Source organism: Weissella muntiaci, from assembly GCF_008107635.1.
GTDB lineage: Bacteria > Bacillota > Bacilli > Lactobacillales > Lactobacillaceae > Weissella > Weissella muntiaci.
In genome coordinates, this window is the sequence record NZ_SDGZ01000004.1 from 1 (window position 1) to 115,343 (window position 115,343).

Consider the following 115,343-nt stretch of genomic DNA (forward strand, 5'->3'; position numbering starts at 1 on the left):
TAATGTAATTGTTTTTAACCAAGCCGACCGCCTTGAAGATGCAATTAATCAATTAAAATCATTACGTGACAAGACAACCTGGTTGAATAGTAATTCAAAACGTATTAGTACGATGAATAACCAAATTAGGTTCTTAAACATTAAGCGAAATAATATTCTAGATGAAGAATATAAACAACTTGCGCATCAACTTTTAGATAATAACAACGTAGTTGTGTTAGAAAATCTTGATTCTAAAGACATGCGGTCTGTCAAAAGAACTAACAAAGCTGCTAATCGTAAATTAGCTAAAGTAAAACCGTATGCATTGCAGTTTTTCATAACATCATTAGCAAATAAAACTGGTAAAACTCTAGTTAAAGTTGATGCGTACAAAACATCTCAAGTTGAATATGGTACTGAATTTGAACAAAAACACAAATTATATGAAAAAATTGAATTATCAAATGGTGAAATAGTTCGTGGTTGGAAATCACTTACTGGCGATAATTCAATTGTAATTCGTGATCTAAACGCCGCTAAAAACATCTTAGCTTGGGGTGTGAACCCTGAAAAACACATTAAATTAAAAGACTACCCAAACCTAAAGCCAAGTAGTCTAGTATCAGTAAATTAGTAATAATATGGGCGTGACAGAACCTTGTCGTCCTTAAAGACTATAAGAATTAACCATTTGCGTATCAGTCTGAGCATGCAAAATGACTGCGATTTGGTTAATTGAGTTCCGCTTTTGGAAACCACTACGTAAGTAGTGCATTGTCTAAACGTTTTGGTGAATTAGAATTACTGTTTAGTAATTAGAATCGCCGAATCCCGTGACTTTAGTCATGGGAGAGTTCAATGACGTAAGTGATGAACTTGGAAAATAAAGCTTGCATCACTTTGAGATCGGGTGTAAGATTATCTTCGTTGTTAAAAGCACGAAGATTTGCACCTATAGCGCAATTGGATAGAGTGTCTGACTACGAATCAGAAGGTTGCAGGTTCGAGTCCTGCTAGGTGCATAATTAAAAGAGCTGAGCGCTAAGGTGCTCAGCTCTTTTGTTTTATAGGGATTACTTGCATTTATGCCAGATGTAGCCTATACTTAACTATGTTATTAATAAGCTCATGAATGTGAGTGGCCGTCTTTTTAGATTGGCCGCTCCTTTTTTTGGAGTTTTACCTAGTTAGCAAAAGTGAAGGGAGGAAATATGGCAAATGTTGTAGAAACCGTTAAGGATATTCTAACCACTGACCTAGCAACGCGCGGGTTTGTGTTGTGGGATGTGCTTTACGAGAAGCAAGATACCGACATGGTATTGCGGGTACTTGTTGATCGTCAGACGGGAGCAATTACGATGGACGATCTAGTAATGTTGACTGAGTTGATCGGTGAACAATTAGACGCAATTCAACCCGATCCATTCCCAGAAGCATATCTGATGGACGTTTCATCACCGGGCGCAGAGCGTACCTTGAAGCGACCAGAAGATTTTGCTTGGGCCCTTGAAAAGACAATTCGATTAGAACTTACAGAAGCGCTAGACGGCGTGACATCTTTTGAAGGAGAGCTAGTTAAAAGTGATGAGCAAGGTTTGACATTGGCAGTGTCTGCTAAAGGCAAGCGTAAGCTGATCGAGGTATCGCTAGTTCAAGTTCAAACTGCCCAATTGGCGATTAGTCAAAGTCGAGTGTTAACAACTCCAGAAGATTTTGCTTGGGCAACCAACAAAATGATTCATGTTTCGACTTATCAAAAGATTGACGGCGTAAAAGATTTCACTGGTGAGTTAACTGATGTTGACGAGACAAGTTTAGAATTAACGACAGATGATGAACAAGTAATCAAAATTCCGCGAACTGTAATTGCACAGGCACGGCAGGCAAACGATTTCTAGTTTTTAATGGAGAACCCAAATGAGTAAGGATTTATTATTAGCTCTTGATGCACTTGAAGAAGAAAAAGGGATTAAGACTGAAGTTCTAGTTGACGCAATTGAAACAGCGCTAACTAAGGCTTATCAAAAGAACTACGATGAGGCTGAAAACGTTGAAGTTGAGTTTGATCGTAAAAAAGGTAATATCAAAGTCTATGCAGTTAAAAAGGTTGTCAGTGATGCTGATGACTTGGTTGACCCATATGATGAAGTATCACTTGAGGATGCACAAGAAATTAACCGCGCCTATGAAGTTGGCGATGAAATTCGCTTTGAAGTAACGCCTTCAGATTTCGGTCGGTTAGCTGCTCAAACAGCTAAGCAAATTATCATGCAAAAGGTTCGTGAAGCTGAGCGTGAGATCGTTTATACGAAATTTGCTGAATATGAAAATGAAGTTATTACTGGTGAAGTTGAGCGCCAAGATAACCGTTATCTTTACATGATCCTACCAGGCAATCAATTTGCAGCAATGAAGCCACAGGATCAAATGCCAAATGAGATGTACCGAATGGGCGATAAGATTAAGGTTTTGGTCTCAGCGGTTGAAAATAATGCAAAGGGACCACAAGTCTTCGTCTCACGGACTCATCCTGACTTGGTTAAGCGCCTCTTTGAAGCTGAAGTACCAGAAGTTTATGATGGTACTGTTGAGATCAAGTCAATTGCTCGCGAGGCCGGTGATCGGGCAAAGGTTGCGGTTTACTCAAATAACAGCAACCTTGATGCTGTTGGTACAATGGTTGGTCAACGTGGTGCACGTGTTCAGGCTGTTGTAAATGAGCTTTCTGGTGAAAACATGGATATCGTTGAATGGACGGAGGATCCAGCTCAGTTCATCATCAATGCTTTGTCACCAGCCGAGGTTGTTGATGTGATCTTTGATCCAACGAATGACAAGGTTGTTACAGTCTTAGTACCGGACTATCAATTATCACTTGCGATTGGTAAGAAGGGGCAAAACGCCCGTCTTGCGGCTCGCTTGACGAATTTCAAGATTGATATCAAGCCAGAATCAGAGCGTGAAAACGTTGAAGCCGGTATGCTACATAAGGAAACTCAACAAGCAACTGCTCCAACCGTTGATGCAAACACAGATGCTGAATTGCCAGATTTGGATGAAGTTGAGGCAGCGTTGGATAGTAAGTTTGACGAAGAATAAGAGGTAGGCTGATGGCAACACGTAAGATTCCTATGCGCAAAGACATTGTAACCGGTGAAATGGTTCCAAAGCAGGATTTAGTCCGAATTGTACGTACGCCTGAGGGTGAAGTACAACTTGATCCAACCAACCGGGCTAATGGACGTGGTGCCTATATCTCATTGGATGTTAAGGTCGCAAAATTAGCGAAAAAGAAGCGTACATTTGATCGGGCCTTCAGTGTGAAATTAACTGATGACTTTTACGATGAATTAATCGCTTATGTCGATCACCAGCAAGCCCGAAAGGAATTGTTTGGGGATGGAAAATAAACAAAAATTACTGAATTTATTAGGTTTAGCACGCCGAGCTGGTAAGTTAGTTACTGGTGAAGAGATGGTCCTAAGTGCGGTCCGTTCAAACAAAGCGAATCTCGTTTTCTTTGCTCAAGATGGTGGTGCTAGTAGTAAAAAGAAATTTACAGATAAAACCAACAGTTACGATGTAGCATTTATAACTGCTCTAACACGTCAAGAACTTGCTGATGCAACTGGTTTGGCAAGAACGGTAATTGCAGTTGCGGATCGTGGCTTCGCAAAGAAAATGCGAGAGTATCTGGAACTTTAAGGAGGATTCGCATGACAAAACGTATTTACGAATTAGCTAAAGAACTAAATGTTCCTTCAAAAAATTTGGTGGAGGCCGCAGAAAAGGCCGGCATTAACGTAAAGAATCATATGTCAACAATTGATGAAAAGGCGGAAAAGACTCTGACTGATAGTGTAAAAAAGCCAGCTGATAAGCCAGCTGCACCAAAAAAAGCTGAAACCAAGGCTGTGGAACCTAAGAAGGCCCCACAAAATAACCCTCAGCGAAATAATGAAACTGAAACCGAATATAAGCCTCGTGGAAACCGGAATACGCAAAGCAACACGAATAATAATGCGCGTGGTGGTCGTACCGGTAACCAACAAGGAAATAACAATGCCCGTGGTGGTCGTAACAACAACCAAGGTGGCAATAACAATTTCCGTGGTAAAAAAGGTAAGCGCAATAGCCGGAATAACAACCGGAATGAAAACCGTCCAGCACCAACAGTTCGTAAGGACCAACCATTGCCAGAAACTTTGGTTTACTCTACTGGAATGAACGTGCAGGATATTGCTAAGTTGATCCACCGTGATGCAACTGAAATCATTAAGAAGTTGTTCATGCTAGGTGTGATGGTTAACCAAAACCAGTCGCTTGATGATGACACAATTGAAGTATTGGCAGCCGATTATGGTATCAATGCTGAGAAGAAGGTCGAAGTCGATATTACTGATTTGGACAAGTTCTTTGAAGAGGAAGAAACTAACACCGATGGACTTGTTCAACGGGCACCAGTTGTTACTATCATGGGACACGTCGATCATGGTAAGACAACTTTGCTGGATTATCTACGAAACTCACACATTACGGATGGTGAAGCTGGTGGAATCACCCAACATATCGGTGCTTATCGGGTTAAGACCGAAGATGGTCGCTTGGTAACATTCTTGGATACACCTGGACACGCGGCCTTTACGGCAATGCGTGCACGTGGAGCTGATATTACTGATATCACTATTCTAGTTGTTGCAGCGGATGATGGTGTTATGCCACAGACAATCGAAGCAATTAACCACGCAAAGGCAGCTAAGACGCCAATTATCGTGGCAGTTAACAAGATTGATAAGCCAGGGGCAAATCCTGAAAGTGTTATCAACCAATTAATGCAGTTTGAATTGATTCCTGAAGAGTATGGTGGAGACACGATCTTCGTTAATATTTCAGCCAAGTTCGGTCAAAATATTGATGAATTACTTGATATGGTTCTTTTGCAAGCTGATGTTTTGGAATTGCAAGCAAACCCTGATCAACGAGCAGCCGGTTCAGTAATCGAAGCACGTTTGGACAAGGGTCGTGGAACTGTTGCAACGGTCTTGGTTCAACAAGGAACAATGCACATTGGTGATCCAATTGTTGTTGGAAACACCTTTGGTAAGGTTCGAACAATGACTAATGATCGTGGTCGTCGGATTAAGGAAGCTTTGCCATCAACACCAGTTGAGATTACTGGGTTGAATGATGTGCCTTCTGCAGGTGACCGTTTCGTGGTCTTTGAAGATGAGAAGACTGCACGTGCCGCTGGTGAAGAGCGTGCCAAGCGGGCGTTGTTGGCTGAGCGAAACCGGAATAATGTTGTTTCTGTTTCCGATTTGTTTAACAAGATGGCTGAGAAGCAAATGAAGTCTGTCCCAGTTATCATTAAGGCCGACGTACAAGGATCAGTGGAAGCATTGGCTGGTTCATTCCGTAAGATCGATGTTGAAGGTGTTAAGGTTGATATCTTGCACACTGCTGTTGGAGCAATCAATGAGTCAGATATTACTTTGGCTGAAGCTTCAGGGGCAATCATTATTGGATTCAACGTGCGTCCTACGCCACAAGCCAAGCAACAAGCTGATTCTGATAAGGTCGATATTCGTCTACACTCAGTTATCTATAATGCGATTGACGAAATTGAAGCTGCGATGAAGGGGCAACTTGATCCTGAATTTGAGGAGCGTGTTGTTGGTACTGCCGACATCCGTGAGTTGTTCAAGGTTTCAAAGGTTGGAACGATTGTTGGTGGAATGGTAACATCTGGAAAGATTACTCGTAATTCATCTGTTCGTTTGATCCGTGAGGGAATCGTTATCTATGATGGTAAGCTTGGCTCATTGCGTCGTTACAAGGATGACGTTAAGGAAGTTAAGAATGGTTACGACTTCGGTTTGACGATTGAGAATTATAACGATGAAAAGATTGGCGATACTTTGGAAGCCTACGAAATGGTTGAAATTCCACGTTAATCTTTGATTGAACAGCTTAAAAAAGGGGACAAGCAATGGCACAACAAAATTTTCGCGTTGGGCGCTTGGAACAAGAAATTCAACGTGAAGTAAATGATATTCTACTAAAGCGTGTTCGTGATCCACGGGTCGAGTCAGTTACTGTAACAGGTGTTGAAGTTACAGGTGACTTGCAACAAGCAAAAATATTTTATTCTGTAATGTCTGAACTAGCTTCGGTTAATCAAAAGGCAGCGGCTGGTTTAGAGGCCGCCACCGGCCTAATTCGCCGTGAACTTGGTAGCAGAATTCGGATTTATAAGACGCCTGAATTAACCTTTGTGAAGGATGAATCAGTGGCTTATGGAAATAAGATTGATGATTTAATTCGTAAGATGCACGAAGATAATTAAAATTAAGATTGAGGGCTAATTAAATGGTATTTGATACCGTTTAATTAGCCCTCATTTTTTTTGCCTAACATCGCGCTTGATGTGTTAAAATCGTTTTGGACAGATTATATCAATATGATTTAAATCAGTCTAACTTTATGAACGAGAGAGCAGAGGATAGTACAATGAAGCAATTTATGATTTTATACGTCGCAGATGGATCGGCAGAGCAGCATTTTGATGCGATGCAGCCCGAGGCAATTGAGGCGATGACCGCCGCCTGGAACGATTGGGCGCAAAAGGCTGGTGCGGCCTTAGTTGACTTTGGTAATCCAACAATGGCAGTCGGTAATACACAACCAGGAATTGGCGGCTATTCATTTTTACAGGCTGAGTCGCTTGAGGATTTAAATACGGTATTGGTTGACCATCCGCATACAGCAATGGGCGGCAAGATTGACATTTACGAAGTAATACCGGCTCCAGGGATGTAAGGTATTCGATTTAGAGTGAATTTGTGCTAAAATATTAGCCATGAATAAAACGATAGTTAAGTTGAGGGCGTAGTTAATATGGATGGAATTTTACCGGTATATAAACCAGTGGGCATGACTAGCCACGATGTAGTGTTCAAGCTACGCAAGATATTGCACATGAAGAAGATTGGACATGCTGGTACGCTTGATCCAAATGTTGATGGAGTCTTACCAATTGCATTAGGGAAGGCAACTAAGACGATTGAGTTTTTACAGGCCGCTGGGAAAACATATACCGGTGAGGTTACACTTGGTTTTGCAACTACAACTGAGGACTTAGATGGTGAAATCATCGAAAAAACGCCGTTAGTAAAGCCCTTTTCGGCTGAGCAAATCGCGACGGCAATGACTAAGTTAACTGGGCCAATTACTCAGATTCCACCAATGTACTCGGCGGTTAAAGTCAATGGGCGGCGGTTATACGATTATGCGCGGGCTGGCGAAACGGTTGAGCGACCAGTACGGCAAGCGGTAATTTATGAATTTGAGCGTATTTCGGATTTAGAGTTTAGCCCACAGGATGGCCTACAAAAGTTTAGGTTCAAAGCGGTTGTATCTAAAGGAACTTACATTCGGACATTGGCAGTTGATCTTGGCCGTGAACTCGGTGTGGCGGCTGTTATGAGTCAGTTAACGCGTCAAAGTGCTGGTGGTTATGATCTGAGTGCTACGCACACACTGGCAGAGTTGGCAGAACGAATGGAGCTTCAAGATACGCTCGGTGATTGGTTGCAACCACTAGGTACCGCATTGCAGGAGTTACCACATTATCAGTTAACGGAAGCGGAGTTTGAACGTGTTCAACATGGTATGGGACTACCAGCACAGATCAATCTTGATTTAGTGGATCAGTTGGTCTTAACCTATAATGCGGACACGAAGTCCGTTTATACTTGGCAGGAAGAAAAGCAACAATATCGGCCATATCGACAATTGAATCTAGATTAATTGGAAAGCCTCTAAATATTATTTAGAGGCTTTTTTTTATGAATGTGAGTAATTCTGAGTCGTTTAAATCCCCTATATAAAAAAAGTCATAAACTTATTTACAAATGGCTCGAATGGCAGTATTATAGTGATGAAATTAACAAGGAGAAACATTATGGATAAAGATGCGTTGTTTTTGAAGATGGTACAGGATTTTGCTGATCGGGAAGTTGCGCCATTCGATATGGATATTGATAAAAATCGTAAGGTCCCGGATGGACTATATGCAAAAATGTTAAGTAGCGAATTTCTTGGTATGAATTTGCCAGTTGAATATGGCGGAGCGGCCTTGTCACTTGCAACGATTGCCAAGGCGCTGGAGATTATTGCGACTGCAAATGCTTCTTTAGCAGTCATTTTAGAAGGCCATATGAAAACGATGTACCAGTTGATGCGTTATGGGGATGAGCGTTTGGCACAACGTTATTTCCCAACAGCACTAAATTCGATTTTTGCCTTTTCAATGACGGAGTCGACAGGTGGGACAAACCCAACCTACATCAATTCAACAGCGAAAAAGGTTGCCGGAGGCTATCGTATTAATGGATCAAAAATTATGATTACTAACGGTGGACTGGCTGATGTGTACGTCGTAATGGCTAAAGATGAGGATGAAACTTTATCATTTTATGTAATTGATGAAAAGATGGCCGGCTTTAGTTATACGGAAGCAGAGGAATTTATCGGCTTGACGGGTACTCCAGTTGGCGGAATTGCAATGGAAGACATTTTCGTACCAGATTATCATCGGCTGGATCCGAACAAATATGCTAGTCTCTCAATTGGTGACTCAGCACATGCGGATGCGCGCGTAATGATGGGTGCGGTGTTGGCAGGGATTCAACAGCATGCATTAAATGAAGTCTTGGATTATGCAAAGGAACGTAAGGCAGGTTCACAAAAGCTTTGGGAATTGCAGACGATCCAACGTAAGATTGCAGACATTTCGATTGGTTACGAGACAACGCGCTTGTTATACCAAGATGCGGCCGTAAAGCGTGATTTGGACGATCCAGAATATTTCTTGCTTTCAACAATGGCTAAGGCATATGGATCACGGACAGCCGTGGTTGTCGGTGACGATGCGATGCAGGCCATGGGCGCTTATGGTTTCTCGGCGGAGTTTCCAATTGCTCACTTGATTCGCGATGCGCGGGCACTTGAGTTTGCCGAAGGATCAGTTGAAAAGATGCGGACAGAAATTACGAAATTCGAGGTACACCGTTAATGAAAATTGTAGTAGCAGTAAAGCAAGTTCCAAATACTGATAATGTGGCGATTGATCCGATAACACATAATTTGGTTCGATCAAACGATAATAAGATGAATAAATATGACAAGCATGCATTAGAAACTGCTTTTGAGATTGCCGCTGATAACGGTGATGAGGTTATTGCAATTTCAATGGGACCAAATCAAGCCAAAGAAGTATTGATTGAAGCGGTCGCAATGGGTGCAACGAAGGGAATTTTACTGTCTGATCGAAAGTTTGCAGGTTCAGATACTTTGGCAACTGCCTATGTGCTAGCACAAGCGGTTGCTAAGTTGACGGACGTACGCTTGGTAATCTTTGGACAGCAGGCAATTGATGCGGATACCGGACAGGTTGGACCGCTTGTTGCTACCCAATTGGCTTGGTCACAGCTAACCTATCTATCTGAAATCATGACAGTTGGCTCAGAGACCCTTTCAGCAAAGCGAAATCTGGGGACTGTATCACAAGCCATTACAGTCAGTTATCCGGCTGTTTTGACAATTTCTGACCTTGCGAATGAGCCACGTTATTTGTCAGCACACCGATTAATGACAATGGACGACGATGCAATTATAACTTGGTCGGCCACTGATTTAGTTGCTGATGATGAACGGATTGGAATGGCTGGTTCACCATCTGCAGTTCGTGCGATTGTCGAGCCTGAACAGGCTGGACGTCAAGGAAATGTGATTGAAGGTTCAGCGGTGGAGCAAGTGTTGGCAATTCTGAAGAGTGAAGGGATGATCGGATAATGACAGAAAAGAAAATATGGGTTATCGGAGAAGTTCTGGCAGGAAGATTAGATAACGGTTTGGGACAATTAATTACTAAGGCTCGGCAAATCAAACATGCTGATCATAAGATTGTAGCAATCGTCCCACTTGGCGATAATTTGCGGATTGATGACTATGAATCAGCGCAACATTTTGGAGCGGATGAGGTAATATATCTAACAAGTCCTGCAAAAATTAATGCGGATGACTACCTTCTAAGTGAGAGTTTGACTGCCTTAGCTAAAAGTGAACAGCCAGATACGGTTCTCTTCTCGGCAACGCCTTTAGCACGATCTTGGGCACCTAAATTACAGTATAATTTACAGACTGCATTAACGGCGGATGTGTTAGATCTTTACTATGAGGGGGATCTTTTGGTGCAGGTGAAGCCATCTTATGGTGATTCAATTTTGGCCGAGATAGTGTCACCAAGCGCCCGTCCCCAAATGGCAACCGCGCGCCCAGATACGTTTGAGGCACTGTTGGTAGCTGATCGAACAGCCAATATTCGAACTATTGCAGTAGCAGACTTAGTTAATGTTGAGAGTCAATTTATTGATAGTACAGTAACCAAAAATACAGTTACCGGACAGTCAATTACAACCGCTGATTTGATTTTCGCGGTTGGCCGAGGCGTTAAGAAAGAGAGTAGTGTGGCAAAGCTCCGCGAGATTGCTCAACATTTGGGAGCGGCAGTTGGAGCAACCCGTCCAATGGCTGAGACAGTTGGGTTTAATCATGCTGATCAGATCGGTCAGTCAGGATCAATGGTTAGCCCCAAGTTACTGGTCAATTTAGGAATCTCTGGTTCTATGCAATATGTCGCAGGAATTAAAGGCGCCGAGCAGGTCGTATCAATCAATATTAGTGAAGATGCGCCGATTTTTGAACAATCTGATTTTGTTCAGATCAGCGATGCAATGAGTTTCATTGATGACCTGTATACTAAGTTGTTGGGTAAATAGTTAGTTATCAACTATTCTGCTGGTCGATTTGGTAAAATTAACTAGTTGAAAACAAATCAATAAAAGAGGGATTGGGTGGCACTTGATCGTTCTATTATGGATAGGAGAGGCTGAACGGATGAATATTCAACGGTTTATTGATGCTCGCTTAGCGGCCGGGTTAACGCAGGAAGAATTGGCACAAGGGATTGCAACGCAAGCAACCTTGAGTCGTTTTGAATCAGGCGGCAAGATTCCGAGTATTAAGATTCTGACGAAGTTGGTTAATCGCTTGGATATCAGCTTGGCCGATTTGTTTGCAGTTGAAGAAACCTCAGCAGAAAGAGTAATTCGAACTAAGTTGGCCGCTGCCGAATATAATTTAATTATTTCGGAGTATGTGGCTGCTGATGAAATTTTGCATGAACTTGATACGATGGCAATTGATCAAATTGATTTGCGCGACTGGTATGTCTTTGTACGATCGTATGTTGATATTCTCAGTGAACAAAATATTGAGCGTGCAATTCTACGGCTGAATGCAATTGTAATTGATGCAGCCGAACATGCAGAGATTTATTTGTACTTGGCCTATACTGGCCTTGGAATGGCCTATGCGCGTCAAAATAACGTGGCGCAAGCTGAACAATATTTTGAGCGAAGTTTTGAGAATGTGATGAGTCTGCAAAATGAACATGCACGAACGGTTTGGCGGAAATTGTCGATCTTGTTTTATACTGCCGAGTTTTTCTCAGCGCATGATATTGAGACAAGTGACCTCTTGCTAAAGGCTTTAGTGGATTTGGTCAGTGATCAGCATGTGACTTATTATCTCGCTCGAGCGGTTTACTTACAGGCGCAAAATGCAATCAAGCGGAATGCATCTGATGATTTAATTCATGAGTTGCTTAGAGATGCGTATGCTTTCTCAAAGATTAATCGAAATACAGTTGAGTTGGAAGCAATTGAAAAGTTGTTAGCTAGTAAGCAATTTAAAGCATAAAAAAGAAGGCTGAAACGGTTCTGTTTCAGCCTTCTTTTTAGATCTTAGGCAAATCACTTCGGTTGGTCCATAAGACGACAACCGCAAGAATCAATAGTCCTAGATTTGATGCAATAATTGCAAAGGTTTGTTGATTAATGATCCAACTGATTAATGAAACAAACATTAAAATAAGTGCTGTGATAACGGTGATGATAATCGAATTTTTCAAAATAATAACCCCTCTAAAAGTTGACGACTGACGGCTTCAAAATAACAGTAAGATCTAATAATCCGCAAATATTCATCTTTAGAATCGGATCCCTAAATAAATTATGATATGCCAATTATAGCAAATTATTGATGTTTCTAGCCAGACTACAATATATTGAATATAGTCTTCCAACAAGAGTTTATATAATTTTTCCAGAAAGCAGCCAGGTATTCGCCTGTAATATCTATAGCAACGATTTAATTCAGTTTGAGCTAACTTGAAAACCTGAATCATCGTTACGAATACCGTTGAAAGATTATCCATAAGTTGGACAAGGAAACTTGAACTGAAGTGGTATTCTAACGATGAAGAAAGGGAAAAGGTGGATATTGTGAATTTATCAGGAGCAACATCATCTAATTTAATTTTTTTGAATCAAAGTTTTACAACTAAGGCGGCGATTTTTGATTTCATTGCAAAGAAATTTGAAGCAGCAGAAGTTATCGAATCGGCAGAGGAATTTAAAAAGGCGCTCTTTTACCGAGAGGATATGGGGGTGACCGGCTTTGAGAACGGGCTTGCAATTCCCCATGGCAAGGCAAGTACGGTCAAGCAAGGCATGTTTGCGGTGGTTCGCTTGACCAAGCCACTGGCGAGCTCTGAATATATCTCGCTCAATCCAGAAAACCAAGCTGACACATTATTCGTACTTGCAATTCCGGAGGATCAGGCAGGTAGCCATCATTTGGATTTACTGGCGAAGCTGTCAACTAAACTAGCAGATTTGGGTTTCGTTGATCGGATCAAGGCGGCTACTACAGCCGATGAGGTTTTAGCATTACTGGTTGATCCAGAGCCGGATTCTGCAAATGAAATGGAAGCGGGCTTGGTAGATAATAAGGGCTTAATTCTTGGTGTAACGGCATGTGCGGCTGGAATCGCACATACTTACATGGCGGCGGAGGCAATCACAAAGAAGGCCACTGAGCTTGGATATGCAGTTAAGGTTGAAAAACAGGGTGCCAATGGGATCGAAGATCGGATCATGGCAGGCGATGTGAATCAGGCATTAGGAATTATCCTAGCACATGATGTAGCGTTACAGGACTTGGAGCGTTTCACAAAATTGCCAAAAGTTGATGTTCCAGTGGCCGAACCAATTAAGGATTCAGAAACAGTCGTCCAACATTTAATTGAGAATGCGCGGAATTATCAACCTGATCGGTCAACAATTGTAACGGCGGACGCTGAAGTTCAAAAGCCAAGTTTTCTTAAAACGTTATCAACATCCGTTATGACTGGAATCTCCTATATGATTCCATTGTTGGTTGCGGCCGGTTTGATGATGGGAATCGCAACGTTAATCTGGGCATATGTTTTGCATTTGCCAATGACCGCAGTTGGGTCGGCTGCTTACTTGACGGGTGGTTCAGCGAACGCAACTGGAATGACGCTGTATGTAAATTACTTATATGCATTTGGTAGTCTACTGTTAAAGTTTATTTATCCAATCTTTGGCATGTTTGTAGCATATGCGATTGCCGGACGGACGGGCTTGATTGCTGGTTTTGCAGGTGGTCTATTCTCAAGTGGTTTACAATTTACCATTTGGGGTGCTTCAATTGGAATTCCACCGACAACTGGACCCTTGGGTGTGACTGGTACAAACGCTGGGATTACCGCACTGGGTGCATTTCAAAAGGGTGCAATTCCATCAGGCTTTTTAGGTGCTCTGATCTTAGGCTTGGTTGCAGGATTTTCTGTTAAGTGGCTTAACGATCATATCAAGGTTTCAAAGAATTTGCAGGCGATTAAGCCAATGTTTTTGATTCCGGGACTTTCAGTATTATTGATTTTCATTTTGAATTTTGCACTTGTTCAACCAATCTTCGGTGGGTTGAACGCTGGGATTGCAAGTTGGATTACATCAATGAGTGGGTCTGGAAAGCTGGTGCTATCATCGATTATTGCTGCTTGTACTGCCTTTGATCTTGGTGGACCAATTAATAAAGCTGCTGGAGCAATTAACATTGCGCTGGCCGCAGATAAGACATTCCCACTGACAGCGCGCGTATTGGCAATTGTAATTCCGCCAATTGGTCTTGGGCTATCAACGATTATTGATCGGTTCGTTGTTCGGCGTCGGGTTTATCCTGAGGACCTACGTGTCGCTGGCGGAACATCATTCTTGTTAGGATTTATTGCAATCTCTGAGGGTGGTATTCCGTTTATGCTTCGAAATCCTTTAATTGTTATCCCAATTAATATTATTGGTGCTGTGACTGGATCATGTGTTGCGGTTGCAATGGGGGCAGTGCAATGGTTGCCATTACCAGCCGTATGGGGATGGCCTTTGGTCACTAATATTCCAGCATACCTAGTTGGCTTACTGATTGGTGTATCAGTTGTTGCATTCCTAAATATTTTTGTCCGGTTCGCTTTGATTAGATACCGTGAAGCGCATGGAATTGAACTTGATTTTTAGAAATTGGAATTAGAAAAGGGCGACTGTTCGCCCTTTTTGTTTAGAAAGGTGAACGGTCATGCCAAAACGTAAAGTATACGTTGTGCCACACAGCCATTGGGACCGTGAATGGTACTTTACTCAAGAGGACTCAAAGCTGGTTTTATCTGAAAACTTAAACTTTTTATTAGACTATTTGAAAGAACATCCGGAGTTTCCGACATATGTGTTTGACGGACAATATTCGGTTATGCACGATTTTCTAGCTAAATATCCAGAAAGAGCTGAACTAGTAAAGCGCCTGGTTGTTGATGGACGATTGAAAATTGGACCATGGTATACCCAATGCGATAGCTTGCTTAATCAAACGGAGTCAATTATTCGAAATCTGTTGCTGGGAAAGGCAGGTGCGGAGCAATTGGGCGCTTCGATGAATATCGGGTATCTACCCGATATCTTTGGGCAACATGCCTATTTGCCAAGTATCTTTAAACGATTTGGAATCAACGCGGCGATTTTACAACGCGGCCTATATACAGCACAGATTGAAGATGACTTGAACTTCGATTGGCAGTCCCCTAATGGTGATCAAATTCAAACCAATAACATTTATTTTGGTTATGGTCCTGGCAAATTTTTATCGAGTGATTCGGAATATTTAGCAAACTCATTATTACCGATGCTAGACAGATTGGCGCAGATGACACCAGAAACTAAACCCTTACTTTTACCGGCCGGCGGTGACCAGGTTTTGATCAGAACTCATTTTCCAAGGATTGTGGCAGAGTTAAACGAACTGGAGCTTGATTATCAATTTATTCTGTCAAACTATGAGGAGTTTATGGAGGCTAGTTCTTATGCTGGGAAGAAGATCATTGCTGGTGAATTAATTGCTGGTCAAAAATCGCGAATTCATAGCACAATTCGCTCCCAGCGGGTGGATATTAAGATGCTGAATGCACGTGTTGAGGAAAAGATTTATCAGCAATTGGAGCCCTTGGCTTTAATTATTCAAAACCGCGGTGGGAATTATCCGCAGGCCTGGATTAATGATTGTTTACGCAAGCTGTTTGATGTTCATGTCCATGATTCCCTTAGCGGTTGTAACTCAGATGAAACCAACTTTGACATTGAGCAACGCTTGCTGAAAATCGAGCGAGTTATTGACGGATATATTAATATTTTGAAGAAACAGCTTACGCGAGGAATCGCGACTGACGCAATCGTGGCAATTAATTTAATTCCTAAAGCAACTCAGGGGTTAAGTCGTTTTATTGTTTTCTCGCGAGCAAAGGAAGTGGCCTTAAAGGGAGTACAGCAGGTTTTGCTGAATTCAGAGTATATTTCTGGTGGTCAGAAGGTTCAGGTCACTGCTGGAGGCGAACAGACAGTTGAACTTCCAGGATATTATCGACACGAGATCATGGCAGAAGTAGCATTTGAGGGACTTGGTTACCGTACCTTTGAATTAACAGCGCAATCAATCCCCCAACTTGAGGATGGTCAGAATACAATTGAAAATGAATTTTATCGGATTGAAATTGACGCGGGTAACATGGTACTGACGAGAAAGTACGATCAACGCTCAAAGAAAAATTGGTTTGATTTTGAGAACATAACTGATGCCGGGGATTCTTATGATTTTTCGCCGCAAGGCTTGCCAGTTTTTTCAACGAATGTTCAGTTAGTTAATACCAGACAATCGAATATATTGAGTGAAATGACCATCCAAACAAGGTTAGGTGAACAGATAATCGAAACTAGGATCCGGCTCGAAAAAGGGTCCGATTTAATTAAACTAGAACATAAATTGAACAATCAAATTAAGGATCATCGGGTACGAGTAAGATTTCATGGCAAAAATGATACTGGATTGAGCTATGGCGATCAGGGTTACTCGCTTCAAAAGCGACTCAATGTTAATCCAAACTTGGTTGATTGGCGCGAAAAGGGCTTTGCGGAGCGTCCACAAGGTTATTATCCTTTGGAAAGGTTCGTAGTGGTACCTGAAACTGAAGGGAACGTAAGCCTCTACACAAAGGGGCTCAAAGAATATGAGGCCACGGATGATTACCTTGCATTGACGTTATTTCGATCAGTTGGTTTGCTAGGTCGTGATGACCTAGCATGGCGCCCAGGACGCGCATCGGGAATTAATAATAAAGTGGTTGAGACGCCCGATGCACAGTTGCAAAAGAAATTGGAGTTTGCCTATGCGTATCGATGGTCAGAAAGTGATGACATTGCAGAAGACTATCTAGCCGCCGAATATTTTGCCGATAATCAGCTTACTTATCAGCTTCAAAGTTTAAATTCATTTGAGGAGCGGATTGAGCGGTTTGAATTGCCACAGCCACAGGCGATGCATGACTTGCCGAAAACTTTGAATTTGTTGACGTTGCCGGCAAATATCTTTGTGAGCAGTTTGAAGAAAGCCGAAGAAAATGAACGGACGATTTTGCGAGTATTTAATCCGGCCGAACAATCAGTTTTGTTACCAGACTTAAGACAAGTTGATTTGGATGAGCACCAAGTGGAGCGAAAGGCTAGCTTGCAAGCGAAGGACTTTGCGAGTTTGGAGATTGAATTATGAATTTAAGAGAGCGGATTAATGAGCATTTAGGAAAGATATATCAAGGCGTGGATTTAATTGAAGCCAAAACTTTGTTTGCCAAGTTATTAATAGAAGACTGGCAGATCGTCAACCGTCAACGAGTAAATGAACAGAGCACATATTTAATCACTTATGGTGATAGCTTTTATGACGGTCAACGTGCTCCACTTGCAGTACTGGGTGAAGTGCTTGAGCAGAAATTACCAGACTTCACGGATATCCATCTGTTACCAATATTTCCTTACACAAGTGATGATGGGTTTTCAGTGCTGGATTATCAAAAGATTGATCCAGTTCTAGGAACCTGGGCGGATATTGAACAATTAGCGCAACGTAGACGCTTGATGTTTGATTTTGTGTGCAATCACATTTCAAAATCAAGTGACTGGTTTCAACGTTTTTTAAGAGCAGAACCTGATTTCAAAAATAGCTTCATTGAGTTTGACGCTAAGTTTGATACTAGTAATGTTACGCGGCCTAGAACTAGTGCGCTCTTCCATAAATACGGTACGAAGCAAGTTTGGACTACTTTTTCAGAGGATCAAGTAGATAATAATGTTCGTGATCCAAAAGTGCTTATACGATTAACGAGAATCCTAATGGGGTACATTCAACGTGGGGCAAGTTCAATCCGCTTGGATGCAATTGGGTTCCTTTGGAAGGCATCAGGGACTACGTCGATGCATTTGCCACAGACACATGAAGTGATTAAACTTTGGCGGACGATGATTAATAACTTAGCACCAAACGTGCAAATTATTACAGAAACTAATGTGCCACATGCTGAGAATCTCAGTTACTTTGGCGATGGAGAAGATGAGGCTAACATGGTCTATCAATTTCCATTGCCACCGTTGGTGCTACACACCTTTATCAGCGGGAACTCAGCTAAGTTAAGCCGATGGGCGGAAACAATTCACCCGATCTCAGAGAGTGCGACCTATTTTAATTTTCTTGCTAGTCATGATGGGATCGGCCTGCGACCAGTTGAGAATATTCTAACAAAGGCTGAGCGTGAGCAAATCGTTGCGCAAGTTCGGGCACATGCTGGGAAGGTTTCCTATAAAAGTGATCTTGATGGCAATGACTCCCCATATGAATTAAACATTAACTATTCAGAGGCGCTAGGTTCTACGGCAAAAATGATTGCGGCACATTTTATTTTGTTGAGTTTTATTGGCGTACCAGCAATTTATTATCACTCAATTTTCGGTTCGAAAAATGACGTTCAGGCGGTTGAAGAGACTGGTATTTCGCGACGCATTAATCGGGAAAGGCTTGATATGCACACATTATTTGCAGAGCTAGAACTTGATGGAACGAGAAAAATGATTTTTGAAGGTCTATCGAAATTGATCGCAATTAGAAAGCAAGAACCAGCATTTAATCCATATGGTGAACAAAAGATTCTGAAGCTTGGCGAAGCAGTTTTCGCACTCGAACGAAGTTATGCTGGCGAAAAGATTACTGCAATTGTTAATATCAGTGATAAAGTTGTAGAACTTGGAGTGACGGGATTTGATCTCATCAGTCAAAGTGAATTCTTTGGTAATTTACCGGCTTATCAATTTGTTTGGATTAAGAGCAAGGCAGAATAGAGTAAAAAGAGACCGCCATTGAGATATTGATCTCAATGGCGGTCTCTTTTTTAGAATATGAGCTTACCACAATAAAGGTTGCTGTTGGTCATAGAAAGTGTAAATCAAGGAACTCTGGTCAGGAATAACTTGATTACCCTTAACGCTGTGTGGCGCTAGTTTATATTGAACTAAACTAACTAACCAAATCGGCTGGTTTTGATTAGTATTGTTTGCCAAGGTAATTTGATAATCCCCAGCCGGAATTGCCTTCTTATTTGTTAGGAAAGTACCGTTACTGGTCTGGCGATACTCTAAGGCAAATTGCTTGTATGTGTGCAGATTTGTAATGGTCCCTGTTAACTTTGAGTCAGTTGGAATCTGAATTGTCGCTGCGGAGGTTTTAGTTCCTAAATTGACCTCTTGAGTGATAAAACGATGGGCTTCAACTTCAAAAGGAGCGGCACCGTACTGTTCAGACAGTTGACTACGTTGTGCGTTTACAACGACATCGATTGGGTGAGCTAGCATTGGTGCAAGTAGACAACTGGCAAGTGTGACAACGATCAGTATTCCCAGTAAGGGTTTAAAGCTAGTTGCCTTGAAATACTTATTTGCTAGATTGCTTTGCTTTGGTTGTACAAAATAAAGCAAGAAGATCAGCGGTAGTAGGATCAAACCATAGCGTGATTCAGTTTCCCAAACGAGCGCATGGAAGGCAGCATACCCTAGAATTGTTAGGGAGATTAGCATGGTTGTCTGATTAACTGACCGATCTTCGTATTTTTTATTAAGTAAATTACGCCCGAATGTTAAGGCAACGAAGAAATAGAAAACGCTCCATAGTACCTGCTGGGCAATGCGAGCAATGTCCTGTAAGAGAAGCTGATTACGCTGATACCAGACAGGCGAAGCTGTGTGCCCACCGGTATAGGCTTGTGGTAGTGTTTGGCTGCTAGTCAAAACGCCTAACTTGGCAATGAAATGAGCGAACAAAGTGAACGGATTGTAGTGACCAATTCTTTCCGGAATGGCTTTTGCTAAGAATTTAGAGCGAGCATTTTTATCCGGCAATGCCAGTACAGTTTGAACATCTGAGCTAACATAGATTCCTGCGTGTTTAGGATTTAAACTCATATAAATCCAAGACGTGGCAGGAAGTTCATACTTAGGATTACGGGTATAATCAGCCGATTGCAAGATGGCCGATTTTATGGGCATGGAGAGCGCAAAGCCTAGCAGAACTAAGGTAGCAGGAACCAAAGCCCGTTTTTTAAATGCTGCACGATTGTGGAGGAAAATATATCCGAGCCATAGAACAACGGCAATGGCCATTACAATTAGGTTTGGCTTCGTGAGTTGACCTAATAGTACAATCAGAACTAGGAGCGGACCAATAATCAGACGTTGCTTATTTTGATAATGTGGCCAGCGAATCAGAATATAGCCGATCCAGGCTAGGAACACTAATGAAGGGGTATCTGTATAGAAAACTTGAATTGCGTATGTATATGATAGTGGTGCAAGCGCAAAGAATGCCACTAGGCCCAAACGGCGGGCGGGCGATTGGCCTAGCTTTCGGGCCATATACAATAATGAAGCAATTAAGCCATCATAGAAGATTAATGCCATACCAGCTGTGGCTGCATTGGTTGAGATTCCTAAGAAATTTGTGAATTTAAAGGTCCAAGATAATAAAATGGCAAAGGAAGCGTTATTCGGATAACGCCAAAAATATGAAATATCGCCCCAATTATGCTGATGTAGGGCTAGCTGCTCGGCTTGGAAGTAAACGCGAAAAGGATCATGGTAAACAGTTGCCGGTGTGAATAGTAAGATCGCAATCTGAATAATGAGCATGATGCCAAAGATCAGCCAAATTAATTGTCTAATCTGAGTCTGATCAGATCTTTTGATAAGCGGTTTAAAATAATAAACGCCACTGACAATTACTGCAAAGGCAAGTAGAACAATTAATGAGAATGGGAAAAAGAGATTAGTAATTAGACCAATAATTAGTACAAATAAGGTTAAAAAACCAATCGTCTTTGAAATAATGCGCATAAGTCAACTCCAGAAAATAAGAATGGTTAAAAATTGGCGGAAGGTGATAAAGGTTCCGTTGAAAGACGACATGATAATTTGTCACGAATCAATTTTCGCAAGCGTGTGATCCGTTTGTTATAATTTATATTAGATATGCTAGGTAACCCGAATATCAGGTTGTGCTTTAACTATACATACCACCTAGAACAAAGCGTAGGACTTGTTTTAAGTTTAGCAAATTTTTAAAGAACACTCATTAAAATTACCCTGAATTTATCTGACAATTTATCAGATAATGTATGGGAAATCAATGGAAGATAAGAGATACCACTAATGGAAACTATTTTATTGGTTGAAGATGAAGAGTCTTTGCAATATTTTTTGCGCCAAGAATTAACTTTTGAGAATTACCATGTAATTTCTGCCTATGACGGTCAAACGGCACTGGACCTGTATGCAACTCATCGACAAGAAATCTCAGCGATTATTCTGGATTGGATGCTGCCACAAAAGGATGGAATTGAGGTCTTAAAAACCGTTCGGACGATTGATCCAGTGTTACCAATTTTATTAATGACTGCGCGAAATGATATCACAGATAAAGTGACCGGTTTAGACGATGGGGCTGATGATTATATTACAAAACCCTTTAAAATTGAAGAGCTCCTTGCGCGGTTGAGGACGGCTATTAGGCGTCTAGATAAGATGCAAGGGTCTCGGCCAGAACATTTAGAACTATCATTTGCGGATGTTACATTGAATGTTGAGACACGACGGGTTACCCGCGCGGGGATGCGAATTAACCTAACGCAGCGTGAATTCGATTTGTTGGCAACCTTCTTACAACATCCTGAACGGGTGCTTTCACGTGATGAATTATTTGATTTAGTATGGGGCGTTGATTTTGCTGGTCAATATAATACCGTTGATGTGTATATTCGGCATCTTCGACAGAAATTAGCGCTCGCGGATAAGCCTGAGCTAATTTGGACTGAGCGAGGGGTCGGTTATGTTCTTCGTCAAAACTGAGAATGTTCGAAGCAGTCGGAAAATAATTGTTAGGACCTTTGCTAAGCTGTTCGCAATGATCTTTCTAGTTTTGGTTGTTGTTACGACTAGTACGGTTGCATATCGGTTGATTCTAAATCGTCAGCATGACGTGGTTGGACTTGCACAGAAAATGGCGACCAGCGATATTGATTCAGCGATTGATTGGGACACTTGGCGGGAAAATAGCATCGTTGATTTACGAGACGTTTATATGACTGCTAAGTTGAATGCGAACAAACAAACGCTTTATTCGGATCGTACAGCTAAGACGGTTGCAACCAAGGATGTAAAAATCAAGTTATTAGATCAGTATTACTGGGTTCACGAACGTGGACTATACTATCGTTATACCGTTTCAGTTAAAAATGGGCGATTGATTGTTATGATTGGAATGAGTAGCGTTTTTAAGACATTGAAGACAATGTTATTGGTCATGTTACTAACGACTTTTGCCTTATACATGTTGGCAGTTTTCTTTATTCGACACTTGGCTGATAAGATTAGTGCACCTTTAGTGAATTTCACACAGGCAGTTGGACAAGTTACTTTGAACGAGTCAATTGAGACCCAGTTACCAGAAGTAAATGAGCCGGCTGAGGTAAATGCGCTACGTGAGACGTCGGTTCTTTGGTTAATGTCGCTACAAGATCAAGTTATCCGTGAGAAAGAGTTCATTGCCAATGCATCGCATGAATTAAAGACGCCGTTAACGGCATTTCGAGGTAATTTGGCATTGATTAAGCGCCGTGGTCAAGACCATCCGGAGGTTGTCCCACGGGCCTTAGAATTGCTGGATCAGGAAGCTGAGCGGATGCAGGGTCTGGTATCACAGCTATTATTGATATCGCAGGCGGAGCGTCAATCAATGAAGATCGGTTCGGCACAGCCATTAGTCGAAATATTTGATCAATTTTTGCAGGTTGCGAAAGCTGAGACTAATCGCCAGATTGAGATACAGCGAATGCCGGCAGGTAAGGTAATTACAGATAAAATCAATGCTGTGCACATTCTAAAGATAATCTTTGAAAATGCTTTGAAGTATTCAGAGGCGCAAGAGCGAGTAATTCTCCGACTTGGCTTCGATTATATTGAGATTGTTGACTTTGGCCTTGGAATCCCGCTTGAGGATCGTTCAAAGGTCTTTGAACGCTTCTTTCGAGGTGATCGGGCACATAGCTCTAAGATCAATGGAACAGGACTGGGGTTGGCATTGGCTGCTGAATTGGCGGCAAAAAGTCAGATGAAAATATCCTTCTCAGATAATCAGTCACGCGGAACAATTGCGAGAATTGATTTCTTGGATGAACAATGATTTTCGTTTACTGAAAGTAAGTTAATAAAAGGATCAAAGAGCAACTAATTATCTAAACGATAGTAATAATTTCACAATCTTGATGATGGTTGTAAAAATACGACAAAATATTCCGATATTCAGGAGTTGCTGTCCCATAAAGGTTTAAAAGGGTTTCTTCTAACGAAGAAACTCTTTTTTTATCCGAAATATTTTGCTGAAATAGTTTGAAATTGTGAAAAAAGAGAGTAATATTAATAAATGAAAACGGTTACATATTTATAGAGGTGAATTCAGATGCGATATATTAATTATCTCGGGACAGACCCGGCAACTAATATAGCAACTGACAGTTGGTTGTTATATAACCTAAAGCCTGATAAACCGATATTTTCGCTTTGGCGTGATGCGCCATCGGTAATTGTTGGACGGAATCAAAATACTTTTGCAGAGGTAAATCAAGCATTTATCGATGAAAAAGGAATTGATGTAGTGCGACGAATGTCTGGTGGCGGAGCAGTTTATCATGATTTAGGCAATATCTGCTTTACATTTTTTGTACCTTTACCTGATTCAGGTCAGGTGAATTTCAAACAGTTCGTGCAACCGATGTATGATGCTTTAAGATCGTTAGGTATCGAAGCCGAAATTTCAGGTCGCAACGACTTAATCGTTGAAGGCAAGAAGATTTCTGGTAATGCACAACGATACGCGAATGGTTATCTAATGCATCATGGAACTTTGTTGTGGGATGTTGATGTGGACACGATGGTGCGAGTTTTGAATGTAGCTGATGAAAAATTCATTTCAAAGGCTGCCAAGTCAGTTCGTGCGCGGGTGGGAAACATTAAAGATTATGCACCAGAGGATCTCACGATTGAGGCCTTCATTGATAAATTAACTTATTACTTATCGGATCAAGGTAAGGATTCCGAATTAATTTTGACGGATGAGCAAGTTGCAGGAATTAAAGATTGGCGAGCTGAAAAGTTTGCTAATTGGAATTGGAACTATGGTGAGAGTCCAACGTTTGCCTTTAATAACCATCAAAAGTTTGAAGCTGGTTCGATGGATGTTCAGGCAAACGTTGTGAATGGCTTGATTACCGACATTAACTTTGTTGGCGATTTCTTAGCTTTGGACGATTGGCGAGTTATCAAAGAGCAATTTATTGGACAACCATTTGAGGTTGATGCAATTTTGCAAGTTTTAAAGGCGAACCAAGCACCACGATACTTCGGTGATATTTCTAACGAAGAATTGGCTGCAATGTTTTCAGCAACCGATTCGGATAATTCTTAATTTTTAAGGAGAAAATCATGGCAATTACAAAGACTAATGCGCAAATCTTAGATTTTACAGCACAATTGGTTGCTCAAGATGAAGAGTTCCCAATGCTACAAGTCCTGAATAACGAAGGAAAGGTAGTTGATGAAGATGGACTGAAGCGTAGTGAATTAACTGATGACGATTTGGTTAAAATCATGAAGAACATGGTCCTAAGTCGACAACTTGATATTCGCTCAACTAAGTTGGCTAAGCAAGGACGTTTTGGTTTCTTCGCACCAACAGCTGGTCAAGAAGCCTCACAGATGGCGTCAGCATATGCCTTTAATGATGAAGACTGGATCTTCCCCGGATATCGTGATATCCCAGAAATTATTGCAAAGGGTTGGCCAATCTGGAAAGCCATTTTGTGGTCTCGTGGACACCAATTAGGTAATGAATATACGACTGAAGATGGTCGCGAAGTTAAATCTTGGTTCCCACAAATCATCATTGGCGCTCAATACGTTGAGGCGGCTGGTGTAGCCCTTGGATTAAAGAAACGCTCAAAGGATGCCGTTGTGTATGTCTATACCGGTGATGGTGGTTCTTCACAAGGTGATTTCTATGAAGGAATTAATTTTGCCTCGGCATACAAGGCAAATGCAGTCTTTTTCGTTCAAAATAATGGTTATGCCATCTCAACACCACGTAACTTGCAAACAGCTGCACAACATTTAGCTGCCAAGGGCTGGGCTTCTGGTATTCCAAGCATCGTTGTTGATGGAAATGATGCCGTGGCAATGTATTTGGCTGCTAAGGAAGCACGTGCATGGGCGACAGCCGGTAACGGTCCCGTATTGATTGAGACGATGACCAACCGTCTTGAGCCTCACTCAACCGCAGGTGATGATCCATTGCGTTACCGGACACAAGGTGACATTGACGAATGGTGGAAGAAAGAGCCATTGATTCGGATGCGGATCTTCCTTGAGGGTAAGAAGCTGTGGAGCGAAGAGATTGAAGCTGCATACATTGCTGAAGTTGATGCTGAGATTGATACGGCAATCACGACGGCGGACAATGTTGAGAAGCAGAAGATTTCAGATTACCTGAAGCACACACTTGAGGTACCAAGCCAAGTTATGCAAGAGCAAATTGCAAAGTTTGAAAGCGAGGGAAAGTAATCATGGCAGTTAAGACATATATTGCGGCGATCACAGAAGCTCTAGATTTAGCTTTAGCTAAGGATGAGAATACATTAATCTTCGGTGAAGATGTCGGTAAGAATGGTGGAGTTTTCCGTGCAACTGATGGCTTACAGGCTAAGTATGGGGAAGATCGTGTCTTCAATACACCCCTTGCTGAATCAGGAATCGGTGGATTGGCAATTGGTTTGACAACCCAACAATTCCGCCCAATTATGGAAATTCAATTCTTTGGTTTCATTTATGAGGTTATGGATTCAGTAGCTGGACAAATGTCACGTAATCGTTTCCGCTTTAACAACACGCGTAACATGCCAATTGTTTTGCGTTCGCCATACGGTGGTGGTACTAAGACGCCAGAAATGCACGCGGATAACTTAGAAGGAATGGTTGCTCAAATTCCAGGCTTGCGAGTTGTTATGCCTGCCAGTCCAGCTGATGCCAAAGGATTATTGCTGGCATCAATTGAATCAAATGATCCTGTTTTGTTCTTGGAGAACTTGCACTTGTATCGCTCATTGAAGGGCGAAGTGCCTGAGGGTTACTATACAACACCTTTGGACAAGGCTGCTGTTGTACGTGAGGGAACTGATGTGTCAATCATCACCTATGGTGGTGGTGTGCCAATGGCACTAAAGGCTGCCGATGAACTCACTAAACAAGGCGTAAATGCTGAGATTGTGGATCTACGGACAGTGTCTCCTTTGGACATTGAAACAATCGGTGCGACAGTTGAAAAGACCGGTCGTGTCGTGGTTGTACAAGAGGCTCAACGAATGGCCGGAATTGGTGCTAATGTGATGGCAGAGATTTCAGAGCGTTTTGTGCTTAGCTTACAGGCGCCAATTGGTCGAGTAGCAGCCCCAGATTCAATCTATCCATTTGCGCAGGCAGAGAATGATTGGATGATTAAGGCAGACGATATCGTAGCAAAGGCTTTGGAGGTCGTAAATTATGACTGAGATTTTTAAGATGCCAGATATTGGCGAAGGTATGGCAGAAGGCGAAATTACTAACTGGCTTGTTAAAGTTGGTGATCATGTTGACGCTGATCAGGAAGTTGCAGAAGTGCAAAATGATAAGTTGATGCAAGAAATTTTGTCGCCATATTCAGGAACAGTTACAAAATTATATGTTGATGCACCAACCGTAGTTGCTGTTGGCGATCCTTTGATTGAGTTTGATGGTGAGGGTGGAGCAGCCGCACCGGCACCAGTTGCACCAGCGACAGTGACGGCAACACCGGCTGAGCCAACACCAGCACCAGTTGCTGCCCCAGCTGCACCAGCGGCCGTAGTAGCAGCGCCAACGGTTACATCAAACGGTCAGATTTTGGCAATGCCATCTGTGCGACATTATGCACATGAGAATAATATTGATTTGGCAACCATTGCACCAACTGGTCGTCATGGACATATTACAATGGCTGATGTTCAAAACGGTCCAAGTGTACCTGCGAATACGCCGGCACCAGCTGTCAGCCCAGCACCAGTAGCTACGGAGGCTGAAACACCAGCACCAGCACCAACTAAGCCAGTTACCGCACCACATGTAACTGAAGGTCGTGTTGCGATGAGCGGAATCCGTAAAGCAATTGCACGGGCGATGGAGAATCAACATACAAATATTCCTTCAGTTACCAATTTTGATCAGGTTGAGGTTTCAAAACTGGTCGAGCATCGGAAGGGCTTCAAGACAATCGCAGCCGATCGGGGTATCAAGTTGACATATCTTGCCTATGTTGCGAAGGCTTTGGCGGCAACCGCGAAGGAATTCCCAGAGATTAACGCCAGCGTTGATATGAAGACGAATGAGATTGTCTACCATGATGAAGTTAATTTGGGAATTGCAGTTAACACCGATACAGGATTGTTCGTGCCAGTAATTGCACATGCAGAAAGTAAGTCAATTTTGGCAATTGCTAGAGAGATTGGCGATCTAGCTAAGGCGGCTCAAGATGGTACCTTGAAGCCAGCACAGATGCAAGGTGCAACGCTTACAATTTCAAATATTGGTTCAGCACGTGGTGGTTGGTTTACACCAATTATCAATGGTGCTGAGGTGATCATCCTCGGCCTTGGTTCAATTGTTAAGGAACCAGTTGTTGATGCAGAAGGTGAGTTGGCAGTTGGTCAAAATATGAAGTTATCTTTGACCTATGATCACCGATTAATTGATGGTATGTTGGCACAAACAGCAACTAATTATTTGAAGCAATTACTTGCTGATCCTGCTTACATGTTGATGGAGGTTTAGTTATGGTTGTTGGTGCACAAGCACGTGAGATTGATACTGTTGTGATTGGTTCAGGCCCTGGCGGTTATGTAGCCGCAATTCGGGCTGCTGAATTGGGACAGAAAGTAACGATTATCGAGAAGGATAATATTGGTGGGGTTTGTTTGAATATTGGATGTATTCCATCAAAGGCGTTAATTCATGTTGGTCATGAATATCACAGCACGCAGGCCACGAATCCTTATGGATTGGAAATTCCAACTGCAACGCTTGATTGGAACAAAACACAGGATTGGAAGCAAACCAAAGTTGTTAATCAATTAACGGGTGGTGTTGAGATGTTGTTGAAGAAGCACAAGGTGGAGATTATCCACGGAGAAGCTTCGTTTAATGATAATGAAACATTGAATGTTCTTGAGGGTGAAGGTCATGAGTTATTGCAGTTCAACAATGCAATTATTGCGACCGGATCTCGTCCAGTTGAAATTCCAGCTTTCAAGTTTGGCGGACGCATTGTTGATTCAACTGGGGCATTGAGCTTACCCGAAGTACCAAAGCACTTGATTGTAATTGGTGGTGGAGTGATTGGTTCTGAGCTTGGTGGAGCATACCAAAACCTTGGTGCCAAGGTTACAATCATTGAAGGCTTGCCTCAAACGCTGAATGGATTTGATAAAGAATTGATTCGTCCGATTATTACTGATTTTGAAAAGCGCGGTGGCGAGATCTTCACTGGCGCAATGGCAAAGTCGGCTACTCAAACGGATAAAGATGTTACTTTAACCTTTGATGTGAATGGCGAAGAAAAGACGGTGACAGGTGATTACTTGTTAGTATCAGTTGGACGTCGTCCGAATACAGATGCGTTAGGGTTGAATAACACGGACGTCAAGGTAACTGATCGTGGTTTGATCGAGGTTGATGAGGCAAAGCGGACGTCGGTTGCGCATATTTACGCAATTGGTGATATTGTTGCTGGACCAGCCTTGGCCCATAAGGCTAGCTTCGAAGGCAAGGTAGCGGCAGCCGCAATTTCTGGCTCAGATAATGCAATTGACTTGCATTACGCAATGCCAGCAGTTGCCTATACGAATATCGAAGTTGCAACAGTTGGTGAGACGCCAGCATCAGTCAAGGAAAATCAATTAGATGCAAGTATTGTCAAATTCCCATTTGCAGCCAATGGACGTGCTTTGTCGATGGACGAAGGTGTCGGATTTGTCAGAATGATTACTGACAAGACGACCAAAGCGGTTATTGGGAGTCAGATTGTTGGACCTGGTGCCTCAGATTTGATCTCCGAATTATCATTAGCGATTGAAAATGGTTTGACTTCAGAGGACATCTCTTTGACGATCCATCCACATCCATCATTGGGTGAGGCGATTATGGACACGGCAGAGTTAGCTGATGGCTTACCAATTCATGTTTAGTAATTAAGGCTATAAAAAAATAAAAGGCTAACAGTCGGGGAGACTGTTAGCCTTTTTTCTTTGGTGTAGTGGACCAAAGAACTTGTTGAACCTGGGGAAGTTTGTTCAACAAAATTGATAATATCATTGTTAATGGCGTTAACGGTAGTCATAGCATAAAGAAAGCACGAAAAAATTATGCGTGATTGGTCTTTGTGGGCTGTTTGGAGAATAGTAGGCGTGTTTTTCATGAATATTTGTGGCAAGGATTGCTTTTTTCACAAAACAAAATAGTCGTGTTGAAAATAGCTTGGATGGCATTAGATTAACCTCTGTTCACTAATAAATTGGAAGTTTTTAAAAGGAACTCACGTATTTTTCACAATTTGTTCAACGAAAATTGCTAACATTTTATTTGTAGAAGAATGATCAACTTGGGGAAAGCAGGTAAATAGTAAATGAAAGAATACTTAGAAAGTAAGGAAACAATTTTACAACAGAGTAATGTTGATCCAAAAAAGGGACTAGCATCAGCTGATAAAATTGCTAGTTTACGCGAACAATATGGAATTAATGAGCTCTCACCACCACAAAGAGAGAGTATTCTAACCAAAATAGGACATACGCTCAGAGACGTAGCGACGATCATCCTATTAATTGCGGCTTTGATATCGTTCACGACTGCCTATTTGGAAGGTAGTGGTGAAATTGTCGAAGGTATCTTAATCATTGTGATTGTGATCATAAATTCCGTTTTGTCGATTATGCAAGAAGGAAAGGCTGAAAAGGCACTGGCTGCACTGCAGGCCTTGAACCAATCTTCCACCAAAGTAATCCGGAACGGCGAAATTCAAAGCATCAGCGCTAAAGATGTCGTTGTTGGCGATATCTTGTACTTACAAAACGGTGCTAAGATCCCGGCAGACGCCCGCTTGTTAGTCACAACTGATTTACAAGTTGAGGAGGCGTCCTTAACCGGTGAAAGTCTGCCAATCGAAAAAGATGCAGATGCAATTTTTTATAACGAAGAAGAACTTGGCGATCGCTTGAACATGGTCTACAGTGGCACGACGATTGTTAATGGATCAGGTCAGGCGGTGGTGACCGCTGTTGGTGACGCGACTGAATTGGGACAGATTGCAGACTTCCTAAACAAGGAGAAAAAGCAATTGACGCCTTTGCAGGTAAAGTTAAAGCAGTTGGGACGCCAAATCTCGATTTTTGCATTAATTGCAGCAATCGGAGTAATGATTATTGGTCTTTTACAGGGCTTAGAATTAATGCATGTCTTCATGATTGCTGTTTCATTGGCCGTGGCCGTTGTGCCGGAAACATTGCCGGTAATTGTGACTATGACCTTGGCAGTGGGTGTTCGTAAGATGGCTGAACGCCATGCGATCATCCGACGTCTACCAGCGGTCGAAACATTAGGAACAACTTCAGTGATTGCTTCCGATAAAACCGGAACTTTGACGCAAAATAAGATGACTGTTCAAAAAATGTGGTCGGCTGAAAATGACCATATTGTGAATGTGGCCGCTGATGAACAAGTTGATCCAACCGCTGAAAATCTGCTCAAGTTGGCTGGATTGGCTAGTAATGTGCATTATGATACAGACAAAGGGAGGTTAGTTGGTCTACCAACTGAAGTTGCTCTGGTAGCGGCAATGGAGCAGGTTATACCACTAGATGAGGTTACGGAGACGTATCCGCGGATTTTTGAAATCCCATTTAATTCAACTCGAAAGCGAATGACAACTGTTCAACGTTCACCGGAGGGACACTACATTGCAATCACGAAGGGTGCGATTGACGTGCTAAAGCCCTTTATTGCGAATGGTGATATTGAACGGGCAGAGGCAATTACTCATGAGTTTGCTGGCGAAGCGTTACGTGTGCTAGCTGTTACAATGAAGGTCTTTGATGAGTTACCAGAAGAAGAGTTATCAGAAGCCTTCCTAGAAACTGATTTGACATTGGTTGGTTTGTTCGGAATGATTGATCCACCACGACCGGAATCAGCAAGTGCCGTGGCCGAGGCTAAGAAGGCGGGAATTAAAACAGTAATGATTACTGGTGATCACGTTGCAACCGCCGCAGCGATTGCCAAAGAAATCGGAATTCTCGAGGACGGTGATTGTGCCTTGAGTGGAACCGAATTGCGGGCCATGCCTGATGATCAATTGGAGGCAAATATTAGTCAGTATGCGGTCTTTGCACGAGTGACACCAGCTGACAAAATTAGGATTATTAAGGCTTGGCAAGCAAATGACGCCGTTGTAGCGATGACTGGTGATGGAGTTAATGATGCACCAGCTTTGAAGGCGGCCGATGTTGGGATTTCAATGGGAATCACAGGAACCGATGTTGCGCGTGAAGCGTCTGACATAATTTTGGCAGATGACAACTTTGCTTCAATTGTTTCTGCAATCGGACAAGGGCGAGGCTCATATGATCGTGTGCGCCGGACGATTAATTTCTTACTGTCAGCTAATATCTCGGAGGTTTTCTTAATTCTTGCGGCATTGGCTGTTGGTTGGGGAAGTCCATTGTTGCCAATTCATATCTTATTTATTAATCTGGTTGCGAACGGTCTACCTGGGTTTGCGTTAAGTTATGAAAATAATGACCCAGAGAATATGCAGAAAATGCCATTGTCAAAGCACGCAAAATTATTTGATAACGGCTTAGGGTGGCAAATATTCGGGAACGCAACAATTTTTACAATTGTATCGTTAATCGCATTCTATCTTGGAACGCACGTTAAGATTGGTAGTTTGGAACCATCGGAGATTGTTGGTCAGTCTCTGACATTTGTTGTCTTATCAATTATCTCGATTATTCATGTCTTTAATGTTCGGAGTAAGCGTTCAGCTTTGACTGATCGATATAAAGATAATCCGCTACTAGTACAAATGGCACTCCTTTCGATAGCGATCACTCTGGCGGTTGTAACGATTGCGCCGATTGCAAACGCCTTTCATTTGGTGGTGTTGCCAGCATCTTACTGGATGTATGCAATTAGCCTAATCGTAGTTCCGACGATTGTTGTTGAGCTGGGAAAGGCAATCTGGCGCGTAAAAGCAAAACAATAAGAATACAGGAAATTCATAATTTAACCAAGCAAAAGCCATAAGAAACGATTATACTTAACTTGTAAAGACATAGCAGGGAGGTAACCTTATGTATAAGCATATTTTAGTACCAGTTGATGGATCAGACATTTCGAAGCATATTTTTGATCAGGCCGTTGAGATCGGTCAATACCTAAATATTGACAAGATGACCTTACTATACGTATATGAAGAACATGTTATCAGTACCCCAGATCACGGTGTAATTTACGATGTTAATCGACGTGATCTATCCATGGAGTCAGCCAAAAAGAAGCTTGAAGAATTGAAAGCAACTACAAAGGCTGATTTTACAATTGAGACCGTTGTTGTTGAAGGTGATCCGCGCAGCTTGATTGGCGAGAAATATCCTGAGGACGAGGGTGTCGACTTAATCGTAATGGGAGCAACCGGTAAGGGTAACCTTGAGCGGCTCTTGCTTGGTTCAGTTGCTCAGCACGTTGCTAAGCATGCCGAGGTTGATACGTTCTTAGTACGCTAGGTTTAAAAATTAAGCATAATGAAAAAGTCACATGGGTGCTTATCCATGTGACTTTTTTTGTAGGCAGGGACTTGCTTGTAAGTCGAAACAGAATTCTGTACGATAGGGGCAGTTAGAATTTTGGAAATGAGTAATTTCTAAATGGAATGTACAAGGACGTGAATTTGGAGGCAGTAATGAAAAAATTATTGGTTTTAATTGACTTTCAAAATGATTTTATTGATGGAAGTTTGGGAAGTCATGAGGCGCAGGCAATCGTGCCACGGGTTCTTGAGAAATTAAAGGAGTATGCACCTGCAGAAAGAATTGCGACGATGGATACGCATTTTGCTGATTACTTAACGACCCAAGAGGGACAGAATTTACCAATTCTACATACGCAGAAAGATACATTTGGCTGGCAGTTGCCAGTCGAGGCACAGGTTGGTTTTAGTCGAATCATCGAGAAGAGTACATTCGGATCAATCGAATTAGCGGAGTATATCCGTGAAATACAACCAGATCAAGTTGAACTTATCGGACTTGATACGGATATTTGCGTGATTTCAAATGTAGTCTTAATTAAGAATTATGCACCTGAGGTAAAGGTAATTGTGGACGCAAGTGCGAGTGCCGGCGTTACGCCTGAAAAACATTTAGCGGCACTGGAAACGATGCGGTCATTACAGGTTGAGATTATTAATGCATAAGAAAAGCCGGATCTTCCTAAGTGGAATATCCGGCTTTTCTCAACTTGATGGGTAACTAAATTAGCGATCAACCTCTTTAAATTGTGCAATTTCGCTGTTGAGTTTGAAAATTTTAATCAAGAAGAAAAAGCAGCCAAGGAAGATGAAGAAAAACATCATCGACAACGTGCTCAAAGCATAGCTCAGGTCGGGATATTCAGCAGCAAAAATAATCGTGAAGATCCCAAATAAATTTCCAACGGTGACGCATGACCAACCATACTGTGCCCAAATACTCATAGTCACTCCTAATTTCAAATAGATGTTGTATGTGTGCGTTAATTGATAGCCGAAAATGGCAAATGATGTTCAAACTGGTGTGTCAAATTTTTCGGCACAGTGATTCGATAAGCTATTTGTAGTCTTTTAAGGGGGTGTACCAAGAAATTTCTGAAGCTTTTAACGTGGTTCATGGTTGCACGTACTTTAATGCCAACAATGAAAGAGATATCTGACACCTGACAGTGAGACTTGTTCAAAGTTTGTGAATAAGATAATATTTACGCACATTTTCCAAGTAGTTGTTTAATATGTTTATACCTTATACTTAGCATAAAAAATATGCAAGAAATTAAGACGGAATTGTCAAATTAATGAAGAAAGGGTTAAAGAACATCAGCCAGGGATTGTTATTTTTAGTTGGCTTAGAAGGGATCATGAAATTTATCTGAAGAATAGTTTAAATGAGCGGGCAGTGTGATAGACGTGATAATTTGTTATTATTAAAAATAAGAAAATGGGAATGGGGCGGTGTACTTATGGATGAACTTTTTGATTTAAAGACTGGTATCAATACCGCCCTATTAACCGGTGGCGAAGAAGTTTCGCTCTTGCAACCGAGATTAATCACAAATAATGCTGATGATACGGTGCTGAATCATATTCGGTCGGCCTTGGCTGGAGTAACAGATTTTACGTTTGTAGTAGCGTTTATAACTGAGAGCGGTCTGGTAACTTTAAAAAGTCAGCTAGCGGATTTGGCTACTCAGGGAGTCCGAGGACGTTTGATTACAGCGAGCTATTTGAATTTTAATCAGCCCAAGGTATTTCGTGAATTATTGAAAATTCCTAATTTGGATGTACGGATTAGTTCGCAAAGTGCGCTGCACAGTAAAGCGTATATCTTTAATTATAAGGAATATTATTCTGCGATCATTGGGTCGGCAAATCTGACCCAAAATGCTTTGCAACGAAATACGGAATGGAATTTGCAGATCTTTGCGACTAAGCAGGGCAACTTCACGGGGCAATTGCTGACAGAAACGGAGACGTTATGGCTAAACGCCCAACCCTTGACAACCGCTTGGATTGATCAGTACGAAAACTATCTTGCTCATCAAGTAGAGCAGGCGCAACAAGATCGGCAACCAGAATTTATTGCATCTGGCACGATCAAACCAAATAAAATGCAGGAACGGGCACTTGCTGCACTAGCGCATACACGTGCGTCAGGGGTAACGAGGGGGTTGATTGTTTCAGCAACTGGGACTGGTAAAACATATTTAGCGGCACTTGAATTGGCGCAAGTAAATCCCAAACGGGTATTATTTATTGTGCATCGTGAGCAAATCTTATTGAGTGCACGGGACAGTTTTAAGCGGGTTCTTGGCGGACCGGATAAGGATTATGGCGTGCTTTCAGGGAATTCACGTGATTTAACTGCGAAATATACCTTTGCAACGGTTAATACTTTGTCAAAAGCGGCTGTCCTTGAGCAATTTGACTCACAAGCATTCGACTATATCATCATTGATGAGGCTCATCGGATAAACCAAAGTGTGGTTGACGATCGAATGACCATGTATGAACGCATAATCAAACATTTTAAACCTAAATTTATGTTGGGAATGACGGCGACGCCCGATCGGACAGATGGAAATAATATCTATGAGTATTTTGATCATAATATTATCTATGAGATTTCTTTGTTGGATGCGCTGGAAGCTGATCTACTAACCCCCTTTCACTATATTGGAGTGACTGATTTTGAGTGGCAGGGTGAGCAAATCAATGATCGATCACAATTAAAGTATCTGATTGCTGATGAACGAGTTGATTATTTATTAGCGAAGACCGCTTACTATGGATATAGTGGTCAACAGTTATTTGGATTAATCTTCGTGAGCCGAATTGCGGAGGGCGAAGCCTTGGCGGCCGCTTTGAACAAGCGCCAAATAAGGGCTGAGTTTATTAGTGGTGCACAATCTATAGCACAGCGTGAAGCGGCAATCGAGCGCTTACGTTCAGGGCAACTTCAATATTTGATTACTGTGGATGTGTTTAATGAAGGGATTGATATCGTTGAAATTAATCAAGTTGTAATGATGCGACCAACGACATCAAGAATTGTCTTTCTACAACAGCTCGGACGGGGTTTAAGAAAGGCAGCAAATAAGGAATATGTGACCGTAATTGACTTTATTGGTAATTATGAAAATAATTATTTAATTCCGCTAGCCTTAGATCCAAAGCATAATGCAAACAAGGAACAGTTACTAAATACGGTCATGACACCCGAGATTGTGGGTGTATCGACGATTAACTTTGAAGAAATGGCCCAAAAACAATTACTTGATTCGATTCGGAAAGTTAATCTGAGTGCAAGTCAACGATTTAAGGTGATTTATCAAAATGTGGCAAATCGAACTGGACATGCTTTGCCAATGCTAACAGATTTCGTACACTTTAGTGATTTAACAATTGATGATATTGTCGAGAAATATACAACAGTTTTGCAAATGCAAGCTAAGTTTACTAACCATGAGATGATCCCGACGATTACCGCACTCGAAAATAATTGGTTGATTTTCTTTAATAAAGAGATTGCAAATTCTAAGCGAATCTTAGAGACTGCGACGATGCAGTTGTTACTGACACAGGGCCAAGTAACGGATCAAGAGCTGGAAACATTCTTTACAACGAATGGATTTTTCTTTGATGATGAGTCTCTGGACAGTGTAGCAAGTGTTTTGACTTATGAGTATTTTCTGACAACAACCGCCAGAAAGTTTGGTGAAACGGCGCCAGTTATTCGCCGAGGGACTCGATGGCGGCTAAGTCCAGCTTTTACTGAAGCACTACAGAATCTAGTGTTTAAGCAATATATTGATGATACAGTGATGGCAGGTTGGGATTACTTGACAGCGACTTTTGATAATCAAGTTCGTTTTGAACTTAATGCTAAGTATTATCGACGAGACATTATTAAAGGTTTAGGTTGGGCGAAAGAACAAACCGGGTTAGTTGTAGGTGGCTATGTTCGGCGGTCAGACAGTCGCTTTTTACCAGTTTTTATTACTATTGATAAAACGGAACAAGTCAATTCAGTTGACTATAAAAATGAGTTTGTCAGTGATCGTGTAGTTACTTTTTATTCTAAGACAAATCGAACATTGGCAAGTCCACTGGAGGCAACTTTGGCGGCTACGGATGAATTTGGTCGTATTCAGGTTTACATTCGACAGAACAACGAAGTTACACAAGACGGTAGATCTTTTTATTATTTAGGATCGGCTAAGGTAATTAAGACGGCTGAAATGACGATGTTAGATCAAGATGGACGGGATGTCCCAATGGTGCGATTTGACTTACAGTTAGAGCATCCGTTGACCTTTAGTATGGCCGGGATTTTGTTGAATTGATTTTGATAATTCACTTAGTTAATGTATACTAATTGTTAGTTAAAATAGATGTAATTGATGTTGAAGAGCTTGATTTGAAGTTAAAAAGAGAACTTTGGATGGGCTGGGGCAATTTCATTGTCCCAGCCTTTTTGATGGGATGACAAAAAAGCCAATCCGCCTACCTAAATGAAAGGAACGGACTGGCTTGTAGGGGCATTTTAAATATCGACACCAACAAAATGGGCCATTTGGGAAATATCATTGTATAACTTGACGCGATCCTCGTGTGTGTCAACGCTGAAATCAACTAACTTGATCTTAGGAGTTCGTTGATATTCGGCAAACCATTCTTGGTAGCGGTCATAGATATCACGGTAATATTGTTTTAGCTCGGGATTACCATCAAACTGCTCGAAATCACGACCGCGGGCTTTAATTTGTGCAAGTGTACGTTCGAATGGTGGATCCAAAAAGATTAATAGATCCTGCTTTGTTTGATCTTGGGAACTTAATAAATCAAGTAATTGAATATTCACATTTGCGTTTTCCAGATAGACATCGTATTCTTCTTTTTCAAGTAAATGATTATCAAAAAGTTGACGGGCAAAAATTGAAGCATCTTCATAGATGCTGCGATCTGAGATAACATGTTTCGCGGTATTTGACTCAATCGCATAGGCTGAGATCAGATCTTTGGTGCGTCGTTGTAGGAAATACATTTGCAGAAGTAAACCATATTTCTTTTGATCTTGATAATAGAGCGGCAGAATCGGGTTGTCGCCGACGGATTCGTGGACGACCGGTGAGCCCAGAATGCTGCCTAAATAATCGGAAACAGTTGTTTTACCAGCACCAATTGGTGCTGCTAGTAAGATAGCCATGAGATCCTCCAAAGATACGATGTTTAAAAATGCTGAACGATTACAAAAATAGTCTGTGAATCGTACGGAAAAACAGTGATAACTAAATAATTTTAACATATACGAAGTTGAAAAGACGAAAGAAAAAATGGGTTGATTGGGGAAGTACATTTATGGCATGGTTTATCACCATTTTAATTATTATTCTTGGCGTGATTACGTCTAATATTTTTGCAGCAAGGGTCCAAAAGATTCCAAAGGCATTTATCACAATTGGCGTTGGTTTCTTGTTGTCCTTGATTCCATTTGTTCGTGAGCATACGGAGTTGGAATCAGAATTTTTTATGATGTTTATTATTGCACCAATTCTATATTACGACGCACAGCGGATGAATCCGTTTCGGGTTGGTAAGAATCTGCGGTCAATCATTTATTTGGCTGGTTCATTGGTGATCTTAACGGCGTGCTTGACAACGGTGATTGGGATGCAAGTCTCAATTGAACACTCGGTTCCATTGGCCTTGTTAATTGCTTCAATAATTACACCAACGGACGCGGTTGCTGCAGCATCAATTACAGAGAACTTTGATGTTCCAACGGGGACACGAAACATTCTGGAATATGAGTCACTGTTTAATGATGCAACTGGTTTGGTTTTGATGAGTATTGCACTGACGGGTGTCCAAGCACATCATTTATCCGTTGTAACCGGAGTTATTGATTTACTTCGTGTAGCTGGTGGTGGAGTGATTGTTGGTGTTGTGGTAGGGTTCTTACTATATATATTAGTTGACTTTGTGACCGCCAAAACCAGCGATACGACTAGTTCGGCCATTCCAATCATGATTTTAACGCCATTTATTGCTTATGCAACAGCAGAGATGTTCGGCGTATCAGGAATTTTAGCGGTTGTTGTGGCGGCACTTTTCCAAGTTCGACGCTCAATGCGCTTACGGCTCTCACTCGTGCACGAAAGTTTGATTAGTCGAAGCTTGTGGGAAGTTATGTCGAGCATGTTAAATGATATTGTTTTCGTTTTGCTGGGCATGAATGTGTTATACGTAATTGAATTAATGGGTAATTTGTCGAATCGTTTGTTGACGTGGGCGGTTGCCTTTGCTGTGATTGCGTATCTTGCGATGCTACTAACTCGTGGGCTCTTTGCGTATCATCGACGGGAAGAAACCTGGGCTGAATTAATCGGCCCTAAGCGAAGCCGTGAGCGCCGCCAGAACGCAATTACATTCTCGTTGGCTGGAGTGCACGGTGCCGTAACTTTAGCGTTGGCATTCAGTATTCCCGCTACGGTTCCATACCGGGATGCAATGGTGGTTGCAGCGGCCTTAGTTATTCTACTGAGTTTGATCGTCCCCACATTAGTGCTACCTTTCCTCCTAAAGCAAAAGCAAGTTACCATGACTGAAAGTGACTTACAATTGGCGCGACAGGCAATGTTGTCGGTGATGAAGGAGCAGTTACAAGCAAAGGCATTACCTGAGGAAGTCTATTTGGGGATTGTGCAGTATCTTACTTCACAAGTTCGACCAAATCGTTTTTCATCTGACCAGGCAATTTTCAATCATTTGCTGCGGAAAACAGCACGAATTTCTAGAAAATATGTGCAGGGTTTGCCGGAAATTGATGATAATGTAAAGCACAACTATCACTTTTTAATTGAGCTCATGTTAGCGGAAGAATTATCCTTTGCGCCTTGGCGTTCGATGCGGGTAATGATCGAGCGGATGTTGTTAAACTACCGTTCAAAGCAAAGTCGTAATCAAGGTTTGACGTCCGATATGACAGTAGAACAACGAACCGAAAAACAAGCGGAGAATACGGCCCATTACCAAGAACAATGGCGGATGATTTCGAATAATAATTCAGAACATATGATTGCATGGCTTCGTGAGCAACAAACACAAGCAACTGATTTGCAAGTCCGTGAAGCGTGGCATCGAATCCTTAGCATTTACCTTTTCCGACATGCTTCAATGTTGCGAGCCTTAAATCATACTCATATCCAAAAAGCGGATGTGATGAAGGCCCTGAATATGGAAATGACCTACGTCCTTCGAAAGCTCTATAGTGGCGATATGGATGAGGCAATTGGTGATGAATTGATTCAAGAAATTGCAGAGGCGCAAGTTTGGCAGTCGCAGCAGAATGAATTAGATCCGAAACAGGCAAGTCGGAGAATTTTCTAGCTTGCATACTAAGAGATCGATTCAAGATATTTATGACGTGAATAACCTCATAAATATTTTGGCCGGTCTTTTTTTCTTGGGTATGGTAAAATCAGTCTGATAGACTTGATATATATTTCGTAGTGTAAAACACTGAAAGTGACCTGGGAATTGTTATGGGAGTTTTAATTGAAAATTTCGAGACTCATATTAAGAACTTAACAGATAGCGAACGAGCAGTCTTTTTTGCTTTGGACAATCAGCCAGAAGTGACGACAAACTTGAATTTAACTCAACTGGCAGAACAGTTGAATTCATCTAATTCGACATTAATTCGACTTGCTCAAAAGTTAGGATTTAGTGGTTTTAGTGAATTCAAAGGAGAGGTAAAACGCTTAATCAATTTGACGAGCTATGATAGTCAGACTGACCTATTAGGCCAATATCAATGTTTCTTTAATGATGTAATGCCAAACATCAAGTCAGATAAATTGGACTACTTTGTTAGTGAGATTCACCATGCTAAGAATATCTTCATCATTGGCGTTGGATTAACGAAGCCACTGGCGGAATATATGTCAAAACATTTGTATCAATTAGACCGGGCATCAATTTATGTGTATGAAAATCACATGTTGGACTTGTTGCCAAATCTGCTGTCCTCGAAAGATGTAGTTATATTTCTTTCTGAATCAGGGGAAACGGAAAGCATTATTAACGCTGCCAGAAAGTCATCTGAAACAGGCGCGACAATCTTATCGATCACCAACTCTCAACGAAACAGACTTAATCAGCTTGCCAAGGTCGGTATTACGGCAAAGATGACTGCAAATAGTTATCATAACTATGATATTACAAGTCGTGTTTTCTTAATGGCGATTTCGGATATGGTTCTTGAGTTGTATATGACCAAATACTTAAGACGTGTGGGAGCAAGTGTGCAATAAGTCCTTTGTCTAGGATTTTGGAATTTTTGAGTTGAAAGAGCAGAATAAGATATATACTAATCAGGTTTTTAGATTAAGATGATTAAGTTAGTGGGAATCGGACATGCTTGTTGAAAAGCTAAACTGATTGAAAGGTTTAAAATTATTAGGTGAGATGGTCATGAAATTTGTTGTAGCAATTGACTCATTCAAGGGTTCTGCAAGCTCGGCCGAGCTAAACCTTGCAGTGAAAAAAGGGATTCAAGAAGTGATGCCAGAAGCGAATGTAGACATGGTTGCGATTGCCGATGGCGGTGAGGGAACAATTTCGGCCTTACAAGCTAGCTTAGGTGGACAGTTGGTGTCAGTAACGACACTTGATCTACTTGGCCGAACTATCGAGGCAACGTATTTACTAGCTGGTGAGATAGCAATTATCGAGGTCGCTAATGTTGTGGGTATCGATAAGGTAGCGCCAAGTCCTTCGACAATCAGTACAGCATCGACGATTGGTTTAGCAAAATTGATGTTGGATGCAAAGACCCGCGGCGTCAGTGAGATCATCTTAAGCCTTGGGGGAAGTGGAACGAGCGATGGCGGGTTAGGTTTATTGGTCGGATTAGGGGCGGAAGTTACGAATGATCCGCAGGAGCTCAGCACGAATCGGTTGATGGGCTTTAAAAATATTGATTTGAGTAAGATGGCTAGTTTTTCAGGAATTAAAATCTCGGCCTTGGCAGATGTAACGAATGTTTATGCTGGCGCATCAGGTTTTGCAGAATTCTTTGGACGACAAAAGGGTGGCGATGATGCACTTTTAGCGAAGCAGAATCACCTTTCTCAAGAAGTAGTGCGTATTATTCGCGATAAATATAAAATTGATTTGCAGGCTATCGAGGGTACCGGAGCTGCTGGTGGAATAGGTGGAGCTGTTGCAATTTTAGGTGGTCAAATTGAGCCGGGATTCCAGAAAATTGCGCAATTGATTAAGCTCGATGAACGGCTTAATGGAAGTGAATTGATTATTACAGGCGAGGGACGGATGGATTTTCAAACGGCAAATGGTAAAGTCCCTTATGGAATGGCAAAACGTGCAGAGAGCAAGCGATTACCAATTATCGCATTTTGTGGTGCACTAGGTGACGATCTTGGTATGATGAATGAAGTTCTCTTGGCAATTTATTCCATCCAACGAGAAGTTGTGCCACTTGATCAGGCGATGGATAAGCAATATACATTGGCAAACATGCAGAGCCTGGCGGCCAATGTTTTCAAAACACGGTTTAAAAATTAAAGATTGGTTTGGATTGGTGTCGATGTTGGCAATTTATTTGCTAGTTAATTGGCATCAATTTTTAGATTACCCAACAAAAGGAACTGCTAAAAAGTAAGCGAAATATTGTAACATATGCTCAAATTGGTGGTATAGTAATTAACAGAGGAAGTCCGATTTCAGCATGGACGACCTTTAGAGGAGGCATCGATAGTCAAAATTAAGCGGATCGATTCAGTGACAATTAGTTATGGGGGTGCATAGAATGTACAAAAAGGAATCTGATGCAGAGTTACGTGAGAAATTGACACCTGAGCAATATGCTGTGACCCAGCATAATGCGACGGAGCCGGCATTTAATAATCAATATGACGATCTTTATGATCAAGGGATTTACGTGGATGTTGTCAGCGGACAGCCACTATTTAGTTCACAGGACAAATATGATGCAGGTTGTGGTTGGCCATCTTTCACTAAACCATTAGATGAAACTGATATTCAAAATAAGCAGGATCTTTCGGTTGGAATGGTGCGAACAGAGGTTCGATCGACAGATGCAGATTCGCATCTGGGACATGTATTTAATGATGGTCCACAAGTGACAGGTGGTTTACGATACTGCATTAACTCAGCGGCACTAAAGTTCGTTCCAAAAGACGAGCTTGAGAAAGCGGGATATGGAAAATATCGAGCACTGTTTGATTAACCAAGGCAGACCGCTTTAATAAACTAAGATAATAATATGCTCCTAATGTTAGGAATGGTTGATTACAGTTAGTAATTGATCGAATAACATTAGGAGCTTTTTTCTTATTTTTAGTTAATAAAAATATGCTGATCATGAATTTGAATAAACTATGAATATGGCCTGTATAATTCATAAACCATTAGAAAAAGGGTCATAGAATGGTTTTAAGCAAATGTAAGAATTAGATATAGCAAAAAGGAAGGGCAATTTTGGGGAGGGGTGATTGATGGAATATGTGCCAATTAAAAGTGGTGGTTGAAAATTGCGCGGTCTAACATGATTAAATTTTATCCCAAGTAAAGCTTAATCAGGTCGACACGTAGTTAGGAACTTAAATGATTGACGTTCAAAACGTTAACATGGGAAAGGAGTTAGTTTTGCCAAAGCGAATCTTAGCAGCAGGTTTCATGCTGATTTTAGGATTGTTCATGGCGGGACCACTTCATGCAGATAGTTTGGCTGATGTAAGTTATGAGAGTACGGGTAAGGTCAGTTTCATTAATGAATCAGCTGGCAATCAAGAAGAACCAAAAATGGATCCCGTTTATAATCCAAAGGATGAAAAAAATCCTTTTTATAACCACGCTAATGTTGAGAATTCGCAACCGCGTTTGCCAAGTACGGGGGCAAATTCATTACTAGCGGATCTCACCCTACCAATTACTTTGGCGGGGGTTAGCATTATCCTTTTAAAACTAAGAAAATATTAGCAGTTAGCACTTAACGACTAGGAAGATGGGGAGATACTAATGAAAAAGACAATTTTAATAAGTGGATTTGTTTTATCGACATTTTTGTTAGCACAGGGAGCTGCTGTTTCGGCAGCTGTCACACCAGTTGATTATTCGTCAAACGCTACAGTTACATTTACCGAAAATACGGATCCAACTGATCCAGTTGATCCGACGGATCCAGACAATCCATTTGAGCCGGAGAATCCAGCGCAACCTGGAACGGATGGACCACTGTCAATTGATTATGCGTCATCATTAGATTTTGGAACGCAAAAAATCACTTCAGTTGACAAGACATATTATGCAGCGCTAACCAAGGGTAAGGATAGCGAAGGAGCAGATAAGAGCGTGCCAAATTACGTTCAAGTGACTGATAATACTGGTTCCAATAAGGGATGGGAACTCAAGGTTACGCAGGTCGGCGACTTTATGAATGGGTCAGATGCCTTGGTTGGTGCTCAAATCTCATTTGGTAGTGGAAACGCTTTGACAGCGACAAACTCCAATGCGGGTACGCCAACTGCAACTGGATCGTTTGACTTAGTCAAGGATCAAGAACAAGTTGTGACAACTGCCGCTGCTGATCAGGGTCAAGGAACTTGGGTTACTCGTTATGGAAATAACGAAACTGATGGCGCAAGCGCAATTTCATTGTCAGTTCCAGGGGCCTCGACTAAGAACCTCGGAGCTTATACAACGACTTTGAAGTGGAACTTAGCACAGACACCGGAAATTCCTAATTAAACTATCACACACGGCAGACAGGAAGCGCTTATTGATTTGTCAGTAAGTATGGGCGAATTAAAAGGATGAGTCAGCAATGCTGTCTGATCCTTTTTTTATGTGATGTTATGGAAAGGGGCTATCAGGTGAGAAATAAACTAATATGGATATTGTCGGCGATGATTGCCGGAATTATGACAATACCGACGGTGGGTACGGCGGCGGAAACGTCGGGAATTGGAACCGCGACGATTAAGGTAAGCACAGCGGACGATGCGCTGACTTTAACTGAGATACCTAGTTTTAAATTTGGAACGGTTAAAAATAATGTTTATCAACTAAAGGCAGTTGCTGATCAGACGTATACAGTCGTCGATTTACGCGGGGATGATACTGGCTATGAGATTCAAACGATGGTCAGTGACTTTAAACAGTCCGGTAATGAAGGTAATGTTTTGCCAATAAATGATTTCCTAATCTCGGTTGAGGATTCAGCGAATGGCCAGCTGACAGGGAGTTTCGAGGTCAATGTTTTCAAGCAAGCTGCTAAAGTAGCAACCGGTAGTAAGGATGCAAACGGACAGATTCGAAGTGGCAAGATTGATGCGACCATGAATTTAGCAAGTCATAATAATATTACGACTGGTACTGAATACAAGGCGACTATTACGCATAGTTTGGTTGCTGGGATTGGAAATTAATTAGTGGGGGGCTGAGATGACATTGTATAAACAGATGATATTGGGATTATGCATAATGTTTTTGTCACTATGTGGTGCTAACTATGTTAGTGCGAATGACTTGTCTACCACACCTGGAGATGCTTCAACGCCGGGATATGTGGTCGACGAAGATGGAAAGATCACTGGCACAGTGGGTGCAAAATATTATAACGTTAATACATGGAAAGATATGTTTGATACTTACAAAGGAGTATCAAGCTCTGGGACGCAACAAGTCGTATTCAACCTGATCGGCGATGTTGCCGGTGAATCAAGTTTTGGTACAGGTGTGGCGGTTGTTGAAGGTGTTGGCGTAACAATTCGCGGAAATGATTACACCTTGTATGCTGGGAATAACGCGACTGCATCAAGTGGGATTGGACGAGACAATACGGCTGGATTTTATAGTTCTTCAGCGAGTACGACTAATCAAACGGTTTTAAAGCTTGAGAATGCAAAGGTTGTCAATGCGAATGCAAATGGAATCTTTCCGATTACGAGTACGGCAACCGTTCAAACAAATTATCACAACGTCGCATATCGGAATGGTCCTACCAATGCAGGGGCATCACCTTTGCGTAATGACCGTGGTACGATTCAATTGTCTGGAACGAATACGTTCTCGATTATCGAAGGATCAGATGACGCAGGAAGTGATAATCAGGGAGAGTGGATTCAGGGTGCCTATAACGTTGAGGTTGTTAGTGGGACAACAACCTTGACGCAGTCTTGGGGAAATGATCAACCGATTTACGCCTATGGTAATACTGGTAATACAATCAAGGTGCATGATAATGCAAAACTGGTTTGGAATTTGGACCGAACTTATACGATGTATTATGATGATGGGAATAGTGGACCCCTAGTTTGGGATATTGGAAACAACGCGGCATTTATTATTAATGGTACCGAGAAAACAGCATCCAGAAATTCGAATTGGTTTATGTCTACTGCATTTTCTGCCTGGACGCTGAACGTTGGTGATAATAGTGAATTCAAAGTCAAAACCGGTGGTGGAAGCATCAATACCGATACATTTGCTAATGGTGTAGTTTGGAATTTTGGGAAAGATTCTAAAATTGAATTCGATAATTTGAATACAAGTCGTGCACTAGTCTCTGGTGTACCAAGGACAGGTTCAGCTATGAACGTGAATGACGCGGAAAGTGTTACGTTAAAATCGGCTGGAAGCACAGTTTTTTCAAGTACAACTAATTTACCAATAAAGATTAACGGAGCTGGACTCCGACTACACGCCTCGACGGACTATAGCGGGTCAAATCAGACGAACGATCTTTGGAAACGGGTTACCACCGGGTCGACTGATGGAACTTTCAGTTCTGCAGCAATGACGCCCACTGAATATAATAGTAGTGACCTAAATTACCTAAAAACGGCTAAATTTATTCAATGGTTCAAGCCAACAGGGATGGGGATAAACGCTTCAGATATCAATCGAACATTTGATGTCAAATTGAATGAACTGCCGTTGAACGGTGATTGGAGTGATTTAATCAAGGGTAACGCTGAAATGAATTTGAACTTTGCAGATGATCGTGGTGTAAGCCCTAATTTTGAGATTCAAGTTAGCCAATTATCTAATGAGACAGTTGGAGCAACAGACTATTATTGGAAGAATAAAGGCGATGATCAGGAGGTATTGCTAACTGACAATCCCCTTAAAATTGCGACAATTAATGATGATAGTAACTTACCAAGCAATGTAACTATGACAATGGCAGGGGGAAACTATCAATTCAATTATCCGGAGAATGCTGGGCTGCTATTGAAGGCCAAAAACTCCCTGAAAGTTCAGGAAAGTGAGAATGCTAAGATTCAATATGCGATAGTAAATGGGCCAGGTAGTGACTAATCAAGGCTATTTTTTGGGGGAGGATATATGTTAAAGAAAATAGGAATTGGATTAGCGGTGATTTTAAGTGTTTTAACATTTTATTCGAGGACGCATGCGGCTGAAATTACCAGGCGGGACGCGACTAAGGCGGAACAAAAGAGCACTGAAAGTACAACCAAATTTAGCGTTGAGCCGGTTATGGATCAACAACAAATAAAATCGGATGTTACATATTGGTGGATGCGGGCAAATCCTGGCAAGCAGCAAACCATTCATGTAAAGATTGTTAATGGTGAGGAATCAGCTAAGTTTGATATGGCTGTAAATCAGGCTGTTACAAATGAGAATTTAACAGTTGACTATGGCAAGCGTGGGGAAGGCGCATATAAGTTGTTGACTAGTGCGACACCGATTAATTTTGAGAAGGTTACATCAATTGGCGATCATAAAGGTTCAAAGTATAAGATCACGTTGGCACCACACGAGGTCGCAATTGTGCCACTGACGATTAATGTCCCTAAGCAAGCGTTTACTGGTCTTGCAGTTGGCGGTTTAAGTGTTACGCGTGAAGCGGCTGAGTCAATCGACTCGGCTGTCACGAATGTCTTTAATTATACGTATGCCATTGTATTGCAGGGTTCAGATAAAGTAGGTCAAGCGAACTTGAATTTCACCAATTTAGAAGTAAAACGGCGTACGCACAATAATAAATTCATTATTAACCTAACTAATAGGACTAATGCAATCATTAAGGGCGTCAGTGCAATTGGAACGGTTAAGAATGAAGCAAATCAGACGGTTGCAAAAATTAATCTGAAGGATGGTACGATTGTTCCACAAGCAAAGTTCGCGCTACAACTTGTTGATCATGGCGAAAAATTGCCAGCGGGAAAGTATAGAATTGATCTATTAGTTAAAGATGATTCAAAGCAGATGTGGCAAGTTAAGGAAACGATTACCATTACCAATGACAAAGATGATTTCAGTCAAAAAATTCATTTAAAGAATACGCTGGTAGAGAATTATTGGCTGTGGGGTCTTGGCGGAATGAGTCTGTTAATCATTTTGGTAGGTATCTATTTATATCTGAGTAAGAAGCATGGGCATCATTAGTCGCTAATGCCAATTCTTATAATATATAGGTCTTTGCAAAGAATATTTACTAATTCATAGTTATATCTTCCTTAAAATCGTATAATAACTATTATCGAGGATTTGAATTTTGGGGTTAAATTAAGGGAAGTTATTAGGTTAGGGAAAGTATGAATAAGCAGCGATTGGCGGGCTCACGGTACATCACCGGATTTGATGGAATGCGAACCTTGGCCGTATTAGGAGTGATTATCTATCATCTATCACCAACCACATTGCCGGGTGGTTATTTAGGGGTAGTGATCTTCTTTGTTTTAACAGGATACTTAATTACAGATTTGTTAAAACAAGAGCAAGAGCAGTACACGAAAATCAATCTAAGGCAATTTTATCAACGACGAATTAGACGATTATTTCCGTTATTGATTTTTGTTTTAACGACAAGCACACTCTATATTGTAGCGTTCCAGCAAAATCTGTTGACGCATTTGCGAGGGGCAGTACTTTCAAGCGCCTTCTATGTGAATAATATCTGGCAGATTTTGCAAGGGAGCAGTTATTTTGATCGTTTTGGGAATGAGTCTCCATTCAAGCACATCTGGGCCTTATCAATTGAGGGGCAATTTTACTTATTGTGGCCATTGATTTTTGTCGGGTTAACATATTTGGTCAAAAAAGCGCGAATAGTTTTTAGAATCCTAATCGGACTGAGTATCATTAGTGCTTTAGCAATGGCAGTTCTTTATCATCCTGGTACAGATCCTAGTCGAGTATATTATGGAACAGATACAAGAGCCTTCAGTCTCCTTCTAGGAGCTGCCTTGGCATTTATATGGCCAAGTACCAAGTTGAAAGTGGGAATCCCAGCGGGAAATCGTAAAATGCTGGACCGAGTTGGGATGGTCAGCTTGGGATTGATTATATTAAGTTATTTGGTTGCAAATGATGCACAACCACTTGTATATCAAGGCGGGATGTATTTGTTTACTATTATCGTTACCAGTTTGACGATGTTAGTCGTGCATCCAGCAAGTAGAATGAATCGCCTTTTAACGGGCTCATTCTTCAAATATATTGGTAGTCGCAGTTACGGAATTTACTTATGGCAATTTCCGATTATGATTTTCTATGAAGCGAAGATTGATGTTGGAAATCATCCTTTTTTTCATGCTCTACTCGAACTAGCAATTATTCTACTTGCAAGTGAATTGTCATATCGGCTGATTGAGCGGCCAAGTGCGCGACTTTCATTAGGCGAATGGTGGCAGAATACGAGGTCGGCTTACCGGCATCCTGCGCGAACAGGTATCAATCTAAAGGTTTACGGTTGGTCAGGATTAATTGTCAGTATGCTGATAATAATTGCACTGCCAGCTACAGGAAATCAAAAACCAAGTGCTAGTAAATTGCAGTCAAAGATTAAAGCTAATAGTCAGTTAATTAAAAAGCATGCCGACGTGCAAAGTAGTACCTCTAGCCAAGATAGTGCGGCGATTCAGCAGACTGCTCAGAAGTTTGGTTTAACCACGCGACAGGTTTCCGCGGCACAAAATAAGGATGTGACAGCAATTGGCGATTCAGTTGTTCTGGCATCTGCTCAACAATTACAAACGGTTTTCCCGAAAATGAATATTAATGCTGAGGTTGGTCGGCAAATATATGGTTCGTATGATGTTTTGACCGATTTGGTGCAAACGAAAAAGCTCGATGATACGGTATTGGTTTCATTAGGTACTAACGGAGCGTGGACTAGTGAACAATTTGATCGATTTATGACATTGGTCGGTTCAAAGCGCCAGGTCTATTGGGTTAACGTCCATGCACCAGCCCAACGCTGGCAAAATCAAGTAAATCAAGCCTTGATAGATGCTAGCAAGCAATATAAGAATTTGCATGTGATTAATTGGAACCAGGCGAGCGTGCAACACGCAGAATGGTTTTATGCTGATCAAGTTCATCCAAATGGGGCCGGCGAGATTGTGTATACAAAAGTAGTTACTAATGCGATTGTCCCTAAATAAACGGACTATCTAAAATGATTTCCAAGTAACAATTGATTTATGAATTGTTACTTGGATTTTTTTGCGGAAAAAACATAGATCGGGCAGACATTTGTCATATAGATGATGATATAATGATAAGGAAATGCCGGGTAAATTAAGAGCTTCCTTGAGCTATTCTATGGAATAGTTGGGTGTATTTGTAAGCAAGTTAGGCGTTTTGGGGTTTGACTAACTGTTGTAGAGCTTATGGGGGTTACTTGCAAGCGACCGGAGAAGGTCAAATTAAATGTAAATAAAGGGGAGTATGGGATGTTGAAAAAATTATTGAAATTATTTATGGCTTTAGGAATGGTGTTAACTTTTGGGCTAACTGGTCTGCAGAGTGCATCGGCAAATCAATTGACATTTTCTGTTGAACCAACTTTGCCTGATAATCAAGTCAACGATAAGGATGGTTTCTTTAATCTCTTAATGCAGCCGGGGCAGGTACAGGATTTGCATCTAAAGTATTCCAACAATAGTGGTAAGACAATTACAATTACAACTAAGGTTGCAAGTGCTACAACGAACATTAACGGTGTTGTAGAATACGGTGCGAACAAAATTAAAGCAGATAAAACCTTGAAGTATAACATGGCGGATTTGGTTGAGTTTCCAAAGGAAGTCGAAGTGAAGTCGGGTGAAAGTAAAGATGTCGTCGTACGGGTTAAGATGCCAGATGCCGACTATCCTGGAATCATCGCTGGTGGTCTAACATTCTCTGATCAAGCTGCAGATGCTGCGAATCAGAAGAATACTTCAAAGTCGACCGCAGTCAAGAATATTTATGGATTTCAACTGGGCTTGTTGATGCGACAATCAAATGAATTAAATAATGTTTTCCCAACAAAGATGGTCGAAAGCGAGGGGCTGAAATTACATAAAGTTCAAGCCGCACAGGTTAATTATCGAAATGTAATTAATGCAAACTTGCAGAACCCACTCCCTGTTTACGTCAATCAGATGGCAATATCGGCTAAAGTTTACTCGGCATCGAATAACAAGTTACTGTATGAATCGAAAAACAATTCCATGCAAATGGCACCAAATAGTAACTTTGATTATCCAATTTCGTTAGGCGATGGGAAAAAATTAGCCGCTGGTAAATATCGTTTAAAGATGACGGTATATGCTTATAAGGATGGCGAGGCAAATTACAAGACAAAAGAATTTGATAAGAAAGAAACAACTTATCAATATCGTTGGAAGTTTGATAAACAGTTCACCGTGACTGATAAGACAGCTGGTGATTTGAACAAAAAGGATGTTACGATTCAACATATTGACTGGGTTGCGATTTTAGTTGGAATCGCCTTGCTACTATTGCTATTAGCTGGAGGGTTGTGGTTGGTACTTTGGAAGCGTCGCAAGAATAATGCTGAGGTCACAATTGAGGAAGCCGTGACTAATCAAGCTGGCGAGGATATTGTAATTCAACGGACGACAACAATGCGCGAATATAAGCAAATGTTGAAGCAACATAAGTCAGTACGTTTAATTGAAAAAGAGTAACTTATGAAAAAGAGAGATCGCTTATTAGCGGGATTAGTTTTGGTTTTAATCACGATCGCGGCAATTCTGTTTGCTTTGCCCTTTATAAGAAACTATGAAGCATTTCGGTTGAATCAAACTACAACGGTACAGTATACAAAGACCCTACCGAAAAAAATTGCTCCAGCAGAAACAATTGAGCCAGCTTCAATTTGGCAACTCCAAGCCCAGCAGAATCAAAATCAGGCAGCGTTAGGGCGAGTTGCAATTCCGGCATTGGGAATGGTTGATAATATCTATGTAGGTTTGACAACAAATAATTTGGCTTTGGGAGCAGTTACGCTCTTTCCAAGACGGGTTCCAGAGCAACATAATTTTGTTTTGTTAGGCCATAACATGGGATACCATGCTTTACATTTTGGAGCGCTGAAGAATGCGAAAGTTGGGCAATTGATATATTTGGATTATTTAGGCAAGCATTATCAGTACCGGATCAATAAAATTGAACAAATTAATGAGACTGAGATTGATAAGGTGCAAGATAGTTCAGAATCAAAATTATCTTTGGTAACTTGTTCGGCGGCAACTAGGACACCTAAGCGTATTTTAGTTGAAGCTAATTTGGAAAATTCTGGTCAGGCGTCAAAACAATTTGATGAGCAATTTAAGGTAACTAGCGCCAAAAATCAAGCAAATATCCGTAAAGAGCTTTGGCAACGGGCAACGTTACCATTGCTTGGTATCCTACTGGGATGGTTAATTTTGGTTGTTATTATCTGGCGATCATTAAAGCGTTAAAAAAAGGACAGCATTTGCTGTTCCTTTTTTTTAACAAAAATTACCGCCAGGTACCTATAGAACAAAATAGTCGGTACTGTGCAGGGGCGCTTATAAATTGTAAGATATTTTTTGTTGATTTCAAGTGAGGAAACGTACTTTAGGTAAGTGTTTTTTCATTGGAAATAATTAAAAGATGAGGCGGGAATTTATATGACTGATCGACAGATATCAGCGAAGTTTACTTTATTTGCATTAGCAATCAGCGCATTTGCAATTGGCTCAACAGAGTTTATCAGTGTAGGGCTAATGCCAATGCTAATTAAAAGTTTTGGGATTTCAACGGCACAGGCAGGCCTAACAGTAACCATTTATGCGGCGGGAATCATGATTGGGGCGCCTTTGCTGACGATCTTTACCGGTAAAATTAATCGGCATCGATTGATGCTAGTTATTATGATTATGTTTATTGTTGGGAACGTTATAACTGCGTTGGCACCAACATTCCTAATTCTTTTGCTTGGACGAGTATTAGCGGCCTTTGCCCATGGCATCTTTATGACGGTTGCTTCAGTGATTGCGGCTGCGGTTGTAACGCCTGAAAAAAGGGCGTCAGCGATCGCAGTTATGTTTACAGGACTAACTGTTGCAACGGTGACAGGAGTTCCGCTGGGTACCTTTATCGGGCAGATCGCTGGTTGGCAGTGGTCATTCTTTTTCATTAGTCTAATTGGTGTGATTGGATTGCTTGCAGATTATTACTTGATTCCACGGAAATTACCAACACCGGGAAAGACAAGTGCAAGGGGAATTGGTCGTGTATTAAGGAATCCGCAACTGTTATTAATTTTGCTAATTTCAGCGTTTGGTTATGGCGGAACTTTTGTGGTTTACACATACTTAGCGCCAATCTTGGAGCAAACGATGGGATGGTCTGCAGGGGCTGTTGTGATTATATTGATTGGTTATGGCCTAATGGTTGCAATCGGCAATACACTTGGGGGACGTTTTGCGGATGTCAAACCCTTACAAGCCCTCCTAAAGATGTTTATCATCTTAGCTTTCGTGGTTTTACTACTAATGTTCACGGCTACGCATCATTGGTTAGGTTTGATGAATGTGCTTTTGATGGGATTATTTGCTTTTATGAATGTTCCCGGCCTACAAACCTCATTGGTTCAATTAGCAAGTGAATTTACACCGCAGGATATTACAATGGCATCGGCTCTAAACATTGCCGCTTTCAATGTCGGTATTACGATGGGTTCGGGACTGGGTGGACAGGTTATTCAACATTGGTCGCTGACTATGACTCCGCTGTTTAGCGCCTTGATGATTGCGATTGGCGGAATTTTGACGATAGTTTTATTAAGGATTGAGAGAAGACGGCATCAGGGATAAAGCTTAATGGAATCCAGGCAACTGGATTTTTTTATTAGCACAGTCATTTCAAAAATTAAAGACTTATGTAAGTTAACAATTAGTGTTATGCTGGCGAATAAATAAGGTTTAGGGGGCCACCTAATGGTAATTACTGGTCAGAAACTAGCTTTTACAGCAATCGAAACTGGCAATTGTTATGTCGATTGTGATTTTGCTTACTCAAATGAACGGATCTATATTGCTGATGTTACGTTCGATCATTGTACCTTTGCACAGCAAAACTTTGCCGATAGTGAATGGTTAGACGTGACTTTTAAAAATATTGATTTTTCGAATGACACATTTGAGAGTAGTGTAATCTATCGAACGACTTTCGATAATTGCCGAATGATGGGAAGCGAGTTAATTGCTAGTAGGCTAAAAGCAGTTAAGTTTAGCAATTCGCAATTGATGTATAGTAACTTCAATAGCGCCAAGATTGAACATGGTGAATTCAAAGAGTGTAATTTGACTGAAAGTAGTTTTCAATCAGTTACGTTTAAAGATATTAATTGCTTCCAAAATAGTAACTTAAATGGGAGCGATTTTGTTGATAGTTATTTACGAGGAGTTGATCTTTCTACGAGTGATTTCGACGAATTATTGCTTGATCCAAACATGGTGCAAGGGCTGGTTTTAAATTCTTACCAAGTTCAGCAAATTGTCGGTTTGCTGGGGATTATTCTAAAATAGTAGCTAGCATCTGATGCTACCTTAAAAGCGAAAAAACGTGTATGATAAGCTATACAAAGGTAAGCGTATCTTAGACGAGTGGGGTTGAGCGAAATGGATCAAATAAAAAAAACATATTTAGGTGAACTGTATCCAGAAGTGGATGAGACGAAAATCGATGAAGTTGTAACTGGGATTGAAAGCTTATTTGAAATAATAGGTGAGGATCCTAATCGAGAGGGACTTCAAGATACGCCGTACCGTTTTGTAAAGGCTTTTGCTGAATATAGCCAAGGATATCGAGAAGACCCACGAAAGCATCTTGAAACGCAATTTGCGGCTGAGTCGCATGACATCGTTGTTGTTAAGGATATTCCTTTTGAGTCGCTGTGTGAGCATCATCTGGCACGGTTTCACGGAGTTGCTCATGTTGCGTACATTCCAAATGATAAAATAACGGGGTTGTCAAAATTCCCACGGATGATTAATGGGTACGCACGACGGTTGCAGGTTCAAGAAAGATTGACAGCCCAAGTAGCAGATGCCATTTTTGAAGTTCTTAATCCTGAAGCATGTGCGGTGGTGATTGAGGCAACTCATTCATGCATGACGGCTCGTGGGGCAATGGCCCACGGATCATCAACTAAGACTTTTGCGGTTCGTGGGGCCGATCGCAATTTACTGACCTACCTAAATTAAGTTGAGGACATCGCGATGAGAGTTGTAATGGTCATGGTGGCTAGTTTAGACGGGATTGTGGCACGTCGAGCTAACGAGAGTGTTGGTAGTTGGTCTTCAGCTGCAGATAAACTTCATTTACAACAGACACTTGCCAAATGTGATGGCATCATTGTCGGTCATGGTACCTTTGACGAGAAGTTTGTTGATGTGCCACATTATGTGTTATCGAGAAACAGGTCTTCAACGTCCCATGATGAGGCGGAGCAGGTGTTTTATACTGCAATGCCGGCGAATCAGCTTGTTACCGCCTTAGCAGAGCGAGGTCATCAACAGATTCTTTTGTTAGGCGGCCCCACGATTAATCAATTATTTCTAGAAGCTGGTGTCGTGGACGAACTTTGGCTGACGGTTGAACCAGTCATTTTTGGAGCAGGCAAACATTTGGTAACTGCGGAAATTGAACAGTCGTTAAGGTTGGTATCGTGTGAACAACTTAATGATCAGGGAACTTTATTATTGAAATATGACTTAATAAAATAGCTTCAAGTATAAAATTACTTATACTTGAAGCTATTTTTTATTAATTAACCAATTCGCGCTGGATGCGATAAACGAGTGTGTTACTGCAACCAAGTTCTTTAGTGATGGAGTAGATGGTTTGACCATCGTTTAGTTTATCGACAATGTCGTAATATAGTTTTTGGCGTTTTTTGTTGGTGACGTCTGGACCATATAGGATTTTGCGGCCAGTATAAAGTCCTTTTTGTTTTGCAATTTCAATGCCTTGTTTTTGACGCTCTAGAATTCGTTTGCGTTCCTCAGCTGCCAAATATTTTTTTAGCTCGATGATAATTGAATGCAAAAAACGCTGGGTATGTTGATTTTCAATCTCGTCAAATTCTGGCACATCCAATGCATGCCACTGAATTCCACGTGTGTCGAGAAGCACGATAATCTTTGTCAGGAATTCTGGATCACGCGAGAGGCGATCTAGGCTCATTACAATAAAAGTGTCTCCATGCTTTAATTTCTTTAATAATTTGTTGAGTTGCGGTCGATTATTTTCAGCCCCTGACTCGGCCTCCGAATAAATTTTGTCGACCCCATAATCATTGAGTGCTTTTAACTGTCGGTCTAAGTTTTGGTCTTTAGTACTGACCCGCGCATATCCATATATCATAATAACCCCCAAAAAATAAATTAATATTATCCATTATAAATTGAACATTTGGATGATGAACTACTTTTTATTTTCGAAAAAGGTCTTAATTTAAAGCATTTGCCTATTGCATGGGCAGGCATTAATAGGAAACAATCGTAAATCTTTTCTTAATTTGAATTTTAGCAGACATAATTGACCAGTCTGTTATATTTATGAGATTAAAGCTGAACTAGTTTGTTAAATTTAAAATAAAATCTGGCTGACGTGGGCAAATAATCAAATAAAGTTGAGATAATTGCCTAATTAATTACATTCGTTTTGCCCAAAATAATCATTAAAAATTCTTAGGGTCGTTGTATGCTGATTTTAAAGTAGCTGACTCGATGAGAAATGGAGGAAAGTATGTTGGGATGGATAATAATTGGGCTAGTGGTTTTGCTAGGGCTTACGTTAACTTTTTCGTTAACAAAGATTGCGGCACGGTCTGAAGTAATGTACCGACAGATCGAGGAACATCAGTTGAAAAATCAAGATATAAGAAATTAACGGTCATATATGGAATTAGGTATCCCGAGGTTGCAGTGCATCAGCATTTGTTAAGTTGCCAGGTTTTTTTGTCTTAATTAGCATATAATATGCAGAGATAATTTTTTCTGGGGGAATTTGGGGATGTCGGCAGTTTTTCTATTTATTTTACTGTATTTTATACAAAAGCAATTTAGCTATGAGCGACCAAAACGCTATCAATATGTGTTATTACCAATCTATACAGGGGTTTTGTTCATATTAAGCCTTGGTCATGGCAGGGTAGCCCCAGCGTGGGTGATTGGTATCATTGGGATTGGGATCGTAGTTGGTATGATTCAAGGGAATTTTGCAAAACTATCACCTTATATCGGTGAAGCTGGTGAGGCACGGGTCAAAATCAAAGGTGGCTGGCCATATTTGATCGGTTGGATCCTACTTTTATTGGGGCAACTAGCCATTAATCTTTATATAGCACATACGCAATTTGATTTGAATGAGTTGATTAATGAATCTAAGAGTTTAATGCTGGAAGAGTTGTTTCCATTTAGGAAAATTAATGGAATTAACTGGTGGCCTTTTTGGGCTCTATCGACCAGTGCTAGCGTAACTTATACGATGATTTTATATTTACGTTCACCAGAGTTTCGATTGACGATTCGTCGCGGGGCGCATCGAGCTGATCGAAACAGTCGACGGAAGTGATAATAAAAGGAGGGGTGCATACTGGTGCGCCCCTCCTTTTACTCTTTAATATGTTCAAGACCACAATTGAGGATCGTTAGGATGTGTCGATCCGTCAACGTATAGTGGATTTGTTGTCCAAATCGTTCGCTAAGAACAAAGTTATGATCTTTTAAAATTCTGAGCTGATGTGAGACGCTCGATTGGCTCATAGCGATGATTGTAGAAATCTCGTTGACACTAAGTGAAGTTGAACCAAGGGCAAGGATAATCTTCACGCGGGTTGGGTCGCTAAGAATTTTGAAAAAACTAGCCAACGGAATAGCTTCTGGGGCAACGATTGCTTCATTTTCTAGTTCAAATACTTTTTGTTCATGTTCTGTAATATCCACAAGCGTTTCTCCTTAGTTCAAGTGTTAACTTCTATCATACCGTAAATTGCCTTTCGATAAAAGAATCTTGAAAAACGCTTTAAAAGTGGTAATATAATAGATATATGAATGAGTGTTCATATAATCAAATGTATTTAAAAGTAGCTTTATGGAAAGGCAGGCAGGGTTATGCGAAGGACTGTTAAATTATACCTAGCGGGCTTAGGATTATTCTTAATCGGATTCAGTATCAGCTTAATAAAAGGCGACAGTCTGTATATCAACATGCTGTTCCTGTTGGCGACAATTTTGGCCGGCTACCATATCATTTTAGAGGGAATTGCTGACACTTATTTTGACACGAAAAAACGGCGAACTTTTACACCAAATATTCACCTGTTGATGTCATTAGGAGCAATTGGCGCAATCATAATTGGACGATTTGAAGAGGCGGCACTGCTCGTCTTAATCTTTGCTGGTGCTCACTTCTTAGAAGATTACACAGAGGGAAAAAGTAAGCGAGAAATTAAAGCGTTGCTGGCCTTAAATCCGGTTGAAGCACGTAAAGTTCTACCTGATGGTCGCATTCTAGAATTGCCAGTTGAAGATGTTGCCATTGGCGATCAGTTACAGGTGCAAAATGGCGCTCAAGTACCAATTGATGGGACTGTTGCGAGTGGTACGGCGATTATTGATGAGTCAGCGATTAGCGGTGAGAGCATTCCGCGGGAAAAGCAACCTGGTGATGAAGTTTTTGCGGGGACGATCAACGGAAATTCGACCTTTATAATGACCGCGACCCAGCTGAGTAAAGATACTGTCTTTTCAAAAATCTTACAGCTGGTTAACAGTTCACAAAACGATTTAACCAAAACAGCCTCAAAAATCAAACAATTAGAGCCTAAATATGTAACGTTGGTTCTAATCAGCTTTCCTTTGGTTGTTTTAGCAGGGCCGATGTTACTGGGGTGGTCATGGACGACAACCTTTTATCGAAGTATCATATTTCTGATCTCGGCTTCACCTTGTGCGTTGGCGGCAAGTGCAGTGCCAGCAACTTTGTCGGCATTATCGAACTTGGCAAAGCAAAATGTACTCTTTAAAGGGGGCAGTTTCCTTGCTAACCTGAGCGGTCTGAAGGCGATTGCTTTTGATAAAACAGGGACCCTTACAAAGGGGCAGCCAGAAGTGACAGATTTTTATATACAAGCGGACCTTGATAAGGACGAACTTGGTCAGATTATTTTAACAATGGAGAATCAAGCTAATCATCCTTTGGCGAGCGCGATTGTACGATATCTCGATGATCGTCAGTTAGTTGAATTAGAAATTAAAAGCGAGTTAGGCAAGGGGATTTCGAGTGACTTCCGGGGCCATCACTATCAAATTGGAAAACCAAGCCTGTTTGAGAATGTGGAACCTTCGATTATTGCGCAACGGACGAGTTTATCTGCTAGTGGCAAGATTGTAATTTATGTTGCACGTGATAAGCAGGTGATTGGCTATCTTGGTCTAATGGATGTTCCAAATCAAGCCGCTGTGGAGACCGTGTCCTATCTGGCTGAACAGAATATTCGGACAATCATGGTAACGGGAGACGCTAAATTAACAGGTGAGGCAGTTGCTAAGTTAGTTGGGGTAGAAGAGGTAATTGCGGATGTTCTACCTGAGGAAAAGCAAGCGATTGTGCAAAATCTTCAAGCAAAGTATGGCTTGGTTGGAATGGTTGGTGACGGAGTTAACGATGCTCCCGCTTTGGTTAAAGCAGATATTGGGATTGCGATGGGCGATGGAACCGACGTGGCAATTGATGTTGCTGATGTTGTACTAATGAAAAACGATTTGAAAAAACTGACTTACGCACATCGAGTTTCGAAGCGTTTGAACCGGATTGTGTGGCAGAATGTTATTTTTTCAATGCTAATCGTGTTGACGCTAGTTGTATTGAACTTTATGGGCATCAGCAGTATCACATTTGGAGTTTTTGCCCATGAGGGTAGTACGATTCTTGTAATCTTAAATGGTCTGCGGTTATTGAAGACTAGCTCAAATTAAGCTAAAACGGATTCAGCTCCTATGGGGCTGAATTTTTTTGATTTTAATGATTACGCATTGTTTTGTCTGGGAATGTTATAATATAAGTATATTCATAACTGGAGGGGATTATTATGTTATCAGATCGTTTTTTGCAAAAGATGCGGAATGGAATCGGGATTGATGGATTGCTATCGGTGGTCTTTGGAGCATTAATCTTGTTTTGGCCTGGTCGCACAGCCTCACTTGCAGCCATTTTTATCGGAATTGCGTTTATTTTGATTGGCTTGGGCTATTTGGGTTCAGTTTTCAGAGATGATGGCGAAAGTGGTTGGGCGCGGATTGGCCATTTATTATTGGGGGCATTGTACCTAATTGCTGGAATCTTTACTTTTATTGATTTGGCTGCCGCAACGACATATTTCTTCGCCTTAATTGGGATTTTTGTTGGAATGACGTGGGTTGTTGAAGGATTTGTTAGCTTCGGAATGTTACGTTTCACTCCATCGCGTGGCTGGACAATTTTTTCAGCAATTTTGAGTTTAGTGGCAGGTTTCATGTTACTATTGACGCCAATTTGGGGTGCAATGGTACTTTGGACGTTGCTGGGAAGCGTGTTACTTGTACTTGGAATCTTTAAACTAATTCGTTATTTTACTTGGCGTTAAAAATTAATATAAACGATCAGCCACTGCAGGTTTTATCTGAGGTGGCTTTTTTGTGCAGGATCACGTTTGACAGCATAAACAGGAGAGGACTATAATCTTTCAGTTAGTGAAAAAACAGTTGGGGGCTGAAACACATGGAGTTGACCGAAAATTTGCACGAAGATATGATGCAAAGTGATAAAAAAGAGCATACGGGACTCGTTTTAAGTATTTCAACCGTGATTTTGGGAGTAATCGTTGGATTTAGTTCATTATTGTTGAGTCTGTTCCTTGAAGGTGTTGAAAAGTTATTTCTGGGATTTGAAGAAACAACATTGGTTCCGGTAGCAACGGGAGTTTGGTCTGGCAGACGCCTAATCTCCTTAGTATTAGGAGGACTCATTGCTGCAGGAGCTTGGTATCTTTTGAAGAAATACTTTAAGCCAACCGTGGGCATTAATAAGGCGTTGAATGGAAATGAGATGCCCTTTTGGGCTACCGTAGTGCATGTGATGACGCAGATCTTTTTCGTTGGGACTGGTGGATCGATTGGGCGTGAATTGGCACCCCGAGAAGCAGGAGCGATGCTCGCACAAAAATGGTTGGACTTGCTAGCCTGGATGAAACTTGATCGATTAGATCAAACAGATCGGCGATTGTTGGTGGCAGCAGCAGCGGGGGCTGGATTTGCGGGAGTGTATATCGCCCCTATAACAGGGATGATGTTTAGCGTTGAGATTTTGATGAAAAAGGTCGATAAGCGAACAGTGGCGGTCAGCCTTGTAATGTCAGTAGTTGCAACGTTGGTTGGCTCGATTCTGAAGGGATTCCATCCCTATTATTTTGTCGCCGATACGAAGTTCACATTGATTTTGTTACCCTTTGTTTTGGTTGTTGGACCTTTGGGGGGATTATTGGGAGCTTATCTTCGACGTGCATTTCAGTGGGCGGAACAAAATAAGGCGCAAGGATCTCAGATTTTATGGCAATTACCATTAGTAGCAGGATTGACGGGACTTGTTGCGATGATCTATCCTCAAATTATGGGGAATGGTCGTGGAACGGCTCAGTTAGCCATCGGGACGCATAGTAGCAATTTAGTTTATCTATTGATTTTCGGAATGCTAGCGAAGGCCATCATAACAAGCTTGACGATTAAGGCCGGTGCTTGGGGTGGAACCTTGACACCATCAATTGCCGTAGGAGCCGCATTTGGAGCGATTGCAACCTTTGCTTATATCTTGCTGGTCCCAGGAGCTTCAGTTAGTCAGGGCGCTGTGATTGGTGCTTGTGCCGTGTTGGCGGCTTCGCAGCAGGCGCCCTTGATGGCATTGTTTATGATTTTTGAAGTGTGCCATTTGGATTACTCAGCGCTGTTGCCACTTAGTTTAAGTGTCGCGCTTTCGATTTCAACTGCAAAATTAGTTAAATAGTCTTATTGTCGAACGTCATTGGCGTTCGACTTTTTTGTTTGTTAGATGTAAGCGTTTAATTTCGTTTAACAAAGCGGTTATATTACAATCAAGGTGAATTCGCAGATATTGATTGGAGGGGGCAAATGAAAAAAGGAAAAATTATTTTAATAATTTTGGTTGTTGGATTATTAGTCTTGCTGACACTATTAGCATTCTTACGTCCAAACGGACCGTCACAGAATAAGAACGTTCCAAAATCATATTATCGGCAGAAAGGAACAAGCGAACAGATGAAAAAATATGTTGCAGGGACACTGCTTGAGGCGACCAAACAGGCTGATTTAAATAGAGTAAAAAAGTTGCTAACCAATTCAACAGTTCAGGTTGATGAAGTGGATCATGAAAGTAATACGGCGCTCGCAATTGCGGTTCAGAAAAATGATGTCCAAATTGCAAAGGTTTTGATTGATCATGGTGCGGATATTAACTATCAAAATAAAATTAGTGACAGTCCATATCTTTATGCAGGAGCCCAAGGAAGGACTGAAATCTTAGCTTACATGCTTGAACACAGTCAACCAGACGAGCAGATTCATAACCGGTTTGGCGGGAATGCACTGATACCGGCAGCTGAGAAGGGGCACATTGATAATGTACGCTTGTTGTTAGCAGATGGGCGTGAGAACATCAATCACCAAAATAATTTTGGCTACACGGCATTAATTGAGGCAGTCGCCTTACGAGACGGATCAGAAACTTACCAAGAAATTGTGCGGATTTTACTTGAGAACGGTGCAGATCAGTCAATCAGAGATAATGACGGAAAGACAGCTTTAGACTATGCTAATCAATATAATTATGTGGCGATCCGCGCCTTATTAATTGCATATCAATAGTTGAACGATCGGATGGCCGTGTGCTTTGCACAAGGCTTTTTTTGTTCAATTAAATGAGTTGAAATATTCAATCTTTTTGGCAAAGAACATATAAAATTAGGGCTTTTGAACTTAAAAATGCTTAATTCATTCATTGAAAGGTGAAATAATCTCGATAGGATAAAGGTAACATAGTGCACAGGATTGAGGGGGCGTTTAATCTTTTGATGAAGTGAGGTGCAAACATGAACTGGCATGAGCAAACAAAGGTATATGAAGCTGCGTTGATTAAGGATTTAGATAAAATTATTCGAATTCCATCTGTTTTAGAAGTGAAATCGAGCACACCACAAATGCCGTTTGGAGTTGATGTGGTACGAGCATTGACGGCGATGGAAGAGCTGGCAATGCGGGATGGTTTCAGGTTCGGGCGAGTTGATAATATGGTCACGTGGATTGAATATGGCCCGAAGGATGCTGCTGAAACGGTCGGAATCTTAACACACATTGATGTGGTCCCGGCCGGTGATGGTTGGGATAGCAATCCCTTTCAAGCTAACGTTCGGGCGGGTAAATTATATGGGCGTGGGGCGGCGGATATGAAGTCAGATGTGATGACATCATATTATGCAATTAAATATTTAAAGGATCATGCGATTGAATTAAAGCGCAAGGTTCGGTTGATAATTGGTACTGATGAAGAGAATCAGTGGCGTGATTTGCCAAAATATTTTGAAGTCGAGGGGAAACCAGTGATGGGCTTTTCGCCTGATGGAACATTTCCAGTCATTAATGGTGAAAAAGCTTTCCAAACGATTCAATTACGATTTCCTAGTCAATCTAGTGGGGCCTTTATCTTGATGCGGTTCATGGCAGGTGAGCGAAGTAATGTTGTTCCCGGTGAGGCACGGGCGCGTTTATTGGTTCCAGATGTTAAGCAACTTGAGTTGGATTTCAAGAATTATTTAGCACAATATCCATTTCTTTCTGGTGAGGTGAGTACTAATCGACAAGAAATCCGGTTAACTTTATATGGGCGGCAGGCGCATGGCGCATATCCGCAAGATGGCGAGAATGCTGGCACTTACTTAGCTAACTTTCTAAATCAATATACATTTGAAGATGATGCAGCTGCTTTCCTTGAACTATTAGACACCTTACACACAGACATTTTGGCAGAAACTTTAGGTTTGCAATACACTGACTCTGAAATGGGGGTGCTAACGCTGAATGTTGCAATTATGCGGTTTAATCATAATGGTCAAGGTCAAATTTCATTAGGTTTCCGTTATCCAAAAGGCATGAACTTGCAGACTGTTAAAGATCAGGTTGGCCAACATTTAGGCACGTTACATGCAAAATTGACGGTTCAGCCAGGTGGGATGGAACCCCATTTAGTTCCATTAACTGATCCGCTGGTCCATGTGCTATCTTTGGCCTATGCGAGTGAGGTTGGGATGTATGCCCCGCCTAGGACATCTAATGGTGGATCATATGCCCGTTTATTAGAGCGTGGTGTTGCCTTTGGGGGGCAGTTTCCGGATGTGCCAGTGACTAGTCATCAATCAAATGAGTATGTACCGGTTGAAAATCTGACACGCACAATGGCAGTCTTTGTTAACGCATTAATTAGTTTGGATAAAATCTAATCAACGAACTTAATCTACACGATGATTATCAAATATGCTTTGGGGGATTTCATTATGACAACGAATACAAAAATCATTAAGGCTTTCCGAGATAATGTTGAATGGCGTAATTTATTGTTGGCGGGGAATTTTGGCTTGGAAATGGAAGTAAATCGCATTCAACGTAATGGTGAATTAAGTGCGCAACCATATCCAAGGTTGTTTGGTGACCGGCGTAAGCATCCTTTTTTAAAAAGTGATTATTCTGAGGGGATGATTGAATTAGTGACACCAGTTGGTAAGTCGATCAAGGAAGCTTACGATGAGTTGCGATATTTGACGTATGTCTTGCGGCATGAGCTTTATGATAATGAGGGGCTCTGGCCACTGAGCTTGCCCCCAAGAGTCAAGGAAAACGATGTTGAATGGTTAGATACATTTTTTGAAAAAAATTGGGAACAAAGGTACCATAATTATTTGATTCAGCGTTATGGTTCAGTACATGGCATCATTAGTGGCCCCCATATTAATTTGGCCGTTAATCAACAGCTGATCGAGCGGTTATTTGAACTTTCTGGTGAGCAGGATCTAAAACAGTTTACAAATAATTTCTATTATCGAATTGGACAAGGGTTTGAAGCCAACCGTGGCTTACTGATTTATTTATTTGGTGCCAGCCCCATTAATTTCAATGACAGTGATCAAAATATTCCGAAAGACTTGAAGCTTGGGCGTTCAATTCGAAATAGCCAATATGGTTACGTTAATACAAATGAGGTTGCAATTGACTATGCGGGTGATTTTAATGAACATGTAGATAAGATTCGGACGGCCGTCACTCAGGGGAAAATCTTCGCACCAAGTGAATTCTATGGAACGGTTAGGTTTAAAGGGCATGGCAGTTATGAAGATCTTCGGGACAACGGAATTGAGTATCTGGAGTTAAGAATTATTGATACGAATCCCTTTGACGAAAATGGGATTGCTTTAGCCGACTTAAACATTATTCAATTTTTGGTGGCCTGGATGATTGTATTTAATAAGTCGTATACCGATAATGAGCTAGTTGAGCGCCGAAAGATAGCAAATCAAGTTGCATTAAGTGATCCCTTTGAGCTATTTGATTTCGAGGAACAATTTATTGATGAATTGAAACAGGTAAACCAAATATTTGGGGGTTATTTTACGAAACCAATGTTGCTTATCTTGGAACGACTAAAGGATGCGAAGAAGACGCCTGCGGGGCAGTTAATGCAGATTACTAAGACGAAGATTGGTTTACATGATTGGGCACGTCAGGTGGCACTAAATCGACAGCAAGCCTTTCGTAATCGTCGGCAGGATGCCTTGACTTACGAGAAGATGGCGCGTTTGCTTACAGGAGAATAACAATTTTGGCCGGTCAGTGATGGCGGGCCGTTTTCTGTCGTTTCAATTAAGTTTAACTTGATATTGCTTTTGAACAGTATATAATTAAACTTAACAAGAGACGAAAGAGAGTAGTTTAAAATGAATAAGTGGTATTCGGTTACATATTTTAATGGCCTCCTTGATCAAGAGTCGCAATGTGAATATCGAACAGAGAATTTTCCAGAGGCGATTCGATATGCTCAGAAAGTAACATCAAAAAATGTGATGTTGCAGATTGACCTAATTGATCATGATGCTGTACATAGTAGTAGTGTTTTAAAAGTTTGGCATGGTGGTGAAAATAAGAAAGCAACCGTGGAAAACACTCCAAACCTTGAAGAGAAAGGTTTCCGAAGTAGCTTGCGAAATTATCTGTTTAATTAAATGGATAGGGTTAAGCTTGATTCCTTAGGAAATTTGAATGAACTTAGTTCGATTGAAATTGACAATATATTTTTAATTGTGTATAATTTCACACTGGGGAATGGAGGAGTATTATGAAAAAGCATTTTGAGCGACCAATTAAGAATGCAGCGAATGAAGCTGTTCTAGTTGAATGGTACGAAAGAGCGGGGCATACGGTTCAGGTTAAAAGTCGGACAAATACCGCTAAAAATGGTGCAATTGCAACCGAATTATACTTGGAAGTACAAACGTTAGAAGCATAATTGAAGTTTTAACTAGAAAGGTGCTAATAAATTAGTGGCTTTTTTTATTATAAAGATTATGATTTATTAGGTGTAAGCATGGTTCTGCTTTAAATAAGTGAACGGATGATTTAGTACAATTAATTTAATAATCTTGAAGAGGAAGCAGGAAGTAAAATGAAAGCATTAATTACAGGAGCGAATAAGGGGATTGGCTTTGCAATTGCTACTGAGATGGCTAAGCAAGGGATTGAAGTCTTTGTGGGCGCACGCTCAAAAGACCGTGGATTGGCGGCTGTCAATGAACTAGTGAGCAAGGGATTAAAAGCACACTATGTTCAGATTGACTTACAGGATCAGGCGTCCATTGAGCTAGCAGCTTCGGAGATTGATGATCTAGATATTTTGGTCAATAATGCTGGAATTCCTGATAGTCCTAAAGCTGGTCAACCAGCATTGCAGATGGATAAGGCGGTTGAAGAATATTCCAATGATGATTTGCGTTTAACGATGGAAGTGAACTTCTTAGGTACGCACGCAGTTATCAATCAATTTTTGCCTAAGATGACCACAACTGGTAAGATTATCAATCTAACCGTTCCAATTCAACCAAATGAGTTTTGGCATCCCTTAGCATATATGACCTCGAAGGCGGCTTTAAACGCGATGATCATGGCTTATGCTTGGGAATTTGATGCTAAACATCAACAAAGGCAGATTTTCGGTGTCTTGCCTGGTGCAATTGCAACGGATCTAAACGGAACGACGGTTGGTGATCTAGGTGGCTTAGTTCGTTCAAGTGAAGATGCTGGAAAATTAATTACCAAACTGGCACTGGATTCAGTCAATCATAATGGTGAAATTGTCCAATATGATGGGAAGATTTTATCAGATTATGAAGCACAACTTCGTTAATTAAATATTGTTTGCTTAGGGAAAACAGCTTGAAATGATAATTTTCGAGCTGTTTTTTTATTTTTCATTATTGACGCAGGATAAGGTTGGAATATACTAAAGGTAATAAGAGATTATTCTTATTACCAGAAGTTTCATATATATGTAACAAGTCATTGGTATATGATAGTATATCAGCACGCAGACGAGAATGTTGTTTTATTTGTAACGAATGAGGGAAAGAAAATGGTTAAAACAAAGATTACGACAAAAGGTGGACAACCATTTGCTAATAATGAACATTCATTATCGGCAGGTGCGCGGGGTCCATTGTTGCTACAGGATTATCAATTAGTTGAGAAGTTGGCACACTTCAATCGTGAAAGAATTCCTGAACGTGTTGTGCATGCAAATGGTTCTGGTGCGAAAGGCTATTTTGAACTGACAAATGACATGTCTGCTTACACAAAGGCGGATTTGTTTCAAGGGGTTGGGAAAAAGACAGAAGTGTTTGCCCGCTTCTCACAAGTTGCCGGTGAGCAGGGGTATCCTGATACTATTCGAGATGTGCATGGTTTTGCGACACGCTTTTATACAAAAGATGGGTTATATGACATTGTCGGTAATAATACACCGGTTTTCTTTTTGAATGATCCATTGAAGTTTCCCGATTTTATTCATTCACAAAAACGGGAACCGCAGACTGGTTTACGTGATGCGAATATGCAGTGGGATTACTTCGCACATGCCCCTGAGAGTCTGCATCAAGTAACTATTCTATTTTCTGATCGTGGATTGCCCTATGGGTATGGTTACATGCACGGTTATGGATCGCATACTTTTAAGTGGGTGAATGCGAAAGGCGAGCAATTCTGGGTTAAGTATCATTTCCGGACAGATCACGGGGTGAAAAATCTCACGCCAACGGATGCTGAGACATTAGCAAGCGTGAACACGAATTGGTATCGTCAAGAGATGTTTGATGCGATTGAGGAAGGCGATTTCCCATCATGGACTTTGAAGGTCCAGATAATTCCTTATGAAGAGGGGCTCAATTACAAGTATGACATCTTTGATGTTACTAAGGTTGTGTCACAAAAGGATTATCCTTTGATTGAGGTGGGAAAATTTGTATTGGATCGTAATCCGGATAATTTCTTCAAGGACGTCGAAGAGGCGGCGTTAGCGCCATCTAATCTGGTACCAGGGATTGAGGCTTCAATGGATAAGGTTCTACAGGGACGGTTGTTTGCATATAGTGATGCACAGCGTTATCGTTTGGGGGCCAATTATCAAGATATTGATGTTAATCAACCGCATGGTGTGGAGATTCATTCCTATGAACGGGATGGTCATATGACTACCACCGAAAATGGCGGTGGTGATGTGAATTATGAACCGAACGGGCAAGGTGGGCCAGTATCAGATGAACGTGGTACTATTGCGGAATATCCTGTAACGGGGGAGGTTGCTAATCATTTAGCGTATGATCCAGATTACCATTCACAGCCGGGTGATCTTTATCGTTTGATGACAGAAGCGCAAAAAGAGATTTTGACTGATGAAATCGCGAAGTCGCTAGGTAGCATTGAATCAGAAGAGAATCAACGGCTAGAGATTGAGCAATTTACGAAGGCCGATCCGGACTATGGTCAGCGAGTACAGAAGAAGATTGCTGAAATTAAAGAGAGAAAGTGATTTTCACCAATGGTTGATTAACTTAACCGGAACCGTTCTTTAATAAAATGAGAACGGCTCTTTTGAAACAAGGGCGGTTAATGGAGCTATTGAATGAGCATAAATTGGTTGTCGAAAAATGCTTAGAGTTGTTTTTAATTAAAGTGGATCCCCAAAGCCACCGATTGTTTTAAGAAACTAGCCAATTATGAATGTCCAGCTGATATAATAATCTTACTAATAGTTTACTTGGGGTAGAATCGATGAATAGGAAAAAAGGATTACTTATAATAGCCGGGGTACTCACAATTAGCATTGTAGTGGGAATAGCTTATAGAGCGGTGCAGGTTAAGGACGCTAAGAATGCGGCAAGTTTGGCGATTAAACGAATTAATCGTCAAGAATATCGTGGGGAGCTGCAGGATTACCTAAAACCATTTAGTGAGACCAATACAAATATTGCTGTGTATAGTATTCCATTCGCTACAAAGGCATATAAGAGAGATCGCTTTGTAGTTGAGGTGAAGCGTGCCAATATTGATTGGGATGCTAGTACTGCAACATATAATCGGGAAGTAACATATGATCAGTATCAGGCGAGCGGGAAGAAACAAAGATTTGAAATTGTTTTCCCAGATGTTGAACATGAGTCCGCGCCAAAATATTTTGCATATACAGGCTTGTCTAAGGTAGTTTATACGACACATGTAGATTATCTTGTGGTTGATTTATCAAACAAGCATGTTTCATTGAAAAACGCGGACTTCAGTCAGTCGAAGGACACTTGGATTAACAGAAAGCTATATTCGGTAGATAATTATCGATTAGCCAAAAAATAAATTAATGAAAAACGGCCCTAGAGTTGCAGAATATCCTGCAACCCTAGGGCCGTTTATTAACGTTGCTGAGCAAAGTTTAACAATTCACTTGATAATACATATTCAACATTTGCAAGATCGGAATAATCTTCAGCACCAGTTAGTGCATATAATTTTGCAAGATGATATTGCCAACGTTCAATCTCTGAGATCAGACCAGCTGTGTCAGTTGTCAAAACGGTATGTAGGAAATGTCCGGCAACCCCAACCGCGCGAGCGCCGAGAATTTGCGCTTTTAACACATCGAGTGGACTTTGAATGCCGCCGGTTGCAAAGATGGTTGGTCGTTGGACAATTTTTTGAGCTTCAAGGAGTGATTCAGCGGTTGTAAGCCCCCAATCATAGAGATAAGCATGTTCCGCATCGAGCTCACGGTTGCGTCGATCTTCAATTCTGGCGAAATTAGTGCCAGACCGGCCACCAAGATTAATATACTGAGCGCCTAGATTGGCAAGCGTTTGAATTGTTTGCTGACTCATCCCGAAGCCAACTTCCTTAATAATTACAGGTACCGAAACTTTTTGAATGATTTCTGCTAATTCTGCTTGCCAGATGAAATCACGATCACCTTCGGGCATCACGATTTCTTGAGCAACATTGATATGAACTTCTAGGGCATTGGCATCAATCATATCAATTGCAGCTTGTGCATCTGCTAAATTATGACCGGCACCGATGTTTGCGATCAAAAAACCTGCGGGATTTGTTTTGCGGGCAATCGTGAATGTTTCAGCAACACTAGGGTCTTTTAAGGCAATACTTTGCGATCCGACGGCCATAGCAATGTTTGTCTCACGAGCTGCCATGGCTAATTTTTCATTGATCGAGCCGGTTTTCCGGCTACCACCAGTCATTGCTTCAATATAAAAAGGGGCTTCGAAGGGAAACTTGCTATCTGTGCTTGTAAGATTAACTTTAGCAACACTACTCTCTGGTAGACCGTTTGGAATGATTCGGACTTGGTCTAATGATGAAACAAGAGTTGCTTGACGCTGCTGTGCTTCGGCAAGGGCTAGATGCTCATCCTTGCGATGTGAATGCGCTGATTCCATATATGATGTCCTTTCAGAGATTGGCTCAATGTTGCCAAATTGTTACATCTAAAGGCAAGATTCCGGCATCTTGCCAAGATTGTAACAGTTGAGTTTGGTTAAGTTGATCATGAGTAATTGCGTAACCGTTGTCGCCACCACCGGCGCCAGATATTTTTGTGGGAAGCTGGTACTTATCGGCAATGGCAAGTAATCGCTTAAGCGCAGGTGTAAGATAGTTAATTCCATTTGCATCGGTATAGTTGAATAATATCTGCTGAGCTTTTTTAATGGTCGCAACCGCCTGATTAAAATCAGCTTGTTCAAGAGCTACCCGTAATATTTGGACTAGTTCAGTTGATTGTTCTAAAAAAGGGTTTAACGCTTTTTGGGAAGTGGAGTTTAGGCGACTCTGGGTTGACGCAGCTTTCTGCGTCCAGCCGACATTGAACTGCCAGTTGGCCGGCCAATTGACGGTTTGAATTGACAGCTTGGACCACGGTTGAGAAAGTTGGTCTAGAAGTGAATTGTGTTCTCTTAGTAGAGCTAGTTCAGAGCGATCAAAATTCTGATAGAAGATCACACCACCATAACTGGCGGTGGCAACATCACCCATCGAGCCCTTTGCAAAGTTAGGTAAATCCAACATGGTAAGAACTGCCAACTTAAAGAGTTCGAGTTGCGTAAGTTGCCAATTAAAATGTTGATTGGCAGCTTGCAACATTCCAACAACTAATGCCCCCGAAGAACCAAGACCTAGTTTAGTCCCGTTTTGGTCCAGTTGGCTTCGGGCTGAAATCTTAAAGGGAGGAGTGGACTTGTCAAATTTAGCTTGATTGAAATTAATAATCTGCTGTAAGGTGACATACATGAGACGCCAGCTCGGAGCAGTCGCTGAGATTTCTTTATGGAGGGGATTAATTATGGTTCCCAACTTGTCACTTTCAAGAATGAAATCAGCATTATCAGTTAAGGTAATTGTGATGAACCGATTCACAGCAGCAATTAGTGCACTTTGGCCAGGGTGGGTAACCGCGTATTCCCCAGCTAAATATAATTTGCCAGGGACTGAAATTTTAGTCATTAAATATGATGTCCTTTAATAATCTCAAGTCCAGGTCCAGGCGTCGCAACAGTAGTTTTGACGTTAGGTAGCTGCTCTTTCAGAGCCACAAGGATTTTAGCTGTATCAGCTGGCATTGAAATGATCTTGACATTCGGACCAGCATCCATGGTGGCATATACAGATAAACCTTGTTGACGGAGTCTTTGAACAAGCCGGATGATTATCCAGCTTGTATCTGTCAGATATGAAAAGGCTGGAGTTGCCATCAAATTTTGAGCGTGCATTTGCAATGCATTGGCTTCAGCCAACTGACCGATTTTTTGGAAATCATGGTTTTCAATAGCTGTAAGCATCGCCGGAACTTGTGCGTTTGCATGATCGACCCAAGCCTGATAAAAGGGATCGGTTGCGACAACGCTTTGCATACCGACCCGTGAATTAATCTCTTTAGGTTGATCGTTAACAATCACGGTAAGTAACTGAATGGGCCAATGCACGTCTTCATCAATCGGATGGGCAAATGAATCTCGATCATTTGTGCCACGATTCCAGATGGCAAAGCCACCAAAGATTGAGCGACTAGCCGAACCCGAACCACGACGAGCTAACATTGATAGTTCAGAACGCGTCAAGTTTAGCCCAGCAGCTTTACTTGCTGCGCCAGCCAAAGCAGCAAACGCCGAGGCTGACGATGCTAATCCGGCCGATGTTGGCACATGATTTGTTGAGATGACTTTGGCCTTAGTAGTGATGTTTGCCTTTGTTCGAACTAGATTTAGAACATGAATAACCTTTTGATTACTTGAGCCGGACAAGAGTTTACCATCCAAAACAATTTCATCATCTGGCAAATCAGGAATGAATTCTACGGTTGTATCTGTATAAAATTCGTTTAGCGTTAGCGAGACTGATGAGGTGGTTGGAATAATTAGTTCTTGATCAGCCTTACCCCAATACTTTAAAAGGGCAATATTAGTATGTGCTCTTGCAGTGTAGGCAGTCATAATCACTCCTTGTTCGCGTAATACTTTTGAACCCAGATTTCACGAGCTCCGGCCGCCTCAAGCGCTGAGACGATGGCGTCGATGTTGGCTTCATTTGATGCCAGTGCTAACATTGTTCCCCCAACACCACCACCGGTTAGCTTTGCACCAAGTGCACCGGCCTCAAGTGCGGCATCGATTAATGCATCCAAATAGGGATGAGAGACGCCTAATGCACTCAAATGTTGTTGAGCACTGTTCATAATGGGACCAAGTTTTTCAATTGAATTTGCGGCTAAGAATTCTTGTGCTTGGACTGAAAGCTTGCCTAGTTCACTAAGATGATTTTGAGTTTCGACAGGCTCGTTCAAGAGTTGCTCGCGAACAACGCTAACGGCTAGGCCAGTTTGACCATGGACACCGGTATCTGCAATGATCAGAGTTGCGTCCAAGCTCATCGAAATTGGCATTGGCTTCTGGCCTTTAACGAACCAGACGGGCACGTCATGAGCAGCTGTGGCAGCATCAATTCCGCTGGGTGAGCCATGCGTAATTGCTTCTTCAACGTTAGCCCAACGTTGCAAATCCCGATCAGAAAGTTCAGTTTCGAAAAGTGCAAAGAAGGCACGAATAATTGCAACGGCAGTGGCTGCAGATGATCCCATGCCACGTTCAAGTGGAATATTTGATTCTAATTTTAAAGTGAAGGCTAATTTAGGATTTGAAAAAAATCTTAATAAGCGGTTAATTAATTGTCGAATTCCCTCAAATGCTTCTGTCATTTCATTCAAGGAACCTTGATAGTTTCCTGCAAGAATGATCTGCCCGAAGTTGCGTGGTGTGATTGTGGCGACCATCTTTAAATCGGGTAAAGGCAGAGCAATCGCTGGTTCGTTGTAAACGACAGCATGTTCGCCAAGTAAAATAATTTTAGCGTGACTTTTACCAGTTGCAAGTTTAAGCACAGAATTCACCAATCTTCTTTCATAAAATACTGTATACATCATATCAAAAGACAGCCAACTAAGGAAAGCTCCATGTTATAATAAAAACTGATTATTAAGGAACACGTGGTACGAGAATGATGCAAAATAAAGACATCTATGCTGTGGTTGATTTAGAAACGACCCGCACGACCGCCGAAGAGGGCCGAATTATTCAAGTCGCCATCGCTTTCGTGCAGAATAAAAAAATCATTAATCAGTTTTCAACTTTGATTAACCCGCATAGCAATATTCCACGTAATATTACCAAGCTAACGGGAATCACTAATGAAATGGTGCATGGCGCACCAGCTTTTGAAGACGTCGCGATAACCTTGCACGCAATGCTTGCGGGCACTGTTTTTGTCGCTCATAACGTTAATTTTGACTTACCATTCTTAAATCTAGCTTTTGAACGAGCTGGTTTAACGGCGTTGAAAAATACGGCAATTGATACGGTGCAATTAAGTCAGATTCTATGGCCAACCGCGCCAGGGTATCGCCTGAGTGATTTAACGCAATATCTAGGGTTTGATCATGAACGGCCACATCAAGCCGACTCCGATGCACTTGCAACGGCTGAATTATTGATTGCAATTTTGCAAAGGGCAGCGACATTACCGATGGTAACTTTGCAGAGTTTAGTGGAACTGCCACTGGCATTAGCACGTGATACTAAGCGGATTTTTCAACTGGCCTTGGAAGAAAACCAGGCAGAACCACAGTTATTACCAAATCAACTCCAGGTGATTGCGGGATTGGCAATTAGGCGTTTTTCAAAACCAGCGCCATTAAGCAATAAAGATGAGTATGCTTATCCGACCAAAAAGGCGACCCTAGAAAAATTGTTGGCACCGAGCCTAGCTTATCGTCCACAGCAGGCAAAGCTAATGAATCTAATTTATAATCATTACCATGATTTGAACGATGTAACTACGCCAATGGTTTTAGAAGCGCCGACTGGAATGGGGAAGACGATCGGGTATTTGTTACCATATGCTTATTTGGCGAATGAGCAAAGTCGAGCTGTTGTAATTGCAACACCGACGATTAACTTGCAACAACAAATTATGCATACAATCAATAATGATTTAAATGAAGTGCTTCCTTTTGAAGTACGTGGAGTTAGTTTAAAAGGGCGCACACATTTTTTGAATTTACAAAGTTTCTCACGTTCACTACAAGTTGATGAAGGCTCTGCAAGTCTGCAATTTATTAAAGCACAGGTACTGGTCTGGCTTACGGAAACGTTGACGGGTGATTTGGATGATTTGAATCTCAATAATGCCTCTGAACGCTTTTTGAAGAAATTAACACAGTCAGCTAATAATCCAGCCGCTTCGAATTTTTACGGACATGAATTTTGGGAACGACAGGAAGTTTCCGCGGCTCAAGCGCAGTTCTTGGTTGTCAATCATGCATACCTTGCAACGTATGCGCGTGAGCTTACGGATGAAAAGAAACCTTTCCTAGTGATCGATGAGGCACAAAGGTTGCCAGATGCAGTAATTGATCAAAGCCGAAAAAAGCTTGATTTTGATCGTTGGCGGGCCAACATTCAATTTGCTCATAATACAGCCCTAGCTAATCATGATGATGGGCTTGGAAGCATTTTAGAACGTTTGAATGGTGGTAAGAATTTTCAAACCCAGTTGGAGCAGACACTGCAAGAATTGCAGAGTGATATTACAGAATTGAAAAGTACGATCTATCGACGCTTTTTGCTTTCAAATCAAACGCCACCTACAGATGGTAAACGCGAAAGCAGTGTTGCAGTCACTGATCTGGCACAGTACTGGTTTGATCACCGTGATACGGTGAAGAACATCCATATTCAGACGTTACGTTTGGATGATTTACTGGATAATATTATGGAGGCCTTCTCACAGTTGAAGGGCGCTTTTTCACTCGCAGAACGCCAATTATTGGCTGATTTTCGGCGCCTATTAAATGGAATCTCAAATGCTGAAAGCCAATTAACTGGTTTTCAGCAGGAATTAGTAGATTTTCCTGATGCGAGTGTATTCTGGTTAACAGAAATTACGCGGCAGGACGAGAATCATGTCATCTTGAGTGGCGGATTACTACATACCTTTGACTATTTCAAGTCACGAATTTATCCTTACTTCGAGCCGGTAACCTTAATTGGTGCAACTTTATTCACTTCAACAAAATCGAGTTATTTATACGATCGTCTTAACATTGAGCGTAAGGAAAGCGAAACTTTCCGGTTCGGTGAGGTCTTTGATTATGAGAATCAGGCCGAGTTGATTGTAGCGAATGATGCGCCGAGCGTTAATGACAGTAACTATTCGAGTTATTTGGCCAAAGAGATTGTTGAATTATCGACGACAGTTGGTGAAAATACATTAGTGTTGTTTACGTCGCATGAAATGTTGCAAGACGTGTTCAGTCGCGTGCAAAGCAATCCTAAATTTATGAAAAGCAATATGACGGTTTTGGCACAGGGAATTTCGGGTGGTCAACAAAAGTTACTAAAGCGAATGCAAAAAGAGCAACATCTAGTTGTACTTGGCGCGGCCAGTTTCTGGGAGGGCATTGACCTGCCAGATCAGCAGGTTCGCTTGGTATTGTTAGCGCGAATTCCGTTTGAACAACCGGATAATATTGTTCAAAAAGCTGAGGAAGCAGTATTATTAGCTGCAGGAAAGCAACCATTCTATCAGAATACATTGCCAAAGGCTGTGATTCGTTTACGTCAGGGTGTAGGTCGCTTGATTAGAACGGATCAAGATTATGGAGTGATTGTAATCTTTGATAGTCGGATTGTGAATAAACGTTATGGAAAGACTTTGCAAAAGATGTTGCCTAGAACCTTACCGCAGGTCGCAGTGAAATCTGAGCAAATTTTGCAAGAAGTCACAGAATTCTTTACAAAGCACCGTAAATAGCTTTTAAGTGACTGCAAAATTTGATATTCTAGGATAGTTACGAGTATTTGATGAAAGGGGTCATCGACCAATGGAGATGCGCTCACAGGTTCACAAACGGCGACGTAAGGGAGCAAAATGGCTATACATTTTGTTGGCAGTTCTGATAGTTTTGGGAATTGTATGGAGTTTTTTTGCACAAGCAATGAATCCAATAACAAAAGCTCAGACTAAATATGAAGCGTTGGTGCTTAGTGATAATAAATTAAAAAAAGTCGGCGATTTTTATCACATTGCTAAAGATGGTAAAACATACTATAGTGTCAGTGGTAAAAATTCTAAAGGTCAAGCGACGGCCGTGATTTACACAACGAGTAATGAAAAGTTAAACAAAAATGGCACTGTAGTAAATCTGGAAGGCAAATTGAATGCACAGTCGGTTAAGAAAGAAGTTGAGCGTTCATATCAACCAAAGCAGATTACTTCGCTAGGGATGGCTATTTATCAAGGCGTACCGGTTTGGGACGTCACCTTTATTGATAAATCCGGCAATATGACATTTGTAACTTATCAAATTTCGAATGGTCAATTAGTTCGTACAATTCAAAACTTATAAAGTATAGAGGAAAAGAGGCAGGTAGCATGGAGACAATCCGTATTGAGGATGCAAAGAACTTCGTTGATCAGGAAGTTCGTATTGGGGGTTGGCTACGTAACAAACGTGGTTCAGGTAAGATGCAATTTCTACAATTGCGTGACGGAACAGCCTTTTTCCAAGGAGTTGTGGTAAAGGAAAACGTTGGTGAAGAAATCTTTGCAAAAGCTAAGGAGCTAACGCAAGAGACGAGCATGTATTTGATTGGAACAATCAAAGAAGACGCACGTTCACCATTTGGTTATGAGTTGCAGGTGAAGGATTTAACGGTTGTTGGAGAATCAGAAGGTTACCCAATTACTCCTAAGGAGCACGGAACTGACTTCTTGATGGATCACCGGCACCTTTATTTACGTCACATTCAGCCATTTGCGGTATTGCGAATTCGGAATACAATTATTGCGGCAACTTATGAATTCTTCAATAAAGAAGGTTTTATCAAGATTGACTCTCCAATTCTAACTGGTTCGGCACCGGAAGGAACGACTGAATTATTCCATACAGAGTACTTTGACACAGATGCATATATGTCACAAACGGGGCAATTATATGCTGAAGCCGGTGCAATGGCGTTTGGTCGTGTATTTACCTTTGGGCCAACATTTAGAGCCGAGAAGTCTAAGACTCGACGTCATTTAACTGAGTTCTGGATGATTGAGCCAGAGATGGCTTGGATGACTCAAGACGAATCGCTAGAAGTGCAAGAAAAGTACATTGCATACCTAATTCAAGCAGTCTTAGATCGCAATCAATATGAGCTTGACCTTTTGGGTCGAGATAAGGAGTTGTTGGCATCATATACACAGCTACCTTACCCACGAGTATCTTATGATGATGCAGTGACTCTTTTGAAGGAAAATGACTTTGACGTTGAATGGGGTGTTGATTTTGGCTCACCAGAAGAGACCTTCTTGGCAAACCATTTCAATAAGCCAGTCTTTATCACTAACTTCCCGAAGGAAATTAAGGCCTTCTACATGAAGCGCCATCCTGATCGTGATGATGTTGTTATCTCAGCTGATCTATTGGCACCTGAAGGTTATGGTGAGATTATTGGTGGATCAGAACGTGATACGGATTATGATTATCTTGAGGCACAAATCAAGAAGCAAGGTTTGGATCTTGAAGAATACTCATGGTATCTTGACTTGCGTCGTTTCGGTTCTGTGCCACATTCTGGATTCGGACTTGGACTTGAACGGGCTGTGACTTGGATTACAGGTGAGGAACATATTCGTGAGGCAATTCCGTTCCCACGTACAATGAACCGCCTTTGGCCATAAACTTTAAATTAACATTGATAAACCAACTAAACGCTTATAGATAGCGGTTTGGTTGGTTTTTATTTTTGACCTGAAATCACCTAAATTAACTTAAACCCTTCTAATTTTGGGCACCGTTTTGGCACCGTGAAACTTTGGGCACCGTTTTGGCACCGTTTTTGTGCAAAAATTCGTGAAGAAATACCTATATATCTGATAAAATATTTTGCGTTTTTTCTTCTTCAATAATTTGTTTTTCAGAGAGGAGGTGAGCATACACTTCCATTGTTATGGTTATATCAGCGTGACCTAAACGTTTTGAAATATAACTAATATCTACACCCTTTGAAATTAAGTAACTGGCATGGCTATGTCTTAAACCGTGAATAGAAACATTATTATTAAATCCTAGTTCTTGTTCGATCCTATGAAGCCATGTATTTGCGATGGTTGCATATCTTCTTCCGTCAAATAGTTCATTATTACTATTGAATTCTTTATTCTCGATATACTGCGAATAAATCGAGAAAAATTCATTTGGCATTTTTATTGTTCGTACAGCATTCTTTGTTTTTGGCTCAGTTGATTCGCCTGAACGTTGCTTAGTTTTATTGACTGAGATTGTTTTATTCAGTGTATCTATATCATCTGTCGTCAATGCTAAGGCTTCACCGGCACGTATTCCTGACAAAGCAACTAAATAGACCATAAAAGATGTACGCCATCTAATTAACTTTGGACTATCAGTGATGTGGTTTAGTAGTGTCCTAAACTCATCAGCTTCAAGAAACTTTTCAGATGAATCTTTTGAGTCTGAACCAGAGATTCGAACATTGTACGTTGGATCTGTAGTAATAAGTCCATCATGAAAGGCTTGTTGAATAACCATTTTTACTATTTGATGACGTTTATTCACAGTGTTTCTTGTATGGCCTACTGCATATTTGTTCAGGAAATTCTGATATATATTTCTTGTTAAATCACTCATATATAGGTTGTTGAAATAGACATTAATAATATATTTTTCAACAGCTTCCCATGATGCAATGGTCGATTCTTTTAGACCTGATTCTAAGTGAACTCGTGCATAGTCTTTGAAGTAATTTTGAAATAGGATTTTTGAAGCGTCCAAATTTTGTGGTGTACTGTTCGCTTCTAATCCAGCTAACCAAATTTTCGCGTCTGATTTTGTTTTAAATGTTTGTACTTTACGCCGGCGTTCGCCTTGTTCTTTGTAATCAAAAACGGCGCGCCATTTACCATTAGGTTTTTTCGTGATCGCCATAGTTTAAACTTAACCTTTCTATTGTAAAATTGAGTAGTTTAAAGACGTACTCAGGTCTGATATACTAATAAACAGAAATGAGCAGTAATGTTCGTTTGTAGATTTCCACATCCTTATGCTGCCAGGCGAGGGGATGTGGATTTTTTAATTTTCTGTCCAAGTATTTGCCAAATCTTTGACTTTAAAAGGACGATAAACTTGTTGATTACTCATAATTGTAGAAATATTGTAATTAGACTTTAAAGCATAATTTCCGTTTTTATCTTTAACAGAAATATCAATGGAATCAAATTTATTCAATGTGTCGCCAGCTTTTTTCTGCAAAGCGCCAAGAACGCCTGCTACTACAGTGCGAACATCATCATTTGATGTAATAGTAATTACGCCAGTGTACGGTTCGGATTCATAGGAACCATTTACATTTACATCTGAATAATCGGTGTTATCGGTAATTAAGGACTTTATAGTTGAATCTAAATTCTCAAAGTTTGCTGAACTTGAAGTGTCGGAAGAATCTGTTTCAGTTGTAGACGATGAACTTGAGCTAGATGCCAAAAAATCGCGATATTTAGAATATTCATTAGTAATTTCGATGTTTTGTAAATTAGTCTTACGATTTTTCTTAGTAGCTTTGATGGCGAGGTTGAAACCCGCTACTTTATCAGCTTGACTATTTTTTGTTAAATCTAAATTGATAGTAGTCTTTTTTCCGTTGCTTATGAAAGATGCAAATTCATGTTCCTTATTATATTGAAATCCACCATTATACATGATAATTTTAGAACCCTTCTCAGCAGTCAATGATATTTGAAATTGACCATTGATGTCGGTTTTGTTATCGTAACCTTCGTATTGTTTTGGAATCTCTAAACTAACTTTTTTCTGAACGGACTTCTTATGTATTTTATTTTTATTATCATTGTTAATATTTGCGGATAGAACCAATCCAATAATTATTAGTAAAAATATGCTTATATAAAAAATCGGATTTTTTGATATTTTCTTGAATTTATCCAACATTAAACCCATACTCCTAAGCTTTTAACGTGGATCATTTTTGCACGTATATTTTAAACTGATTCTATTGCTTCATGAACTATATCTTCAAATGCTGAAGGTAACCCAAATTCACCCATGAAGTTTATATAATTACGGCTATACATTGGCACATCAAAATACATAATTGAAGCAATAATTTTAGAAGCACCATAGTGTGCTCTTCGTTCCTCATATTTCTCACTCAATGGGGAGAAAGCATAAGCTTTCTGATCTTCCAAATCACCATATAGTAGGTGAGCCAACTCATGAGCTAACCTAAATACAATTGAGAAACTTGTCACATAATTTTTATTCAAAAAAATAATATTATCCCCAGCGATTGCCAAATCGGGCTCATCATCTTTTCTATCTACTACAATAATTTCAATGCCATTTCTTGATGCAATCGTTGATAATTGAGAATACATTTCTTGCTGGAAGTAACTTAGGTTCATAATCAGTTGCCTCGCATCTTACGAATTTGACGTATCTGATCAATGATGAAATCGCGATACTCATCGCTGATCTCTTGACCATCAAACTTCAAAATTATACTATCGTCCTCCAAATCAACTTCTTTTTGCTCGTCCTTAGCAGGATGCGGATTTTTTTCGTCAGTGTTACCTAGTAGGTAATCAACAGACACGTTCAATTTTTCAGCGACCGCACTTAAAGCGGTTGCACTAGGCTGGTTTGATTTCCAGCCGTAAATTACATTTTGGGATAGTCCAGCAGCTTCGGCTAGTGTTTTCAAACTACTGTAACCTTGCTTTTTGGAAGTTTCTTTTACACGTTCAAAAATAGTCATATCAATACCTCTAAAGACACTGAATAAAAATCACACATTTATTTGATTAAAAAGGTTGCAATCACAAATATATGTGCTAATATTATTCATGTACCTAAGTTCTTTTAAAAAATGGTGCATAAAACAAAAGCAATAAAAACCAGTAGGACGGTGAAATTAGTTGCTTAATGTTTGTTTTATTGCGCTTATTTATGTGTATATCTTAGCACATATTTATGTGAAGGTAAACAAAATAAAAGAATAAAAGTACACCAAATAATAAAAGGAGGTTTATATATATGGTGGCAGTAACGATTGACCGAAGGTATTTATCGCGAGTTGGACGATTGATTGGCAAAATTTTTGAAGCAAAGAAAATTGCTGGGATTAATGAAACAAAGGTAGCAGACTACCTTGGAATTTCCATGACCACATGGAATAACGTAAAGAACGGAACAGCGGGTACAGATACTGCTGAACGAGTTCTTAACGGTGCTGAAAAATATGTAGATGGAATTTTGAATCAATAATGGGGTTGGATGATGTCTAAGAAAATGTCGGAAATACAAGATAGAGGATTGCCTGTCTTGAATATAGATGAAATTGCGAAATTTTATTTTGGGCATAACGCAACATGGTTTAACACAAATATGCGTAACAATCCTAAATTTACAAGGAATGTTCCAAATATAGGGTTGAAGCGTCCGGAGTGGAAACGATCGGATGTAGCAAGGTTCGTTAAGCAGTCTAGTTGGACACAATGAAGGGAGGTGAGTACATGTTATCTGGCACATTTGCAGCATTATTCGGAATAGTAGTAATCGCAATTTCAGGTTTGAAGTTTCTATATATAGAAAATCACAGACCTGTGTATTACGTAGAAGGCACAAAAAAGCACACAGCGGCCGGCAAGCATACTGTGTGCAAGTAAATTTATCACATAACTCAAATCTACTCTTTGAGTTTATCACTTAGGGTAGATTGTCGCAAAAGAAAGAGGACATCAATGAGTAATGAACTCGCAGAGATCTCCATCAATGCAACGCCAGCCAATGTGAACGTTGCGAACTTGGATCAGTTGAAGGCTGCAACGCTGGAGACTGTTAATAAGTACAAATCATTTCCGGTGGCTCAACAAACCGAAAAGGGTGCTAAAGACATTCGCAAAGAGTTGAATGCGATCTTACAAAGTATTAAGCGCCAACGTATCGACACTGAGAAGGCTTTGTTAGGCAACTGGCCAAGTACCAAAGAACAACTGGTTGAGTTGGAAAAGATCGTTAAAGAGGGTGCTGATTTAATTGGTGACCAGCTTAAAGAGTTGGATGAAACACGTAAGGAAAACAAGCGCCAAATGATCAACAAAGAGATTGCAAAAATCTCCGAAGCTTATCCGCTGGTGCATGAAGAAATCGTGTTCGATGAACGATGGCTGAATAAATCTTATTCATGGCCTCAAATGTTAGAGGACATTAACCATCAATTTGAAAACATCAGCGAGCGAATTTCACAGGCAATTGAGCTTGAAAAATTACGATCTAATGAAATCAAGAACTACGCCGAAAAGTTGAACGTTGAGGCTGACGGCTATATCCATTTGTTGGAAACAATGGACGTTGATGCAGTTAAACAAAAGATGGATTTTGACGCATCAGCGGCTAAAGCAGCGATCGAAGCTAAGCATGAAGAAGTTGAGCGAGAACGGCAACAGCAGCAAGAGAAGGTCGATCAGGCCACACAAGTTGGTGACAAACTGATTGATTCTGACACAGGCGAAGTTGTGGAACAAAAGGAAATCAAGCAGTTTGCTAACTTTAATTTCCGAGTAAGCCACATTACACCTGAACAATTTGACTTTATCAAGCGTGGCTTTGAACAAATGGAGATCGACTTTTCTTATAAGGAGGTCTAAATGCAACTTCTAAATTCTAGTCAAATAACCTCAAGTAACACACTTTGGATGATCTACGGTGATCCGGGAGTCGGAAAGACATCACTCGTGAAAAATCATCCAGCGACACACAAATTGGTAATAACCTTCGATCAATCCCATGAGGTACTTCGGGGAATTGAAGGAGTTGATGTCATGGTTCCAAGCATTGAAGAGCTAAAAGAAATGCACAATATTTTACCAAGTGTTATCGCAGAAGCAGCCGCTCGTGGCTACGGCTTAATTGTTCTTGATAATGTTTCAAATGTATCGGAAACAATCCTTGATACATTGAAATCACAGTATAAGGACAATAGATTGGCTTACGTTGATCTACAAAATTGGTTTAGGCAATTAGCGCAATATATGAAAACATTGCCTGTTGAATTTCTAGTCACAGCTTGGGAATCGGCTGAACAAGAAGTGATCGGAGTTAATACAATAACTCGGTATAAGCCAACAATGAATGCCAAAACACGTTCAATGTTTACAGGGCTTTTTGATTTTGTTGGACGATTGCACATTAATAGCGACAACGATCGAATAATCACAACAGCGCCAAACGAATATACATTTAGTAAAAATCGTTTATCAGATAAATCAGAATTTCTAGCAACAGAATTATGGAAACAAAAGGAGAATAACTAATGACATTTACAGCAGACTCAACAAAGAAGCAAGGTGGACAAATCATTTCTTACGCTGGTAAGTACAATGTAGAAATCACTGACGCAGTGTACAGCGTTTCTAAAAGTTCAGGTAACGAAATGGTTACTATAACTTATAAAGTTCTTGATGGAACTGAAGCAGAGAATATTATTCCTTATGATATGTTGATCGACGATAGAGCCGATGATGTACCCGGAGCGACAAAGACATTCTTTGCTTACAAGAAGATTAATTCATTCTTAGTTGATGGTTTGGGACTAGCAGATGGAACACCATTTGAATTGAAGGACGCGAAAACGTTGCTAGTTGGAAAGCGACTTTCAGTTAATACGACTTGGCGCGAAAATGAGTTCAACGGTAAGAAAAGCTGGCGAGCAAATGTATCTTCATATCACACAATGTTGCAAGGCGGATCAGAGCCAAATACTGACAAGCCACGCCCAGAAGCAACTGATTCAGGAACGTCAAATCAAGGTAACGCATTCGGATCACCACAAAATGGTAATGGAGCTTTTGGGGCACCTTCAAATAACAATAACGCTTTTGGTGGAAGTAATGCGTTTGGTTCTCCAGCATCAATGCCAACAGACAACGATCAACCACCCGCAAACTTTGGAGCACAGCAACCACAACAAGATCCATTCGGAAATCAAGGCGCAAACTTTGGCGGTGGATTCGGTCAACAATAATGATCTATGTACAGGCTGAGGTTGTGCTACCAATGACACATGCATCGGGAAATCAAATGGAGCACAACACGCACACTAACACTGTATTCAGAACCGCGGGATATCACAAGTATCAAAAATATATTGTTGATTCGCTGCAAGAATTGGGTGATGAGTTAGGATGGAAAGTTCCTAAAGGAACTGCACTCCAGCTTAAAATGTTATTCACATATCCTGTCCCAGAATCAAAAGTTAATACGAAAGCTAAGCGAGCAGCATTTGAAGCAGGAAAGATTTATCCCATAACGCGAGGCACGGTGGATTTGGATAATTCAACCAAAGCAGCAGCCGACGCATTACAGGAAGCTTTTGATTTTGATGATTCACAGTTTATTTTTGAAATGCTGGGTAAAAAATACGGATTAGATAACAGACTATATATTGAGATATCAGACGCCGAAGTAGATTGGTAGGCCGAAGGGGGAAGTGCCCATGATGGCATTTAAAATTGCGGGAAACCGTGGTGCTTATGATGTTGTGGATGATTTCGATATTAAGATATTCATTGAATCGTTGCCGCTTAAAATTCCACCAATTGTTGATGTTCAAACTTACAAAGACTTTGAAGCTACTTATTTCACGCCTAGCAATTTGATTGAAGGATTAACTAGGCGCCGTGAAAACATCAAGGATATTCAAGCGATCATCTTTGATTTAGATTTTGTTCCTGATTTGCATGAACTAGATCAAGACTTGATGAAGCTGGTTAATTTCGACATGGAGTTCCATGCTTGGCAAACACCATCATCGCTTGGTAGTTCAAAACATGAGGGCGGCATGAGATTGTATATTCCTTTGAGTGTGCCAATTGAACCGAAACTTTTGCCGCAAGCTGTGGATGAAATCGTTAAGACTTTCATCTTGGAAGTTGGTATCAACTTACTAAATTATGGAGCCGACATCAAAGCTAGTAAAACAGTAGGGCGATTGATGGGACTGCCCTTGCAGCAATACTTAACTTTTAGTTGGTATGGTTCATGGCGATATGCAGTTCAGAGTAAGTACAAAGCACCCAAGCATAAATCAAGAAAAGGTCGGCAGACTAATCGTGGAGTATCACCCGAAAAGTTTGTTAAGGACTACATGCGAAAGCACAATGTTCCTGAATTAGTTCTTGGTCACAATGTACACAACACATTGCAACAATTGATCGGGGCATTGTCTAAGGCGGGCTTTGAACAAGAGCAGGCAATTGAGGGATTGGAATTTCTTTCAGGCATTCCGACGCATGGGATGGGCGATATTGAAAAAGAAGTCATGACATCGAGCGCATACAAATAGGACGGTAACAAATGGAGTTTAAAGAATACAATCCACGAGCCGCCAAGAATTATCAATTTCATTTGGAAGTTGTGAATGGTATTTCGCAAAAGCGAGCGGAAGCAATTGCAGGAACTAGATCATTATTCTTGGCATTGGTTAATGGATATGACGGGAAGGATGATGATAAGCAAGTCATCTACAATGAAAAATCAATTGATTTGTTGACACAGGTTCCAAATATTACTGAGGAGACTGCTAAACGATACATTGAAGAATACAATAACAATCCGTTTCAAGATGTTAATTGGGAAGTAAAAAAGCAGCTAGATCGCTTGGCACTTGAAAATCCAGAATTTGGGCTAAACCAAAATAAGATTTATAAGATTGCCAAAGCAGTTGATGACTTAGAAAACCCATGGAGCGCATATAAAACGGGCGCATTAACTTTTGAGTTCACGGCAAATATTTACGGTATGTTTACCAAGGATAATTTTGAAAAGCGCAAGAAGGTTTTAGCAGTTTGGAATGCTGAAAATCAGTTGAGAGAAAAGGAATCTCAAAACCTAATTACAGTTAAGAAATCTGATTATATTTTGGATGATGATTCTCTAAAGGATTATGGAATTGTTACGCCGTTCATGGACGGTTGGGCGAGAACTGAAACGTTACGAGCTTACAAGATTGTTAATGATTTGCTAAAAAACAATGTAGGTGTATCGGTAGGACATGAAATTGAAGATGTTGATTTATCTGATTTGTTTGATGATCAGAAAGAGGCCGTCGAGAAAATCATGAAGCAACCAATTTCATTCTTAACTGGTTACGCCGGTACAGGTAAAACGTTCGTCATTAAGAAAGTTTTGGAAGCACTGGGTTATAAGGGCAAGAGCTTATCAAATTATGCAGTTGCAACCGCATTGGCTGGTAAAGCTGTTAAGAATTTCGTTGAAAGTGTTGATGGAATTAACATCCAGACAACAACAATCACGGGAGTTAGAAAGGTTGATAAGTATCGCAAGTTGTTTGCACACGCAACCACGATTGTTGTTGATGAATTTTCAATGATCAGCTTGCAAGACTTAGCCTATCTTTTCAAAATCAATCCAGAAGCACGATACATTTTTATCGGGGATAGTAATCAACTGCCGGCCATTGGCTTAGATGTATTGCAACGGTTGGAAGACGAGAACTTACTTGTACCAATTAAGCTAACGATCCCAAAACGGCAAGCAGCTGAATCAGGAATTTTCAAAGATTCAATGGATGTTATCAAGGGTGAGATGCCAAAATTTGAACATCCAGATAGTACGGCATATTTCAACACGCCGGGTCATGAATGGATGATAGAAGAAATTGTTTCAAGGCATCCGAATGCAGATGTATTTCTGACAACTGCAAACGGAGCAAAAGACTTGATCAATGGAATTAAACACCAAGAAATTATTCAACGAACTCCAGAAGAGGAATTGTTGAATTTCGATGGAAAACAATTCTTTGCACATGGTGACAAAATTATTGTTGGTAAAAATAATCCTGATACTGGATTTATGAATGGTGATATTTTCATAATCATTCGAGATGAAGACAATGGAAAGTTTTATCTAAACAACATGAAAGGTGAGCGAGCGTTACTTGATGATGCCGGTCAGCCGCTCGAATTTAACGACATTAATTTTGATTTTCAAAAGCATAAAGCAGAACTTGGATTCGCAATCACTGTTCATAAGTCACAAGGATCAACAATTAATAATGTAGTTTCGATTCTTGGTTACTCTCGATTGTCTAGCCGCAACATTTTATACACGGCATTAACTCGAGCAAAAGAATCACACGCATTGTATATGCCAAGTAAGAAAATTCTACAAGGCTATCTTGATACAAAGGTCAGTTACCAATCAATCGACATTGATCAATTAAACCTCGATCTGTTAGAAGAAAATGAGGCAATTGAGAGGATGAACGGTTACACCCGTTAAATGTTACAGAACGATTTCAAAACAGGGTTTATATATATATATTTATAAGAACCCTGTTTAGACACACGTTTGTAACATAAATAAGGGGGTGATTGGCGGTGAACTCACCATGACAAGATGGCGATATACGATGTACGAACAAACATTCAATTTTGAGGAAAATGTTATATTCAATAACCACGTTTCAGACTCACCAAAAGATTATGAGAAAGCTGTTGCAACTAAAGCGAAGCGGGAAATTGGTAGAGGTTCTAAGCATATTCAAACATACGAAAAAGCTTTGAAGAACCTTGAAGAGCATGATTTTGTGGCTAGGTGGACAACACCCAAGGACAACGTGCATTACTCTGTTATCACTGAAAAAGGATTGGGCTTTCGTGAAGATAATAAAGGCTTGGATATTTGGGCTTCCAATAAGTGGATAGGATTGCCGAAAGGATTTGGTGACTCTTTAACATTTATGCTGTTGAGTTCATGGCGCTATGACAGACACCTAAGGACGCAGCAACTAGAAGTACAACTAAATCTGGATCACTTAGTCCGGAGGTTTGGCAATGAGTGGAGCCCGACGGATATTGAAAAACGCATTAAATTCTTGAAAAAGAATGGCAACTTGAATGGGCAAATGCTAAGCGAATTAACATTCAGTCCAGAATTAGAAAACGGTTATGCCGTAAATGAAATGAAGTAAGCAACACTACTATAACAATACGTTAGGATAAAGGTAATTAATGATGGCTAATATTGATTTAAATTTGAATAAGTTGGCAAAAGGTGCGTTGGCAGAAGATGTGAACATCGAGCTTGAAAAGATCGCAAAGAACTTGCTTGATCCGAACGCAAAGGATAATACATTCCGTGAATTGAACATCAAGGTGAAATTCAAGCCAGACGAGGACGGAACAATCGCAACTGTTACAGCCGTTAGCTCAAAGCTAGCACCTCGTGAAAATAAGGCGACCCGTGTGTTGGTTGGTGAAAACGGTGCAGGCAACGTTGAGATGCGGGAAATGTTGAGCGAAGTACCGGGTCAAACGATCATCGACCCAGTATCAGGACAGCTACTAACTGATACGGGCGAACCGGTGGACGGAGAGCCATCAGTTGCACCAGTTAAGAGCTACATGTAGTAATCACTTTTTAATTAATCGGAGGATAAGGACTATGACTATGACTAAAGAAGCACTAGAATTTTTGAACAATCAATCAGTTACGGCAGCAGAGAAGGCAATCGTAAAAGTTGGTGAAGATACATTCGTGATTGAGGATGGACGAGTACGCCGCTTCGAGCCAAACGATGCACCACAAAAGATTTCCGCGCATACACTAAGCGGAGTTGTTACGGCGATCAAGGATGGACTTTTGGAAGCAGCTGTTAAGTCTATTCAAGTTGTGAGTCCAACAAAGGTGCTTGTATTTGGTGAAGTTGATAAGTTTGGAAATCGACCAGAATTAGCAAGTGTTGAGGCAATCACACCAGAATTTCCATTTGAGCGTTACTTGGATCAAGAGAATTTCCAAATTAAGATGCGGGCCAACTTTATCGCAAACGAACATCGGAACATCCTAATCAAGTTTGCTGGTGATGTGACTGATACTAACGAGCAATCGTACTCAGATGATGGCATCACACAACGTGCAACTGTTAAGGATGGTGTGGCAAGTAAAGCTACGGCAGAAGTGCCATCACCAGCAGTGTTGAAGCCATATCGCACATTTAACGAAGTAGAACAACCAGAAAGCGAATTTATCTATCGCATCAAGAAGAGCGGCGGTGACATTGTAATGGCATTGTTTGAAGCAGACGGCGGAGCTTGGGCTAATGAAGCAATGGCAAACGTTGCGGCATACCTTAAAGAAGCATTACCAGAAGTTCCAGTAATCGCTTAATTTATCAGCCAAGGGTGAAAAGACTGTGAGCCCGTTTTGAAATGGAATTAATGAGGATTAGAGAACTCAGACGTAAGCGCAACATGACGCTTCAAGACTTAGCATTTGAGGTTACTGATCGACTTAGTAAGGAAGTTTCATCAGTTTCCATGACATATTATGAAGCCGGTAAACGTGATCCTAAGTTGGAGACGTTGATGGCTATCGCTGATGTATTTGGAGTTACAACTGATTATTTATTAGGTAGGTCAAATATTGTGCACAGTAAGGATTTGAGTATGGAAATTAGAGTTGTACAACGTGGCAACGGCTATGTATTGATTAATGGCAAGAATGAGGTTTACACAGTTGTTGGTTCATGGCGTAAGACTAATCAAGATGGCGTGCTTACATTTTCAACACGCAAACAAGCTGACGGAACTAGAAAGCGATTGATGGCCAATGAGTGAACATGAATACATCAATCGCAAATCAGACGGTAAGTATTGGCGACAAGTATATGAGCCGAGCGGTAAACGAATAATGGCTTGGACGGATGAATTGAAGTTCGCATGGACTGGTACACCATCGGATAAACGAAGCTTTGTCAGAGAATTGTTTAAAGAAGAAGCATTGAGTATGGAAGATGCAAGGTACAACGGACTTGAAGAAGTTTACTTCGAGGATGTAGATCGGAAGGATTTTTAATGTGGATGATGATGTTACCGATGATTTGGCTGATTGAAATAGTTTGGGTGACAATCGGCTATTGGCAACACGTTAGGCAGTGGAATAAAGGGCGGAGAAATCATGAGTAAAAGTATTCGAGCAATTCAGTTTGCTGATAACTATGTGATTGTGAATAAGGCTGGAGAATTTTACATGTCAAACGGTAAATTTATGCCATTAGGTCGTGGATCAGCGCTTTCTTTTGGAAATGTGGCGGAAGCAAACTCGACTGCTAGAAAGCTGGAGAAACAACTAAAAAAGGACAGGATTAAGTCATGAAAGTTGTAAATAGCGAGACAGGCCAGGTATTTGAAGCCTGGAAGGTTGAAAAAATCGGCATTACGTTAGCTCCAGTATGGGTAAGAGAAGCAATTAGCCACGGAGCAATGAGTATTCCAGCCAACAGGGGTTATTCAGAATACTTCACGGTTAAAGATGGTAAAACGATCGGCATTAACCTTGGAGATTATATTCTCAAAGGACCAAGGTTCTCTGTAATTCCGGTAAACAGACAAGAATTTAAAAAGACTTATAAAAAGGAAGATTGATATGAACACACTAACTAAAATTGCAGTACTAACGCCACTAATGATTGGCGTAGCACATGTAGCGCCACACGTAACCCCTCATGTAACACCTCACGTAACGGTGGCACATACGACACCGCATGTTAATACGGTAAAAACAACACCGTCTAAGACGCCAACGCCTTCGCGTCCTAAGTCATCAAATACAACAAAACCCACTAATAGGAAAGTAAGCCGAGAAACGCATATCAGAAATTCAAATAACAATCTACTCAATTACATGATTTGGAATAGTTGGTTTAATACTGGATCCAAAGATAACGAATTGAGTATTAAAGATGCTAAAGGTAAAAAACATGTCGTGTCATTCAGTGATAAGCAATATAAAAAAATCAAGAGTAAGGATGATTTGATTTATAAGAATGGTCATGTTTACGAAGGACACAGTCGTATTAACTAAAAAAGAGGTTAAATCATGAAATTAGTAACTATGCGAGTTGATTTTAACATTGACGGATTGAAAAGTTATGTTGAATTTGAAATCAAGACAAACCTTAGCAATGGCGACTTGCTAACTGGAGAGTGGTGGGAAGATTGGGATGTGGATCAGAAGTTTACTAAGAACTCTCATGATTTACGGTATGACGAAGGGCAAGATGCATTCTTAATTACTTATGACGGAGACAATATTGAGATTGACCCTGATGAGTTTGGCGACGAAGTAGATGCAATTTCAATTGTAAAAGAGGAGATGGTCTAATGACATTTGACGAGTTTATAGCTGCGGTAGATACAGAGAACTTGGTAAAAAATGCTGCTGCTAAATCATATTTGGATGACTTAATAAAGCAATTGCGTGAGACTTATGCACCGATTGTTGAAATGGAAGCGCCGCTTGCGGAACATATTTTTCAGATGATTGATAATCCTGCTGTGTTTGTAGCCCTATCCACTAAAGAACGTCCGGTACTTAGTAACGAAACTGGCTTAGTATCTGCATATTTGCACCCAGAAACAATTAAGGTGGTTGAGTAATGGCAAAGTACAAAGTACAAATTAACGATCCTGAAAGAGGCTTGAGCTGGGTAACTGATGAATTTAAAGATGATGACGGCGCATTAGTCGACGTTGGTTCAGCTGAATTTGAAATCGCCGCTACACTCTACGACAAATCAGATGCGGAGTATGTAGCTGAATTTCTACGTGATTACTTTACTGATATGGGTATTGATAAGCGAGTAGAGGTGGTTGAGTAATGATGATAATTGGATTAATTGTTTCATGGACCGGGGCAATTCTAAGCGTGATTGCAGCATCAGTCTGAAGAACATGGGAAACAAAAAATATGATGACGGTATCTATAATCGGTTTAGTAATGGCTGTTGTAGGTTTTGGGATGACGCTTTTTCTCTAGGAGGTGGTAGAAGATGACCACGACTAAACAGAAGCGAGATATATCAGTTGATATGGTTATGTGTGAGATCAACAGGCAAAGTCAACAAGGCAAGAAAGTTAATGTCGGTGAATATATTTTTAGAGTTGCGAAGATGGAGGCGAAGTAATGGAGATGCAAAAAGATTTCAATTTGAAAGAGTTTATTTTAGGATTGTTAATTTTTTTCGGTGATCCACTGGTAATCATGCTTATGTGGAATTGGTTCATGACTAAGTTTGGATTGATTTCGGTTAGTTATTTCTTGGCGTTTGGATTTGCGATGTTTTTTAACTACATGATTATGAAACCAAGAGACGCTGATTATAAAGTCACGGACGTATATGAGCATCAAACGAAGGTATTAGCTTCAATGATTGTGACATTGGCACTTGCATTTGTTATCCACTTATTTGTGGGTTAGGAGTTAAGTAATGGCAAATATTTATGACACAAAAGAGAAGGTTCAAGAATATTTACGAAAAAATCCAATGGAGAGAGGCTTTTATTGTAACAATAAAAATACAGTGCGTTACTTGCATACTATTGGGCCAATGGGTAAAGAGTTGTTTGTTGGATATGTACCAAAGCAGGCAGCTATCAATAAGCTCATTAGTAAGTCTAAGAGTATGAGCGTAACTGCTGTAAATGTTAGAGATAGCGATATTTTCGATTGGTTTGTAAATGCTGAATTTTTAGGAGCCACTCCGGAAGAAGCGGGATTAGTTAGGGGTTAAGTAATGGCACAACGAGAGATTAAGTTCAGAGCGTGGCTTGAATATTATCAAGAAAAAGGATTCATAGATGAATTCGACATAAATCAGGATGGCGTTGTATTCATAAATGTTTTCGGCGAAGAAGAAATGTACCCTGTCGACTCTAAGCGTGTGACTTTAGAGCAATACGCTGAAATGTACGGCGAGGAAGACATCAGCATTTATGATGGCGACGTTATTAAAGTTTGGGATAACGGTATTGGACAAGTCGTTTTTGAAAATGGTGTGTTCAAGGTTGATTTCAAAGATGGAAGAAAGTATCCACTGGAACTTTGGTGGCAAGATTTCATAAGTGGAAAAGCACCAGATAATCCGTACAAGGTATTAGGAAATATCCACGAGAACCCAGAATTGTTGGAGGCGGAGTAATGCGTAGAGAAGAATTATTAACTAAGCAAAATGAGTACATGAAGAAAGCTATTAATGATTATGCCTTAACGTTTGGTGGTGATGATGCTGAAGAGTTTACTCAAATCATTCAAGCAGTTGAAAACATGGAGCAGATCTTTGAAGCTAAAAATTCAGTTGATCATCCGTCACACTATAAGAAATTCAAGTTTGAAGCTATTGAAGTGATTGATGAAGTAGCTCCAGCATTTGGAACTAAGTTATCGTTCAGTATTGGAAATGCTTTGAAGTATATCTTGCGAGCACCATTCAAAGGAACAACTAGGCAAGACCTCGAAAAGGCTGCATGGTATTTGGAACACGCTATTGAATTATTGGGTGTGGAGTAATGAAAATCAAACTAACACAGAAACAATTTGATGTTATCGAAGCTGCTAAGAAAACCAAAGTGCAAAAGACATTGAAGAATGGCAAGCATGAATACGTAGATGCTACTCAGTTAGAAGCACAGCGTGCATTAGCTAAGTTCTATATAAATAACCGGTTTGGTAGTGAAATTTTGCTGAGCGAGGTTATGGCGGTGTATGAAGGCAGAGCAGTAGCTGAGATTATGGAGGAAGGATAATGACTAAGAATAATTTTCTAACTCCAGAGAGTAGAATGGCAAGAGAAACACAACGATGGTTTGATAGAAAATTTAGAATTGCTTACAAACGACAGCAAATATTCAATGAAGAAGGCGCATCTAAAGAATTGGTTGATAAAGTTCAGAGCATTGTTAGTATGATGCCTGAAAAATTTCAAGAAGTGCTTGAATTAAGATTCTTTAGAGGTTTTACTAACGCGCAGACAATGGAACAGCTTGATTATCCTGAATCATCGTATTATCGCCTGAAAAATAATGCTTTGGTTGAGTTTGCAGAACTAACCAAGGGTACAGAGTTACTTAAAGTTGAAAGTGATGAAACTCTAACGATTAAAAGAGCTATCAAATTCTTCAATAATGACTTAGAACGTATTGAGAGTGTTGCAGGAACTAGGATGGGACGATCTACGGAATTCGATTCTGTGAAACATCATTCTAATGTAAACACTGCTGAAGAAATGGCAACTCAGAGGTTAGATGCAAATAACACGCTTGACTATGTTCAGAAAATGATCGGCAAACTAGCTGAACAAGAGCAAGGTATGATTAATATGCGCTTTATGGAAGGTGCAACCTCGAAAGAAATATCAACAAATTTGAATTGCACTGAGGACGAGGTGCATCAAATAATGGACAGAGCTCTTCTAACGTTTGCTGAGATAACAAATGAGAAATTGCGCCTTGTTGTTGAAAAATAAAAAAGCGCCAACCGAAGTCAGCGCCATGCGAATAAATAGGATAACTTTATTTTATCATGGAGGGCGTAGGTTGTGGCTGACAAAGTAGATAAACTATTGCGAGGATACTTTAGGGGTGATTTAGATAAGCAGATTGAATTGCGTAAGAAGATGTTAGCTGCTCGCCATGATATTGATGAGAATATTGGTGGAGGTCGAGCACAGAACAAACAATCGAATGCGGTTGAATCAATGATGATCACTCATGAACTCGACCCTGTAATAATTGCACTAGATCACAAGAAGTTTGTAATTAACACTTGGCTTGAAGGCTTAGATGAAGAACGAATTGATATGTTGCGATTGCATTATGGAGAACGTGAATCATGGACGTACATTGCTAATGAGCTACACGTTAGTGAGGTGACGCTCCATAAGTGGAAGAATGAGTTCAAAGATTCCGTGAATGCTTTTGCAGACTTGAAAAGGGTTAATTATTGATTAAGTTTATATTTAGTTTCAGGGCTAAAAAATGGGTTAAATTTGTAGTATCGAATAATTAAAAAAGGAGCTGATAGAAATATCGGCTCTTTTATTTTGCAATTATTTAGGGGGTGAGTTTTGAAACTGGTATTAGATGAAAAGAAAATCAGAAAGGGTAAGCCGATTGGTTTGCCTTATGTTGGATCAAAGAAAAAGATTAGTAAGAAGATAGTTGAAATTATTAAGCAGAATTTCGGCACTGACAAGCCTGTGTATGACATTTTCGGCGGTGGTGGAGCAATTACTGCGGAACTAATTTTAAACGGCTTAGACGTACATTATAACGATTTGGACAAGTCTATTACTGATATGTTCCACCGTGTGATTAATCAAGATAGAGAATGGATTAAGACGCTGATTATTAGCCGCGAAGAGTTCATGCAAATCAGAGACAAGCAAGATAAAACTGTCGATGACGAGTTGAAACTGCTTGTTAATTCATTTGGCAATGATCGTAAAAGTTATTTGTATTCCAAAGAGATGTCGAAAATAAAATTTGATTTGGCGATTGACATTATTAAGAATCACAATGTGTTCTCTGGTTACAAGCAAACATATACATATAAAAATGTCGTAGCAAATATAGAACGATTAGAGAAGTTACAGCAATTAGGGCAATTAAAGCAGCTAGAGCGATTGCAACAAGTAAATGATGTGATAGCTACTAACTTAGACTACAGAGATTTCTCGAATATTACAGATTCTATCTTGTATTTAGATCCGCCTTATGAAAACGCAGCAAATAAATATAAGAATACTTTTGATAGTCCAGCCTTTTATGACTGGGCTTTTTCTATGTCTAAAAATAACATTGTTCTGATTTCTAGCTATGAGATCAGTGATGATAGGTTCGAGCCTGTCTTTGAATTTAGAACAGCACGGTCTACTTTCCAAGGTGGAACCGGCAAACGTTACGAGAAGCTATTCATGGTAAAGCAATAGTCTATTTTGGAAAGAAAGGTGGTGGGAGATGTGTAGTTATGAAAAGAGATAAAGATTATGGCTTAGTATCTGGTAGCGATGAGTTGCAGATATTGAGACGGCTAGAAGATGAACTTAGTAATGATCAATGGAAGCCTAAAATGAATAATGCTTTTCATGTAGTTTAATCTAATATATAATTACTCACTAAGGTTAAATCTAATAAGGTGAGTATTATGGATGAAGATGACGCAGTATACAGAAGAGCAAAGGATTTCTTTGAGAATCACTACAAAGATAGAGGTATGGTAAAGTGGCAAGGATATTTCTTGTCTGATCATACCGAAGATGTGCGTAAGAATGACACAGCAAGAGCAGTCGCCAGAAATCAAAAGGCAATGCCTGAGATGGAACTGGACGAGATTACAGAGAAGTTGTTTAAGGCTTATGCTAACAACTTACATGTATCAGTACAGGAACGAAGTAAGCAAGGTGAGAACTTTCCGCCTATCATTCAAGGCAAGGTTCAAGGATTCGATGAACAGTATATCTTTATCGGCAATGATCGGATTGAATTAGACAATCTACTTTGGTGTTCAATTGAATAGTTACTAAGTCACTAGCATTTGTTAGTGGCTATTTTTGTATATGGAGAATTGTTATGGAAAAGAAGACATTAAAAGTTGACGTTGATACTGAGATGTTGGAGTTGGTAATGAATGCGTTTAGACTAGGGCTAGATGCAGGACGTGGCGATGAGAATTACCATCTTGGACTAAGTACTTCTATTGATGGATTCATCAAAGAGAATATTAAAACATTAGTGAAAGTTAAGGATTATCATCCTGTTGGACAGGCGGACTTACCAAAAGGTTTGCATGTTACATCGGGAGTGAATGGAGCTGATGGTTCTCGTGTTGATGGTTTGACAGATGGCGAGGGTAATCATTATTGGAGACAAGAAGGTTCTCATGAGATGACGGCGAGAGGACTAGGTGTAGATGACACAGACGTTCTACAAGAAGGTTGATAGAGTTAGGTTCTATCATTCGAGAAGGTGGAAGAAGTTACGTGATGAAGTAGTCGAGAAGTATCATCATGAATGTGTGATGTGTTTAGCTGAAGGTAGGATCACTACTGATAGGATGCCGGGTATAGTGATAGAGGTAGACCATATACAGTCCATTATTGATCGACCTGACCTAGTGCTTGATGCAAGCAACTTGCAACCATTGTGTCGTGAACATCACAATGCTAAACATAAAAAATATATGTCAATGTTGAAATCAAATAAAAAGAATTCTGACGAATGGTTTGGATAGAAAATGATACCCCCCACCTAAAAAAAATCGAGTTTCAAAGGCTTTGGGGTACCGGGGGTAGGGGACTAGACTGTCCAAAATATTCGAAATTTTGCCAGAGGGGGGGTGTAAGCTAAAATATGGGACGTTCAAAACTTGAAAAAAGCCTTATTGACGCGGTTTCGGCTAATCATGAGATAACTGAGTATGAACTCGAATTAGTGCAAAAATACGGCGATTTGGGGCGGATTTGGGACGATTTGAGCGCTGATATTAAGGCTACGGGCGTTATGATTGATGTTGCAAGTGGAAACAACGTTTATCATAAGGTCAATCCAGCCGTGACTGAAAAACAGAGAATTAGCTCAACTATGAATGGGATTTTAAGAACATTAGGTATTGATTCCAAAGGATTATCAGAAAACAGTAAAACAAATAAGATAGGTGGTGGTTTAAGTGATAGAAAACGCTCACGTAACTAACTACATTAACTTGTATAAGAGCGGGAAGATCAAATTAAACAAACGCCGTCAAAAATTAGTGTGGCTCTTGGAAAGTGATGTGTTGAAAAGAGATGATTTATATTTTGATGAAGATCGGATTGAGGAGTTAATAAACTTTTCATCCGATTTTTTCTTTGAACATACTGATTTCCAGAAGTTTACTGACGCTCTGTTGTTCTTGTATAAAAAGGAAGATGACGAACCATTTTTTGACCGTATTTTATTAGTGCTAGGACGTGGAGCAGGTAAGAACGGCTGGATAACGACGGTTGCCTTGTTTTTAATTTCTGAGCTTAACGGAGTACGAAATTATAATGTGGGAATTGTTGCTAACTCGTTAGATCAAGCAATGACATCAGTTGATGAAATTAACGCAGCCATTATTGAATATCCAGAGTTAAACGATTCTTTTTATAATTTGAAAAGAGCAATTTCATCAACGTTGATGGGTGGAAAAATAACCCCTCGGACAAGCAACGTCAAAACAAAGGACGGTGCCAGAGATAGTTTAGTTGTATTTGATGAAGTTCACGCTTATGAGAATGATGCAATTGTGAATGTCTTTGAATCTGGTCTTGGTAAGGTTCCTGAATCACGTTCTATTATGATTGGTTCTATGGGATTCGTTCGTGGCGCATTTATGGATCAAATGTTAGATACCGGCGATAAAGTTTTAAATGGTGATTTGCCTGCTAGTGATTTGTTACCGATAGTTGCGCAACTTGATACCCCTGAACAAGTGAATGATTTTGATAACTGGGAATTAGCAAATCCAATGCTAGTAAAACCACTATCAAAGTATGGACAAATGCTATTTGGAAAAATCAAGAAGCAATTTCGGACAATGTCAGAATCAGATAGTGCACGAGCTGAATTCATGACTAAACGAATGAACCTTCCAACTGTCGACGTTACTAAAAGTGTCGCTAGTAAAGAAGAGATTACTGCAACTAACCAAGAAATTGAAGTTCCAGTTGGAAGTATGGCAATAGGTGCAGTGGATTTCTCGTCTATCCGTGATTTCACAGCCGTAGGGCTTCTTTTCTTTGTAGATGGTAAATATGTATGGCAGACACATAGCTTCGCTACAAAGGCTTTTGTAAGCCAATACATGGGATATAACTTATCTCCAGAAGATGTTAAAGGCAGTAATGTTTTTGCACCCCTAAAAGAGTGGGAAGCAAAAGGCGATCTGACTATATTGGACGATCCAACAATTAGCCCAAGCGTTGTAACTGATTGGTTTGATGCCAGACGAGATATTTATCAAATAAACGAAATTGTTATGGATAATTTTCGAGCTGAATTGCTACGGCAGTCCTTTTTACAGTCAGGATTCAATAATTTGAACGTGATTAGGAATCCAAAAGCTATTTCAGGATTACTTGCCCCACGTATCGAAGAAGGATTTGCCAACGGAAGCTTTGCTTGGGGTGATGTTCCGATCATGCGCTGGTACACGTGGAATGTTTTAGTTAATGTGAAGGCTGATGGTAACCGAGAGTACCTAAAGAAGGAAGAACGTAAACGTAAAACCGATGGTTTTATGGCGTTCATATATGCCTTGTATCGCGCTGACGAATTAACGAATGGTGTTGATGTGGCGGCCAATCTTGAAGCGATGCTAAATATTGATTTTTAAGGAGGTGATTAGTTGGGATGGTTTGATTTTAGGCGCAAAGGTGTGGCTCGTGATCCGGTAAGTGATAAGTTATTTGAGGTAATCTTTAGTAATGAAAAGCGGAAGATGAGTGAATATGGCATGCAAGTAGTTGCTAACTTTATTGCTCGAACGTTTATGACTTTGAAGGTTGAATCTGATAAGAAGGTTAATCAAAAGGCACTTAGCATTTCGCCAAATCCTAATCAGAATGCAAGTGAGTTCTGGCGGGATATTGTGTATAAGTTGGTCATGGAAAATGAAGCTTTGGTTATCACAAATGATACTAAGAGCCTTTTAATAGCAAATGATTTCACAGTTGATGAATTTGCGAATGTAGAAAACGTATTTAGTTCAGTGAGCGTTGGAAATTTTACCTTCCAGCGTTCTTTTATTTCCTCAGATGTTTGGCACTTGAAACTGAATACAGATGATTGGCGTAAGTCTTTCATCAAGACAAATGAAGAACTAGATAACATTTATAACTACGTCATTAATAACGTAAAAATGCGTAACCAATTCAGAGCAACTGTTGGTATTGAATCTAATGCTGGTTTAAACAATCAGACAAACGTTGAGGGAAGTCTTAAAAAGGTACTCGACAAGGTAAAAAACTCAATTACCAGCGATTCAATTGCTATCATGCCTGAGCTAACTGGTATTAAGTATGACGAGAAAAGCCAATCTTATTCGGCTGGTGGTACGGGTGTTGATGAGATTAGCCGATTGAAAAAGTTGGTCATCGAAGACGTTGCCGCCATGCTTGGTGTACCGGTAGCTATGATTTCAGGGACACAAGCTGATACATCAGGCGTTGCTGATCAATACCGAGAAAATGTTGTAATGCCAATTTTGATCATGATTCAACGTGAATTGCAGATGAAATTTAATGATCCGTCAATTCTGTTGAGTTTTGAGCGTGATATGTCGATTGTTCGTAACTCTGAACAGATTGATAAGCTGATTAGTTCTGGTTACGCAACACGAAACATGATTGCAGATCTATTCGCAATGAAACCAACAGAAGGTGGCGATGAGTTTATCATGACCAAGAATTATGAACAAGCCAATAAAGGAGGTGATGTAGTTGATTAGTATTTTAGGGCAAATTGCATCAGATGAAGATGCACAAGCTCTTAGAGAACAAGGAATGAATGTTGCTTCACCCGGTGATGTTAGGGCGGCGTTAGCGGAGGAAACTGGAGATAATATTAACGTTGAAATCTCATCTCCCGGTGGCAATGTTGTTGCTGGTAGTGAGATATATTCAATGCTACGGGCGAGCGGAAAGCATATCACAGTTAATGTGACGGGAATTGCCGCTAGTGCAGCGAGCGTTATTGCAACAGCTGGAGACGAAGTGTTAATTTCGCCAACCGCGCAAATTATGATTCATAATGCACGCTTAGCTGATGGAACTCAAACGGATGACACTAGAGTTGTAAGTGAGAGTTTAGCTAATGCTTATGCGCTAAAAAGTAATTTATCGCGAGATGAAATTACTTATTTGATGGAGAACGAAACATATATCACGGCTGGCCAAGCTGTAAAATACGGTTTTGCTGACGGATTTATGTTTAATGATGATGACCCTGCAATTGTTGCAGAACTAAAAACGGAGGACAAAAAAATGGATCCAGAGAAGAAGACTAACCCAGAAGAGCAACCAAAGACTGGGAATGATGATTTAACTAAGGTGTTGCAAGATATTTTGGCTGAATTGAAAGGCATTCACGCCGATATGTCAGCCAAGAAGGATGAAGCTGACGATAAGGACAAGCAACCTGCTCCAAAGCAGGAAACAGCTCCTACGGCATTCAATCAAGAAACTATCTCAGCAATCGCCACTGCGGTTGCAAACGCACTTGTTTAATTTAGGAGGATTTTAGTATGAGTATGGATTTGGAACAAACACCAAAGCAAAAGATGGAAGCACACATGCGCGAAGTTATGCAGGGTGTACTCGCAGAGATGAATGCTGGTAAGTCATCAGGGATCACAATGACGGCCAAGGAAAAGAAGTTCTTTGCGGCTATTACTACTGATGTTGGTACGAAAGATGCAGAGCTTTTACCAGAAGAAACTATCAATGAAGTGTTTGATGCTTTGACTGAAGATCATCCATTCCTTGAAACGTTGAGTATGCAAAACACTGGTTTGCGTATGAAACTTATCAAAGCTAATACAGCTGGAACTGCCGTTTGGGGAGAAATCTTTGGCGACATTAAGGGACAACTTGATGCTGACTTCGTAACTGAGGACGATTTGCAAAATAAGCTTACTGCTTTTATTGCATTGCCTAAGGATATGTCAGACTTTGGCCCTGATTGGATTAAGAAGTTTGTTATTACTCAATTGACAGAAGCAATGTCAGTAGCACTTGAAGAAGGATTTATGTCTGGAGATGGGAAAGACACGCCTACTGGACTGATGATGGATATGACAACTGGAAAAGTTGTTGATAAGAATAAGGTTCAATATTCTAAGAAGGCCATTACAGGCGTAATTGATTTCTCAGATCATTCTAAGGTACAGAATGCAATCGCAGAAATCGCACAACGTCTATCAATGACAATCAACGGTAAAATGTTGAAGCCTGATAATTCATTGTCATTGGCTTTGAACCCTAGTCAATATGAAATTATCCGAGGCGCTTTCACAGTACAAAATGCAAGTGGTGTCTATGTTGAAGCCTATCCACTTGGAATTAAGGTTGTGCCAGCTATGGGAGTTCCATTTGGTGAAGCAGTTGCTTACCGTGCGTCTCGTTATGTTGCCGCAATCGGTGGTGGTTTGAATATTCAACAATACGACCAAACGTTGGCAATGGAAGATATGGATTTGTACATTGCTAAACAATTTGCTAATGGTGAAGCATTGGATAACAATGTCTCAGCGATCTATGAAATCATTTTGCCTGAGGTTATTACTCACAAGGATGGTAACGTACCAGTAGCTAGTGTTGATATGTCACAAAAGACTGCCGCAATGAAAGTTGGAGACACTAAACAAGTAACTGCGACTGTTTCACCAGCTGATGCAACAAATACTAAGGTTACTTATGAAACAAGTAATGACAAAGTAGCAGCAGTTGCGGCTGACGGAACAATTACAGCAGTTGCGGAAGGATCAGCAACCATTACTGCTACTACAGAAGATGGTGGATTTAAGGCAACAGTTGCGGTTACAGTAACGGCCGCCGCCTAATAAGGAGGTAAACAATGGACGAAGCTACATTGTTACCAAAGCTAAAAGAACGGTTAAAGATTTTTCATGATGAAGAAGATAAGGCGTTAATTGACATCATTAAATCAGCAAAAGCCACATTGAAAGATGCGATTGGGTTCGATTTGGATGCCGAAAATGACGCATATATCAATCTTGTAATCATTCGTGCCATGTATGTTTATAATGACGCTGCTGAGTATTTCTTTGAGAATTACCGTAGCGAAATTAATGATGTCATTCTGAACTTTGGGGGTGATGAAAATGTACAAGGGACAACGTAAGCAAGCCCAGAAGTATCATCAGGAAGAGTTTCGTATTCCTTTTGTTATCTATAAAAAAGGCGAGCGCATCTCACAGACTGGTTATGGTTACAAGCTGAATAAGATCGCTAAAGGTTTAGGATTGGTATATGCACCTTCTGCCAAAGACAGAGATATTTTAGGTGATAGACTAACCTCAACTAGCTTTACGCTCATCATGCCACAACAAAACGGACTTTTAATTAGTTCAGATACGCTAATAAAAATTGATGAGCCACGCTTAATTAGTGATGGCTTTTTTGATGTCATTGAAGTGTTGCCAGATATTCAAAACGGCAGATACATGAAGCTGTTAGTTAATCGGACTAAACAAGGAAATAAGTTTGAGGTGGTTGAAGATGAGTAGCGGTGTACAAGTTGAGGGAATGGATCAGATTAAAAAGAATTTGGAACGTAAGCTTGGCAGGTCAACCATGCTCGCAACCACAGAGCAATTCGCGAAGAAAGCAGGGGTGGCCGGACAACAAATTGTTCGTTCAGCTGAGCGGAGTTATCAAAATACTGGAAAATCTGTTCAACAAACAACTTATAAAGTACAACGTGGCATAGTTGGCGGACATTATGTTCGTATTGGTTGGAAAGGTAATCGTAAACCTTTGGTTCATTTGAATGAATTAGGTTATACGAAGAAAACTAAGGGCGGTCTAAGACGGATTCAACCTAGAGGAATGGGCAAGATTGAGGATACAAAGTTGTCTATTGGTAAAACATCACTAGAATTAGCTAAACGTTTAATGAAGGAGCAGATGGGTAAATGAAAATTGAGGCATTGTTGGATTTAATTAATTCAGATAACAATTTAATGGAACTAACTGGTCAGATTAAAGCGGAGCTATTTCGAGTTGAAGATGTGGAACCAATCGAAACTGGAGCACGAATTATCTTAGCTCCTACTGCTTGGGGTAATCCGGATAATTGGGGAAGTAATCGACCTCAACGGCGCACTTTTGATTTTCAGATCAATGTTGAAAGTTCAGACTTGGCATTGTCATTAGATGTGGCAGATGCTTTGGAAGAATTGTTTATGAAAAATAAGATTAATCGCATGGGATCAACGATCTCAGAAAACGTTGAATATTTAATGGTTATCGCTAGACGTTATCGTTTTAGCGATATTTTTAATTAGGAGGAATTTATGCCAAAAACATTAACGCTTGGATCAGGAATCATGGTTGGTTTCGAAAAAATTCATATTATTACCTATCTACCCACATGGGCGGTAAAAAATCATTACGTAATCGAAGGCCGTAAAGGAGAAGGTGCTTCTCAAAAACTAGAAATTGAGGGACTTGCCAAGGAGCCTACAACGGTTGCTGGAAGTAACGTAGGTTACTTCTTGTCACGTAAGGGTGTTGGTAAGACAACTGCAAATGTAACTTTGCTTGACTTACCATTCGAAATTGAGAATGAGGTTCTTGGGCGTAAGGTCACAGAAAGTGGTATTGCACTTGTAGGTAATGATACTGAAGCGCCTTATACGGCAATTGTTGGTGAATCAGAAACGGCGAATGGAGATAAGGTCTATGTGTCATTGCTTCGTGGCGTTTTCCGTCGTGAGAAGTTTGAACTTAATACTACCGATCCAAATGAAGATTTTAAGCCTGAAGGTGTCGAGTATGGTTTCAGTGCTGAGAACTTGAAGTCTGATAATTCTGATTTCGACGGTCAAGTGTTCGCTTATTACATTGGTAGCGAAGAAGGTGGAAAGAGTTTATTTGAGGTATTAGGAGTAACCGATGACACACCAACTACTCCAGTTAATCCAACCGTATCAGTAACAGGAGTAACTGGTTCACAAGCAACAGCTTCAATTAAAGTTGGAGCAACTAAGCAAGTGACGGGTACTGTAACTCCATCAGATGCTACAAACAAAGCAGTTACTTATGCTTCAGACGCTGAATCAATTGCGACTGTCGCTGCGGATGGAACGATCACAGGTGTTGCTGAAGGAACAGCGAATATTACTATCACGTCAGTTGATGGTGGGTTCACTGCTAAGGTTGTTGTGACGGTTTCAGCTGTTTAACAAACGCGGGTTCGCCCGCATACATATTATTAAATTTCTAGGAGGAAGATATGGTTAAAGAATTACGAATTACATTGCGGAGTTTAAATCCAAATGAAGATGGCGAGTATGATTTTAAAACTTATACTCAACAATTCATTCCATTAAAACATGTGTTAGCTTGGCTCAAATTGGAGCAACGAATTACACAGTCGATTATTGATCAAGTGAATGATGAAATTCTATCTGGCACGGATATTTTGAAGGAACGTATTAAATTAATTGCGGACATGTTTGATGATTCTGCTATCACAGAAGAATCAATTACTAATCAAGCTAATGCGTTAGATAAGATTGTTCTGCAAGTCGAAAAAGTAGTAATTAACCAATATTCTGACGGAACGGACGTTGATTCGGGAAAAGATTAAGCCCAAGTGAAGCGGTCAGGGAGTTATCAAAGGCTATTGCTGCATTGGAAGATTTAATCATGGCAGTTGTGCGTAACATGCCTAATTTCACGATTAATGACGTAGTTGAAACGGATGTCAGCTTATTAATGAAACTGCTTGATGATAAAAAAGAGCGGAGCGAGGGCACTAAGAAACAACAAACAGTCGACTTTACTAAGATGACGACTGAAGAAGCACGAGGACAACTAGAAAGGAGGTAACAATGGCGTTAGATGAAGAGCTAGGACGATTAAACATTAAGGTTTCGATGGATGATAGCGAGTTGGCCAAGTCGGTTGATAACGTTGATCGTTCAATTTCCAAGAATGCAAAATCGTTTTCAGCATTTAATCGCTCAATTAGAGGTGGCGACCAAGAGATTGCATCTCATGCAGCTAAACTGGGCATGTTGAAAGAATCAATCGTTGGTATGTCTGATAAAACTGAGAAGCTAAATGCAGTTATTAGTAACCAAGGTAAGATGAGCCAATACACGGCGGCGGAACAAGAAACTCTGCGTGGTAAGTATGCACAAAGCCAAGTTCAATTAGAGGCTTACAAAAATGAGTTCACTAACACTGCTAAAGAGATGGCTGACTTGCAAGTTAAGACCCAAGGTTTTACCGGAAAGCTAAATACATTTGGTTCAGCCGCCACTAATGTCGGCGATAAGATGACTCGCAATGTTACTGTCCCACTTGGGATAGTTGGTGGCTTGGCTTTAAAAACTGGTATGGATTTTGAAGCCGGAATGTCACGAGTTCAGGCGATTGCTGGAGCTTCAAAATCACAATTGAAGCAACTAACAGATCAGGCGATTGAACTTGGTCAGAAAACTCAATTCTCAGCTTCCGAAGTTTCTGGTGGTATGGAAAACCTTGCTTCGGCTGGATTTAGCGTTAATGAGATTATGCAAGCCATGCCGGGTATGCTTGATTTAGCTGCTGTATCAGGTGGAGACGTCGCACAAGCATCTGAGTATGCCGCGTCTGCTTTGCGTGCATTTAATTTGGATGCTTCTCAGAGTGGTCATGTTTCTGATGTCTTTGCGAAAGCTGCTGCAGATACGAATGCGGAAGTCGGAGACATGGGTGAAGCCATGAAGTATGCTGGCCCAGTTGCTAGTCAATTGGGTATGTCGATTGAAGAAACTGCTGCGGCAATTGGTGATATGTCTGATAAGGGTATCAAGGGTTCGCAAGCTGGTACTACACTGCGTGGCGCATTAACTCGATTGGCAAAGCCAACACAAGAAATGACATCAACAATGCAGCAATATGGACTTTCATTCTTTGATGCACAAGGGAAGATGTTACCATTCGGTCAGATCATTGGGCAGTTGCATGATAAGGTCGGAAATCTTGATGAGAAGAGCCGTGCAGCTGCATTGACTACCTTGTTTGGTAAAGAAGCTCTATCAGGAATGATGGCGTTAGTGTCATCTGGAGAAGGCAAATACGACAACTTAACTAAGTCACTTCAAAACTCAGATGGTGCTGCGGATAAAATGGCTAAGACCATGCAGGATAACGCAAAGAATGCCATTGAACAAATGATGGGATCGCTCGAAACGGCCGCAATTAAGATTGAACAAGCGGCGGCACCGTCAATCAAACAGTTGGCAGAATTTGTGGGTAAGCTTGCGGATGCTTTCAGTAATCTGTCTCCTGAAGCTCAGAACATGATTTTGAAGTTTGGACTATTAACTGCGGCAGCTGGGCCAGCTTTATCAATTATTGGTAGAGTTTCAACTGGAACAGTAGCTATGACAGCTGCATTCGCAAAAGTTAAGACAGGAATGGCAGTTACCAAGGAGTTAGGTGCATTGACAACCGGGGCGACCGGAGCAACTCGAGGTATGGAATTATTGGGTGGTGGTGCTGGAAAGGCTGCATTAGCTTTTGGTGCATTATCTCCTGTTATGCTTGGCGTGATTGGAACGGCAGCTTTGTTAGGTGGTGGACTAGTTCTACTTGGTAAAGCTTACGCTGATCATCAGTACGCTACTCGTTGGGGCGATGATGTTAGCGCGTCTGCCTCAACTGCATTAGACGGTATGCAAAAAGCTCAGCAAGGAATTTCGGATGCTTTGATTACCACAGGAAATGATGGCGAGAATGCGTCTAAAAAAGTAGGTGATGCTTTTGAAAATATGGCTGATCGAGTAAAAAAATCAGCTGATGATTCTAATGCAGCATTATCAAAGTCATACTCAAATCTGCCGCCAGAAGTTCAAGCGATGGTGGAGGCAAGTATAAAGCAACGCCAAAAGGAAAATAATGACCGTGTTCAAGAGGCTAAAACAACGGCTGATGCAGTTGCTAATATTGAGAAGCAGGGCGGAAAACTTAGCGTAGATCAACAAACATTCGTATCTAATTCAAGACAAAAACTAAATGAGTTGGGTATTCAAAACTTAGGACTTAGTGCAAAGGCAGAGAAACAAGCACTAGCAGCTTTGAATAACGATGTTGAGAACATGAATGCACAAGCACGGGATAAAGCCCAAACTAGTTTAACGTCAACTCTTGAAAAGGCTGATAAGTCCTATGAGAAATCTAAGGCCTCTATAAAATCTATGTATGATCAAGGTGTTATCGGCGCAGAAGATTTTTCAAAAGCTAATGCTGAACTCGATAAAACTCATTCAGCTCAGATAAACCCAATGCTTGCGCGTCTATATGAATTAATGAAGGCGTCTGGTACGAGTTCTGAAATGATGGAAACAGCATTTGAGACTATGGGTTATTCATTGGACGATGCCAAAAGTGCATTTGATAATATGGCTAAAGGTGCTGACAAAAGTACAGGTACAGTTATCAGTGCTACAGGCAAGATGAGTGATAAAACCAAGGAAGCTGTAAAACAGTGGAACGGCTTAGTCTTTGATGAGAAGACCGGACAAGTTAAGACCAATGCCAAAGATGAAGTAGCTGAGGCTATGAAATCAGGTGATAACTGGAATAGCTTGAAACTTGCTGCAAAGGAAGCACCGGTTCATTCAGACGCGCGAGCTGTGTTTGCTGAAGCAGCAATTCAAGCCGGCACTTGGGATAAATTATCTATCAAAGATAAAGAAGCGATGGTTAAAAGTAATGCCGCAGAAGAAGTTCTGAAAGGTAAGGCTTCATTATCTGACTTCAATAGTCTTGATGTTCCTACAAAGCAGTTAATTGTTTCATCTAATGCACCTCAACAGGTATTCGATAGCTTAACCCAAATGGGCACTTGGGATTCATTACCTGATTCAATCAAGAATATCTATTTGAATTCTAACGTTACCGGTATTGTAGATGGCTCAAAGATGAAATTGAGTGAATGGAACACTTTGACACCAGAACAAAAGCAACTGATTTCACAGGATTCAAGTTCTGCTGCGGTTAAAAGTGCGATCACTACTACCGATCAATGGAACGCATTACCAACGCCGGTAAAGGAAATTTTAGCCCATAATTCTGACGCACGAAAGGCATTTAGTGACGCCAAAATTGATTTGGGAGAATACGAGAAGGTTAAGCCAACCAAGAAAAAACTTGATGCCGATTCAAGTAAGGCAAAGAGTGAATCGGACAAAGCAAAGAATTCTGTAAATCAGTTCAGTGATATTAAGACTAAAACAAAGTCACTTGATGCTAAGTGGCAAGGTGGTCAGGCAGTTAGGAATGCAAAGAGTGACATTGATAGTATTCATGATAAGACAGTAACAATTACTACAAAAGAAGTTACAGAAAAGGCTCATAAAGCCACTGGTGATCCTAACTTTGCTGGTGGTGATGTTGTTGTTAATGACCAAAAGGGAAGCTTGTATAAAGAGTTAATTCAGCTTCCGAGTGGTCGAACATTTATGCCACAAGGTCGTAACCGAGAATATAACTTGCCACAAGGAACACGAATTTTCAATGCAACTGATACGGCTAGATTAATGACTGCAAAGCTGAATACCGACAGGCTGAAAACTTTGTCTCAGTTAGATATTCCAAGTCCAACCGCTGGCAATGTACCAGTTCCACAAACACAAGGTACAGATGATCGGGCAATTGCAATGATGGCAACTATGGTTGATTTTTTGAGTACAATCGCTGAAAAGGACTTTAAACCTTACATTGGTAAAGATGCAATTGTGGACGCTGCAAACTCAGGCTTGGGCGATATTGCAGCATGGAGAAGAAATGGAGTTTCAGTATGAAAATGCACGGTATAACAATTAATGGTAAGCATTCGTTTGATGATTTCAGATTGCTGTTAAATGATTTTACAATTGGAACGCCTAGCAAAACTAAAGTAACGGCCAAGATTCCATATAGTTCACAACAATTTGATTTCTCAACAATCATGGGTTTTCAACCATACGGAAGGCGGACACTAACATTTAACTTTAATTTCTATGATGAGTTTAGCCTCGAGCAATTGCAGTCACAACGAATTAAAGTTTTAAATTGGCTGATGTCGAGTAACAATGATGAACCTATCTTATTTGATTTAATCAAGGATTATTATTTCTTAGGTGAAGTCGTAACCGGCCCTGATGCACAAACTAATTGGGAACAAACCGGAACGCTTAAAGTTGTTATTGATGCACATCCATTTAAGGTTGCTAAGAAACTTGAAGGCGACGATGTTTGGGACACCTTTAATTTTGAAGAAGACATAGCCCAAAATGTTCAATTCGACATTATAAATAACGGCTTGGTTGCGCTATATAATGTTGGATTTAATCCGGTAGCTCCTGTAATTAATGTGAGCTCACCAATGAAGATAGTTCAGAACGGAGTTACCTATGACCTATCAACTGGCGATAATGAGCTAGATGGTTTCATGATTAATGTTGGTACGAATGAAATTCAAGTGAGCGGTACTGGACGAATTGAATTTAAGTTTAGGAGAGAGGTTATTTAGATATGTATAGGGTAGACATAATTAATAACGGTGTAAGAAGCCCAATCCATTTGCCTACTCCGACAGGAGTTAAATTATTCAGTGGAACTGTTAAAAGTGAATTGAATATGGCTCAGGGTTTTACTTTCTCCTTGTTACCAAATAACCCCGGCTGGAGTGAGATTGAACCGTATAAAACCAAAATTGAAGTTGTTGATCTACAAAAAAACAACATAATCTTTTATGGCAGAGCCTTGGATTCAACTAAAGAAATGACATCTGAGGGGCAGATGTCAAAGAAGTATGTTGCTGAGAGTGAACTGGGATATTTGAAAGACAGTTACCAGCCATTTGAAGAGATTCATAACATGTCGCCAGCTGATTTTTTTCGTAAGTTAATCTACACTCATAATTCACAGGTTGGAAGCGATCAACAATTTGTACCGGGAGTAATTAACGTATCTAATTCAACTGATAATGTATATCGGTTTTTGGATGATCAGACGACATGGCAGACGTTGAATGATAAACTGGTTACTCGATTAGGTGGCTATTTATTTGTTAGACACGAAAGCGGAACTCGTTTTATTGATTACTTGCAAGATAGTGGAGTGCAAGCCCCAATGTCTATTCAACTTGCTAAGAATATGATTTCAGTAAGCGAAACTATCAAGGCCACTGAAGTTGTTACTCGATTAGTTCCATTAGGCGCCACCCAAGTTCGGGAAGGTGCTGAAGCAACTACCGCACAACCTAAGTTAAAAATAGGTAGTGTAAATAATGGTATGGACTATATCACTGATAATCTATTGGAGCAGCAATTGAATGTGATTGTTTATGGAACTCAAACTTGGTCTGATGTTACTGATCCTAATAACTTATTAACTAAAGGAAGAGAGTGGTTGGCCGCCCAAAGAATGGCGGATAGCGTTACTGTTTCAGCGCTTGATTTAAGTAAAATCAATGATAAATTCGATCGTTATCAGCTGGGAAATACTTATACGATAAAACACGGAATTTTAGGTATTCAGAGTGGCCACCCACTGACAACGCAAACAATTAATGTTTTAGACCCAACGAAGAGCGAACTAACATTCGGTGATAAGAAACTGGACTTGGTTAGTTATCAGCAAGCCATGAACGATCAGAAGAATGCTGACGATTCAATACTTGCGGTTTTGGAAAATAACAAGACCAATACTCAGCAACAAATCGAAAAAATGCAAAGCGAGATAGATTATCTTAAATCATTAGTAGGCAATGGATATCTTGACGGAAAGATAATTGATGTTTCAGAACATCAGGGAGACATTGATTGGCAAGCTGTTAAAAATGATGGTGTGGTATTTGCGATTATCCGAGTTCAGTATGGCGGGAACTATGAAGATAAGAAGTATAAGCAAAACATTGCTGGAGCTCAAAGTGCTGGAATCCGTTATGCAGTCTATGGTTATGGACTTTATGCAAATGAAGCCGAAGCTAAAGAAGAAGCTAAATTACTATTTGATAGGGCTAATGCCGCAGCAGGAAGCGGTGTTGAGCCTATTTTTTATGCGATTGATTTAGAAGGCGATACTCCAGCTGACTCCATTCAAACTAATACACTTGCATGGAATCAAAGCATGTCGGAGATGGGTGTCGAAAGTAAGTATCAAGTCGCTTATATCGCAAACCACTTATATGATCAGTTCAATATTGATGTGTCTAAGTTTGGTTCCATCTGGATACCTGCGTATGGTAGTGGACCAGCGCACCCGTATGACTTGTGGCAATACACATCAAATGGTTTGGTTGCTGGAATAAGCGGAAATGTTGATATGAACCAATCACCATCAACAGCGTTTAAGAATAATTATTTAAGGAGGTAAAGCATGACAATAGATTATAGAGATGATACTCACATCGTAGATGGCGAAGTTCAAATTGATAAGGATAAGCGCTTACCAGAAGTTGAAAAATTGGCAAAATATGTGCGGACAAAAATGTACGGAGTGGACGTACGTGAGTCGTTGGCTTTAGCAGTTGAATTGATGTCAAATATTGTTGTAGATGATCAGAATGCTTATAAGCAATTAGAAGCTAAAGTAGATGATTTAGCTCAGAAATGGCAAGACGATACATCCAATTTCAAACGTTTGACTGAAGATGAGATTAATCGTTTGATTGCGGAATGGAACGCTACAGTTTCAGGCGTGACAAGTGATTCAGAGATAATCAATGCGCGAGTGTCACTAGATGGTACAACGCATTCAGTTATAAAAGAACGACTTGATCAGATGGAAATGAACACGGTTCAACATCGTGTTATGAATAAGACTTATCAACTGGATCATATTTTACAAGTTACTGATTTATCGACCACTAGTTCAGATATGAAGTATGAAGTGGTAGGTCAAATTGAAGATGTAGATGAAAGTCAATTTGCTTATCGAAGCTTGCGAAGTCGATTTATCGGAATTAATAGGGCGGTGATAGCATGACTGAAACAATTAAGGATGTTAGATTCGACGGTACTAGGTTCTTTGTCGAAGACGAGAATGGAAACCGTAAACAAGTATTTCCACAAACCATACTAGAGCAAATCATTGGATTAGATAGTTTGCGTTCTGTACGGGGATATCCGGGTCCACCGGGAAAAGTAGGCAAGAGTGCTTTTGAGACAGCTAAAGAAAGTGGTTTTCCGGGAACGGAAGATGAATTCGACCAACTATTAGCAAATATTCAAATTAACGAGTCGACCAAACGGAAAGCTCCCACAAGTTGGAGTTTAGATCGAACTACTACACCATGGACGATCAGATTGGACAATGGTAGTACGTTACAACTTAATGATTACGGACAAGTTGCGTCAGTTTTCGGGTTAGGTTCTTCTCCAAACTTAGAAAGCGCAACCGTGACACCAGTTCCGATTATTAGCAATATTATTAAGGCAGCAAGAGGAACTTTATCTATTGATTTATTCAAGAAAACATCAGGAAGTAATTTTAATTATTATTCACCAAATTACACAATTAATAACCCTGTACAAGACGTTAGTATATACGACTTTACTGTAGCCACGTTTGGAGTAACGGGAGACACTTACAATCGGCAATGGGTGTTAATTAAGATGTTGTACGAGTTGGGGATATTCTCGCCTGCTGATGTTGAATCATTAGGCGCAACGAAGAAATAAAAGGAGTAAATAAATGGCACAAAAAGTTATCTTACATGATGAAAATGACGTTCAAATTATGCCAGTAGCTTCTACGTTGTCTGTAGAAGAATTATCAGTAACTGATTTAGCTGATATTGCAAATGGTGGAATGATTAAATTGTCAGGTCGATATTTTATTAAGGATTCAAAGTTATCAAACGCTCCCTTTGACGGCTGGTATGCTCTCGAAGTAATTGAGGGTAGTTCGGAATATATGGGGCAAATGCGAGCAGTTTCCTTTTGGGACAACGTTGTAAAATATACGTCGGTAAATCAAGGTAAGATTGTAGGTTGGAAAAAAGTAATTACCGATGATGTAAATGGGGCATTGACTTGGCAACCAAATATGGACGTACTAAAAGGCCAAATGATTACATTCCCTTCATTGGGTACAGCAGAAACAGGATTACTTGTTAATCCAGTGTTCATGTCTCTAATTAATCAAAATACTGGGAGCTCATTCCCAGCCGCTGATTCAATTGAAGGCATAAGTGGCAAATGGAAGCTAATGAATCCGGATGCGTACTCAATTTCTTTCCTTTTAAAAACATATGCTGTGGACTTTAACTTCAAGAGACGTGGTAACAATGTGTCGTTGGTTACTAGTTTTTCTAATA

122 protein-coding genes and 1 tRNA gene (1 of these 123 running past the window's edge) are annotated in these 115,343 nt (G+C 40.6%); 109 read left to right on the forward strand and 14 right to left on the reverse strand.

Translation table 11 applies throughout. From position 1 onward, the window contains the following. From ESZ50_RS00815 to ESZ50_RS00880, 14 genes are all read left to right on the forward strand, one after another. On the forward strand, window positions 1-616 hold a 616-nt coding region (locus tag ESZ50_RS00815; RefSeq protein ID WP_484444110.1), incomplete at its 5' end, for a nuclease/transposase family protein. 314 nt (window positions 617-930) lie between these two features. Beyond that, window positions 931-1,004, forward strand: a tRNA-Arg gene (locus ESZ50_RS00820). 189 nt (window positions 1,005-1,193) lie between these two features. Next, on the forward strand, window positions 1,194-1,880 hold the full coding sequence (locus ESZ50_RS00825; protein ID WP_148621700.1) for a ribosome maturation factor RimP: 687 nt from the start codon (window positions 1,194-1,196) through the stop codon (window positions 1,878-1,880). 19 nt (window positions 1,881-1,899) lie between these two features. After that, window positions 1,900-3,081 carry a transcription termination factor NusA gene (gene nusA / locus ESZ50_RS00830; protein WP_148621701.1) on the forward strand — a complete coding sequence of 394 codons (1,182 nt, stop codon included), beginning with the start codon at window positions 1,900-1,902 and terminating at the stop codon, window positions 3,079-3,081. Window positions 3,082-3,092: 11 nt separating this feature from the next. After that, window positions 3,093-3,392: an RNase P modulator RnpM gene (gene rnpM, locus ESZ50_RS00835; RefSeq protein ID WP_148621702.1), complete on the forward strand. Its 300-nt coding sequence runs from the start codon at window positions 3,093-3,095 to the stop codon at window positions 3,390-3,392. Beyond that, the gene (locus ESZ50_RS00840) at window positions 3,382-3,687 is read left to right on the forward strand and encodes a YlxQ-related RNA-binding protein (RefSeq protein WP_148621703.1); all 306 of its coding nucleotides are present in this window, start codon (window positions 3,382-3,384) and stop codon (window positions 3,685-3,687) included. Before rnpM ends, ESZ50_RS00840 begins: the two co-directional genes overlap by 11 nt. Window positions 3,688-3,698: 11 nt before the next feature. Then, a complete protein-coding gene (gene infB, locus ESZ50_RS00845; RefSeq protein WP_148621704.1) occupies window positions 3,699-5,936 on the forward strand; it encodes a translation initiation factor IF-2 in 2,238 nt (745 codons plus the stop codon). Between the two features lie 35 nt (window positions 5,937-5,971). After that, window positions 5,972-6,328 carry a 30S ribosome-binding factor RbfA gene (gene rbfA, locus ESZ50_RS00850; RefSeq protein WP_148621705.1) on the forward strand — a complete coding sequence of 119 codons (357 nt, stop codon included), beginning with the start codon at window positions 5,972-5,974 and terminating at the stop codon, window positions 6,326-6,328. A gap of 164 nt (window positions 6,329-6,492) precedes the next feature. Further along, entirely contained in the window at window positions 6,493-6,801 is a 309-nt protein-coding gene (locus ESZ50_RS00855) for a YciI family protein (RefSeq protein WP_222860776.1), read from the forward strand. 78 nt (window positions 6,802-6,879) lie between these two features. Further along, window positions 6,880-7,791, forward strand: a complete 912-nt coding sequence (truB, locus tag ESZ50_RS00860) for a tRNA pseudouridine(55) synthase TruB (protein WP_148621707.1) — start codon at window positions 6,880-6,882, stop codon at window positions 7,789-7,791. 154 nt (window positions 7,792-7,945) lie between these two features. Next, window positions 7,946-9,058 carry an acyl-CoA dehydrogenase family protein gene (locus ESZ50_RS00865; protein ID WP_148621708.1) on the forward strand — a complete coding sequence of 371 codons (1,113 nt, stop codon included), beginning with the start codon at window positions 7,946-7,948 and terminating at the stop codon, window positions 9,056-9,058. Continuing rightward, a complete protein-coding gene (locus ESZ50_RS00870; protein ID WP_148621709.1) occupies window positions 9,058-9,837 on the forward strand; it encodes an electron transfer flavoprotein subunit beta/FixA family protein in 780 nt (259 codons plus the stop codon). Before ESZ50_RS00865 ends, ESZ50_RS00870 begins: the two co-directional genes overlap by 1 nt. After that, window positions 9,837-10,823, forward strand: a complete 987-nt coding sequence (locus ESZ50_RS00875; RefSeq protein WP_148621710.1) for an electron transfer flavoprotein subunit alpha/FixB family protein — start codon at window positions 9,837-9,839, stop codon at window positions 10,821-10,823. The genes ESZ50_RS00870 and ESZ50_RS00875 overlap by 1 nt, the downstream gene beginning before the upstream one ends. 118 nt (window positions 10,824-10,941) lie before the next feature. Then, window positions 10,942-11,805, forward strand: a complete 864-nt coding sequence (locus ESZ50_RS00880; protein ID WP_148621711.1) for a helix-turn-helix domain-containing protein — start codon at window positions 10,942-10,944, stop codon at window positions 11,803-11,805. A 37-nt stretch (window positions 11,806-11,842) separates the two neighbouring features. Here ESZ50_RS00880 and ESZ50_RS11545 read toward each other — a convergent pair whose 3' ends face one another. Further along, the gene (locus ESZ50_RS11545) at window positions 11,843-12,016 is read right to left on the reverse strand and encodes a hypothetical protein (protein WP_187387511.1); all 174 of its coding nucleotides are present in this window, start codon (window positions 12,014-12,016) and stop codon (window positions 11,843-11,845) included. 373 nt (window positions 12,017-12,389) lie between these two features. Here ESZ50_RS11545 and ESZ50_RS00885 point away from each other — a divergent pair, with 373 nt between their 5' ends. Genes ESZ50_RS00885 through ESZ50_RS00895 form a run of 3 tightly spaced genes read left to right on the forward strand, consistent with a single transcriptional unit; the run spans window position 12,390 to window position 18,674 of the window. Further along, window positions 12,390-14,483, forward strand: a complete 2,094-nt coding sequence (locus ESZ50_RS00885) for a fructose-specific PTS transporter subunit EIIC (protein WP_148621712.1) — start codon at window positions 12,390-12,392, stop codon at window positions 14,481-14,483. A gap of 58 nt (window positions 14,484-14,541) precedes the next feature. Beyond that, window positions 14,542-17,055: a glycoside hydrolase family 38 N-terminal domain-containing protein gene (locus ESZ50_RS00890; protein ID WP_148621713.1), complete on the forward strand. Its 2,514-nt coding sequence runs from the start codon at window positions 14,542-14,544 to the stop codon at window positions 17,053-17,055. Next, on the forward strand, window positions 17,052-18,674 hold the full coding sequence (locus tag ESZ50_RS00895; RefSeq protein ID WP_148621714.1) for an alpha-amylase family glycosyl hydrolase: 1,623 nt from the start codon (window positions 17,052-17,054) through the stop codon (window positions 18,672-18,674). The genes ESZ50_RS00890 and ESZ50_RS00895 overlap by 4 nt, the downstream gene beginning before the upstream one ends. Before the next feature lie 63 nt (window positions 18,675-18,737). Here ESZ50_RS00895 and ESZ50_RS00900 read toward each other — a convergent pair whose 3' ends face one another. Further along, window positions 18,738-20,717: a hypothetical protein gene (locus ESZ50_RS00900; RefSeq protein ID WP_148621715.1), complete on the reverse strand. Its 1,980-nt coding sequence runs from the start codon at window positions 20,715-20,717 to the stop codon at window positions 18,738-18,740. Between the two features lie 315 nt (window positions 20,718-21,032). Here ESZ50_RS00900 and ESZ50_RS00905 point away from each other — a divergent pair, with 315 nt between their 5' ends. The 10 genes from ESZ50_RS00905 (at window position 21,033) to ESZ50_RS00950 (ending at window position 33,465) form a co-directional block, all read left to right on the forward strand. Continuing rightward, entirely contained in the window at window positions 21,033-21,728 is a 696-nt protein-coding gene (locus tag ESZ50_RS00905) for a response regulator transcription factor (RefSeq protein WP_148621716.1), read from the forward strand. Beyond that, on the forward strand, window positions 21,709-23,061 hold the full coding sequence (locus tag ESZ50_RS00910; protein WP_148621717.1) for a sensor histidine kinase: 1,353 nt from the start codon (window positions 21,709-21,711) through the stop codon (window positions 23,059-23,061). The genes ESZ50_RS00905 and ESZ50_RS00910 overlap by 20 nt, the downstream gene beginning before the upstream one ends. A gap of 276 nt (window positions 23,062-23,337) precedes the next feature. Next, window positions 23,338-24,342 carry a lipoate--protein ligase gene (gene lplA, locus ESZ50_RS00915; protein ID WP_148621718.1) on the forward strand — a complete coding sequence of 335 codons (1,005 nt, stop codon included), beginning with the start codon at window positions 23,338-23,340 and terminating at the stop codon, window positions 24,340-24,342. Between the two features lie 17 nt (window positions 24,343-24,359). After that, window positions 24,360-25,493, forward strand: coding sequence for a thiamine pyrophosphate-dependent dehydrogenase E1 component subunit alpha (locus ESZ50_RS00920; RefSeq protein WP_187387495.1), 1,134 nt, complete (start codon window positions 24,360-24,362; stop codon window positions 25,491-25,493). Window positions 25,494-25,495: 2 nt separating this feature from the next. Then, window positions 25,496-26,476: an alpha-ketoacid dehydrogenase subunit beta gene (locus ESZ50_RS00925; protein ID WP_148621720.1), complete on the forward strand. Its 981-nt coding sequence runs from the start codon at window positions 25,496-25,498 to the stop codon at window positions 26,474-26,476. Beyond that, entirely contained in the window at window positions 26,469-27,770 is a 1,302-nt protein-coding gene (locus ESZ50_RS00930; protein WP_148621721.1) for a 2-oxo acid dehydrogenase subunit E2, read from the forward strand. Before ESZ50_RS00925 ends, ESZ50_RS00930 begins: the two co-directional genes overlap by 8 nt. A gap of 2 nt (window positions 27,771-27,772) precedes the next feature. Beyond that, window positions 27,773-29,182 carry a dihydrolipoyl dehydrogenase gene (lpdA, locus tag ESZ50_RS00935; protein ID WP_148621722.1) on the forward strand — a complete coding sequence of 470 codons (1,410 nt, stop codon included), beginning with the start codon at window positions 27,773-27,775 and terminating at the stop codon, window positions 29,180-29,182. Window positions 29,183-29,619: 437 nt separating this feature from the next. Beyond that, the gene (locus ESZ50_RS00940; protein WP_148621723.1) at window positions 29,620-32,256 is read left to right on the forward strand and encodes a cation-translocating P-type ATPase; all 2,637 of its coding nucleotides are present in this window, start codon (window positions 29,620-29,622) and stop codon (window positions 32,254-32,256) included. An 88-nt stretch (window positions 32,257-32,344) separates the two neighbouring features. Next, window positions 32,345-32,776, forward strand: a complete 432-nt coding sequence (locus tag ESZ50_RS00945; protein WP_148621724.1) for a universal stress protein — start codon at window positions 32,345-32,347, stop codon at window positions 32,774-32,776. Between the two features lie 176 nt (window positions 32,777-32,952). Then, entirely contained in the window at window positions 32,953-33,465 is a 513-nt protein-coding gene (locus ESZ50_RS00950) for a cysteine hydrolase family protein (protein ID WP_148621725.1), read from the forward strand. A gap of 60 nt (window positions 33,466-33,525) precedes the next feature. Here the strand turns inward: ESZ50_RS00950 and ESZ50_RS00955 are convergent, their stop codons facing one another. Next, window positions 33,526-33,744 (reverse strand): hypothetical protein, encoded by a 219-nt coding sequence (locus tag ESZ50_RS00955; RefSeq protein WP_148621726.1) that lies wholly within the window; start codon window positions 33,742-33,744, stop codon window positions 33,526-33,528. Between the two features lie 518 nt (window positions 33,745-34,262). Here ESZ50_RS00955 and ESZ50_RS00960 point away from each other — a divergent pair. Then, window positions 34,263-37,145 (forward strand): DEAD/DEAH box helicase, encoded by a 2,883-nt coding sequence (locus ESZ50_RS00960; protein ID WP_187387496.1) that lies wholly within the window; start codon window positions 34,263-34,265, stop codon window positions 37,143-37,145. A gap of 200 nt (window positions 37,146-37,345) precedes the next feature. Here the strand turns inward: ESZ50_RS00960 and ESZ50_RS00965 are convergent, their stop codons facing one another. Further along, window positions 37,346-38,008: a deoxynucleoside kinase gene (locus ESZ50_RS00965; protein WP_187387497.1), complete on the reverse strand. Its 663-nt coding sequence runs from the start codon at window positions 38,006-38,008 to the stop codon at window positions 37,346-37,348. A gap of 152 nt (window positions 38,009-38,160) precedes the next feature. Here ESZ50_RS00965 and ESZ50_RS00970 point away from each other — a divergent pair, with 152 nt between their 5' ends. From ESZ50_RS00970 to ESZ50_RS01045, 16 genes are all read left to right on the forward strand, one after another. Further along, entirely contained in the window at window positions 38,161-40,191 is a 2,031-nt protein-coding gene (locus tag ESZ50_RS00970) for a cation:proton antiporter (protein ID WP_148621729.1), read from the forward strand. A gap of 155 nt (window positions 40,192-40,346) precedes the next feature. Beyond that, window positions 40,347-41,117 (forward strand): MurR/RpiR family transcriptional regulator, encoded by a 771-nt coding sequence (locus ESZ50_RS00975; protein WP_148621730.1) that lies wholly within the window; start codon window positions 40,347-40,349, stop codon window positions 41,115-41,117. Window positions 41,118-41,277: 160 nt separating this feature from the next. Next, the gene (locus ESZ50_RS00980; RefSeq protein ID WP_148621731.1) at window positions 41,278-42,390 is read left to right on the forward strand and encodes a glycerate kinase family protein; all 1,113 of its coding nucleotides are present in this window, start codon (window positions 41,278-41,280) and stop codon (window positions 42,388-42,390) included. 244 nt (window positions 42,391-42,634) lie between these two features. Beyond that, the gene (gene msrB, locus ESZ50_RS00985; RefSeq protein WP_148621732.1) at window positions 42,635-43,075 is read left to right on the forward strand and encodes a peptide-methionine (R)-S-oxide reductase MsrB; all 441 of its coding nucleotides are present in this window, start codon (window positions 42,635-42,637) and stop codon (window positions 43,073-43,075) included. Window positions 43,076-43,452: 377 nt separating this feature from the next. Further along, complete coding sequence (locus ESZ50_RS00990) at window positions 43,453-43,827, forward strand: hypothetical protein (RefSeq protein WP_187387499.1); 375 nt, start codon at window positions 43,453-43,455, stop codon at window positions 43,825-43,827. A gap of 39 nt (window positions 43,828-43,866) precedes the next feature. Further along, window positions 43,867-44,595, forward strand: coding sequence for a WxL domain-containing protein (locus ESZ50_RS00995; RefSeq protein WP_148621734.1), 729 nt, complete (start codon window positions 43,867-43,869; stop codon window positions 44,593-44,595). A gap of 125 nt (window positions 44,596-44,720) precedes the next feature. Continuing rightward, complete coding sequence (locus ESZ50_RS01000) at window positions 44,721-45,275, forward strand: hypothetical protein (RefSeq protein ID WP_148621735.1); 555 nt, start codon at window positions 44,721-44,723, stop codon at window positions 45,273-45,275. Window positions 45,276-45,291: 16 nt separating this feature from the next. Next, window positions 45,292-47,169, forward strand: a complete 1,878-nt coding sequence (locus ESZ50_RS01005) for an autotransporter outer membrane beta-barrel domain-containing protein (RefSeq protein WP_148621736.1) — start codon at window positions 45,292-45,294, stop codon at window positions 47,167-47,169. A gap of 27 nt (window positions 47,170-47,196) precedes the next feature. Further along, the gene (locus ESZ50_RS01010) at window positions 47,197-48,264 is read left to right on the forward strand and encodes a DUF916 domain-containing protein (RefSeq protein ID WP_148621737.1); all 1,068 of its coding nucleotides are present in this window, start codon (window positions 47,197-47,199) and stop codon (window positions 48,262-48,264) included. 149 nt (window positions 48,265-48,413) lie between these two features. Then, window positions 48,414-50,264 carry an acyltransferase family protein gene (locus tag ESZ50_RS01015; protein ID WP_148621738.1) on the forward strand — a complete coding sequence of 617 codons (1,851 nt, stop codon included), beginning with the start codon at window positions 48,414-48,416 and terminating at the stop codon, window positions 50,262-50,264. A gap of 291 nt (window positions 50,265-50,555) precedes the next feature. Further along, window positions 50,556-51,797, forward strand: coding sequence for a WxLIP family cell surface protein (locus ESZ50_RS01020; protein WP_222860777.1), 1,242 nt, complete (start codon window positions 50,556-50,558; stop codon window positions 51,795-51,797). Window positions 51,798-51,800: 3 nt separating this feature from the next. Further along, window positions 51,801-52,574, forward strand: coding sequence for a class A sortase (locus tag ESZ50_RS01025; RefSeq protein WP_148621739.1), 774 nt, complete (start codon window positions 51,801-51,803; stop codon window positions 52,572-52,574). Window positions 52,575-52,766: 192 nt separating this feature from the next. Then, the gene (locus tag ESZ50_RS01030; RefSeq protein WP_148621740.1) at window positions 52,767-53,954 is read left to right on the forward strand and encodes an MFS transporter; all 1,188 of its coding nucleotides are present in this window, start codon (window positions 52,767-52,769) and stop codon (window positions 53,952-53,954) included. Window positions 53,955-54,077: 123 nt separating this feature from the next. Beyond that, window positions 54,078-54,668 carry a pentapeptide repeat-containing protein gene (locus ESZ50_RS01035; protein ID WP_148621741.1) on the forward strand — a complete coding sequence of 197 codons (591 nt, stop codon included), beginning with the start codon at window positions 54,078-54,080 and terminating at the stop codon, window positions 54,666-54,668. Window positions 54,669-54,761: 93 nt separating this feature from the next. Continuing rightward, entirely contained in the window at window positions 54,762-55,346 is a 585-nt protein-coding gene (folE, locus tag ESZ50_RS01040; protein WP_148621742.1) for a GTP cyclohydrolase I FolE, read from the forward strand. A 15-nt stretch (window positions 55,347-55,361) separates the two neighbouring features. Further along, window positions 55,362-55,868 (forward strand): dihydrofolate reductase family protein, encoded by a 507-nt coding sequence (locus ESZ50_RS01045; protein WP_148621744.1) that lies wholly within the window; start codon window positions 55,362-55,364, stop codon window positions 55,866-55,868. Between the two features lie 40 nt (window positions 55,869-55,908). On the opposite strand, the gene ESZ50_RS01050 is transcribed toward ESZ50_RS01045, so the two are convergent. Beyond that, the gene (locus ESZ50_RS01050) at window positions 55,909-56,508 is read right to left on the reverse strand and encodes a recombinase family protein (protein ID WP_148621745.1); all 600 of its coding nucleotides are present in this window, start codon (window positions 56,506-56,508) and stop codon (window positions 55,909-55,911) included. A gap of 384 nt (window positions 56,509-56,892) precedes the next feature. On the opposite strand from ESZ50_RS01050, the gene ESZ50_RS11550 reads away from it, so the two are divergent. Beyond that, on the forward strand, window positions 56,893-57,036 hold the full coding sequence (locus tag ESZ50_RS11550; RefSeq protein WP_187387500.1) for a hypothetical protein: 144 nt from the start codon (window positions 56,893-56,895) through the stop codon (window positions 57,034-57,036). 123 nt (window positions 57,037-57,159) lie between these two features. Continuing rightward, a complete protein-coding gene (locus tag ESZ50_RS01055; RefSeq protein ID WP_148621746.1) occupies window positions 57,160-57,720 on the forward strand; it encodes a hypothetical protein in 561 nt (186 codons plus the stop codon). 38 nt (window positions 57,721-57,758) lie between these two features. Here the strand turns inward: ESZ50_RS01055 and ESZ50_RS01060 are convergent, their stop codons facing one another. Then, the gene (locus ESZ50_RS01060; RefSeq protein ID WP_148621747.1) at window positions 57,759-58,091 is read right to left on the reverse strand and encodes an ArsR/SmtB family transcription factor; all 333 of its coding nucleotides are present in this window, start codon (window positions 58,089-58,091) and stop codon (window positions 57,759-57,761) included. Between the two features lie 168 nt (window positions 58,092-58,259). Here ESZ50_RS01060 and ESZ50_RS01065 point away from each other — a divergent pair, with 168 nt between their 5' ends. The 11 genes from ESZ50_RS01065 (at window position 58,260) to ESZ50_RS01110 (ending at window position 70,136) form a co-directional block, all read left to right on the forward strand. Continuing rightward, window positions 58,260-60,125 carry a heavy metal translocating P-type ATPase gene (locus ESZ50_RS01065; RefSeq protein ID WP_148621748.1) on the forward strand — a complete coding sequence of 622 codons (1,866 nt, stop codon included), beginning with the start codon at window positions 58,260-58,262 and terminating at the stop codon, window positions 60,123-60,125. Window positions 60,126-60,238: 113 nt separating this feature from the next. Further along, window positions 60,239-60,772: an HdeD family acid-resistance protein gene (locus tag ESZ50_RS01070; RefSeq protein ID WP_148621749.1), complete on the forward strand. Its 534-nt coding sequence runs from the start codon at window positions 60,239-60,241 to the stop codon at window positions 60,770-60,772. Between the two features lie 134 nt (window positions 60,773-60,906). After that, on the forward strand, window positions 60,907-62,184 hold the full coding sequence (locus ESZ50_RS01075; protein ID WP_425473107.1) for a chloride channel protein: 1,278 nt from the start codon (window positions 60,907-60,909) through the stop codon (window positions 62,182-62,184). Between the two features lie 125 nt (window positions 62,185-62,309). After that, window positions 62,310-63,062, forward strand: a complete 753-nt coding sequence (locus tag ESZ50_RS01080; RefSeq protein ID WP_187387501.1) for an ankyrin repeat domain-containing protein — start codon at window positions 62,310-62,312, stop codon at window positions 63,060-63,062. A gap of 224 nt (window positions 63,063-63,286) precedes the next feature. Continuing rightward, window positions 63,287-64,690 (forward strand): dipeptidase PepV, encoded by a 1,404-nt coding sequence (pepV, locus tag ESZ50_RS01085; RefSeq protein ID WP_148621750.1) that lies wholly within the window; start codon window positions 63,287-63,289, stop codon window positions 64,688-64,690. A gap of 54 nt (window positions 64,691-64,744) precedes the next feature. Then, the gene (locus tag ESZ50_RS01090) at window positions 64,745-66,058 is read left to right on the forward strand and encodes a hypothetical protein (RefSeq protein WP_187387502.1); all 1,314 of its coding nucleotides are present in this window, start codon (window positions 64,745-64,747) and stop codon (window positions 66,056-66,058) included. A 120-nt stretch (window positions 66,059-66,178) separates the two neighbouring features. Further along, the gene (locus ESZ50_RS01095) at window positions 66,179-66,463 is read left to right on the forward strand and encodes a hypothetical protein (protein ID WP_148621752.1); all 285 of its coding nucleotides are present in this window, start codon (window positions 66,179-66,181) and stop codon (window positions 66,461-66,463) included. A gap of 113 nt (window positions 66,464-66,576) precedes the next feature. Then, window positions 66,577-66,747 carry a hypothetical protein gene (locus ESZ50_RS11555; protein ID WP_187387503.1) on the forward strand — a complete coding sequence of 57 codons (171 nt, stop codon included), beginning with the start codon at window positions 66,577-66,579 and terminating at the stop codon, window positions 66,745-66,747. 156 nt (window positions 66,748-66,903) lie between these two features. Then, the gene (locus ESZ50_RS01100) at window positions 66,904-67,641 is read left to right on the forward strand and encodes an SDR family NAD(P)-dependent oxidoreductase (protein WP_148621753.1); all 738 of its coding nucleotides are present in this window, start codon (window positions 66,904-66,906) and stop codon (window positions 67,639-67,641) included. Between the two features lie 225 nt (window positions 67,642-67,866). Then, entirely contained in the window at window positions 67,867-69,318 is a 1,452-nt protein-coding gene (locus tag ESZ50_RS01105; RefSeq protein WP_222860778.1) for a catalase, read from the forward strand. A 242-nt stretch (window positions 69,319-69,560) separates the two neighbouring features. Beyond that, window positions 69,561-70,136, forward strand: a complete 576-nt coding sequence (locus ESZ50_RS01110) for a hypothetical protein (protein WP_148621755.1) — start codon at window positions 69,561-69,563, stop codon at window positions 70,134-70,136. 56 nt (window positions 70,137-70,192) lie between these two features. Here the strand turns inward: ESZ50_RS01110 and fni are convergent, their stop codons facing one another. The 4 genes from fni to mvk are packed head-to-tail and all read right to left on the reverse strand — an operon-like array spanning window position 70,193 to window position 74,262. Beyond that, window positions 70,193-71,227, reverse strand: a complete 1,035-nt coding sequence (gene fni / locus ESZ50_RS01115; RefSeq protein ID WP_148621756.1) for a type 2 isopentenyl-diphosphate Delta-isomerase — start codon at window positions 71,225-71,227, stop codon at window positions 70,193-70,195. Window positions 71,228-71,252: 25 nt separating this feature from the next. Further along, a complete protein-coding gene (locus ESZ50_RS01120) occupies window positions 71,253-72,290 on the reverse strand; it encodes a phosphomevalonate kinase (protein ID WP_148621757.1) in 1,038 nt (345 codons plus the stop codon). Beyond that, a complete protein-coding gene (mvaD, locus tag ESZ50_RS01125; RefSeq protein ID WP_148621758.1) occupies window positions 72,290-73,276 on the reverse strand; it encodes a diphosphomevalonate decarboxylase in 987 nt (328 codons plus the stop codon). The genes ESZ50_RS01120 and mvaD overlap by 1 nt, the downstream gene beginning before the upstream one ends. Window positions 73,277-73,278: 2 nt before the next feature. Next, complete coding sequence (mvk, locus tag ESZ50_RS01130; protein ID WP_246111486.1) at window positions 73,279-74,262, reverse strand: mevalonate kinase; 984 nt, start codon at window positions 74,260-74,262, stop codon at window positions 73,279-73,281. 74 nt (window positions 74,263-74,336) lie between these two features. On the opposite strand from mvk, the gene ESZ50_RS01135 reads away from it, so the two are divergent. The 3 genes from ESZ50_RS01135 (at window position 74,337) to asnS (ending at window position 79,067) form a co-directional block, all read left to right on the forward strand. After that, a complete protein-coding gene (locus ESZ50_RS01135; RefSeq protein ID WP_246111487.1) occupies window positions 74,337-77,150 on the forward strand; it encodes a helicase C-terminal domain-containing protein in 2,814 nt (937 codons plus the stop codon). A 70-nt stretch (window positions 77,151-77,220) separates the two neighbouring features. Beyond that, a complete protein-coding gene (locus tag ESZ50_RS01140; RefSeq protein ID WP_148621759.1) occupies window positions 77,221-77,745 on the forward strand; it encodes a cell wall elongation regulator TseB-like domain-containing protein in 525 nt (174 codons plus the stop codon). Between the two features lie 26 nt (window positions 77,746-77,771). Beyond that, the gene (gene asnS / locus ESZ50_RS01145) at window positions 77,772-79,067 is read left to right on the forward strand and encodes an asparagine--tRNA ligase (protein ID WP_148621760.1); all 1,296 of its coding nucleotides are present in this window, start codon (window positions 77,772-77,774) and stop codon (window positions 79,065-79,067) included. Between the two features lie 184 nt (window positions 79,068-79,251). Here asnS and ESZ50_RS01150 read toward each other — a convergent pair whose 3' ends face one another. The 4 genes from ESZ50_RS01150 to ESZ50_RS01165 all read right to left on the reverse strand — a co-directional run bounded on the left by ESZ50_RS01150 (window position 79,252) and on the right by ESZ50_RS01165 (window position 82,177). Then, window positions 79,252-80,331 carry a tyrosine-type recombinase/integrase gene (locus tag ESZ50_RS01150; protein WP_148621761.1) on the reverse strand — a complete coding sequence of 360 codons (1,080 nt, stop codon included), beginning with the start codon at window positions 80,329-80,331 and terminating at the stop codon, window positions 79,252-79,254. Between the two features lie 144 nt (window positions 80,332-80,475). Further along, complete coding sequence (locus ESZ50_RS01155; RefSeq protein WP_148621762.1) at window positions 80,476-81,351, reverse strand: hypothetical protein; 876 nt, start codon at window positions 81,349-81,351, stop codon at window positions 80,476-80,478. Between the two features lie 50 nt (window positions 81,352-81,401). Continuing rightward, window positions 81,402-81,824: an ImmA/IrrE family metallo-endopeptidase gene (locus ESZ50_RS01160; RefSeq protein WP_148621763.1), complete on the reverse strand. Its 423-nt coding sequence runs from the start codon at window positions 81,822-81,824 to the stop codon at window positions 81,402-81,404. A gap of 2 nt (window positions 81,825-81,826) precedes the next feature. After that, window positions 81,827-82,177, reverse strand: coding sequence for a helix-turn-helix domain-containing protein (locus ESZ50_RS01165; protein ID WP_148621764.1), 351 nt, complete (start codon window positions 82,175-82,177; stop codon window positions 81,827-81,829). Window positions 82,178-82,455: 278 nt separating this feature from the next. Between ESZ50_RS01165 and ESZ50_RS01170 the strand changes: the two genes are divergently transcribed. The 49 genes from ESZ50_RS01170 to ESZ50_RS01400 all read left to right on the forward strand — a co-directional run. Next, a complete protein-coding gene (locus tag ESZ50_RS01170) occupies window positions 82,456-82,686 on the forward strand; it encodes a hypothetical protein (RefSeq protein WP_148621765.1) in 231 nt (76 codons plus the stop codon). Window positions 82,687-83,162: 476 nt separating this feature from the next. After that, window positions 83,163-84,068: a DUF1351 domain-containing protein gene (locus tag ESZ50_RS01175; RefSeq protein ID WP_148621766.1), complete on the forward strand. Its 906-nt coding sequence runs from the start codon at window positions 83,163-83,165 to the stop codon at window positions 84,066-84,068. Continuing rightward, window positions 84,069-84,734, forward strand: a complete 666-nt coding sequence (locus tag ESZ50_RS01180; protein ID WP_148621767.1) for an AAA family ATPase — start codon at window positions 84,069-84,071, stop codon at window positions 84,732-84,734. Continuing rightward, a complete protein-coding gene (locus ESZ50_RS01185; protein ID WP_148621768.1) occupies window positions 84,734-85,444 on the forward strand; it encodes a DUF669 domain-containing protein in 711 nt (236 codons plus the stop codon). The genes ESZ50_RS01180 and ESZ50_RS01185 overlap by 1 nt, the downstream gene beginning before the upstream one ends. Continuing rightward, complete coding sequence (locus ESZ50_RS01190; protein WP_148621769.1) at window positions 85,444-85,896, forward strand: RusA family crossover junction endodeoxyribonuclease; 453 nt, start codon at window positions 85,444-85,446, stop codon at window positions 85,894-85,896. Before ESZ50_RS01185 ends, ESZ50_RS01190 begins: the two co-directional genes overlap by 1 nt. A gap of 19 nt (window positions 85,897-85,915) precedes the next feature. Beyond that, window positions 85,916-86,764, forward strand: a complete 849-nt coding sequence (locus ESZ50_RS01195) for a hypothetical protein (protein WP_148621770.1) — start codon at window positions 85,916-85,918, stop codon at window positions 86,762-86,764. A gap of 11 nt (window positions 86,765-86,775) precedes the next feature. Then, window positions 86,776-88,722, forward strand: coding sequence for an ATP-dependent DNA helicase (locus ESZ50_RS01200; RefSeq protein WP_148621771.1), 1,947 nt, complete (start codon window positions 86,776-86,778; stop codon window positions 88,720-88,722). 109 nt (window positions 88,723-88,831) lie between these two features. Further along, on the forward strand, window positions 88,832-89,413 hold the full coding sequence (locus tag ESZ50_RS01205) for a hypothetical protein (protein ID WP_148621772.1): 582 nt from the start codon (window positions 88,832-88,834) through the stop codon (window positions 89,411-89,413). A 40-nt stretch (window positions 89,414-89,453) separates the two neighbouring features. Further along, window positions 89,454-89,852, forward strand: coding sequence for a replication terminator protein (locus ESZ50_RS01210; protein ID WP_187387506.1), 399 nt, complete (start codon window positions 89,454-89,456; stop codon window positions 89,850-89,852). Window positions 89,853-89,886: 34 nt separating this feature from the next. Beyond that, window positions 89,887-90,612, forward strand: coding sequence for a hypothetical protein (locus ESZ50_RS01215; RefSeq protein ID WP_148621774.1), 726 nt, complete (start codon window positions 89,887-89,889; stop codon window positions 90,610-90,612). Window positions 90,613-90,653: 41 nt separating this feature from the next. Further along, window positions 90,654-91,061, forward strand: coding sequence for a helix-turn-helix domain-containing protein (locus ESZ50_RS01220; protein ID WP_148621775.1), 408 nt, complete (start codon window positions 90,654-90,656; stop codon window positions 91,059-91,061). Beyond that, the gene (locus ESZ50_RS01225; protein WP_148621776.1) at window positions 91,054-91,299 is read left to right on the forward strand and encodes a hypothetical protein; all 246 of its coding nucleotides are present in this window, start codon (window positions 91,054-91,056) and stop codon (window positions 91,297-91,299) included. Before ESZ50_RS01220 ends, ESZ50_RS01225 begins: the two co-directional genes overlap by 8 nt. Window positions 91,300-91,401: 102 nt before the next feature. Continuing rightward, window positions 91,402-91,599: a hypothetical protein gene (locus ESZ50_RS01230; protein WP_148621777.1), complete on the forward strand. Its 198-nt coding sequence runs from the start codon at window positions 91,402-91,404 to the stop codon at window positions 91,597-91,599. Beyond that, window positions 91,596-91,868: a hypothetical protein gene (locus tag ESZ50_RS01235; protein ID WP_148621778.1), complete on the forward strand. Its 273-nt coding sequence runs from the start codon at window positions 91,596-91,598 to the stop codon at window positions 91,866-91,868. The genes ESZ50_RS01230 and ESZ50_RS01235 overlap by 4 nt, the downstream gene beginning before the upstream one ends. A gap of 1 nt (window position 91,869) precedes the next feature. After that, window positions 91,870-92,307 (forward strand): hypothetical protein, encoded by a 438-nt coding sequence (locus tag ESZ50_RS01240; RefSeq protein ID WP_148621779.1) that lies wholly within the window; start codon window positions 91,870-91,872, stop codon window positions 92,305-92,307. A gap of 15 nt (window positions 92,308-92,322) precedes the next feature. Beyond that, the gene (locus ESZ50_RS01245) at window positions 92,323-92,607 is read left to right on the forward strand and encodes a hypothetical protein (RefSeq protein ID WP_148621780.1); all 285 of its coding nucleotides are present in this window, start codon (window positions 92,323-92,325) and stop codon (window positions 92,605-92,607) included. Beyond that, complete coding sequence (locus tag ESZ50_RS01250) at window positions 92,607-92,882, forward strand: hypothetical protein (RefSeq protein WP_148621781.1); 276 nt, start codon at window positions 92,607-92,609, stop codon at window positions 92,880-92,882. The genes ESZ50_RS01245 and ESZ50_RS01250 overlap by 1 nt, the downstream gene beginning before the upstream one ends. Beyond that, window positions 92,882-93,103 (forward strand): hypothetical protein, encoded by a 222-nt coding sequence (locus ESZ50_RS01255; protein ID WP_148621782.1) that lies wholly within the window; start codon window positions 92,882-92,884, stop codon window positions 93,101-93,103. The genes ESZ50_RS01250 and ESZ50_RS01255 overlap by 1 nt, the downstream gene beginning before the upstream one ends. A 171-nt stretch (window positions 93,104-93,274) precedes the next feature. Further along, window positions 93,275-93,409 (forward strand): hypothetical protein, encoded by a 135-nt coding sequence (locus ESZ50_RS11880; protein ID WP_281282872.1) that lies wholly within the window; start codon window positions 93,275-93,277, stop codon window positions 93,407-93,409. Beyond that, entirely contained in the window at window positions 93,409-93,702 is a 294-nt protein-coding gene (locus tag ESZ50_RS01260; RefSeq protein WP_148621783.1) for a hypothetical protein, read from the forward strand. Before ESZ50_RS11880 ends, ESZ50_RS01260 begins: the two co-directional genes overlap by 1 nt. Window positions 93,703-93,712: 10 nt before the next feature. After that, window positions 93,713-94,015 (forward strand): hypothetical protein, encoded by a 303-nt coding sequence (locus ESZ50_RS01265; protein WP_148621784.1) that lies wholly within the window; start codon window positions 93,713-93,715, stop codon window positions 94,013-94,015. 3 nt (window positions 94,016-94,018) lie between these two features. After that, window positions 94,019-94,423, forward strand: coding sequence for a YopX family protein (locus ESZ50_RS01270; protein WP_148621785.1), 405 nt, complete (start codon window positions 94,019-94,021; stop codon window positions 94,421-94,423). Continuing rightward, the gene (locus ESZ50_RS01275; RefSeq protein WP_222860779.1) at window positions 94,423-94,791 is read left to right on the forward strand and encodes a DUF3310 domain-containing protein; all 369 of its coding nucleotides are present in this window, start codon (window positions 94,423-94,425) and stop codon (window positions 94,789-94,791) included. Before ESZ50_RS01270 ends, ESZ50_RS01275 begins: the two co-directional genes overlap by 1 nt. Beyond that, window positions 94,791-95,027, forward strand: a complete 237-nt coding sequence (locus tag ESZ50_RS01280; RefSeq protein WP_148621786.1) for a hypothetical protein — start codon at window positions 94,791-94,793, stop codon at window positions 95,025-95,027. The genes ESZ50_RS01275 and ESZ50_RS01280 overlap by 1 nt, the downstream gene beginning before the upstream one ends. Beyond that, window positions 95,027-95,746 carry an ArpU family phage packaging/lysis transcriptional regulator gene (locus ESZ50_RS01285; protein ID WP_148621787.1) on the forward strand — a complete coding sequence of 240 codons (720 nt, stop codon included), beginning with the start codon at window positions 95,027-95,029 and terminating at the stop codon, window positions 95,744-95,746. Before ESZ50_RS01280 ends, ESZ50_RS01285 begins: the two co-directional genes overlap by 1 nt. A 72-nt stretch (window positions 95,747-95,818) precedes the next feature. Further along, complete coding sequence (locus tag ESZ50_RS01290) at window positions 95,819-96,226, forward strand: DUF722 domain-containing protein (protein ID WP_148621788.1); 408 nt, start codon at window positions 95,819-95,821, stop codon at window positions 96,224-96,226. Between the two features lie 120 nt (window positions 96,227-96,346). Continuing rightward, window positions 96,347-97,210 (forward strand): DNA adenine methylase, encoded by an 864-nt coding sequence (locus ESZ50_RS01295; protein WP_148621789.1) that lies wholly within the window; start codon window positions 96,347-96,349, stop codon window positions 97,208-97,210. 38 nt (window positions 97,211-97,248) lie between these two features. Next, window positions 97,249-97,377 carry a hypothetical protein gene (locus ESZ50_RS11885; RefSeq protein WP_281282873.1) on the forward strand — a complete coding sequence of 43 codons (129 nt, stop codon included), beginning with the start codon at window positions 97,249-97,251 and terminating at the stop codon, window positions 97,375-97,377. Between the two features lie 48 nt (window positions 97,378-97,425). Then, complete coding sequence (locus ESZ50_RS01300) at window positions 97,426-97,797, forward strand: hypothetical protein (RefSeq protein ID WP_148621790.1); 372 nt, start codon at window positions 97,426-97,428, stop codon at window positions 97,795-97,797. 53 nt (window positions 97,798-97,850) lie between these two features. Next, window positions 97,851-98,219 carry a hypothetical protein gene (locus ESZ50_RS01305; RefSeq protein WP_148621791.1) on the forward strand — a complete coding sequence of 123 codons (369 nt, stop codon included), beginning with the start codon at window positions 97,851-97,853 and terminating at the stop codon, window positions 98,217-98,219. A 79-nt stretch (window positions 98,220-98,298) separates the two neighbouring features. Beyond that, a complete protein-coding gene (locus ESZ50_RS11965; protein WP_425473108.1) occupies window positions 98,299-98,511 on the forward strand; it encodes an HNH endonuclease signature motif containing protein in 213 nt (70 codons plus the stop codon). 119 nt (window positions 98,512-98,630) lie between these two features. After that, window positions 98,631-98,972: a P27 family phage terminase small subunit gene (locus ESZ50_RS01315; RefSeq protein ID WP_148621793.1), complete on the forward strand. Its 342-nt coding sequence runs from the start codon at window positions 98,631-98,633 to the stop codon at window positions 98,970-98,972. After that, entirely contained in the window at window positions 98,947-100,635 is a 1,689-nt protein-coding gene (locus tag ESZ50_RS01320) for a terminase TerL endonuclease subunit (protein ID WP_148621794.1), read from the forward strand. Before ESZ50_RS01315 ends, ESZ50_RS01320 begins: the two co-directional genes overlap by 26 nt. 12 nt (window positions 100,636-100,647) lie before the next feature. Next, entirely contained in the window at window positions 100,648-101,748 is a 1,101-nt protein-coding gene (locus ESZ50_RS01325; protein ID WP_148621795.1) for a phage portal protein, read from the forward strand. Continuing rightward, entirely contained in the window at window positions 101,741-102,526 is a 786-nt protein-coding gene (locus ESZ50_RS01330; protein ID WP_148621796.1) for a head maturation protease, ClpP-related, read from the forward strand. Before ESZ50_RS01325 ends, ESZ50_RS01330 begins: the two co-directional genes overlap by 8 nt. A gap of 17 nt (window positions 102,527-102,543) precedes the next feature. Then, window positions 102,544-103,860 carry a phage major capsid protein gene (locus ESZ50_RS11820; RefSeq protein ID WP_148621797.1) on the forward strand — a complete coding sequence of 439 codons (1,317 nt, stop codon included), beginning with the start codon at window positions 102,544-102,546 and terminating at the stop codon, window positions 103,858-103,860. A 14-nt stretch (window positions 103,861-103,874) separates the two neighbouring features. Then, window positions 103,875-104,162 carry a head-tail connector protein gene (locus ESZ50_RS01340; RefSeq protein WP_148621798.1) on the forward strand — a complete coding sequence of 96 codons (288 nt, stop codon included), beginning with the start codon at window positions 103,875-103,877 and terminating at the stop codon, window positions 104,160-104,162. Continuing rightward, window positions 104,143-104,547 carry a hypothetical protein gene (locus tag ESZ50_RS01345; protein WP_148621799.1) on the forward strand — a complete coding sequence of 135 codons (405 nt, stop codon included), beginning with the start codon at window positions 104,143-104,145 and terminating at the stop codon, window positions 104,545-104,547. The genes ESZ50_RS01340 and ESZ50_RS01345 overlap by 20 nt, the downstream gene beginning before the upstream one ends. Further along, window positions 104,540-104,959 (forward strand): hypothetical protein, encoded by a 420-nt coding sequence (locus ESZ50_RS01350; RefSeq protein WP_148621800.1) that lies wholly within the window; start codon window positions 104,540-104,542, stop codon window positions 104,957-104,959. Before ESZ50_RS01345 ends, ESZ50_RS01350 begins: the two co-directional genes overlap by 8 nt. Next, entirely contained in the window at window positions 104,956-105,327 is a 372-nt protein-coding gene (locus tag ESZ50_RS01355) for a hypothetical protein (protein WP_148621801.1), read from the forward strand. The genes ESZ50_RS01350 and ESZ50_RS01355 overlap by 4 nt, the downstream gene beginning before the upstream one ends. 9 nt (window positions 105,328-105,336) lie before the next feature. After that, window positions 105,337-106,227, forward strand: a complete 891-nt coding sequence (locus tag ESZ50_RS01360) for a major tail protein (RefSeq protein WP_148621802.1) — start codon at window positions 105,337-105,339, stop codon at window positions 106,225-106,227. 50 nt (window positions 106,228-106,277) lie between these two features. Continuing rightward, the gene (gene gpG, locus ESZ50_RS01365) at window positions 106,278-106,634 is read left to right on the forward strand and encodes a phage tail assembly chaperone G (RefSeq protein WP_148621803.1); all 357 of its coding nucleotides are present in this window, start codon (window positions 106,278-106,280) and stop codon (window positions 106,632-106,634) included. A 59-nt stretch (window positions 106,635-106,693) separates the two neighbouring features. Then, window positions 106,694-106,876: a hypothetical protein gene (locus tag ESZ50_RS01370; RefSeq protein ID WP_148621804.1), complete on the forward strand. Its 183-nt coding sequence runs from the start codon at window positions 106,694-106,696 to the stop codon at window positions 106,874-106,876. Between the two features lie 2 nt (window positions 106,877-106,878). Further along, window positions 106,879-110,841: a phage tail tape measure protein gene (locus ESZ50_RS01375; protein WP_148621805.1), complete on the forward strand. Its 3,963-nt coding sequence runs from the start codon at window positions 106,879-106,881 to the stop codon at window positions 110,839-110,841. Continuing rightward, entirely contained in the window at window positions 110,838-111,551 is a 714-nt protein-coding gene (locus tag ESZ50_RS01380; protein ID WP_148621806.1) for a phage tail protein, read from the forward strand. The genes ESZ50_RS01375 and ESZ50_RS01380 overlap by 4 nt, the downstream gene beginning before the upstream one ends. Window positions 111,552-111,553: 2 nt before the next feature. Next, window positions 111,554-113,398 (forward strand): phage tail spike protein, encoded by a 1,845-nt coding sequence (locus ESZ50_RS01385; protein WP_148621807.1) that lies wholly within the window; start codon window positions 111,554-111,556, stop codon window positions 113,396-113,398. Window positions 113,399-113,401: 3 nt separating this feature from the next. Continuing rightward, entirely contained in the window at window positions 113,402-114,010 is a 609-nt protein-coding gene (locus ESZ50_RS01390) for a hypothetical protein (RefSeq protein WP_148621808.1), read from the forward strand. Then, window positions 114,007-114,705, forward strand: a complete 699-nt coding sequence (locus tag ESZ50_RS01395; RefSeq protein WP_148621809.1) for a hypothetical protein — start codon at window positions 114,007-114,009, stop codon at window positions 114,703-114,705. Before ESZ50_RS01390 ends, ESZ50_RS01395 begins: the two co-directional genes overlap by 4 nt. A 13-nt stretch (window positions 114,706-114,718) precedes the next feature. Then, window positions 114,719-115,343, forward strand: the 5' portion of a protein-coding gene (locus ESZ50_RS01400; RefSeq protein WP_148621810.1) for a hypothetical protein. It continues 239 nt past the right edge of the window; only the first 625 of its 864 coding nucleotides appear in the window; it begins with the start codon at window positions 114,719-114,721; the stop codon falls past the right edge of the window.

Bases quoted from the DNA above. Each gene is read 5' to 3' on its own strand.
- ESZ50_RS01195 (WP_148621770.1), top strand. From the start codon at position 85,916: ATGATGGCATTTAAAATTGCGGGAAACCGTGGTGCTTATGATGTTGTG.
- ESZ50_RS00975 (WP_148621730.1), top strand. From the start codon at position 40,347: ATGGGAGTTTTAATTGAAAATTTCGAGACTCATATTAAGAACTTAACA.
- ESZ50_RS01245 (WP_148621780.1), top strand. From the start codon at position 92,323: ATGAAATTAGTAACTATGCGAGTTGATTTTAACATTGACGGATTGAAA.
- ESZ50_RS01220 (WP_148621775.1), top strand. From the start codon at position 90,654: ATGGAATTAATGAGGATTAGAGAACTCAGACGTAAGCGCAACATGACG.
- fni (WP_148621756.1), bottom strand. From the start codon at position 71,227: ATGGAATCAGCGCATTCACATCGCAAGGATGAGCATCTAGCCCTTGCC.
- ESZ50_RS01275 (WP_222860779.1), top strand. From the start codon at position 94,423: ATGCGTAGAGAAGAATTATTAACTAAGCAAAATGAGTACATGAAGAAA.
- pepV (WP_148621750.1), top strand. From the start codon at position 63,287: ATGAACTGGCATGAGCAAACAAAGGTATATGAAGCTGCGTTGATTAAG.
- ESZ50_RS00895 (WP_148621714.1), top strand. From the start codon at position 17,052: ATGAATTTAAGAGAGCGGATTAATGAGCATTTAGGAAAGATATATCAA.
- ESZ50_RS00890 (WP_148621713.1), top strand. From the start codon at position 14,542: ATGCCAAAACGTAAAGTATACGTTGTGCCACACAGCCATTGGGACCGT.
- ESZ50_RS01285 (WP_148621787.1), top strand. From the start codon at position 95,027: ATGACTAAGAATAATTTTCTAACTCCAGAGAGTAGAATGGCAAGAGAA.
- ESZ50_RS01165 (WP_148621764.1), bottom strand. From the start codon at position 82,177: ATGACTATTTTTGAACGTGTAAAAGAAACTTCCAAAAAGCAAGGTTAC.
- ESZ50_RS01340 (WP_148621798.1), top strand. From the start codon at position 103,875: ATGGACGAAGCTACATTGTTACCAAAGCTAAAAGAACGGTTAAAGATT.
- ESZ50_RS00870 (WP_148621709.1), top strand. From the start codon at position 9,058: ATGAAAATTGTAGTAGCAGTAAAGCAAGTTCCAAATACTGATAATGTG.
- ESZ50_RS00940 (WP_148621723.1), top strand. From the start codon at position 29,620: ATGAAAGAATACTTAGAAAGTAAGGAAACAATTTTACAACAGAGTAAT.
- ESZ50_RS01050 (WP_148621745.1), bottom strand. From the start codon at position 56,508: ATGATATATGGATATGCGCGGGTCAGTACTAAAGACCAAAACTTAGAC.
- ESZ50_RS01140 (WP_148621759.1), top strand. From the start codon at position 77,221: ATGGAGATGCGCTCACAGGTTCACAAACGGCGACGTAAGGGAGCAAAA.
- ESZ50_RS01190 (WP_148621769.1), top strand. From the start codon at position 85,444: ATGATCTATGTACAGGCTGAGGTTGTGCTACCAATGACACATGCATCG.
- ESZ50_RS01070 (WP_148621749.1), top strand. From the start codon at position 60,239: ATGTTATCAGATCGTTTTTTGCAAAAGATGCGGAATGGAATCGGGATT.
- ESZ50_RS01035 (WP_148621741.1), top strand. From the start codon at position 54,078: ATGGTAATTACTGGTCAGAAACTAGCTTTTACAGCAATCGAAACTGGC.
- ESZ50_RS00875 (WP_148621710.1), top strand. From the start codon at position 9,837: ATGACAGAAAAGAAAATATGGGTTATCGGAGAAGTTCTGGCAGGAAGA.
- ESZ50_RS01150 (WP_148621761.1), bottom strand. From the start codon at position 80,331: ATGGCGATCACGAAAAAACCTAATGGTAAATGGCGCGCCGTTTTTGAT.
- ESZ50_RS01095 (WP_148621752.1), top strand. From the start codon at position 66,179: ATGAATAAGTGGTATTCGGTTACATATTTTAATGGCCTCCTTGATCAA.
- ESZ50_RS11555 (WP_187387503.1), top strand. From the start codon at position 66,577: ATGAAAAAGCATTTTGAGCGACCAATTAAGAATGCAGCGAATGAAGCT.
- lpdA (WP_148621722.1), top strand. From the start codon at position 27,773: ATGGTTGTTGGTGCACAAGCACGTGAGATTGATACTGTTGTGATTGGT.
- ESZ50_RS00990 (WP_187387499.1), top strand. From the start codon at position 43,453: ATGATTGACGTTCAAAACGTTAACATGGGAAAGGAGTTAGTTTTGCCA.
- ESZ50_RS00950 (WP_148621725.1), top strand. From the start codon at position 32,953: ATGAAAAAATTATTGGTTTTAATTGACTTTCAAAATGATTTTATTGAT.
- lplA (WP_148621718.1), top strand. From the start codon at position 23,338: ATGCGATATATTAATTATCTCGGGACAGACCCGGCAACTAATATAGCA.
- ESZ50_RS01215 (WP_148621774.1), top strand. From the start codon at position 89,887: ATGACTATGACTAAAGAAGCACTAGAATTTTTGAACAATCAATCAGTT.
- ESZ50_RS01305 (WP_148621791.1), top strand. From the start codon at position 97,851: ATGGAAAAGAAGACATTAAAAGTTGACGTTGATACTGAGATGTTGGAG.
- ESZ50_RS11880 (WP_281282872.1), top strand. From the start codon at position 93,275: ATGACCACGACTAAACAGAAGCGAGATATATCAGTTGATATGGTTATG.
- mvk (WP_246111486.1), bottom strand. From the start codon at position 74,262: ATGATGTATACAGTATTTTATGAAAGAAGATTGGTGAATTCTGTGCTT.
- ESZ50_RS00880 (WP_148621711.1), top strand. From the start codon at position 10,942: ATGAATATTCAACGGTTTATTGATGCTCGCTTAGCGGCCGGGTTAACG.
- folE (WP_148621742.1), top strand. From the start codon at position 54,762: ATGGATCAAATAAAAAAAACATATTTAGGTGAACTGTATCCAGAAGTG.
- ESZ50_RS00825 (WP_148621700.1), top strand. From the start codon at position 1,194: ATGGCAAATGTTGTAGAAACCGTTAAGGATATTCTAACCACTGACCTA.
- ESZ50_RS01265 (WP_148621784.1), top strand. From the start codon at position 93,713: ATGGCAAATATTTATGACACAAAAGAGAAGGTTCAAGAATATTTACGA.
- ESZ50_RS01235 (WP_148621778.1), top strand. From the start codon at position 91,596: ATGAAAGTTGTAAATAGCGAGACAGGCCAGGTATTTGAAGCCTGGAAG.
- ESZ50_RS01375 (WP_148621805.1), top strand. From the start codon at position 106,879: ATGGCGTTAGATGAAGAGCTAGGACGATTAAACATTAAGGTTTCGATG.
- ESZ50_RS01255 (WP_148621782.1), top strand. From the start codon at position 92,882: ATGGCAAAGTACAAAGTACAAATTAACGATCCTGAAAGAGGCTTGAGC.
- nusA (WP_148621701.1), top strand. From the start codon at position 1,900: ATGAGTAAGGATTTATTATTAGCTCTTGATGCACTTGAAGAAGAAAAA.
- ESZ50_RS00910 (WP_148621717.1), top strand. From the start codon at position 21,709: ATGTTCTTCGTCAAAACTGAGAATGTTCGAAGCAGTCGGAAAATAATT.
- ESZ50_RS01005 (WP_148621736.1), top strand. From the start codon at position 45,292: ATGACATTGTATAAACAGATGATATTGGGATTATGCATAATGTTTTTG.
- ESZ50_RS11820 (WP_148621797.1), top strand. From the start codon at position 102,544: ATGAGTATGGATTTGGAACAAACACCAAAGCAAAAGATGGAAGCACAC.
- ESZ50_RS00980 (WP_148621731.1), top strand. From the start codon at position 41,278: ATGAAATTTGTTGTAGCAATTGACTCATTCAAGGGTTCTGCAAGCTCG.
- ESZ50_RS11965 (WP_425473108.1), top strand. From the start codon at position 98,299: ATGTGTTTAGCTGAAGGTAGGATCACTACTGATAGGATGCCGGGTATA.
- ESZ50_RS01175 (WP_148621766.1), top strand. From the start codon at position 83,163: ATGAGTAATGAACTCGCAGAGATCTCCATCAATGCAACGCCAGCCAAT.
- ESZ50_RS01280 (WP_148621786.1), top strand. From the start codon at position 94,791: ATGAAAATCAAACTAACACAGAAACAATTTGATGTTATCGAAGCTGCT.
- ESZ50_RS01345 (WP_148621799.1), top strand. From the start codon at position 104,143: ATGTACAAGGGACAACGTAAGCAAGCCCAGAAGTATCATCAGGAAGAG.
- asnS (WP_148621760.1), top strand. From the start codon at position 77,772: ATGGAGACAATCCGTATTGAGGATGCAAAGAACTTCGTTGATCAGGAA.
- ESZ50_RS00840 (WP_148621703.1), top strand. From the start codon at position 3,382: ATGGAAAATAAACAAAAATTACTGAATTTATTAGGTTTAGCACGCCGA.
- ESZ50_RS00960 (WP_187387496.1), top strand. From the start codon at position 34,263: ATGGATGAACTTTTTGATTTAAAGACTGGTATCAATACCGCCCTATTA.
- ESZ50_RS01100 (WP_148621753.1), top strand. From the start codon at position 66,904: ATGAAAGCATTAATTACAGGAGCGAATAAGGGGATTGGCTTTGCAATT.
- ESZ50_RS00955 (WP_148621726.1), bottom strand. From the start codon at position 33,744: ATGAGTATTTGGGCACAGTATGGTTGGTCATGCGTCACCGTTGGAAAT.
- truB (WP_148621707.1), top strand. From the start codon at position 6,880: ATGGATGGAATTTTACCGGTATATAAACCAGTGGGCATGACTAGCCAC.
- ESZ50_RS01015 (WP_148621738.1), top strand. From the start codon at position 48,414: ATGAATAAGCAGCGATTGGCGGGCTCACGGTACATCACCGGATTTGAT.
- ESZ50_RS01180 (WP_148621767.1), top strand. From the start codon at position 84,069: ATGCAACTTCTAAATTCTAGTCAAATAACCTCAAGTAACACACTTTGG.
- ESZ50_RS01360 (WP_148621802.1), top strand. From the start codon at position 105,337: ATGCCAAAAACATTAACGCTTGGATCAGGAATCATGGTTGGTTTCGAA.
- ESZ50_RS01055 (WP_148621746.1), top strand. From the start codon at position 57,160: ATGTCGGCAGTTTTTCTATTTATTTTACTGTATTTTATACAAAAGCAA.
- ESZ50_RS01120 (WP_148621757.1), bottom strand. From the start codon at position 72,290: ATGACTAAAATTTCAGTCCCTGGCAAATTATATTTAGCTGGGGAATAC.
- ESZ50_RS01350 (WP_148621800.1), top strand. From the start codon at position 104,540: ATGAGTAGCGGTGTACAAGTTGAGGGAATGGATCAGATTAAAAAGAAT.
- ESZ50_RS01080 (WP_187387501.1), top strand. From the start codon at position 62,310: ATGAAAAAAGGAAAAATTATTTTAATAATTTTGGTTGTTGGATTATTA.
- ESZ50_RS01110 (WP_148621755.1), top strand. From the start codon at position 69,561: ATGAATAGGAAAAAAGGATTACTTATAATAGCCGGGGTACTCACAATT.
- ESZ50_RS01105 (WP_222860778.1), top strand. From the start codon at position 67,867: ATGGTTAAAACAAAGATTACGACAAAAGGTGGACAACCATTTGCTAAT.
- ESZ50_RS01045 (WP_148621744.1), top strand. From the start codon at position 55,362: ATGAGAGTTGTAATGGTCATGGTGGCTAGTTTAGACGGGATTGTGGCA.
- ESZ50_RS01225 (WP_148621776.1), top strand. From the start codon at position 91,054: ATGAGTGAACATGAATACATCAATCGCAAATCAGACGGTAAGTATTGG.
- ESZ50_RS01300 (WP_148621790.1), top strand. From the start codon at position 97,426: ATGGATGAAGATGACGCAGTATACAGAAGAGCAAAGGATTTCTTTGAG.
- ESZ50_RS01390 (WP_148621808.1), top strand. From the start codon at position 113,402: ATGACAATAGATTATAGAGATGATACTCACATCGTAGATGGCGAAGTT.
- ESZ50_RS01075 (WP_425473107.1), top strand. From the start codon at position 60,907: ATGGAGTTGACCGAAAATTTGCACGAAGATATGATGCAAAGTGATAAA.
- ESZ50_RS01270 (WP_148621785.1), top strand. From the start codon at position 94,019: ATGGCACAACGAGAGATTAAGTTCAGAGCGTGGCTTGAATATTATCAA.
- ESZ50_RS00900 (WP_148621715.1), bottom strand. From the start codon at position 20,717: ATGCGCATTATTTCAAAGACGATTGGTTTTTTAACCTTATTTGTACTA.
- ESZ50_RS00855 (WP_222860776.1), top strand. From the start codon at position 6,493: ATGAAGCAATTTATGATTTTATACGTCGCAGATGGATCGGCAGAGCAG.
- ESZ50_RS01370 (WP_148621804.1), top strand. From the start codon at position 106,694: ATGGCAGTTGTGCGTAACATGCCTAATTTCACGATTAATGACGTAGTT.
- ESZ50_RS00970 (WP_148621729.1), top strand. From the start codon at position 38,161: ATGGCATGGTTTATCACCATTTTAATTATTATTCTTGGCGTGATTACG.
- ESZ50_RS00920 (WP_187387495.1), top strand. From the start codon at position 24,360: ATGGCAATTACAAAGACTAATGCGCAAATCTTAGATTTTACAGCACAA.
- ESZ50_RS01230 (WP_148621777.1), top strand. From the start codon at position 91,402: ATGAGTAAAAGTATTCGAGCAATTCAGTTTGCTGATAACTATGTGATT.
- ESZ50_RS11885 (WP_281282873.1), top strand. From the start codon at position 97,249: ATGAAAAGAGATAAAGATTATGGCTTAGTATCTGGTAGCGATGAGTTG.
- rbfA (WP_148621705.1), top strand. From the start codon at position 5,972: ATGGCACAACAAAATTTTCGCGTTGGGCGCTTGGAACAAGAAATTCAA.
- ESZ50_RS00965 (WP_187387497.1), bottom strand. From the start codon at position 38,008: ATGGCTATCTTACTAGCAGCACCAATTGGTGCTGGTAAAACAACTGTT.
- ESZ50_RS01135 (WP_246111487.1), top strand. From the start codon at position 74,337: ATGATGCAAAATAAAGACATCTATGCTGTGGTTGATTTAGAAACGACC.
- ESZ50_RS00945 (WP_148621724.1), top strand. From the start codon at position 32,345: ATGTATAAGCATATTTTAGTACCAGTTGATGGATCAGACATTTCGAAG.
- ESZ50_RS01185 (WP_148621768.1), top strand. From the start codon at position 84,734: ATGACATTTACAGCAGACTCAACAAAGAAGCAAGGTGGACAAATCATT.
- ESZ50_RS00865 (WP_148621708.1), top strand. From the start codon at position 7,946: ATGGATAAAGATGCGTTGTTTTTGAAGATGGTACAGGATTTTGCTGAT.
- ESZ50_RS01205 (WP_148621772.1), top strand. From the start codon at position 88,832: ATGACAAGATGGCGATATACGATGTACGAACAAACATTCAATTTTGAG.
- ESZ50_RS01030 (WP_148621740.1), top strand. From the start codon at position 52,767: ATGACTGATCGACAGATATCAGCGAAGTTTACTTTATTTGCATTAGCA.
- ESZ50_RS01250 (WP_148621781.1), top strand. From the start codon at position 92,607: ATGACATTTGACGAGTTTATAGCTGCGGTAGATACAGAGAACTTGGTA.
- ESZ50_RS00925 (WP_148621720.1), top strand. From the start codon at position 25,496: ATGGCAGTTAAGACATATATTGCGGCGATCACAGAAGCTCTAGATTTA.
- ESZ50_RS01010 (WP_148621737.1), top strand. From the start codon at position 47,197: ATGTTAAAGAAAATAGGAATTGGATTAGCGGTGATTTTAAGTGTTTTA.
- ESZ50_RS01260 (WP_148621783.1), top strand. From the start codon at position 93,409: ATGGAGATGCAAAAAGATTTCAATTTGAAAGAGTTTATTTTAGGATTG.
- ESZ50_RS00905 (WP_148621716.1), top strand. From the start codon at position 21,033: ATGGAAACTATTTTATTGGTTGAAGATGAAGAGTCTTTGCAATATTTT.
- ESZ50_RS01315 (WP_148621793.1), top strand. From the start codon at position 98,631: ATGGGACGTTCAAAACTTGAAAAAAGCCTTATTGACGCGGTTTCGGCT.
- mvaD (WP_148621758.1), bottom strand. From the start codon at position 73,276: ATGACTGCCTACACTGCAAGAGCACATACTAATATTGCCCTTTTAAAG.
- ESZ50_RS01155 (WP_148621762.1), bottom strand. From the start codon at position 81,351: ATGTTGGATAAATTCAAGAAAATATCAAAAAATCCGATTTTTTATATA.
- ESZ50_RS01240 (WP_148621779.1), top strand. From the start codon at position 91,870: ATGAACACACTAACTAAAATTGCAGTACTAACGCCACTAATGATTGGC.
- infB (WP_148621704.1), top strand. From the start codon at position 3,699: ATGACAAAACGTATTTACGAATTAGCTAAAGAACTAAATGTTCCTTCA.
- ESZ50_RS01090 (WP_187387502.1), top strand. From the start codon at position 64,745: ATGACAACGAATACAAAAATCATTAAGGCTTTCCGAGATAATGTTGAA.
- ESZ50_RS01355 (WP_148621801.1), top strand. From the start codon at position 104,956: ATGAAAATTGAGGCATTGTTGGATTTAATTAATTCAGATAACAATTTA.
- ESZ50_RS01160 (WP_148621763.1), bottom strand. From the start codon at position 81,824: ATGAACCTAAGTTACTTCCAGCAAGAAATGTATTCTCAATTATCAACG.
- ESZ50_RS01210 (WP_187387506.1), top strand. From the start codon at position 89,454: ATGATGGCTAATATTGATTTAAATTTGAATAAGTTGGCAAAAGGTGCG.
- ESZ50_RS01385 (WP_148621807.1), top strand. From the start codon at position 111,554: ATGTATAGGGTAGACATAATTAATAACGGTGTAAGAAGCCCAATCCAT.
- ESZ50_RS00995 (WP_148621734.1), top strand. From the start codon at position 43,867: ATGAAAAAGACAATTTTAATAAGTGGATTTGTTTTATCGACATTTTTG.
- msrB (WP_148621732.1), top strand. From the start codon at position 42,635: ATGTACAAAAAGGAATCTGATGCAGAGTTACGTGAGAAATTGACACCT.
- ESZ50_RS01200 (WP_148621771.1), top strand. From the start codon at position 86,776: ATGGAGTTTAAAGAATACAATCCACGAGCCGCCAAGAATTATCAATTT.
- ESZ50_RS01025 (WP_148621739.1), top strand. From the start codon at position 51,801: ATGAAAAAGAGAGATCGCTTATTAGCGGGATTAGTTTTGGTTTTAATC.
- rnpM (WP_148621702.1), top strand. From the start codon at position 3,093: ATGGCAACACGTAAGATTCCTATGCGCAAAGACATTGTAACCGGTGAA.
- ESZ50_RS01020 (WP_222860777.1), top strand. From the start codon at position 50,556: ATGTTGAAAAAATTATTGAAATTATTTATGGCTTTAGGAATGGTGTTA.
- ESZ50_RS11550 (WP_187387500.1), top strand. From the start codon at position 56,893: ATGTTGGGATGGATAATAATTGGGCTAGTGGTTTTGCTAGGGCTTACG.
- ESZ50_RS01395 (WP_148621809.1), top strand. From the start codon at position 114,007: ATGACTGAAACAATTAAGGATGTTAGATTCGACGGTACTAGGTTCTTT.
- ESZ50_RS01170 (WP_148621765.1), top strand. From the start codon at position 82,456: ATGGTGGCAGTAACGATTGACCGAAGGTATTTATCGCGAGTTGGACGA.
- ESZ50_RS01065 (WP_148621748.1), top strand. From the start codon at position 58,260: ATGCGAAGGACTGTTAAATTATACCTAGCGGGCTTAGGATTATTCTTA.
- gpG (WP_148621803.1), top strand. From the start codon at position 106,278: ATGGTTAAAGAATTACGAATTACATTGCGGAGTTTAAATCCAAATGAA.
- ESZ50_RS01380 (WP_148621806.1), top strand. From the start codon at position 110,838: ATGAAAATGCACGGTATAACAATTAATGGTAAGCATTCGTTTGATGAT.
- ESZ50_RS00930 (WP_148621721.1), top strand. From the start codon at position 26,469: ATGACTGAGATTTTTAAGATGCCAGATATTGGCGAAGGTATGGCAGAA.